The organism is Congregibacter sp. (genome assembly GCF_047617445.1).
Taxonomy (GTDB): Bacteria; Pseudomonadota; Gammaproteobacteria; order Pseudomonadales; family Halieaceae; genus Congregibacter.
Genome location: NZ_JBLGBE010000003.1, coordinates 1 through 113,114 on the forward strand (window position 1 = coordinate 1; position 113,114 = coordinate 113,114).

Genomic DNA, 113,114 nt, shown 5'->3' on the forward strand with positions numbered 1-113,114 from the left:
GTCGCCGCTGCCAAACCTGAAGGCCTGGCAAAACGCCGATGATGTCCCAGCGAGCGTACGGATTTAGAAACTTTGAGACTTACTTACTGACTGACTGACTAACCGGCTGACCGGCTGACCGGCTGAGGGTCTTAATTGGGATGGCACGGTCAACCGGGTTTAGCGAATATCGGTCCATCCCCTGTTAATGGGGTAGAGCCGATTTGTTCCACGTCGGATCGGTCCACAGGTGGAGTATAAGAAAACGTCCACTCAAGCAAAAAAGGCCCGCCCCAACGGGCGAGCCTTTTCATTTATTGGGTGGGCCGTGATGGGTTCGAACCAGCGACCATCTGGATTACGACTACATGTCCACCGCCGTAAAGGCCTTTTCCCATCACTTCAGCGGATTATCGAAGCGTATCTTTTCCGGCTTGAACAACTCCGGCCCCCAGCCCTTGGGAATCCAGTGACTCATCGATTCATGTTCAGGATGGGACGGATCAAACAAGACTTCTGACAATGACTGGTAACCCTGGATCCCTCCACAGTCCTCCGGTGGGCAATGACAGGCTATGAGTCGGAATCACGCCGACACAGGGTCCGCTGAATCCTTACCGGCAATATCAAATGCTAGCGAACCTGTTCCATACTCCAGAAGGTATCGCTGAAGGCCAGCTGCTGGGGCATATGCTGCAGTTCGATACGCACGATGCCATCCATGCGCCTCGGAATACCGTAGCGAATCACGCCAAAGTAGCTATCCCACTCGACGATGCGCTGGAAGCGATCCGTGTTGAGATCCACCGCAAGCCCAGCCCCAAACTCGCCATTGCTGTAACTGCGCTGGGGCCGGCCATACTGCTGGATCAGATCCTCAAGAATGCGCTCGTACAACTCCTCGGCGGCCCGCGGGCTTCCATCTCGCTCTAAATCAATAATCAACGCTACCCGATCGACCAGCTGCGACCGATAGCTCACTGCAAGCCGCTGACGCTGATCCACGCGGCCCAGAACCGGTAACTCGTATATAAGACTACTGCCGTCAATCGCCGGAATTGGCGCATTGGCATCGACCATCGCACTCGCCAGTTCATCAAGCCATTGCCCGGGCGCCAGCTGCTCCATAAGCGCCGGCGATGCGACCCTAAGCCGACTGTCGAGACCACTCCCGGGGGCGAGCCTGAGGCCTGCGGCCCCCGCAAGTGTGGCCGTGGACTTCTGATCGAAGTACCAGGTCCAGTACAGCGACACGCGCGATGCCAGGGTGTCGATGCCCATATCGATTTCGCGCTCGAAATAGTTCGCTTCGAGCCCAAACTCATGCTGCTTCCAGCGCAGATCGTAGTGCAGCGCTGCCGTCGCGGTCTCCAGATCCGGTCCGGCCGTGAAGGCACGATTCTGATCCAGGTAGTCGTAACTGAGCCTGATCGTATGCGCGCCGCCCGCCAGGCTCAGCGCCAGCCTGGGCTTAAGCTCCTTCGCCTCACGGATACCCCCATCGACATCCCTGTAGGTCACGCCGGCGCTCACCGAACCTCGCGCTTCACCCAAATCAAAACTACGATTCAGTGACACTCCCAGCTCCCGGGTCGTGGCGTTGAGGGACGCATCGAGTTCATTCTTCTGGTCACGAATCGAAATATCACCGACAAAATTCAAGCGCTCGCCCAAAGGCGTGTTGATGTTGAAGTCTATAACGTTGTTGTTGCGATCAACCTCACCAAACTCATCCGCGGTGTCTTCCCGATAGGCGCGCAGCCGACCGCTCGCCCGCTCGAGTCCCAGGAATGCGAGAGAACCACTGGCATCTACGCCAAATACCTCAGTATCCAGCGGGTTCACAGAATCGAATCGGTCCTCGTAGCGTTGCATGCGGCCGCGCAGCTTGAGCCCGTTTGTGAACTGCCAGCCGACATGCGCCTCACTGGAGCGCCGATCGTTCACCACCACCGCTGCATTAGGTCGAAAATCGTACCCGTACTGCTCAAATCGCAGGCGATAATCCAGTTGCTGATAGGCATTACCGGTGAGCTCCGCAAAGGCGCCCACATCGTCCTGGCTCTGGCCATCCTGTGCCGCAAAATCACCTTCATGGTCGCCATTAAAGTGGGCGATCTCGCCCTCCAGGTTAAGGTTATGCTTACCCAGGTTAAAATTGGTATCCGCGGCAATACTGGTGATCCACTGCTGACGGTCGAGTTGAGTCGGTAACTCCGCCTCTGCATCGTTGTACACCACGTTAAAGCTTAGACTCCCAAGGGAACCATCCTCGACGAGCCAGGAGAGTCCCGTGCTGTTATCCGCGGCAAAATCGAAGTCGTTCCAGCGATTCTGGTTGGCGCCGCTAAACAGCAGGAACGAGTGCTTGCGTCCGGAGCCATCGAAGCGGGGTTGCAGGTCAATCTGCGCGCCCTTAATCGAGCGCTGCATCGTGCGGTAGCTGAGGTAGCTGTACACATCGCCGCCCTCGAGCCGGTAGGGCATTCTCCCCTCTCCGTCCTCGTAGAGCATATTAATCCGTTCGGCCTGCAGGCCGGTGTCGGGGAAACGGTAGTCAGAGTCATTAAATACACCGTAGACCTGGCCCTTAAAATTCCGGTAATTCGAAAACTTGTTGGAGAAATTCAGATTGAATTCGTTAAACGCCTGCGATCCTTCAAACGCATAAGGACTCCCGCTCAGGTCGCCATCGGTATTGTAATACTCGGATCGCGCGCTGTTGTTACCGGTGACTTTCCAACCCTGGGCCTGCGTCATCGCGCTGCCCAGCGCCAATGCCGTCGCGGCGACGACGAAGTAGATATCTCTGGTCATCACGCGCCCTCCCCGTCAATTCGTTCCTTGAACTTCAGGATGTACTCCGTGGTCCCGGGCTTGGTCTCCAGCACCCCGTCCGGTCGTGTGTATTCAAGCTGGGTGCGCACTACCACCGACACGCGGCTCACCAGCAGCATGGATTCGAGATCATCCGGCGCCGGCTCCTCCCACTGCTGTACGGTCTGTACACCCTGCACTGACAGAATGCGGATCACCGCATCACGCGGCACCAGCGTGTCGATCACGTCAGTCAGGCGATCCTTGTCAAAAAAGTTGTTGCTCAGGTAATCCTGCATCTGCGGCGAGCCCCAGGATTCCATGAGCTTGTCCACCGCCTGCCCGACGAGTTCCCTGGCCACCGGCTTGAACAGCGGGGGTGCTTGCGCGCCCTCCGGCAGCACGCTGGCCGCATTGATTGGCTTGATGACGCGAAATTCCTTGGCCAGGGCCAGCGGTGCGAGAGTCACAGCGCCAGCACAGCCGACTATGAGGAGTAACCGCTTCAACTGAGTCATGACTTTACTCCTCATCCTGGACACGTAGTGCGACGTCCACCTGGCCGCCACCGGTAGCGTCCGGCGTAGACGTGCCGATCATCAAGGTTGTTTCTACATCCGTCGGATTGCCTGGGCTTGGGAACGCACCAAAGCCGTCACAGCTAAAGTCGATCAAAAAGTCGCGGCTCTCGCCCGGCGCCAATGTACCGGACACATTGCTACCGGCTGGCCCGGCATTAATACTCATCCATGGGGCAACACCCGTAATGTCATAGCTGAGGCTTGTCTCACCGTCGTTGCGCAGGGTCAGGGTTCCCAGCCCCTGCGGACAGATGTTGCCACCCACTTCGTGGGTCTCCGAAATAGACCCGGGTCCCGTGATAATCAGCATGCCGGGGTCGGGCTCAGGCTCGGGTTCAGGTGCAGGCGGTGGTACCGGCTCGGGCTCAGGCTCAGGCTCAGGTTCGGGCTCAGGCTCAGGCTCAGGCTCAGGCTCAGGCTCAGGCTCGGGTTGTGGCGGCGGTGCAGGCGGCGGTGCACCAGCTGGCGAAAAATCATCCGTGAGCTCGTCACGCAGCGCAAAGGCATTGTGAATGTTCAGGCCGGTATAGGTGTTGGCCTGCTCGGCCACCCAGTAAACGTCCGCAGCGCCATCGAGCATCGCGCGCAAACGCCGTTCGGCAACAGGACAGTGGTTTTCCTCGCAGGCATAAAAACGGCTTAAGGTGGCCGCCGCCGCGTCCTGCAAGATCTGAAAACCCTCCATAAGCCGTTGCTGTTCACCCACAAGCGCCACAAGCTCCTCGGCGGAGCTGCGTAAGCTCTCGTCGGTAGCAATCCCTTGGTCTCGCACACCCGAAGGGAGGAACAGAGGTACGATAAAGGCATCGCTGTCGTCGAGTCTTATCGCCGCGGCGCGAGTACGCAGTGCCTCCTTTGTGACCGCTGTTTTCTTCATCACACTATCCATCTGAAGGAGCATTCCAAGCCGTCGATCCTCCAGCTCGGTCAAACGCGTGGCGAGCTTTTCGCAGGCCCAGCAGCTTGCACGCGGCGTCGGAATAGTCGCAATTCGAGGATCGTCTCCCCTTCTCCACACGCGTTCCGACACGCCGAGCATCGCAACGAATACTTCATCGTCCTCGTCGTTTAGTAAGTTCAGGACCGAGTCTGCAGTAACTTCCTCTTTTGCACTTTCATCCTGCGCATAGGCAGGATACTGCTGCAAAAAGAAAATGGAAAAAGCGACGACAGCCCATAGGTACCGTTTGCTTACCAACATGGTTTTTCCTCCGCGGTGACTTCGTAGCTTCCCCTGGGGTTGCCGGTAATCGTCATTGCCTTACCCTCTTTGTCAGTAGCGCTCTCAAGCTCGTAGTCGTACTTGCCGTAGGAGTAAATCTTATGTTCCAGACGAATCGCACTACCGGAGATTGAGAAGTCATAGACCTCTGACCCACCCGGCCCGGACACATCGAAGGTCGCCTCGTCGGCGTAGGCAATGTCTCCCACCAACTGGATCCGGAAACAGGCAAAGCTATAGGTCGTCCGGTGAGTTGCTCCTCCGGTGCCAGTGCCAATACCTATCTTCTTGGGTTCTTTTTTTTCTGGCGGCGGCGATGGCGGCGGTTTCTTCTCCACGATCTCTTCCTTGGGAGGTTCGGGCTTTTCTTCCTTCACAGGTTCCTGCTTGATGGGCTCCACCGGCTGACCGATAACAAGCTCCGGTGGCTTCTGCGCCGGAGGCGGTGGCGGGTCCTGCCTCACCGGCGGCGGCTTGGGCGGCGACCGGCCTGGATCGCCAGTCTGGGTAACCGTCTGCCCCGTCAGCGCAAGTTGTGAGTGCACATTCGTTCCGTCAAGGCTGATGGCGCTTTCGAGCTCGAAACTCGCGTCATCTCCCAGCGATATATAGGTCTTTTCCCCCGGATCCACCCAGTCTTCTTCATCGCTCCATACCGTGCGGCCAAAGGCGAAGCTGACCTCGGGAACCACCTCAAAAAACAGCGCCTCACCGATGAGAATAAACGGATCCTTTTCCTCCTCTTCCTCATCGTCGGGTCCTCTCTGCGCTTCGTCGGCAGCGGCCTGCGTGCTCCGGGCGCCCAGCTGAGCAATACTGCGTCGGGTCGGCAGATTGGATGGATTCGCTTCACCCTCCAGCCTTGAACGGCGCTTATCCAGCCCCGCTTCATAATCGTCCAATTGCTGGTCGCGCTCGCTCCGGGTGGCCTCCCGCTTGGGGTCGACGCGGTCGGCGCCGGGCGCATCGCTGGTCTGCGCCACCAGCGGATCCGGACTATCCACGGGCTTGCGTGTGGGCACATAATCCGCTGGCGTTGCGATCCCCGGATTCTTGATGCCGTTCATGGGGTTGAACTTGACCACGCTGGGATCTGTTGCGGCGGCGGTGCCACCCAGCGAGGTATATTTACTACCCGTTTCGCGGTTCCACCGGGTCCAGTCGACCTCACCGTTAAACTCATTCGCTAATCCTTCCTGATGCACCGCGCGACCAAAATCCAGGTCGCCGCGCTGCCAGTTGGCATCGTTCATCGGTATGTCCGGAATTGCATAACGAGAGGGATCATCCAGGGCCTGCTGGAAGCGACGTGCGGCATCAGGCGATTTGAACGGAATCAGCGTTTCTGCATCGACAATAACGAGGATCCAGTCGTCCTCGCTCCCGGGAACCTTTTTGAACGCGTAGTTGCCCGGATGATTGTCCGCAAGCGCATACCCTTTGGCATTTAGGGCCTCCATCCCGTCCCGGTAGGCGCTCTTCTGGCCCGTGCTCATGTCGGCCAGTCCATCGGCGGTCTTTCTCGCCTTGTCAAAGGACTGCGGCGCTCGGTCAACGATGGACACCGCACCGCCGTTCAGCGGCTCACCGTCCAGGGCGTCGGGGATCAGGCCGTTATCAATTTGCTGGCGCCCGTAGGTCTCCGGAATCTGGATCAACGAGCCTGTAGGGTCAACTTCCCTAATAGCGGCGGCGCCAAAATCATCGAGGCGGGTATTGGCGCCGGGCTTACCGATCTTGATCACCAGGTCCGGCCGGCCTTTGACCGCATAAACCGCCGCACCAGAGCCCTCTCCCAGCTTCTCACCCAACTCCAGGCGCACACCGTTTTCGTCGATTAACACGGGCACACCGTTCTCGCCCGCACGCACCACCACTTTAGGACCCTGAGGGGGCGCTGGCGGACCTTTTCGGCCTGACAGATCAGCACGATCCAATTCCCATGCCATCAGTTCATTGACCGGATTCTTCCAGCCTTCGGCATCCACGTAGCCCGAGCCATCGGGACTTTTGGTCTTGGGTTGCGCGGTCAAATCACCCAGATCCCAACCCTGGTTGCGGGTACCCAGGCTCGTCAGCCCAGCGCTGGCATCCTGCGCACCGCCCACCCAGGTATCGCCGTTTTCTGCCCGATTAATAATCCAGTTGGTGCTGCCATCCTTGGAGGTAACGACGATGCGATCGATCGCACCATACTGGGGGTGATCGTCAATGCGTGTAACGCTGACAATGCCCTCCGTAAAGTCCGGGCGCATGCCCGCAGGGAGATTGCCATTGGCATCGCGGGGTAAAGGTCTGGTGGCCCGGGTCAGGTCGGTCTCAAGAGCCGCCGGCACCTTGCCCGCATCACTGGCATCTTCAAGGGCCTTGGTGGTCAGTTGCTGGCCATCAAACGCATCGACCTTTTTGACACCGAAGTCGGTGCGCAACTCATCCAGGGTGCCCTGGAGCGCCGCATCAACATCCGTGATGCCCTCGTTCGCAAACTTGCCATCGGGTCCCCTGGGGCCCTTGGCAATGGCACTGCCATCAAAACCCGGGGCCGCACGCCATACGCCATGCTCACCGCTGAGGTACATCTGTCTGGGGATGACCTTGCCATCGGCCGTTTCCTCGAGCGCGATCACCCAGGTTCGACCATCACTTTCAAACGGCTGAGACATATGAAAGGTCTTATCGCCAACGGTTACCGTGCGCTGGGGCTCCAGCCCCGCCTCGCGCATGGTCTTGGCAAAGTCATCGGCACTGGTACCCAGATATTGACCGCGCCCCGCCATCTCGTCGGCATCAATGCGATTCAGCGGGTCCGTCCCGCGCGCGTCATCGACTTTGTTAGCCGCGCGCTCGGCCCGGGTAGCGTCTGCCGCGGTGTCGAGTTTATTCAGGTCAGCGGCCGCGTCGAGCTGCCCGGCCTTGGTAACACCTTTTGCATTGAAGACGGGGTCTAGCACGGTGCCGACGACGTAACCAGTGCCCTGCATCGCCTTGTTCACACCCTTTTCGCCCTGGGCCGCTGTCTGCTCCAGATCGCGGCTGCTCTTATCCAGAACACCCGTCACCGTTCTACTCAGTTGCTCGCGTCGCACCTTGGCTTCCGCCGAATCTGCGTCGCTCAGATCCGCGACCGCATTACCCGCCGCGTACGCTTTGTCGATCTTGTCGCGACCGAGATAGTTACTTTGGCCGATCGCCTCCTCCGTTGCCTGCGCCGCGGTTTCACCCAGGTCCACGGCCATCACCGCCAGATCCACAACCGAGTCCTTAGCAGCAAGGCCTGCGCCCTTGGCGTAATAGCCATAGCGGGTCGCGACGCCCTTGGGATCCCAGTTTCCCGTCTTTGGATCAATGAGCGCGCTATTGCCGTAATCCTCGAGGAACGCCTGCAGACTCATGTCTTGCTGGGTATTGGCCAGGGCGCTGTTCGCTAGGGTATTCGAGGTCCTGACACTGGCTTCCACCGCCGATCGATCGATAAAGCTGGCGTCATTGGCTGTCTTACTGTTGGCCCACTGCGTGGGCCCGATGCCATCTTTGCTGTTGCTCTGATAGGCGTTGTCGAGGTCCCTGCGAGCAACCGCGATCGCCGTGTCCTGCCCCTTCACCCACTGCGCCTGCACATCAGCGATGATCTCGCGGTCTTTGCGAATCGCATCCGCCACATCACCCAGACCCGCCTTCTCCGATTCAGCAATCAGCGTATCGAGGGTCGAAAGCTTGTTTTCAAAGGAAATCTCAGCCGCGTTCTGCTGCGCAACACGGGTGTAATACTCACCGTTCAAGGTCTCGACTTCGGCGGCGCGCTCCGTGGCCTCAGCAGCCACTTTTGCTGGATCTGCCTTGAGTATCTTTTGTTCCTCAAAGGCGATGAAGCTATCGCGTGCCTGCTCCGTGGTCTTTATGGACTGCTCCAGTGACCTGATCTTATTCGCATGATCAGAGACCAGTTTGTCAGCCGCATCTTTTTGCAGCTTTAAACGCGTGGTCTTATCGTCGTCGCGCAGTTTTTCGTACCAGGCCTTACCGTCTTCGTAGCTCTTGAGCGCCGCGTCGGCGTCTTGTTTAAACGTCTGCGCATCCGACAAAAATCGCTTCTGATTGCCCAGATTCGCCTCAAGAGGCGCGAGTTGAACCTTGTAAGCTTGTTGTGCCTCGGCAACATTCTTGTTGGCTTCTTCGATTGCCTGTTTGTCGACACCCGATTGCTGCGCCGTCATGGGGAATGAGAGCAGGGCCAGAAGGCAGAGCGCCAGCAGCTTTTGATTGATCCCGGCGAAGCGTGTCTTGCTCACGATCCACTCCCCATGATCAGGCTGGCCCGCGCCTTCATCTCCAGTAGTTGCTGAACACTCTTGTCACTCACGCCCCCGAACTTCTCCAGCCAGCTCCACTCTTCGGGAGCATTGCGCCAGTAATCGGGCACGACCTTGAGCAGAAAGCGCTCCGCCAGCAGTTGCATCGCTGCGCTACAGTCGCCGTGCCGCTGGATTGGCTCTTCACCGGTATTCCACCACACAACGCAAGGATCGGTTCGCGCGATAGTGGTTGGCCCACTGTCTTCTTCCTCCGGTTCCGGAGGCCCCCAATGCATATGCCCTGCCAAGCTGTAGCGTGTCTGCATTGGGTTACAGACAGCGTTAGCACCATCGGGCATCGCGGCATGCGTTGCTATCACGACTCCCTCGATCGGAGAAAAATTCGGTTGATGAAAAATCGGGGGCGGGGTCCCGAGCGGTTGCGGACCGATAGTGGGAGGCTCCACCCAGCCAAACCACTGACCACCGAACGGCTGCACCGGGGGTGGCTTTGGTGGGTCGGGTAGCTTCACCGTTCCCAACACCACTCTTGTTGACTGCCTTGAGACACGGACTTCTTTTGCGATGCTTAGATAAGGAACGCTGCTGGCATCAAGGGTGACTAGCTGATTGGTGTAACAATCGTTCAGCAGGCGCAGCGACACTTTAAACTCTTGAGAAAAGTAACGTTCGCCCCAGTCCCAATCGACACTGAATCGATCCATGCTTGGTGACAATGCCGGATTTGGGCTGTCTTGCGCCAAAGAAACAGCACTAAGCAATGCGCAGCAAAGCAGTAACCGCCTCAATCGCATGAGCGCTCCGTGTTCTTCACATACGTCATCCCAGTGAACGAGCCAACCAGGTTAGTCGCGTAGCGATTAACCTACTTAACACCGCAAGAGAGTGCCCCTTGAGAAGGCATAGGCCCATACGTCGAACGACGTATATTTAGGCTAAAACAGTACTGACAATGTTTGCTTGCCGGCTGATACCCGTTTTTTCTCGAACGCGCTGCAGGTGCGTGCGTGCGGTATTTGGGCTGATGAAGTGATCCTTCGCATGCTGGGCCATGGAACGCCCTAGGCACAGGGACACCACGACTTTTTTTTCTGCGCCAGTCAAACCGTGTCGCTCGCAGAAGCGATTGATTTTTATAGGTTTTAGGCTTTCATCAGAAACGATGCGCTGGGTCAGATGTATGCGCATATCGGCGTCATAATGGCCCAGAATTGCACTCAAACGATGCTCTTGTTCGGGATCGCCAACGCGGTCCTCGCCCAGGATTCCGGCCGCCATCACGAGCTCAGACAGTGCATCGATATCATCATTGTCACCGTCCGAGGCTTTATCGCGTTTGTCGCCGTTTTGAGTCAAAAAAAGGCCCATTGTCCAAGATGACCGTGCTCTTTAGTATAGAAGGCCTCTCGGAAGGAGCAAGAGCTGATGGTTGACGGCTTTGCTACAACCCTAGCGCTATCGCCGGGCCAGCGACTCCTGCAGCTGCACCACGCGGGTCTGGCCACGCGCGTGGCCGACGAACGTCAGCGTTGGCAGCAAGTTTGCGACCGATTTTTTGCGCGCTTGGAAAACCGAGTAATCGAGCGCGTTTTATTGAGGAGGATCCGACGCGCCTTTGATCATTTAGAAAATCGCGAACATCTCGAAGCAATATTGCTGGCACTGCGCAGTGAATACGTCAATGGTCGCGCTGGAACACTTGCAATGGCTGCCAAGCCGGCAGTAGAACTGGTATCTGTCGATAGCTCGCCCACGCATGCCGCATGGCTATGTGGCACTCCTAGCTACAATCAGCTTTTGATCTACACGGCCGGGGGTGGTTTCTTACTGCCACCATCGGCATCACAGCTGAACTGCGCGAGACGTTTAGGAGAGCTCTGCGACACCGACACCGTAATCAACCAACACGCCATGGCGCCCGAGGCGCCGTTTCCGGCGGGGATCGATGATACGGTCGCTTTGTGCCAATGGGGCATCGAGCGTTACGGCGCGCAAAACGTTGTGCTCGCCGCAGACACCGCAGGAGCGAGCATTACTCTCGGCGCGCTGCAGCGCCTAAGAGAACAAGGCTCTTCCATGCCCGTTGCTCTCCAGCTGTTTTCTCCCTGGAACGACCTCAGTCTGTCCGGCTGGTCGTACATTACGAAAAGCGCCACCGCCGACAGCCCCTTCCGTATGGAAACAGCGGCCTTCTGTGCGAGAGCCTACCTTGGCGATGTACCGACAACAGAGCCACTTGCATCAGCCATTTTTGCGGACCTCAAAGGACTGCCCCCTTTAGCAGTGCACACCAGCCGTTTTGATATGCATTTTGATGATGCACTGCGCATGATCGAAAACATGCGACAGAGCGGCGGCCATGGTGAGATTCGCTACTGGGACAGTCCGCGGCATCACCTGGAGCGTTTCAACAGCAAAGAAGCAGAAAAATCCCTTGGGATGGCTTCGGCGTTTTTGCGAAGACACCTGGGGGTTAGGGACGTAAGTGGTATGGGGCGCGGGGATTAGCGCCAGATTGTGGATGCAATCACGAAAAAATGGTGGGCCGTGCTGGGTTCGAACCAGCGACCATTTGGTTAAAAGCCCGTCTTAGGACTGTAACTTATTGATTTTATTAGCCTGAAAACGACGCCCGTTGCTCTATTTGTCGGACAAGGCACAACAATGCAGGACTGATGTCGGAAGTTTTTCGGTAGGCGCCTTAATTATCCGGGTTCCTGACCGCGGATATCGATCCAACGGAGACACCGCAAATTTATCTTCAAGAGGTACAGTGAAGAACGGTAGAAAGCCACCCTCCGCTGGACATGAGCACCGCAGAACTCCCTGCAACGCGCATCGGTTAGTTCGCATCGACATAATCAAAAAACAGATAGGTTAGTGAACTGCGGCGTTGACGGTCATCCAGAGTAACTGTGGACCCGTCGGAAAAGTGCCGGAAGCAGGCCTACGCTGAATCCACGCCGGCAAGACACAGGATCGGGATTACCGGAAAGATCGTGATGCCGTGCGCCTCCAACTCGGCAGCGGACGACAAGCCTGGAACAGGTCAGCAGTAAGCATTGGGATGGACTCCCCCCATACCAATTCTGCGTCATCTCGCCAGAGTGGTGTGTGGCAAGCAACCATTCAGAGCATGAGCAGAAGCTCCTTCGAAAGTTACAAAAGAGGGTGTGGATGTCGCAGAACCTATCTTCCACCTACATGGTCTGGATCGTTATGACCAACTTGAGTGGCAGGCCAACCTCAATAGACTGGGCGCAATCTGACTGAGGCCCGTCAGTGTCGCTGATGTTTCAGCGCCTACTTCAATAATTGATAGTCACCTAAATGAAACCATTTCCGAGTAACGATAAATTTGATCACAGATTCGGGTGAGAGGCTGGTCACTTCGCCAGTCTTACCTTTTCGATAGAAGGACTTACAGCTACCGTTTTGCCAGACAGTCGATTTCATGGTGCTTCTCATTTTCTTCACATATTCACGTTGAGGATCGCTTCTGGCATCAATGGCCTTAATACTCTTATCCCGCTTTACTGCACAAATGGCGTCAACCGCATAATTGACCATTACCTCCATGTAACTTATCTGTGAGCTATGCCCGGTGCCGGCATTAGGGCCGTTTATTTTGAAATAGTTCGGGTAGCCTGAAACGGTGATGCCTAAATAGGAAACAGCCTCTGTTTCCCACTCACTGTTCAGATTTCTACCCTCCTTTCCGTAAACCTGAAACGAAAGCATCTTTTTAACGTTTGTATAAGCGAAATACCCGGTGGCATAAACAAGTATATCCAAAGGGATGTCCTTGCCATCTTTTGTTCGAACCCCGGCTGGAGTAATAGACTCTATCCCGCTAGTATCAACTTCAACATTGTCCCGGGGAAGTGCAGAAAGATACGCGTTTGATGGTATGACACGCCTGCAACCCAGCCCATAATTCGGCATCATATAGTCACGCAAATTGTCGTCGTCTATATATTTTTCACGATTTCTTTTTAGGCTCAGCTTGTAGAAATATTTACTCAAGTTGCTGAGTTTTATCTTTAATGGCTAACGGCGAAAGCCAATAAACCGCATCTCATGAATCGCAAATATGGTGAAGCGATTGAGCTGGCGTATGCCTGGAAGATTCATGGTCGTTTGTTCAATAGAGCTGTAGCTTCTATCCGAGCGTGGAAGTATCCACTCGGGCGTTCTCATAAATACCGTCAGCTTATTAACCTGGCTTGCAATGGCGGGAACGACTTGAGTTGCTGAACATCCCGAGTCAATTACACCGACATTTTTTCCTTCATAGAAGACACTATGATCCCATTCGGCAGTATGAAACGTTTCCCCCTGAAAGGATTCAGCTCCATTAATATACGGCGTATTCGGGTTTGCCAGTACCCCGCTGGTATCGATAAAAAAGCGAGCGACATACCGTTCAACTGATTCTACCTCAATGCGCCACAGACACTTTTGTTCATCATAAGTCCTGGTGGTGACTGCCTGGTTGGCTCCCGCAAACTTTCTGATATTGAACTTGTCTATGATGTAATTCGTATAGTCGAGCAATTCACTTTGAGAGGTGTATCTTTTCTTGAACTTCTAGGGAAGGAAAGAAAAAGAATACAAGCCGGTTGGAATATCCACCTCGTCCCCGGGATATGGGTTGTCCTGCCAGGTACCACCAAGATCAGCTTCTCTTTTCAGTAGAACGAATTTCTCAGACTTCTCTTTTTGCAAACGTATTGCAGCAAGCAAGCCAGAGAATCCTGTGCCGATGATAACGGTTTCGAAATATTGAGAATCGTCTTGCATGGAGATTGGTCTATTTTATGGAGCGCCTATTAGATGCACTTTCCCGGCTAAATCATTCGGCGATTCGTAAGTTTATTTGGCGACGCTACCTCCTTCGTTCAGTAAGGTTCCTCATAAATTTACGCGAAGGCTGAGATGCGGCGGGTTCATATCCTGGATGTCACAATTTTCCCGATCGGAGAAAACGCTACCGACAAATTAACTTGCCTGGATCTGCAAAAGAAACTCTCCCGATCTAGGCAACTGCCCCTCCCCATTCTGTAAATGCACTCACCCTAAGATTCCGATAATGTTTAGTACTATGAATAACATCGGGCATCAGCTCCCGTCACGCAACGCCATAACTGATGATGTCAGGTGGGAATCGGTGGCGTTTGTATATGTTCATCTTTGCTGTTTTTGGCCAAGGTGTGATTCCATGAAAAACGTCAGGTGCACTATAGATGCGATGCCCGTCGAGGCGCGAAATCTAAATTTGGCGCATTCTTTGACATGCTAGAATCCTACGCACCGCTGCGGTTATCAAGCTATGTTCGTCAGGGTCACCGCGCTCTAATTTAGTTCCGAAATTTGATTCCGAGAAAACCCGATCTGCTGAAATTAGAATAGAAGCCCCGATTGGAGGTCCCGCATCGCCCACAGAGCACACCTGTTTTCTCTGCGACTTGGCCACGCCCTGCGCGAAGCCTGCTTTGCGGGTGAGGCATACGGCGTGTCTCGATTCCAACGTGATCTTCTGGCGGGAGTGACCGTCGGGATTATTGCGATCCCCCTGGCCATGGCATTGGCGATTGCCAGCGGAGTGGCCCCTCAGTACGGACTGTATACGGCGATCATCGGCGGGTTCGTTATTGCGCTGACTGGAGGAAGCCGCTTTAGCATCTCCGGACCCACAGCAGCGTTTGTGGTCATTCTGTACCCCATAGCTCAGAGATACGGTTTGGCGGGCCTGCTGCTGGCGACGATTTTATCGGGCTTGATGCTGATAGCTATGGCCTGTGCGCGTCTAGGTCGATTTATTGAATACATACCTGAATCGGTGACGTTGGGCTTTACCGGTGGTATCGCGATCGTTATTGCGACGCTGCAGCTGAATGATTTTTTTGGCTTATCTCTGGACACTATGCCGGAACACTATGTCGATAAAGTCCGGCTACTTTTTAGTTCGATAGGGAAGTTTGATGTGGCGACCGTTTCGGTTGCCCTTGTGACGCTGGGAGCCTTGCTGCTTTGGCCGAAACTGAAAACGGTAATACCGCCGCATTTGCCCGCGGTAGCGATCGCAAGTGTTTTAGCTGTGTTCCTGACAAGCGTCGGATATGAACTTGACACGGTAGGCTCGCGATTTTCTTACCTTATGTCCGACGGTTCGACTGCTATGGGAATTCCCCCTTATCTGCCCGACTTTGCCTGGCCATGGCAGCAGCCGGGGCCGGGCGGTGAGCCACTCGCTCTGAGTTGGCCAATGCTGGTCAGTCTGCTTCCTGCCGCTTTCGCCATTGCGATGCTCGGTGCCATCGAATCCTTATTGTGCGCGGTGGTACTCGATGGGATGAGCGGGAAGCGTCACAGCGCAAACAGCGAGCTGCTAGGGCAAGGACTGGGAAACATCATCGCGCCATTTTTCGGTGGTATCACGGCAACAGCCGCCATCGCACGATCAGCAGCCAATTTCAAAGCCGGGGCGCAGTCGCCAGTTGCGGCGATGATACACTCGCTCGTCGTCTTGCTTGGTTTGGTGGCGCTCGCTCCGCTGTTGGCTTATCTGCCGATGGCAGCGATGGCGGCGCTATTGATCATCGTCGCCTGGAATATGAGCGAGGCGCCAAAATCGTTACATCTTGTTCGACACGCGCCGCGATCAGACATCGCTGTTTTTCTAACCTGCCTCACGCTGACGGTTTTCTTCGATATGGTGATCGCTATTACCGCAGGAGTGCTGCTGGCCTGCATCCTGTTCGTCAACGAAATGGCGTCGATGACGAGGGTCACGGACATTAGCGATAACAAAAAAATGCTCGATGTCGCTCTTCCGGATCGCTGGGCAGTGTTGAAAATCAATGGCCCGCTGTTTTTCGCTGCAGCAGATCGAACCTTCGGAGAGATCTCCGGCAGAATGACCAGCCTTGACGGGATCATTCTCTACATGGATGGCGTCACGCTGCTCGATGCAGGAGGGGTTGCGGCGATGAACAAACTGGTCGCCTACTGTGCTGTCGAGGGGAAACAGCTTGTCATTGCGGACCTGCAGTTTCAGCCTTTGAAAACGCTCGCCAGAGCTAAAGTCGAACCGATACCCGGTGTGACATCCTTTTATCCAACGCTGAGTGAGGCCATTCATCATTTTAGCTGAGTCGACATTACTACTATGAAGTTATCTGAGATCAGGCAGAAGTCAGCCGAAAACTATTTTGATTTCGTGGAGATCAGAAAAAATCCTGGGAATATCACGGAGTACATTTCCCTGCTTTACGGCCAGGACGGTAAGTCCTGCATGCTCTGCAACGAAGATGGCGCCGTCGTTTCGTCAGGAGAACTGGAGTACCTGATTTCGATTTTGAAGGAAGCCGGGCAGAGCAAAGCCAAAATTTATTTTTAGACAACGCAGGGTTTGCTAAGGTCTGGCAGGCCTTTACTACTTAATCCGCGATAAAAATCACCAGCGCAATCAGTCCGCTGACTAACAGCGCAAAGTAAAAGGCGGCCGCCAGAATGACATGTAGTCCGTTGGCGCGGGCAAAATCATTCTCCCGGTGCACTCGCTTGCGCACACCCAAATGCCCGGACAGAATAATGATCGAGAGCTCTTTGAGAGACAGCGATGATTTTTCGTGGCCGCTGTCTGAATTAGCTTCGATGTCTTTGCCATCCGCTTCGGTGTCTTTGTCATCCGCTTCGATGTCTTTGTCATCCATAGTGCATTGAGCAGTCACGTCCTCTACTGGTTCTCTCTGTGAAACACGAGTGGCAGACCAGCGGTGTGCGCATGGATTGAAAGTATCAGAAAAACAAACGGCATATAGTGAAACAATTTCCTTCCAAAATCCTACTCTGCCGGAATTGATCGCTGGATGGCCTCAGGGTGTGCTGAAATCGCACTTGCATTTGGCCCTCTTGCCGGTCTTTTGTGGTCTTTTGTGGTCGTTTCCAGGCCGTAGCACACAGGAAGCTATACCCATCTGCTGTTTAGTGGCGTCACTGCTGCTTGATCTGCTCAAACCGGCGGAGCTAATGTTAGCCCCCCGTATTGAGCAGATCAGGAAGGCGTCAGTATTCGGCATACGGCCGGTGTGCATTTTTCGCGGGGCAACCACGCGCTTTCTCGAGGAGAATACCCACCTCGCCACGCTCCGAGCCTACGCCTTCCATCTGAAAGAGCCGGACCCTTACATGGGCGATCTTCCCTTGTACCAAGTCCATATGGGAACACTGCAAGCCTATATAGATAGAAGGAAGAAGGAGGGAAAAAGAATAACACCGTCAACGGCTGGAAGTCGGTGCGGCGCAAGCTGGACATGCCCATCCGGGTTCACGACTTAAAGCACTCCTTCGGTCGCCGCCTGCGCGGCCGGCGTACCATGGGAAACCCGAAAAATACTGCTTGGCCACAAGAACAGCGATATCATCACCCACTACTTTGCGCCGAAGTTGGCGTTGGAGGAGTTCATCGAGGCAGCAAGCCGGGTGTGTGAAGGAAAGTCCGGCAAAACTCCGGCACTGGTCGTGCTGAGACACCGGACGCTTAGTGCCGTAAGGCGCTAAGCGATTACTACAAAGGAGAAAAAATGGTGGGCCGTGCTGGGTTCGAACCAGCGACCAATTGGTTAAAAGCCAACTGCTCTACCAACTGAGCTAACGGCCCCAGAAGGATCGCGCATCATACGGATTTGGTGGCAAAACTCAAGCGACTTTCAGGACTTTACTACAGCAATGCATTCGACCTCAACGCGAGCACCCAACGCCAGGCCACTAGCGGCAAAAGCGCTCCTTGCCGGATAAGGCTTACTAAAGAACGCCGTATACACTTTGTTGAATGCACCCCACTCGCTGATGTCCGCAAGCATCACGGTGCACTTGACCACATCATTCATCGTCAGGCTCTGCGCAGCAAGGGTGTTTCGAATGTTTGTTAGTGTTTGAATGCTCTCCGCAACTATGCCACCGGGCACAGTAGACATCTCTCCAGGCAGAGTACCTAGCTGGCCCGACAGGTAAATTGTATCGCCCACGCGTACCGACTCAGAGAAGGGTAAATCCGCTGCGAGAGAACCACTGCTATTGAGAAAACTTACTTCTGCGGCCTGCACGGACGTACCTATGCTGACTGCCAACAACACCGCTTTGATCTTCGAATGCATATAAGCCTCCCTCATAGAAATTTGCGCAGCCGGCAATTACGCCGTTGCCTCGCGCTGCACGCGCAGGGCATTACCCCCGGTAAACTTCAGCAGATCAGCTTCGCTAAACCCACTTTCGATCAGTTTGGCACACATAACCGGGAACTGCGCATAGCTTTGCAAGAACTCCGGCCTGCCCGCCTCAACCAAATCCGTAGACCAGGCAATATGCTCAAAGCCCACCGCATCGACCATTACCCAAAGCGCCTCTACAAAGGCATCAAGGCTGTCGACCCCCCAGGGCGCGCGCACCGGGAAGGTGCCAATCACTCCGCCGGTGTCAGCGATGAGCCGAGCATGCTCCGGCGTGATCCAGCGGGAACGTGTGTTCCGGTAGTCTCCATAACTTGCCGATTCGTAGGCAACCATGGTGTGAGAGAGCGCAATGGGGCGATCTACCAAAGCCACGACCTGCTCCACCGCCGCCTGCGTTGCATGGGCCATATCGATCAGCATGCCCCGCTCAGATGCTCGCGTGAGCACCTCCCGACCCAGCTCCGACAGTCCCTCGTGAATCACCGGATCGGTTTGACTATCACCCAGGCTCGAAGCGACATAATGAATAGGTTGAAGACGGCGGAATCCCTGCGCATACAAAACATCCACCCGAGAGGCATCGGTCTCCAGCATATGTCCTCCCTCGGCAGAGAGAATGACTGCGAGCTGCCCCTGCGCATTGATCTGGTCTATTTCGGCGGTAGACAGCGCCATAGCCATAGGGAGTTCGTCGAGAAACTGCTCGATAAGCGCGTACTGCCTGAGATGATCTTCCCAGGCCTCTTCGCCGACAAAATCACGATCCTTATTGCCGGGTGTCCCCACACGGGTGCGAGCCAAGTCGCCGATAACATCAAGGTAGATACAGTTAACGTCGGCAGCCAGGTAGTCCTGAATATTTGACGCGAGCTTTTGGTCGCTGAGCAGGCCAAAAGCAGGATCAATCTCCGCCAGGCCACGGTTTTGCCACAATCCCAGGTGAGTATGAAAATCCACCGCAGTGCTGTCACTGAGTAACTGCTTCACTCGCTCCAGTGTTTGAGGACTTACGCCTTTAAGCGCATCATCGGCAAACGACGACAGCGGAAATCCAGCCATCGCCGCAGTTGCGCCAAGGGATTTAAGGAATCGGCGGCGGTCTAAACTAGTTCTTACTCGCATAACGGGTGACATCCTGGAGTCCAGCATTCTCAAATCCGTCGCGGCGTAATCGACAGGCATCGCAAACACCACAGGCCAGACCATCGTCCGTCGCCTGATAACAGGATACGGTCTGCGAGTAGTCGACGCCCAAGCGCTCACCAAGTTTCACAATATCATCCTTACCCAAGTCCATCAGCGGGGTGTGAATCTGATAACGACCCCCTTCTACGCCGACTCTGGTAGCAACATTTGCCAATTGCTGAAAGGCGTCAATAAACGCAGGCCGACAGTCGGGATACCCAGAGTAGTCCACGGCATTAACGCCAATAAAAATGTCCTGGGCACCGAGCACCTCGGCCCAGCCAAGGGCAATGGACAAAAATATTGTGTTTCTGGCAGGTACGTAAGTGACCGGGATACCTTCGCTGGCTTCCTCGGGCACATCAATGCTTGCATCGGTCAGTGCTGATCCGCCGATGCTATCCAAATTCAGACGTACAACCTTGTGCTCAACATCGCCTAAGGTTTGCGACACGCGCTCTGCGGCAAACAGCTCCGCCCGATGACGCTGCCCATAATCGAAGCTAAGGGTATAGCAGGCGTAGCCCTGCTCTTTGGCAAGCGCTAAAACGGTGGTGGAGTCCAAACCGCCCGACACAAGAATGACGGCTTTTTTGGAAGAATTCATAGCTTGAGACTCTGACATTAATGCCCGGGCGCGTCGTCCCAGAGGTACTTATGCAACTGCAACTGCAGCCGAACGGGAAGGCGATCCGCCAAAATCCACTCAGCCAACTCCCGGGGAGCGAGCTGCTCATAGCTTGGCGAAAACAGGACATCTGAAACACGGGGCACCAGCGCCAATTCATCCAGCTTGAAACGCGCCCACTCGTAGTCATTGCGATCACAAATCACAAACTTCAGCTGATCGTTACGAGTCAGATGCGCAATATTGTCGTAATCGTTTCGTGCGGACTCCCCGGATGCGGGAGTCTTCAGATCCAGCACTTTGACGACTCGAGGATCCACGTCTGCCACGGGCATCGCGCCGCTGGTCTCCAGCGACACCTCGTACCCCTGATCACACAGCAATGACAACAAGGGAAGGCAATTGGGTTGAGCTAAGGGCTCCCCACCCGTGACGGTGACATAGGCAGGGCCGTGCTTCGCCACCTGCCCAGCGATATCGCCGAGGGTCATCATGTCGCCGCCGTGGAACGCATACTCTGTGTCGCAGTACAGACAGCGCAGCGGACAGCCCGTGAGGCGCACGAAAACCGTCGGCAAGCCTACGGTGCGAGCCTCGCCCTGCAGGGAGTAAAAGATCTCAGTGATTCGCAGTGTCTGGTCAGCCACCGCGCTATCTGCTGTTGCGATAGCACTCATGCCCGGCCTCAGAGGTTCTGGTCGAGAAAATCGCCCGCAAGTCGTGCTGCTGAGCTATCGGGGTATTCTCGGATTGCTCGATTCAAAAACTCTCGAGAACTATCACGGTTGCCCTTCATAAAGTGCACTTTTCCCAATTTATACAGCGCATCGGGAATCTTGGTGTTTGTGGGGTATTGATTGAGCAACAGCATAAAGGCCTGTCGAGACGCTTCGGGATCGGCTGGATCCGTCACTAAATACAGCTCACCTAGCCAGTAATGCGCGTTGGGCGCATAACGCCCTGCAGGGAATCGCTCAAGAAACGCACTAAAAGCGCTCACAGCCTGATCAAATTCCTGGCCACGCACCAAGGCATAGGCAGTTCGATAGGCCTCGCCTTCACCCGGCTGCTCAGCCACTTCCGTTGCCGAGCCACTGGTATCCAAATCTCCTGTAGACGCGTTAGTCGTCGGCGCTACACCGGTGTTTCCACTCGGCGCGCTACCGCGACCCGCGGCCAAGCGGCGATCGATATCCATGTACCGTTCAAGACTTTGCTCTTTGAGCGTACGAATATCATAAGCCTGCTGCTCTACCAGTCCGTTAAGGCGCATCACTTCCTGCTGAAGCTGCTGCACCTGATTGAACAGAACACCAATATTGTCCCCTGCGGGCGCTGACGGTGGCGGTAGCGAGCGCGTAGTGACAGCAGGCGGCGCGGTGCCGACCCCATAACTTACCGCCGGAGCGGTAACAGTCGACCCGGTGGACCCGCTTTGGGGTGCTCGGCGCTCTGCCTCTACATCGATGTAGGTCTGGGCCGAAGCAGATATCGCCACAGCCAAAAACGAGATCGGGCCGACCAAAAAGGTCAGCCCGATACGACGGTACGGTATTACTGTAATCATATAAACCGGTCTTATTTGAGCTCGACGCGACGGTTCTGAGACCAGCTGCTCTCTCCGCTGCCGTAGGCAACCGGCTGCTCTTCACCGTAGCTCACCGACTCAATACGGTAGCTGGCTACGCCGTTGACAACCATGTAGTCACGAACCGCATTGGCACGACGCTCACCGAGAGCCATGTTGTAGTCACGAGTGCCACGCTCGTCGGTGTGGCCATCCAGGCGCACGCTGCGATCGTTAGTCTTGAGCAGAGCAATGTGCGCGTCTACCGCAGCCTGGGCTGCCGCAGTCAGCGTAGAGCTATCAAACTCGAAGTAAAAGACGGTGCCCGCTGCCATGGCAGCCTGCTCCATCTGACGCTGCGCTTCCGAAGCGGCAGATTGTGCCTGACGCTCCGCCTCGCGAGCGGCGTCTGCAGCGGAGGTTTCGGCTGCTGCTGCAGCAGCGGCAGCAGCGGCGGCCGCTTCATCTTCTTTGGTTGAGGTGCCAGAACAGGCCACGAGGAAAATTGCAGCGAAGAGCAGTGTTAGCGCCTTGCCGGCAACGGGGATTTGCTTCATGACGTACTTCCTTCAGAATCGTATTTAGAACGTAATTATCAAAACAACTGCCACAAAAACAGCTGTCACTAAAAACAACGGCTTAAAATTGCAAGTAAGGTGACCAGGCTGGCTCGCGAACATCACCACTGCGGGCTGGCAGCCTGAACTTTACGCCACCATCCACCGAGACCGCAGCCAGAATGCCACGATCACCAAACTTGGTGGCATACAATACCATGGAACCATTAGGTGCGATACTTGGACTTTCATCCAAATCGGTATTTGTGAGGACCTGAAGTCGGTTGCTCACCAGATCGTGAATGGCGATTTGAAACTCGCCTTCCCTCTGGTGTACCAGAACAACATTCCGACCGTCCTGAGCGACCCTGGCGCGGGCATTATAGTTACCCTCAAAGGTGACTCGCTCGGTCAAACCACTGCGCAGATCATAGCGATAAATCTGTGGCCGCCCGCCGCGATCAGAGGTGAACAAAAAGGCGCGCCCATCGGGCATCCAGCTGGGCTCCGTATCAATGGCGTAATGCTGGGTAACCCGTGTCAGGCGTCGGCTCGCCATATCCATGAGATAGATATCGGGACTACCGTCTTTGGACAGCACCATCGCTATCGAATTACCGTCTGGAGACCATGCGGGGGAGCTGTTAAGCCCTCGAAAGTTGGTTAGCTGCTCCCGCTCTCCGGTGGCCAGAACCTGTCGAAAAATTGCCGGCCGACCGGTTTCAAAAGATACATAAGCCACTTGCTTGCCATCCGGCGCCCAGCTAGGCGACATAATGGGTTCGCGAGATTCGAGCAAAACAATAGGGCGTGCACCGTCCGAATCTGCAAGGGTCAATCGGAAGTAGTCCTTGCCTGTGGGGTTTCGCGTGACCGATACGTAAATCAATCGAGTCGCAAAAGCCCCGGGAATACCCGTGAGCTTCTCGTACACCGCATCGGAAACGCGGTGCGCCAGCATTCTGGCCTCCCCAACGGGGCCTGCAACGCTTCCTTCTGCGATACGGGTCTGGCGCAATACGTCGTAGAGCTCGTAGCGCAACGACAACTGGTCGCCCTCCGCTGTCGCCCGCCCAATCAGAACGTACTCGCTGGCAATGGCTCGCCAATCGCGATAGAACACCTCTTCTTCTCGACTAGGGAAGCCAAGCATATCGGCGCGATTGACCGGCGAAAACTGCCCGCTGCGCTCAAAATCCTCGTGGACCACTTCGGCCATATCTACCGGTGCATTCCCAGCACCTTGCCAGGCAAAGGGCACAACCGCGACCGGCGTCGGATCATCAACGCCCTGGGTGATTTCTATGACCAGCTGGGCTTTAGCCAGCGGTGCAATCAGGAGTACAGCTAGAACAATTAGTCGGAACATCAGTAACGCAGATCCTCGGGTCTAAAGAGTAACTGGAAGCGGCGAAAGGTCTTTTCGAATTCGCGGCCCGGCAAATTTTTAAGCTCCGGGAAACTCCCGGCTTTCTCCACGGCATTCATGGCGGAGCGATCAAAGGCGACACTGCCGCTGGAGCGGATAACACTAACAGAAACGATCTCACCAGTAGGTACAAGCTGTATCGCCAGCAGTGCCTCCATACCGTTGCGGGCACTGGGAGGGCGGCTCCAGTAGCTCACCACCGTATCGCGAACAAGCGCCGCGTAACTCGTAGACATCTCTTCCGCAGTCACTGCCACCTGGGTGCTGTCTTCCGCGGCCATGGCGGCAGCAAGCTCGCGCCGACTGATCGCCGCAAGCTCTGCAGCGCTAATGCGCTCCTCTACTTTAGGCTCGACCTTGGGTTTAGCTGCGGGCGCCTTACTGGGCTCGGTCGTGGTTTTGGACGGCGCTTTACTGCTTGAAGTCGTAGCCGTTTTGGACGCGGCCTTTTTCACAGGCTTAGGTGTCGGCTTGGCTGCCGGCTTAGGCGTCGGCTTGCGAACCTGCTTCTTGGGCTTTAGGGACGCAGCATCAATCAGTGTTGCGTTTATCACCGTAGGCGGCAGCACTCGCGCTTCGATGGTGCGCGGATCGCTATCAGCCTGATAGCGCAACAAAATCGCCGCCAGCAGAAGCAAATGCAGTGCCAGCGTACCAGCGATGGGCAGCAGGGTGAGTTGTCCAAGACTGTACCAATCTCGAATCACCGAGGATTCTCAGTCACCAGACCCACTCCCGGGGCACCCGCTTCTTGCAGCGCTGCCATAAGACTCACAACCTCTCCATAGGCTACGGCTTTGTCCCCCCAGACCAGCACTGGCTTGCTTGGACTGCGACGAATCACCGCGCCAACGCGTTGCTGCACTGTCGCCAGAGACAAAACCTGATCCTCTTGGCCACCGACGTTCAAAAACAGCTGGCCTTGAGCATTGATGGATACGATGAGGGGCTCTGCGTCTTGATTATCCACCGGCTCTGTCTTGGCCTGAGGTAAGTCAACTTTTACGCCTTGCATAAGCATCGGCGCCGTGACCATAAAGATGATCAACAACACAAGCATCACGTCGATATAGGGTACGACGTTTATCTCGGCCATAGGCCGAAAGCGGGCGCGACGCGACATTACTGCTTGGCCTCGCGTTGCCGGGACTTCAATGCATAAGCCTGACGACCGAGAATGCTGGAGAACTCATCTACGAAGGTGTCGTAACGCTTACCGTAGACATCCACCTTCGAGGCAAAGCGGTTGTAGGCCATCACAGCAGGAATAGCCGCAAAAAGCCCCATGGCCGTGGCCACAAGTGCCTCAGAGATGCCCGGCGCAACCGTAGCCAGCGTTGCCTGAGTCGTGTTTGCCAGTCCACGAAAGGAGTTCATGATTCCCCATACGGTCCCAAATAGTCCGATATAGGGGCTGGTGGAGCCAACCGTTGCCAGGAAGGGTAAGTGCTGCTCCAAACGCTCTTCCTCTCGCAGCATGGCTACGCGCATTGCCCGGCGAGCTCCCTCAAGCATCGCTTCGGCGTCCATATCGGTTTGTTGGGCAAGTCGAGAGAATTCTTTGAAGCCCGCGCGAAACACGCCTTCAACGCCGATAATCGGTTCTCCCTCAGCCGCCCGCTCACTGCCTTCGCGATACAACTGCGCCAGGTCAACACCGGACCAAAAGTGCTCTTCGAAATCCAGCATTTCAGCCGCCGCATTGCGGAAGTAAAAGAATCGCTGAAAAATCATGTACCAAGAAGTCACGGATGCTGCCATGAGCAAGGCCATAACCAGTTTGACGGTGATCCCGGCATCCATTACCAGGTCAACCAGGCTTAGTTCGTCCAAGTTAGTTCGTCCAAGTCATTCTCCGGGAGAATTGAGCGCGGCGCGCAGTGTATCAAGCATCGGTTTGGGGATGCGACGCGGCGTTAGTGATTCAGGGCTCACACAGGCGAGAGACACAGCCGCCTGTGCAATCAAGTCACTGCCGCGACGGACACATTGCTGAAGTTTTAGCGACGCGCCACCCACTGACGTCAGCGCCGCTGTGGCATGAAGCTGATCATCTAGAAACGCTGGCCGGTGATAGCTCACAGACAGATCGCTCACCACGAACATCAACTCACCATTGAAAATAGCGGCTCGGTCCATGCCCAGGGATCGCATGAACTCTGTTCGTGCGCGCTCAATGTATTTGAGATAATTCACGTAGTAGACAATGCCGCCCGCATCCGTATCTTCGATGTAGACCCGAAGGGGCAAAGAAAATTCCGTTAGCTCATTCATATTGGGCAAGCGGCTAGGAGTCCTGACCTTCGCCAGATTGCTGGGTAGGCCTGCCATCACTGGGCATGGGCACCCCGAAATGCTGGTAGGCGAGGCGAGTCACCATGCGTCCTCGAGGCGTGCGCATCATGTAGCCTTGCTGAATCAGGAAAGGCTCCAATACATCTTCGATCGTGCCTCGCTCTTCAGATATAGCCGCCGCAAGACTATCCACACCTACGGGACCTCCGTCGAATTTTTCGATCATCGCCAGGAGTAGCCGCCTGTCCAAATGATCAAAACCTTTAGCATCAACACTCAGCAGATCAAGAGCACGATCGGCGATATCGGCGTTAATCGTGCCGTCGCCTTTTACCTCAGCATAATCACGAACCCGTCTGAGCAGACGGTTAGCGATACGCGGCGTGCCCCGGGACCGCCGGGCTATCTCTTTAGCGCCCGCGTCATCCATCGGGATACCTAAAATTCGCGCTGACCGCGCAACAATCACCGCCAGGTCATCGACTGCATAAAATTCCAGCCGCTGCACGATCCCGAAGCGATCCCGAAGCGGTGACGTGAGCAAACCTGCTCTCGTGGTAGCACCCACCAAGGTGAAAGGTGGCAAATCCAGTTTGATGGAGCGCGCCGCAGGCCCTTCACCAATCATGATATCCAGCTGGTAATCTTCCATGGCTGGATAAAGAATCTCTTCAACGAAAGGGCTCAGTCGGTGAATTTCATCAATGAACAGGACGTCGCCAGGCTCCAGGTTCGTCATGAGAGCCGCGATATCACCCGCCTTCTCAAGTACCGGACCCGATGTCGCCTTTAAAGACACGCCCATCTCGTGGGCAATAATGCTCGCCAGCGTTGTTTTACCCAGTCCCGGGGGGCCAAATATCAGCGTATGGTCCAGGGGCTCATCACGACCCTTAGCCGCGGCCAGAAAGATCTCCATCTGCTCCCGAGCGACGGGCTGACCAATGTATTCCGCCAGAGTCTTTGGCCGAACAGCGCGGTCCAGCGCCTCCTCGTTCGTGGTTGTGGGGGCTGGAGCAATTAGGCGATCTGTTTCAATCATGCGTGTTTTGTCACTGTTTTTACTACCGTCATATCGATGTCCTAACTACTACGAACCGTAGAGCGGAGCGCAAGACGGATCAGTTCTTCGCTGTCGGTGATGGCATCGCTATCGACCCTGGCAACCAGTCGCGCTGCCTCGGCAGGCTTGTATCCCAGCGACACCAATGCGTCTTCAGCATCACTGAGCTTATCGGAGGTAGCCAAAGGTAACTCCAAACCGTTGGCCGAGTCGGCAATTTGACCCAGCCACCCGGATAGACGATCACGCATTTCGATTAACAATCGTTCGGCGGTTTTCTTACCCACCCCAGGCAGCGCAACCAGCGCTGTAAGATCGTCCCCGCGAACCGCTCGGGCGAAGCTATCGCTGTCCATCCCGGAAAGAATCGTCAGCGCCAGCTTGGGGCCGACACCACTGACCTTGATCAAATGCCGAAACAGCTCACGATCGCGTTCACTCACAAACCCATACAGTGTCTGCGCGTCTTCCCGAACAGCATGGTGCGTCAAGAGCGTTACCGCCTCGCCCAGAGCCGGAAGCTGAAACAGTGTCGTCATAGGCACCTGAACTTCGTAGCCCACGCCCGCAACGTCAACCAATATCTCCGGCGGCTGTTTGTGCAGCAATGTCCCTGAAATTCGACCGATCACTTAAGTATTCCTCACTGATTAGCGCATACGACCACGGCGAATCGCCGTGGCACCCACAACCCGGACTAGTCCATCACGGGTATGAGCGTGGCAAAGTGCCGCAGCAAGGGCGTCCGCCGCGTCTTCCTGCGGCTGCCCGGGAAGGTTGAGCAACGCTTTGACCATATGCTGAACCTGGGCTTTATCGGCCGCGCCGGTACCGACCACGGATTGTTTTATCTGTCTTGCCGAATACTCACTGACATCCATGCCACGAATCACACAGGGCACAATCGCGGCACCTCGAGCCTGGCCCAACTTAAGAGCCGCATCCGCGCTCTTGGCCATAAAGACCTGCTCAATAGACAGCTCCGCTGGCCCGTGGAGCTCCACCAGCTCGGCCACGCTCTGAGCGATAATACGCAGCCGTTCGGGCAAGGCCCCCTTGGGCAAACGAATTACACCGCTGGTGATATAGCTGTTTTTGCCGTTTAAGCTGCTAATTATACCGAAGCCGGTCTTTTGGGAACCGGGATCAATACCCAGAATAATTGTCATGAGCTGCGTCCCAGCGGTCGCTATGCCGAAACCCCATGATATGTATAAACATACAGTGTTTCCAGCAAAGATCAGGACAGTGCTTCGAGAACCTCGTCAGGGATGTCGACGTTGGAATACACATTCTGCACATCATCAAGCTCTTCAAGCGCGTCGATCAGACCCATCACCGTCTCGGCACCGCCTGCATCAACGGGTATCGTGGTCGAGGCAATCATGGTGACTTCGCCCTCTACAGGCTCCAGGCCAGCTTCTTCCATGGCCGCTTTAACGCCGGAAAGCTCTTCCCAGGCAGTGGTTACCTCAATGGAGCCATCGTCCGCTGCCTCAACATCCTCAGCGCCGGCCTCCAGAGCCGCCTCCATGACCTGGTCCTCGTTAGCACCGGGAGCAAAGCTAATCTGCCCCTTACGTTCAAACAAGTACGCTACCGAGCCGTCCGTGCCAAGGTTGCCGCCGCGCTTACTAAAGGCGTGACGCACTTCGGCTACCGTACGATTGCGGTTATTGGTCATAACCTCAACCAGGACCGCGATGCCTCCAGGGGCATAGCCTTCGTAGGTCAACTCTTCGACATCGTCGGCTTCGTTATTACCGGCACCTCGAGCAATCGCTCGATCAATGGTGTCGCGAGTCATGTTTGAGCCAAGAGCCTTGTCTACCCCAGCACGCAGGCGGGGATTATCCTCAGGTAGAGGGCCCCCTTGCTTCGCCGCAACCACCAGCTCACGAATAAGCTTGGTAAACATCTTGCCGCGCTTGGCATCCTGTGCCGCCTTACGGTGCTTGATGTTGGCCCATTTACTATGTCCGGCCATCAGCGATTCTCCTTGATTCTTACTTTAATACGCATAAACCGCACAATAAACGCCCAGACGCGACACCGACAACTCGATCTACACTGCCTTAACTATCGGTTTCTTGCTTCTCTGGCTCGCGTAAACGCACGTGCAGTTCACGCAGCTGAGCAGCACTCACTGTGCCAGGCGCCTCGGTCATCACGCAGGCGGCAGTTTGAGTCTTTGGAAAAGCGATGACATCGCGAATCGACGCTGCGCCGCACATCAACATCACGATACGATCAAGACCAAACGCCAGACCGCCGTGAGGCGGTGCGCCATACTTGAGCGCGTCGAGCAGGAAGCCAAACTTCTCCCGAGCCTCTTCAGGCGCAATACCCAAAATATCGAATACAGCTTCCTGAGTCTCGAGGTTGTGGATACGAACGCTACCGCCACCGAGCTCCGTGCCATTTAACACCATGTCATAGGCGCGCGATAAAGCTTCGCCAGGGTGTTCACTGAGGGTCGCCAGGTCACAAGCAGGCGCCGTAAATGGATGATGCAAAGGCGTCCAACCCCCGTTGCTGTCTTCCTCAAACATGGGGAAATCTACAACCCATAGGGGCGCCCAACCCTCGCTCACCAAGCCCTGGTCTGTGCCTACTTTGATGCGCAGCGCACCCAAAGCCTCGTTAACGACACCCACGCGATCGGCACCAAAGAAAATAATGTCGCCATCACTGGCTTCGAGACGCTCCATCATCTGAGCTACAACGTCGTCTGGCATAAATTTAAGAATGGGTGACTGCAGCCCTTCCACGCCTGCTGCCAAGTCATTGACCTTGATCCAGGCCAGGCCGCGGGCGCCGTAATTGCTGACGTAACGGGTGTAGTCATCGATCTCCTTCCGCGAGATCGATGCGCCGCCGGGCACTCGCAAGGCCGCAACGCGGCCCAAGGGATCATCTGCCGGACCCCGGAAGACCTTAAAGTCCACCTGTTGCATCAAGTCATCGACCGAGACAAGCTCCAGAGGAATGCGCAGGTCAGGCTTGTCAGAGCCGAAGCGCTCCATGGCCTCGGCCCAAGTCATATGCGGGAAGCTTGGAAGATCAACGTCAAGCACCGACTGAAACAGTCCGCGCACCATGCGCTCAGTGATCTCCATAATCGCCGCTTCATCCAGAAACGACATTTCGATATCAATTTGAGTGAATTCCGGCTGACGATCTGCGCGTAGATCTTCGTCGCGAAAACACTTGGCGATCTGGTAGTAGCGATCAAACCCAGAAACCATCAACAACTGCTTAAAGAGCTGCGGAGACTGCGGCAGCGCAAAAAACTGCCCGGGATGGGTTCTACTGGGCACCAGATAGTCCCGCGCGCCCTCAGGCGTAGCGCGGGTGAGGATGGGCGTCTCAATATCCAAAAATCCCTCTTCGTTTAGAAAGCGACGCACTACATCGGTCACTTGCGAGCGCAGACGCAATCGCTGCTGCATCTCGGGACGGCGAAGATCCATGTAGCGGTAGCGCAGACGAACCTCTTCGCCCACAGAAGTGTGCTCATCAAGCTGGAAAGGAGGCGTGACGGCGGTATTAAGCACTTCAATTTCTTTGCCGAGCACCTCGATCTCACCGGTATCCATATTTGGGTTTACCGTGGCATCGCTGCGCGCCCGCACTCGACCCGTCACCTTGAGGACATACTCCGTCCGCACGCGGTCGGCGGTCGCAAAATGCTCCTCGGTATCAGGATCAAAAACCACCTGAACAATCCCCTCGCGATCACGTAGATCCAGAAAAATCACCCCGCCATGGTCTCGCCGCCGGTCCACCCAGCCACAAAGTGTTACGGTCTCGTCGATATCGGCACTTCGCAGAAGGCCGCAGTTATGACTGCGCATGGTGGTTCCTATTTAAGGGTTGATACGGCAAATGATCAGGCAGCGGTGCTGCCGCTGCTGGAGTCGGGTTTGGATGGCTTAGCGGCTGTACTGTCTTTCTTGCCACTCTCGGAGCCGGCCCCGGACGTGTCTGAGGACCTATCCCCAGCCAGGTTCTTTTTGTTGTCACGCTTGAAGTCGGTCTCATACCAACCGCTACCGGCAAGCCGAAAAGCGGCCGCAGAGACTTTTTTTCGTAGAGCGGACTTGCCACAGGCAGGGCAATCCGTCAGCGGCGGATCACTGATTTTTCGGAGCGCCTCATGGAGTTCCCCGCATTCAGTGCACTGGTATTCGTATATGGGCATAGTAGTTAATCCTGCCAACCCAGGGGCGTTCAAGCCTCTGGCCGGAGCCGTGTTAGAGCACTAGCTGTTGCGCTAGGGCCATTTTTTAAAGCGGCGCGGATTCTACCTCAGCTCGCGAAGCGAGCCAATGGGAGAACGTCAGCCCTAAAGTTCGGGTTGACGGTAGACAAGAAGGAGGCCGCCCGACCCCTGGAGGCGCCGAACGGGCTCGGATTAAAGAGAGAAGCGCCCCTAACAGGCGCCCGCCCCGCCCTATATCAGGACTGGGCAAACTCCTTCATCTTCTTCAGTGGGCGAACCTTCACAGCCACGCTGGCTGGCTTCGCCTTGAACATAGTCTCTTCACCAGTAAAGGGATTAATACCCTTTCGCGCCTTGACCGCAGGCTTCTTCACAGTGGTGATCTTCATAAGGCCCGGTAGCGTGAACTCGCCAACCGCACGCTTCTTAACACTGCGCTCAATGAGTGTTTCAAGCTCAGCCATAACATCACCAACCTGCTTTTTGGACAGGCCTGTGCTCTCAGCAATGCTGGCCAAGACCTGAGTCTTGGTCATCTTTTCTTTGAGCGCGGGAGCGGGCTTCTTAACGGGAGCTGCGGCTTTTTTTGCAGGCGCTTTTTTGGCTGCTACTTTTTTCTTTGCCGGAGCTTTCTTTACTGCTTTAGGTGTCGCCATGTTTATGAACCTTCCTTACGGGATAAGCGTTTTATATTTCACAACACGACGCGTTTTCTACCGGGGGCCAGAAGTCATGAAGCGGACCAGCAATCAGACTACGACTACTGATGCACCCCGCGACAGGAGCTTTGCCAGAAAAAACGCCGCGTTTCTCCATTTAATGACCTGGGTATACAAGTCGTGATTTTGTCTTCTACGCAATCCAGTGAACAAGCCAAAGATGCTGCATATGTAGCTTCGATCACGACTTGCTGATATTTATAAATCACTCGACACTACAATACAAGCGTTTATCCTCGCGTACCGCAAAAAAACCCTATATTTTCAGGTATTCACGAAAAATTCGTCCCGCAATTACGCGCAAGACACTGCGATTCGTATCTGTACCACCGCTCCATTGCGATTTACACTCCCCTGCAATCAAAGCAACGAGGAAAAACCCCCATGCGCAGTAGCGAGTTTCTTATCACTACGCACAAAGAAACGCCGGCGGATGCGGAGATCATCAGCCATCAACTGATGCTGCGCGCCGGACTGGTCCGAAAGCTCTCTTCGGGCCTGTATACCTGGATGCCCATGGGACTCAAAATTCTGCGCAAGGTTGAACGCGTGGTCCGCGAAGAAATGGACGCGGCAGGCGCTCTGGAGCTGGCCATGTCCATGGTCCAACCCGCGGAGCTGTGGCAGGAGTCAGGTCGCTGGGAGCAATATGGCCCGGAACTGCTACGCATACAGGACCGTCACAATCGCGAATTTTGTCTCGGACCTACTCACGAAGAAGTCATCACGGACATCGTGCGCAACGAAATCAGCAGCTATAAACAGCTACCGCTCAATCTCTATCAGATTCAAAACAAGGTTCGCGACGAGATTCGTCCACGCTTTGGCATTATGCGAGCGCGTGAATTCCTGATGAAAGATGCTTACTCCTTCCACACCGACCAAGCATCTCTGGAAGCGACCTATCAAGTTATGCATCGCGCCTACAGCAGGATCTTTGAGCGTCTTGGACTGAACTTCCGACCCGTCATGGCCGATAGCGGCAGCATTGGCGGCAATACCTCACATGAATTCCACGTATTGGCTGATTCGGGCGAAGACGCCATCGCTTTCAGTGACACCAGCGACTACGCAGCCAACATCGAGCGGGCTGAGACACTGGATCAAAGCGATCAACGCCCCGAAGCCTCTATGGCACTGAGCAAGCTTGCAACGCCCGGGGTAAAAACCATCGCGGATCTCTGCGCATCGTTGGGTGTCCCCGCACAACGCACGGCAAAGACCCTGTTCGTCGAAGCCGCGGAGGGCGGGCTCGTGGCACTGGTGCTTCGTGGCGACCACGAACTCAATACCATCAAGGCGGAAAAGCACCCCTTGGTAGCGTCGCCACTGCGCATGGCCACAGAAGAAGAGGCGACCGCAGCCTGCGGTGCAGGCTTTGGCTCCATAGGGCCTGTGGGCCTGTCCATCGCCGTGGTTGCGGACTTTGCCGCCGCAGCTTGCGCCGACTTCTACTGCGGTGCCAACAGCCCCGACGAACACTTCGAAGGCGCAAACTGGGACCGGGATATCAACCGCTATGAGCGCGCCGATCTGCGCAGCGTCGTCACTGGTGACCCCAGTCCTGACGGCGAGGGCACGCTGCAGATACGCCGGGGCATCGAGGTAGGCCACATCTTCCAACTTGGCACCAAGTACAGCGAGACTATGAATGCCAAGGTGCTCGACGAGAATGGTCGCAACGTCACCGTCAGCATGGGCTGCTACGGTATCGGCGTGAGCCGCATCGTCGCGGCCGCCATCGAACAGAATCACGATGAACGAGGCATCATTTGGCCGCGAGCAATGGCGCCCTTTCAGCTGGCAATCGTGCCCCTGAACATGCACAAATCCACGGCGGTAGCAGAAGCGGCAGAGGCATTACATGCCCAGTGTCTGGAACGCGGCATAGAGGTACTCATGGATGATCGCAATGAGCGGCCTGGCGTAAAGTTCGCAGACATGGAGCTACTGGGCATACCCCACCGCGTGGTCATCGGTGATCGCTCTCTGGCCGAGGGCGAAATCGAGTATCAGGGTCGACGGGACAGCGAAGCACAACGTGTACCGTTAGCGGATGCCATGAATTTTGTAGATCGCCAACTAAGCCAAGAGGCCTGAGATCGCGCATCTGCTCGAGTTCAGGTACGCGCTGTGCGTGCTGCTGTCAGTGGTCGCGGGTAATCTCGCGGCCCAAAACATCCAGCCTGCTGAGAGCCTGGAGCGGGAAGCGCTGCGGCAGTTCCTGGAAGCGAACGTTGCAGCCAGTGATAGCTTTGATGACCGTTTTGACGCCGAGGTCTGGCTAGTGGACATGAGCGCCAGACTGACGCGCTTTGTACCCGAGGCTGACGCCAGACTAAAATTACTGAGGCAGATTCACGCAGCGGCAACACGCAGCACGCTCTCTTCGGAACTGGTTTTAGCGGTAATCGAGGTAGAGAGTCACTTTGACCGTTTTGCCGTATCCCGCGCAGGCGCCCAGGGCCTCATGCAGGTTATGCCATTTTGGAAGAATGAGATCGGCCGCCCAGACGACAACCTCACAGACAATCTTACCAACCTCGATTACGGCTGCCGTATTCTGCAGTTCTACCTCCAACGCGAGGACGGCGTCCTACACAAGGCCCTGGCTGCATACAACGGCAGCAGTGGGCAACGGGTCTATAGCGACAAGGTCGAACGGGCCTGGCGCGCGCACTGGCGCACGGCAAACCTGGACTGGAGTGAGTAACGGTTTGACATGACACTGCGTCCACAACACACTCGCCATACTGTAGAAAAACCAGCCACAGCGGCACATCTGGAATGAGCACACTGACATTACTGAGTGAGTGGAATCGCGATCTAGCCCGAGCCGTCGGTGCGTTGGGTCGAGATGATTTTTTCCCGGCATTGATCGCCGCAGTGCGCGAACGAGTGCCCATCGCTTATCCACAGATCTGGCTGTATCACCGCGACCTTCCTCCAAGCGTGCTCTACCACGAGATTCCCCCGGCAGCGGTTGCCTCGCAAATCGACGCCTACCTCGAAGGCCCCTATCGCGAAGATCCGTTTTTTCAGGCTTCTATCGATCGCCCGAAGAATCGCATCTATCTACTTTCGCGCCTCACGGCGGGACGCCTCGAGTCATCCAGCTACTACCATGACTATTACTCGGACACTGGCACCGTCGACGAGGCGATATTCCTGTCTCAACTTCAAGGTGGCAGCGTCATTAACTTATCCATGATGCGCTTGCCAGAGCACGGCGCCTTTACCGAAGATGAGTTTCAGCTGCTCTACTCCCTCGCTGACCCAATCTCCGAACTCTTGCGCATTCACAGTGAGTTTGATGCCTTCGCAGTAGCGAATCTCATCCAGCCAGGCATAGACCATCAGATTGACCTGGCCTTTCGCACCTTTGGCACGTCGCTTCTATCGCCCCGGGAAAAGAGCGTCCTTGAGCTGATGCTCCGGGGTTACGGCACCGACACCACAGCAGAACGATTGTCGATTGCTAGAGAAACCGTGCGCCGGCACCGTAAGAGCATCTATCGCAAACTGGACGTCAACTCGCAGACCGACCTTTTTTCTTTGTTCCTGAATACGATGTCCTGTTTGGGAGAAGCTGCGGGCGATGATCCGTTAAAAATTTACATGGGGCCCGCCCGACCATAGCCCCTGATGACCAATGCGGGGTATTGCCGTATACGCGGGAGATAGCAATAGTGCCGTTCAGGAACGTTTAACACGGGAAAGTGTGTCTTATGGCGCTGGAAGTCGACTGGTTCCTGCGTGCGTACCCCCAAATTTCGATGATCGAAGCGCTGCTACCTGACAGTAACGGCGTTCTCAGGGGTAAATGGCTGCCACGGAACAAGCTAGCCAAGGTCTATAAGGGCGAACTGAAGTTCCCCAAGACCGCCCTCTCTCTCGATATCTGGGGTCGCGATGTAGAAGAACTGGTGTTTGCCACCGGTGATGAGGATGGCGTGTGCCTGCCCGTTGAGGGCTCCCTTTTGCCCACACCCTGGTCCCCCCGAGGACGGCACGGCCAGCTGATGCTGACTATGTTTCGTCCTGGCGGCGGTGGATACCTCGGAGATCCCCGACAAGTTCTAAAGCGCGTCGTAGCCCGCTATCACGCCAGAGGCTGGCGTCCGGTAGTCGCCGCGGAGCTGGAGTTCAGTCTCGTGAAATGGGACGGCAAACACCCCAAGCACAGCGGCGAGAAGCCTTACCGGGGCGAACCCATTGGCGGCAATCTCTATGGTCTCGATGTGCTGCAACAGAATCATGCGATGCTCGAACAAATCCATCGTGCCTGCCAGCTGCAAAGCCTACCCTTTGACGGCGTAGTCAAAGAGTCCGCGCCATCGCAGTACGAAATCAATATGCAGCACGTGGACAGTCCTGTGCTCGCCGCACGTCAAATCCTGATGATGAAACACGCCATCAAGGAAATTGCCAAGCAGCATGGCCTGGTGGCCAGCTTCATGCCAAAACCCTTTGCCGATGAGGCGGGGAACGGCCTCCACGTTCATTGCAGCGTCATCGATCGCGACGGTAAGAACGTGTTTGATGACGGTACGGAGTTTGGAACCCCCAAATTACGCCATGCCATAGGCGGCTGCCTTCAGCACATGGCCGATTCTTTTGCGATCTTCGCACCAAGTTTTAACGCCTATCGCCGCTTTCAAAGAGGCAGTCACGCACCGACCACGGCAAACTGGGGCTACGAGAATCGCACTGTTGCGCTTAGGGTGCCTGCTGGCAGCAGCAAGGCCCGTCGTCTGGAGCATCGGGTGGCAGGTGCGGACGCCAACCCCTACCTGGTCTTTGCGGTCATCCTGGCTGCTGCGCTAGACGGTATCGAACGCAACCTTACTCCCAAGGCCCCGATCAGCGGCGATGGCTACAGCCAACTCGATGCTCAGGAACTCCCGATCTATATGCAGGACGCTCTTCGCTTGTTTGGCGAATCCAGCTTTATCAGTACCGCGCTTGGACCAGAAATGCAGCGCAACTTTGGTCTCACGAAAGCGCAGGAACTGGCTGAATTTCAGCGCCACATCACCAGCCTCGAATACCACGCCTACGTAGAACGGCTGTAGTCAGCGCTATACTGAGAGAATGACTCTCAGGTTTTCGACGTTGATTTCCTTCGCGCTTTGCGCCAACACATTACTGGTCAGCGTCCCTAGCCACAGCTCCCTCGTCCACAAAAGCATTTCCGCCTGTGCTCGGGCACTTCATACACCGACAAGCACCTCGCCCGCGGAGTTCCCGGTTCCCCTGCGCCTGAGAAGCTGGAACATTATGAAGTTTGATCTTCCCGGCGCGCAGCTAGAACTCCAGCGTATATCCCGGGGCGCCCACCTGGTTTTGCTCCAAGAATCGCTTCGCGGTGCCGGCAAGGACTTAAGCGCAGAGACCTATCGCTACTTCAGCCCAGGTTATGCCCGGGGCAGTGAGGCTACCGGGGTAGAGATCCGCAGCCAAACTCCCGCCGATGTGGTCTGTGAACTCACATTTATTGAGCCCTGGTTAAGAACCCCAAAGGCCGTTAGCGTGCTGCGCCTGCCCTTTCGCGAGGGCGCTCTGCTACTCATCAATCTCCACGCAATCAACTTCACCTTGACCGCCGCCGACTACAAGAAGCACCTGGCGGCCCTCTCAACACTCGTGTTTAGTCATCGTGGCCCAGTGATCGTGGCCGGAGATTTCAATCACTGGAACGCTTGGCGCGCCTCGGCGCTGCAAACCTGGGCGCAGGAGTTAGCATTGGTAGAAGTCGAATTCGAACTCGACTGGCGTAGCCGACATCTAGGCTCAAGCGTAGATACTATTTTCCTGAGAGGCTTACGCGCTGTCGCAAGGGCTGCATTCCCCACCACTCGATCCGATCACAATGCTATAGCGGCAAGCCTCGTGCTGCTTAAGCGCCCTTCGGATCAAGAGGGGGGTAATCTCGCTGAAGGCGTTTCACTAACGCCAATGCACTGAGTAAACCCAACACACCAAAGAGCGAAGCACCCAACACCTCTCCGATCATAAGACCACGAGCGCCATACAGTGTCGCGCCCAGATAGGCCGCGGGCACAACACCAAGGAACACTTTGGCGTAGTTGAACAAGGTGGCCAGGTAGGCTCGACCGAGGTTGTTATAACTGGCATTGGCGACAAACAGCAGGCCATTAAAGGCGAAGGCGCCCACCAGAAAGTAAATATAAAATCTGAGCAAGTCCGCTGCGAGCTCACTGACAGTAAAGGTCGCAACGACAAAGTCTGCTGCGAGCCAAAGTATCAGCCAGGCAATAGCGACATACGCCACAACGAACTTTGAGGCATCTAACAATGTCTCTCGTACTCGATCGTAGCGCCTCGCCCCGGCATTCTGACCAACGATAGGCCCCACCGCCCCGGATACCGCAAAGACGACCGCAAATGCCAGCGGTGCCAAACGCCCCATGACTGCGGATGCTGCTACCGCGCTGTCGCCAAACTGGGACATCATGCGCAAGATCAAACTATTACCCAGCGGTGTCGCAAGATTCGTAAGCACGGCGGGAATCGCGATCACCATAATGGCCGGGGCGTCAGCCACAATCATTCGCGGCGATACGCGAGTCGGCAAACGATGCACACGAAAAAGCACATACCCCGCGTATGCAACGACAACAACCCGAGACGCTACGGACGCCCAAGCCGCACCTTCAATGCCCAACCCAAAATAAAATATCAAAATGGGGTCTAGTACGGCATTTGCCCCAGCCCCGGCCAGTGTGGCGTACATGCTGTGTCGCGCATCCCCTACCGCGCGCAGCCCCGCCGAGAGACTCATCCCTAGTACCAGCAAGGGTACCGCGGGAATCTGAATCCGACTGTAGGCCAGAGCATAGTTTAAGGTGTCGCCAGAGGCCCCCAGCAACTGCAGTAACTCCGGTAGCCAGACCCAGACAAGGGCCGCCACTAAACCTACGCTCAGGGCATTGAACCAAAGTACCGAACTACAGTAACGCCCCGCCAAAGGGCGATCTCGACTACCCTCAGCCTTGGCCACTAGCGCAACCAGGGCGATCTGTAGCCCGATACCAAGCGAGAGCAAGAAGAACAGCAATGCACCGGCAAAGCCGACCGCCGCAACCAGGCGCTGCTCGCCCAGAAGAGTCAGGAAAAACATGTCCACGACATCCACCGTGAACATGGCGATCAGACCCACGGACGACGTGCCGGTCATTACCAACACGTGACGCATGGTTGAGCCGCTAAGGAAAATCGGACCGCTCAAAACAACCGTTTTCCAAAGCTCAAGACTTCGCACGCCGATCCCGTTAAAATCGTCGCTCGTAAATTAGGCACCTGCATGATGACTGTACAATCTCCAAAACCGCCGTTGACACGGATCAATGCCGTGATCTTTCTCGGATTTCCCATTTTGGCCGCCATTTTACTGCCGGCATGGGGGGTATACGCCGGATTCACGGGCACTCAGTGGATCTGGGCCGGCATATTTCTGTACCTCAACGGCCTCTCCATAACCGGCGGCTATCACCGTCTTTGGTCCCATAAGGCCTACCAGGCACATTGGAGCGTTCGCCTTTGGTTCGCTCTTTGGGGCGCCGGAGCGCTGCAAAACAGCATCCTCATCTGGGCCGCTGACCATCGCCGTCACCACCGCCATGTTGACGATAATGACTTGGACCCGTATTCCGCGGGTCGCGGCCTCTGGTTCAGCCACATAGGCTGGATGCTGCGGGAGTATGCCACCAATGGACCGGATTTCAGCAACGCGCAGGATTTAATGCGCGATCCCATTGTCATGTGGCAGCACAAGCACTACGTCGCTATCACGACCTTTATGAATTTGGGCATGCCGATCCTTCTGGGCTTGGCGCTTGGAGATGTCATTGGTACGGTGCTTCTGGTGGGCCTACTGCGCCTCGTGGTCAATCATCACGTAACCTTTTTTATCAACTCTCTTGCACACTTTTGGGGAACCCGACCCTATACCGAAGAAAACAGTGCCCGCGATAACGGCTTCCTGGCCTTCCTCACCTATGGCGAGGGCTATCACAACTATCATCACATCTTTCAGAAAGACTATCGCAATGGCATTCGCTGGTATCAGTGGGATCCCACCAAATGGATGGTCGCAGGCCTGGAAAAACTTGGGCTTGCGAACGGTCTTCAGCGTGTACCGGACTTCCGCATACAACGCGCTTTACTGGACATGCAGTTCAAGCGAGCTCAGGACCTGGCGGCAGGCCATGGAGAAACCGCGTTATCGGCCATCTTGGAACGCGAATATCAAATTTTTACCGATTCCATAAATCAGTGGAAGCAATTGCAGTCTGAGCGCTACGAGCGTCATCGGGACCAGTTTGAAGGTGCCATGGCTGAGCGTTACCAGCAACTTCACGATCGCTGGGAGCAAGCCGCTCTGCGTAGTCAATTCCGGGAACTGGAATTCTCTTTGCGCGGGCAACGTAAACGTCTACAGATGTTGATAAACCAATGGCAACTGCAGCCGCTGGCGGCGGGCTAATCGTTAACCGAAGCGGCAGCGTGTAGTTTTAAGATTTAACCCAAGGTGACTCGCAGCACGAGGCACAGCGACGAGGCATGACTATGAGCGATGGTATTTACGGATTTTCGCCACGGGACAATCAGGGCAGCGAGAAGTCCCTCGAAGACTATCGGGGACAGGTTCTGCTGATCGTTAACACTGCGTCGAAGTGTGGTTTTACACCGCAGTTTGCCGGACTGGAATCGGTTTACAAAGAGTACAAAGAGCAAGGATTCACGATTCTGGGATTCCCCTGCAATCAGTTTGGGGGCCAGGATCCGGGCAGTAACGATGAAATCATGGAGTTTTGCCAGCTAAACTACGGCGTCAGTTTCCCGATGTTCGGCAAGATCGACGTCAATGGCGGCGATGCTGACCCTCTATTCAAACACCTGAAGCAAGCCGCTCCCGGCGCGCTGGGTAGTCAGGGCATCAAGTGGAACTTCACCAAGTTTCTGGTGAATCGCGCCGGCGATGTGGTGAAGCGTTACGCGCCTACCACCAAGCCCGACGCTATCGCTTCTGACATTCAAGCACTTCTCTAAGCCACGGCTGTCCTACGCGAGTTAATGCTCGCGCGTAGCCCGAAACTGAATGTCCGGCCAGCGCTCTTCCATGAGCGCCAGATTGACCCGAGTAGGCGCCAGGTAGCTCAGAAAACCACCGCCGTCGATAGATAACTGGTCAGCGGCTTTTTTACGAAACTCCTCAAGCTTTCGCTCGTCCTCGCAGTACACCCAGCGCGCGGTATACACATTGACGGGCTCGTAAACGGCTTCAACCTTGTATTCGTCATTCAATCGATACGCGACCACATCAAACTGCAGCTGTCCCACAGCGCCCACAATCAGATCCGTTGAACTGATCGGGGAAAAGACCTGTGTTGAACCCTCTTCGGACAACTGCTGCAGCCCCTTTTGCAACTGCTTCGACTTCATGGGATCCCTAAGCCGAATGCGCCGAAACAGCTCCGGCGCGAAATGTGGAATACCCGTAAATCCCAGATTTTCACCGTCGGTAAAGGTATCGCCGATCTGAATGGTGCCGTGGTTGTGTAAGCCGATAATATCCCCGGCAATCGCTTCTTCAACAAGCACGCGCTCACCGGCCTTAAACGTCACAGCGTCGGCAATTTTGACCTCCTTGGCCATGCGCACATGACGCATTTTCATGCCTTTTTGGTAACGTCCGGAGCAGACACGCATAAAAGCAATGCGATCTCGATGCCGGGGATCCATGTTTGCCTGGATTTTGAACACAAATCCGCTGAAGGCGCTCTCCCCCGCCTCGACCTGACGCTCATTACTACCTCGACCCTGCGGCGGCGGCGCCCATTCCACAAAGTTATCCAGCATTTCGCGAACGCCAAAATTACCCAGTGCAGTGCCAAAAAAGACCGGAGAGAGTTTGCCCGCAAGGAACGCCTCGATCTCGAACTCGTGGCTTGCCCCCTTCACCAACTCGATCTCGTCCGCAAAGCTGTCGTACTCGTCCCCAAGCAGCGCTCGGGCCTCATCCGAATCCAGGCCTTGGATACGCTTGTCCGGCGGAAGCACCGCGTTGTGGCCTCGCTCAAAACAATGCAGGGTATCGGTGTAAAGGTTGTATACACCCAGAAAATACTCGCCCATTCCCATGGGCCAGTTCACCGGGGCGGCGGCAATACCCAGAACTTCTTCAATTTCATCGAGAAGCTCGATGGGGTCCCGGGCAGGACGGTCAAGCTTGTTCACAAAGCTGATAATCGGCGTGTCCCGGAGCCTGCAGACGTTCATGAGCTTGATGGTGCGATCCTCCACACCCTTTGCGGCATCGATGACCATGAGTGCCGAGTCGACGGCGGTCAGCGTGCGATAGGTATCCTCGGAGAAGTCCTCGTGGCCCGGCGTGTCCAAAAGATTCACCACACGACCATGGTAGGGAAACTGCATCACAGAAGACGTTACGGAGATCCCCCGCTCCTGCTCCATGCTCATCCAGTCAGAGGTGGCGTGGGGGCCTTTTTTGCCTTTGACACTCCCCGCGATAGCGATGGCGTTACCCAGCAGCAATAGCTTTTCGGTGATGGTGGTTTTACCCGCATCCGGGTGAGAAATAATCGCGAAAGTGCGCCGCTGAGCGACTTTCGCAGCGAGATTAACCGTCTGAGCGTTGTTGCCAGTGTCTGTAAGCTTGGCGTCGGTCATGCAAGATCCGTCATCGATTGTTGCAGTGCCAAAAGGGCGTCACAGTCTTTGCGTATGCCGGCACCGAGGGCGCGCATCATAGCCGATGCCGCCACGCGGTTAAATCGACGATCACTGCAACGCTAAGCGGTTTCCCAATTCCTGCAACAGGTTCTCGCTCACAAGCTGCATATCGGGGCAGCTATCGCCTAGCAGGGTTCGCATGGAAGTGACCTCAAGACCCGCGTAGCCGCAGGGGTTAATCCGGGTAAAAGGCTCAAGATCCATGTCTACATTCAATGCCAGACCATGATAGCTGCAGCCCCGGCGCACTCGCAGCCCCAAAGACGCAACTTTCTGACCGTTCACATACACCCCGGGCGCCTTGGGGTCCGGCGCAGACTGAATGCCAAAGCTTCCCAGCGTTGCAACGATCGACTGCTCGATGAGATCCACCAGTGCCCGTACACCCAGATGTCTGCGTCGCAAGTCCAGCAGTAGATACACGACCCACTGGCCGGGCCCGTGGTACGTCACCTGTCCACCTCGATCTACCTGAACCACCGGAATATCGCCAGGAGCAAGTAGATGCTCCGCGCGGCCCGCGAGGCCCTGGGTAAAAACCGGGGGGTGTTGAAGCAGCCAGAGTTCATCGACTGTATCGGGGGTTCGCGCATCGGTAAAACTGCGCATATTGTCGAGTGTTTGCTGGTAGTCGCCATTGCCGAGACGGCGGGTAAGCGGAGTCGGCACTGCAGAGGGGTTCACAGCACCATCTGCACAAGTCCGGTGGCGCGAAGATCTTGGTGGAGCGCCTCCAGCTGTTCTGGCCCGGTGGCCGTAATAGTGATGGTCATGGACAAAAAGTTGCCCTTGCGACTATCTCGAACCGTGATGGTCTCTTGATCAAAGCCCGGCGCATGCCGTTCAAATATCTCAAGCACCAACGGCCGAAACTCTGTGACGTTGCGACCCAATACTTTTACTGGGTAATCACAGGGAAACTCAATCCTCGGCGGCTCCTCGCTATCCCCTCCGCCCGCAGCTGTGATGAGCTCAGCCACCGAAAAGCTGCGCCAACCACATGAGGATCATGTCCCAGACCCTTGCAAAAAATCCGCCTTGCTCTATGGGCTCCAGAGCGACCAGTGGAACCTGCTGCAGAACCTCACCATCAAGGCTGAGCGTGAGCTCTCCCACGGTATCTCCTTGCGCCAGGGGTGCACTGATGGGATCCATCAGCACGAGTTCTGTAACTACGCTATTACGTTTGCCGCGCGGCAAGGTAAGGACCACATCATCAGCGATTCCCACTGCAACGTAGTCTGTTTGCCCCTTCCAAACCCGGGGCTTTTCTAACTCCTCGGCGCCAGTGACCACCACATCGGTTTCAAAGAACCGGAAACCATAGTTCAGCAGGCTGCGCGTCTCCCGAGCACGGGCGCGGGTGCTATCGGTGCCCATAACCACCGAAATAAGCCGCATACCATTGCGTTCTGCGGAGGCTACCAAGCCATAGCCAGCCTCTCGGGTGTAACCGGTCTTCAAACCATCCACTGATGGATCTTCACCCAGAAGCTTATTGCGGTTGTATTGGCTAATATCGTTGTAGGTGTATTCGCGCTGACTGTAGACCTTATAGTGCTCCGGAAAGCGCGTAATAATGGCCTTGGCGAGTGTCGCGAGATCCCTGGCGGTCATCATATGCTGGGGGTGCGGGAGCCCGTGGGAATTGGCAAAGTAGGAGCCATGCATGCCCAGTTCTGCGGCATGCTTGTTCATTAAGTCGGCAAAAGCCGTTTCGCTACCGGCAATGTGCTCGGCAACCGCGACGGTTGCGTCGTTACCGGAAGAAATCACGATCCCTTGCTCCAGCTGCCCGATATTGACCGGCATGCGCGGTTCAATCCACATGAGCGAAGAGCCGTTGAAGACCGGGTTCTGGGACCAGGCGTTACGGCTTACAGTCACCTGATCTTCCCGGCTAACGCGACCCGCATCAATCTCCGACGCCAGAACATAGGCGGTCATGAGCTTGGTAAGACTGGCTGGAGGCAATTGCTCGTCTGCGTTGGACTCCACCAAAACCGCACCACTCCTGGCATCCACCAGCAGGTAAGCCTTGGCAGCCACCTCCGGTGCGGCGGGGACAATATTTTGTGCTGACACGGAGGCGCTGAACGCCGCAAGCGACAGGACAAGACAGCTCGTGGTGGCAAAGATAGAGCGGAAAGAATGTGGCATAAGCATCAGGTCAAGGACTCGAAGGCGGGGCATGGTACCGCAAGCGCTCTTTGCGGCGAAATCTGTGGTCGAAAGAAGGGTGAAAACAGCAAAAAAGACAAGGCGTCAATCATGGCAATGTCAAACCCGGCGAATACCCCCGGCTCATGAGTAAATCACGAAGATAGCGCAGCTGATCTCCATCGGCGACCGGACCCAATCTTACGCGGCTAAGCCGCTGTCCACCCACATCAACCGGGGTGACATTCACAGGAACAGAGACCATCGCAGCTACAGAGTCGCGAAGACTATTCGCGGTCTCAGGATTCGCAAAAGCTCCCAACTGCAAATAGCGATAGGCACCTGTTTCACTGTCTCGCAGATCATCCACGCCCGCCATACTAAGAGTTTCCACAAGAACGTCAGCGGTGCCCTTGTCGACAAACCCAAGCTTCACAGCACTGGCATAGCTCAAATCGATCAAGCGATCTGCATGGAACGGCCCGCGATCATTCACCCGAACCACGATCTGCCGACTGTTCGAAAGATTGGTGACTCTGGCATAGCTCGGTATAGGAAGGCTCCGATGGGCGGCGGTTGCCAGATACAGGTCGTAGATTTCGCCATTGGCCGTTTTGTTGCCATGAAATTTAGTGCCATACCAACTGGCAATACCCTTCTCGCTATAGCCCTCGGCGCTGGGCAGCACACGATACTCAATACCCTCGATACTGTAGGGAGACGTGTTCCCCGCGCGAAGGATCGGATCAGGCCGAGGCGTAGCATCGGCAATATCATCCGGGTCCACACTCGCAACCGGCGCGCCATCACCTTCCCAGGCGACCTTTGGCTCGGAACTTGAACAGGCAACCAGCGCAGTCGACGTCGTCAGGGCAAGCAGTAACGCCAGGCCCGATCGCCTCATTCCTGCACTCCTGCGGCGATGCGTTGACTGAGTAAAAACACACTCATGGCATACATCGCTGAGTGGTTATAACGGGTAATCACGTACAGATTCTGTAGTCCTAACCAGTACTCATGACCATCGGCAAGCTCAAAGCGCATTGCGGTAGCGAGCGCTTCAGGATCAAGGTGCTGCTCCGCGGTAAGTCCCATTCCACTAAAAGCCTGTATGGAATGTGTGGGCTTCAAGCCGCCCTCGAAGGCCTCGTCTGGTGTTGATTCTGCCGCGATCGCAGCGCTGACCACGGGCTCGCCAGCGCGCCAGCCATGCTTTGCCAGATAGTTGGCAACACTGCCAATAGCATCGGTAGGGTTATTCCAGATATCAACGAGCTTGTCGCCATCAAAGTCCACGGCATAAGCACGATAGCTACTGGGCATAAACTGCCCATAGCCCATGGCGCCCGCATAGGAGCCCTTGAGCGTCAGAGGATCCATATCCTGCTCTTGAGCCAACAGTAAAAAGTTCTTAAGTTCGCTGGTGAAAAACTTGGAGCGCTTGGGATAATCAAAAGCCAAGGTCGACAGTGCGTCAATTACATCGTAGCTACCTGCAATACGTCCGTAATATGTTTCTACACCGATAATGGAGACAATGACTTCAGCCGGTACACCCGTCTCAGCCTGAGCACGAGAAAGTGCTTCGCGATGTTCACGAAAGAAAGCTACGCCCTCTCGCTCACGACGCTCAGTTAGAAATATTTCGCGGTACTCATACCATGCCTTGGTTTTCTCCGCGGGTCGGGAGATGGCATCCAGAATGCTTTGTTGACGCTCTGCCGAGACGAACAGCGACTGCAGCTCTTCTCGCGAGAATGCGTGCTCCGCGACCATCTCTTCGATCAATGCCTGGGCACCCGGGTGGGTCGAATAATCCGCCTGAACAGGAGCGATGACCAGCAATGTACTTAGGAATCCAGCGCATACAGCAAGCACCGACGACTTTGACACTGCCTTAGGCGAGGCCTTTGCCGGCCCGCGATGGGAACGCGTCGTTGTGCCAGAGCTCGTGTCAAAAATTGTGTCGATAATAGCTTCAGGAATCATGCATTACGCTCTGCCGAAGTCAAAAAAGATAGTCTCTGCGGTTGCCCGCCAGCTGTCCGAGAGGTAAGGGTCACTGCCCCACCACACGCTTCTCGGTGCTGACTGCCATGAGCAGCCCAAACCCTGCCATGAGCGTCACCACCGACGTACCGCCGGCACTGACGAGCGGTAGCGGCACCCCCACCACCGGAAGCAAACCTGCAACCATGCCCATGTTAACAAAGATGTAGACAAAGAAAGTCAGCGTAATACTCCCGCAAAGGATGCGGCCGTAGCTGCTTTGTGCATTTAAACCGATCCAAAACGCTCGGAGCAAAATCAGCACGTAAAGACCCAGTAGTAGCAGCACGCCCTGCAATCCAAACTCTTCGGCCAGCACTGCAATAATAAAATCTGTGTGGCTCTCGGGAAGAAAATCGAGCTGCGACTGGGTACCTTGCCCCCAACCTTTGCCCGCCCATCCTCCGGAGCCGATCGCCGTTTTGGACTGGATGATGTTCCAGCCCGCCCCTAGCTTATCGCTTTCGGGATTGAGTAGGGTGAGGATCCGCTGTTTTTGATAATCCTCCAACATGAACATCCAAGCAGGCCAGGCGGAAAACACCGCTACCAAGCCCGTCCCAACGATGAACCGCCAGCTGATACCCGCCATGAAAATACCAAACAGTCCCGAAGCGCCGATGAGCAAGGAGGTCCCCAGGTCCGGCTGACGAATGATAAGGCCACAGGGGATCACTATAAGCAGCAGGCATACAACAATATGTTTTGACGCCGGGGGGAGCACCCGGGCTCCCAGATACCAGGCGATGGTCATAGGTACTGCAAGTTTCATGACCTCTGATGGCTGGAAACGAAATCCCCCGAGATCCAGCCAACGCTGGGCGCCTTTTGCACCGACGCCTGCGACCGCGACCGCAGCCAAGAGGGCCACACCCAATAGATAGCCCCAGCAAGACCAGCGCGACCAGCGCACAGGGCTAAACTGGGCCATCACAAACATCACCACGTAAGCCAAAACAAAGTAGCGGCCCTGACGCACCACCGCATCCATGCTTTGTCCCGAAGCGCTGTACAGAACCAGCATTCCGTATGCTGTGAGCGCCAGCAGTAGCACCAGTAATGGAGCGTCCACGTGCATCTTCCGCGCCAGGCCCGGGGGCCGGGTTAAAGGCCCCACGTTGTCTGGCATCTGACGAACGTATTCAGACATCAGCTGGCTTCCCGCTCGAGCCAGGCATCGATGACCGCTCGGGCAATGGGATAAGCAGCACTGCTACCGCCGCCGTTTTCGACAATAACAGCCACCGCGATGGTAGGTGCTTCCAGCGGTGCAAACGCAATAAACAAGCCGTGATGACGATGCCGCTCGTCGACTTCGTCTTCGTTGTAAACCGCATCCTGGGCGATGCCGATAACTTGTGCAGTGCCGGTTTTACCCGCCATTTCGTAGTTCATGCCTTTGGCTACGGCCCTGGCTGTGCCGCGCCGGCCATGCACCACTTCTCGCATGCCTTCGACGACAGCGTCCCAGTTCGCGCCATCGGCAATCAGTGGCTCCACCATGGGCGCCTCTAAGGCCTCATCTCCCAGCCATTGCACCAATCGAGGCTCGCGATGCTCGCCTTGCGTAGCGAGCACCGAGGTCGCCACCGCTAGCTGCAGCGGCGTCGTCAACATGTAACCCTGGCCAATTCCCACACTCAAAGTTTCACCGGGATACCAGGGCTGACCTAAGGCGGCGCGCTTCCAGGCTTTGGACGGAAGGACACCAGGGCGCTCCGCCGTGGTGTCGATGCCCGTGGGACGACCCAGACCATAATGGTCGAGATAATCGTGAATGCCATCCACCGTCAGGCGCCGAGCCAGATCATAAAAGTACACGTCGCAGGATTCGGCCAGCGCCATCTTCAGGTCTACTCTCGGCGCATGGCCGGTACCACGAATGCGCAAAATCCAGTCCCGATAGCGACGACTATCGCCTGGGAGGCGATACCAGCCGGGGTCCGGGACGGTGTATAGAGGGTCGATCAAGCCGGCCTCGAGGCCGGCCATGGCGATCATCGGCTTCACCGTAGATCCTGGAGGATACTGTCCTTGAACGGTGCGATTGAACAGGGGTACGTCCGGCGAATCGCGAAGCGCGTTGTAGTTCCGACTACTGATGCCATTGACGAATAAATTGCTATCGAAGGACGGCGTACTTACCATCGCCAGCACTCCTCCGGTGAGCGGATCGATGGCCACGACGGCGCCGCGGCGTCCCGCTAACTGCTCATGCGCTACGCGCTGCAGATCGTAGTCAAGATGCAGGATGAGGTCTTCACCGGGGCTGGGGTCAAAACGCTCCAACACCCGAAGTACGCGCCCGTGAGCGTTAGTTTCTACGGTCTGGTAACCCACAGTTCCGTGCAACTCATCTTCGTAGTAGCGTTCAATACCAATTTTGCCAATATGAAATGTGCCACGGTAATCCGCCTGATCGATCTGGGTCATCTCTTCAACATTAATACGCCCTACATACCCCAGCGCGTGGGCAAACAACTCACCGTGGGGATAGTAGCGCTGAAGCTGCGCCTGCACGGTAACGCCCGGCAGTCTGTGCCGGTTTACCGCAATATAGGCTTGTTCCACGTCATCAAGACGAAAGCGCAAAGGCACCGGATCATAGGGCCTACGCTCTTGGGCTCTGCTGCGGAATTTCTCTAGATCACTCTCTTCGATGGTCACGAGTTCGGCCAGACTGGCCAAAGTGGCATCAAGGTCGTCGACTCGCTCAATAATCAAAGAAAGTGTGTAGCTGGGTCGATTGTCAGCCAACAACATGCCATTGCGGTCGTATATCAAGCCCCGCTTTGGTGGCAGAGGCTGGAGCTGTACACGGTTGCGCTCCGAAGCGGTACTGTAGGCTTCAAACTCGTTGATCTGCAGGTTGTAATAGCGGACCAGTAATACGCCCAGGAGGAGCACAACAATGCCGAACGCCACGAGACTGCGGGCGCCAAAAATACGCTGTTCGCGTTGAGTATCTTTAAGAACTACGCGGGAAGCCATCGGTCCTTTTCAGCGACGACGTGGGTGTCAGGCGCGATGATAGGGGTGACCAATGGTGATTGTCCAAGCGCGATATAACTGCTCAGCCAAAATCACCCTCACCAGGGGATGCGGCAAGGTGAGTGGACCTAGGGACCAACGCTGTTTAGCGGCCGCCAGACAATCATCAGACAGCCCATCGGGGCCACCAATAAACAGACTTAAATCCTGCCCCCGCATCATCCAGCTCTCCAGCTGAGCAGCCAGCTCCTCGGTACTCCAGGGCTTACCCCGACCATCGAGGGCAACACAGTGATCGCCGGGGCTAACACCCTTGAGCAAGGACTGCGCTTCGCGTTCTCGCAACTGCTGCGCATTAGAATTTGCACCGCGTGCCGCCAGGGGTACGTCGCGCCATTGCAGTTTGAGCTCTCGAGGAAGACGCTTTGCGTATTCACCGACGGCAGTGTCTACCCAGAGCGGCATCTTGCCCGCTACTGAGTGCACAGTTACCCGCATCAGTCTGAGCCGTTATCCAGGGCGTGCTCACCAGAATCGTCATCCGAGTCGGCAGGCCCAGTACTCACCCACAGGCGCTCGAGGTCATAAAAGTCGCGGATCGCTGGCTGCATGACGTGCACAACCACATCACCGAGGTCCACGAGGACCCACTCACCGGCGTCTTCGCCCTCGACACCCAAGGGCATTTGGCCCGCAGCCTTGGCCATACGAGACACATTGTCAGCAAGGGACTTTACGTGACGACTGGATGTGCCGCTGCAAATGATCAGATAATCCATCACATTGCTGAGCTCTCGCACATCGAGAGTCACGGCATTGACGCCTTTCAAATCGTCCAGCGCTTCGCCGACCAGATCCATGAGTTCCTGCTCCGACATCGGCGCGGGATTGCTTGTTGCTTTGTTTTGAGGGGTGATAGGCCCGTTACTCCTGCTTTGCGTAGAGTCCACGCTCAGCGATGTATGCAAGCACGCTCTCCGGGAGGAGATACCGTGCGGAAAAACCCAATTGTAACAGGGCTCGAATGTTTGTGGCCGAGATATCCTGAGGACGCAAAGTTTGTGTAACCACAGCCCCGGCCGGTTTCTGACTAAGGTCCTCGCTGCTCCCCGCGTGATCGCGAAGTAAAGCAGCCAGAGCGCCCTCTGCCGGCAAAGCCCAGCCAGGCCTCGCCAAGATCACCAGATGCGCAAGACCCAAAAGCTCACCCCATCGATGCCAGCTCGGCAATCCCAGCAAAGCGTCACAACCCATCACCAGACACAGGCCCCGGCGCTCGCCTAACTCAGCCCGAAGCTCCGCAAGACTGTCGATGGTGTACGAGGGGCCCGCGCGGTTGAGCTCCCGTTGATCGCAAACGAACCGGGGTTCGCCCGTAATAGCCCTCTCCACCATGGCTGCTCTATGCTCTGCGCTAACCTCAGGCGCCTCCCGATGCGGGGGCTCGCTGGCGGGCATAAAGCGCAGCTGCGCGAGCTCCAAGCTCTCAAGTAACTCAAGGGCGGAGCGCAAATGGCCAAAATGGATCGGATTGAAGGTGCCGCCAAAAACCGCCACGGCACCCCTACTGGAAGGTAACTGACTCAAGTACGAATCTGCCCCTCACCCAGCACGACATATTTTTCTGAGGTAAGCCCCTCGAGACCTACCGGGCCCCGGGCGTGAAGCTTGTCTGTAGAAACCCCGATTTCTGCGCCCAGACCGTACTCAAATCCATCCGCAAAGCGTGTCGAGGCATTGACCATCACAGATGCTGAATCCACCTCCCGGAGAAAACGCTGGGAACGCTGGTAGTCCGAGGTCACGATGGCCTCCGTATGCCCTGAACCGTATCGAGCGATATGGGACATAGCCGAGTCGATATCGTCTACGACACAAACGGACAAAATAGGGCCGAGATATTCCATCCCCCAGTCGGCTTCCGTGGCGGCCTGGGCGTCTGGTACGACTGCCAATGTACGCTTACAACCCCGTAACTCCACACCGGCATCCAGATAAGCCTTGGCCAGCACAGGCAATAGCTCCCCAGCCTCCTGCTGGTGAATCAGTAATGTTTCCATGGTGTTACAGGTACCGTAGCGCTGTGTCTTTGCATTCACCGCGATCGCTACAGCCATGTCCGGGTCGGCACCCTCATCGATAAACACATGGCAGACACCATCCAGATGCTTGATCACCGGCACTCGGGCCTCGGCGCTAATCCGCTCGATAAGGCTGCGCCCCCCCCGAGGAATAACAAGGTCTACTAGGCCCTCAAGGCCCAGGAGCGCTCCTACGGCTGCGCGATCCCGAGTTTGTATCAGCTGAACTGCCGCACGGTCCAGCCCTGCCATGGCAAGGCCATCAGCCATCGCCGCAGCAATCACCCTATTTGAATGAAGTGCTTCGGAGCCTCCGCGCAGAATGACTGCGTTGCCCGACTTGAGACACAAGCTCGCGGCATCAGCCGTAACGTTGGGACGCGATTCGTAAATGATGCCAATCACGCCTAGGGGAACACGCATTTTACCCACCCGAATACCCGAGGGCCGTGTGCGCATGTCGCGGATTGCGCCCACAGGATCGGGCAGCGCCGCGACCTGACGCAGACCATCGAGCATGTCGTCAACGCGCGCAGCTGTCAGCTCAAGGCGATCCAGCAATGCTGAGTCCAGAGCATTGGACTGAGCACGCTGCATATCCAGAGTATTCGCTTCGCTTAGCGCATCCCGACGGCCCTGGAGGATATCGGCGGCGGCCAGCAGGGCCTGATTCCGCGCGGCGGTGGCTGACGCGAGCAATTGCCGCGAGGCTTGTCGCGCGGCAAGCGCCATAGTGCGGACTTCCGCGACAATATCCGCGGGTGAAGCTGTGCTCATGACCACTATCTCTTGCTTTAAGGTTGGAATTATACCTGAGGCTGGGGCCGCCAGATTGCCTGAGAATAGTATTGACAATGATTCTCATTTGAAATAACTTAAGACTTCCAGTTACCACTAGAGCAGCACCAGCATGTACGTATGCATCTGCAACGGCATTACTGACAAACAGATCCGCAATGCCATCGCCGAGGGCGCAAATTCTTTACAGCACTTGCGTGACGAACTTGGGGTGGCCAGCCAGTGTGGCAGCTGCACGGACCAGGCATTGAGCTTCCTCGAGAACAACCCGACGCAAATACAGTTCGGCCAATCCCTGTTCTACGCAGCAGCGTCATCGGCCTAGCCGCCGCCTCCCTACGAACACCCAGTAGGACTCAACCCAAGCACAGCCCTAGCTCATTGATTGCTAATGCTTTTCATTAGTGTTAGCGACAATTTAACTGGTCTTTGCACGCACTCACCCGCTACACTTTCGCTCCTCACCACGGCGTCGGCCTGACGTGTCTTCGGTCACGCAACACCGGTCATTAATGTGCGCTGCGTCATTACAGAGACGGGGCAGCACTGCAAACATTCTGAAGTAAAAAGGAGCTCCACCCGTGAAAGGCGATCCAAAAGTCATCGAGCATCTCAACCGCATCCTCGGCAATGAACTTGTTGCGATTAACCAGTATTTTCTTCACGCCCGAATGTACAAGGACTGGGGCCTGGTAGAACTGGCTGACCACGAGTATCACGAGTCCATCGATGAGATGAAGCATGCGGATCAACTGATTGAGCGCATTCTGTTTTTGGAGGGACTACCGAACCTTCAGGACCTGGGCAAACTGATGATCGGCGAAAACACGCAGGAAATGCTGGCGAGCGATCTAAAGCTGGAACATATTGCTCACGCGGACTTAAAAGCTGCAGCAGCCTACTGCGAGAGCGTGGGCGACTATGCATCTCGCGATCTGGTCGTCGAAATACTGACAGCCGAAGAAGACCACGTTGACTGGCTGGAAACGCAGCTAAGCCTGATCGACAAAGTGGGTATACAAAATTACTTACAGACGGCCATGAGCACGGTTAAGCCAGTCGCCTGACAGGCTCTACGGCAGGGCCTTTCGGCCCTGCCTACCAATACCGTCAAAGACATATCTAATCGTTACACCTTCAAAACTCACGAAATTAGGCGGCTTCAGACGCTTCGCGTACCAAAGGCTCCAATTCACCCTTCTCATGCATCTCGGTGATGATGTCACAGCCACCAATTAGCTCACCCTTGACCCACAACTGAGGAAAGGTTGGCCAATTGGCGTAAGTAGGCAAATTGGTTCGGATTTCGGGGTTACTGAGAATGTCCACATAGGCGAAGCGCTGGCCACAGGCCATCAATGCCTGCACTACTTTCGCAGAAAAACCGCATTGGGGCTGATTCGGTGACCCCTTCATGTATAGCAGTATTTGATTCTGCTCCACCTGATCCTTGATCTGCTCCATTACGTCCATGCTAAAAACTCCATTAAATATGCGAATGTCCGAGTATTTTACTAGGTTTAGCACGGTGTGCGCCACGGTGATCTCGACACACATAAATTGCCAGGCATTAAAAGAATAGTTATAGTTTTACGCAGGTAGCGTGAGCGCTGCCTTTTTGTTTTTCGGGTTTCGCTGCTTTTTATTGACCTCCGCACCAAGCCTTTAACCGAACCTTTACCTGGGCAACGCCATGTCAGCCTTGATGAATACCTATTCTCCACTGCCCGTGAGCTTTACTCACGGCCAGGCCGCCGAGCTGTTCACTAGCGACGGGCGGAGCTTTCTTGACGGACTGTCGGGTATCGCGGTAACCAATCTGGGACACGCGCACCCTCGCGTGACTGCAGCCATTACTGAACAAACATCAAAGCTGCTGCATTGCTCGAATCTCTATCGCATTGATCTTCAAGAGCGTGTCGGCGAAGAACTCACCCGCCGCGCCGGCATGGAACGCGTCTTCTTTAGTAACTCCGGAGCCGAAGCCAACGAAGCAGCTATTAAGCTTGCCCGCCTGCATGCACACCAACGAGGTATCAGCAGGCCGCAGATAATCGTTCTCGAAGGCGCCTTTCATGGCCGCACACTCGCCGCACTATCCGCCACGGGAAACAGTAAAATTCAGGCCGGCTTTGGGCCCCTGGTCGAAGGCTTCCTGCGTGCGCCTCGCAATGATCTAAAAGCGCTTCATGAATTTGCACAGCGCCACAGTGATATCGCTGCACTGATGCTGGAACCTGTTCAGGGAGAGAGTGGAATACACCCCTTGGACCTGGACTATCTCAGCGCTGCGGCAGCGCTGTGCAAAGAAAAGGGCTGGCTCCTGATCTTCGACGAAGTGCAGTCGGGGAACGGCCGCACCGGTAGCTACTTCTACTACCAGCAGACGAGCATCACTCCCGATATTGTCAGCACTGCCAAAGCTCTGGGGAACGGAGTACCCATCGGCGCCTGCCTGGCCCGAGGCGAGGCCGCTCAGACCTTCGCCCCGGGACATCACGGCTCGACCTACGGCGGAAACCCTCTAGCTTGTGCCGCCGCCGGCGCCGTACTGGAATCACTCGCAGCAGAGCAGCTGCAAGAAAGAGCCCAACCGCTGGGGCAGCTTATCGAGTCGAGCTTTCGACAGGCCTTGAATCATCAGGACGCGGTCAGCCAATACCGCCGCGCAGGATTAATGATAGGCATCGAGCTCAAACACGATTGCGGCGCATTAGTGGCCCAAGCGTTGGAAGCGGGATTACTTATCAACGTCACCGCTGGGCGAACGATCAGACTTCTTCCACCGTTGGTGATGACGGACGACCAAGGGCGCCAGCTGGGTGAAACTCTGGCAAGCGTCGTAGACCACTGGCTGACCAGTGAGGCAGGTATCGCGTGAGCACACAGCATTTCTTAACGCTCCAGGACATCTCCCCCCAGGAGCTGGATGCGCTTATAGATCGCGCCATTGAACTCAAAGCAGCGCATCGTGCCGGAGATTCTTCACCACAGTTCCCGGGGAGTGTCATGGCGATGATTTTCGCAAAGTCGTCGACGCGCACACGGGTGTCTTTTGAGTCCGGCATGGCTCAGATGGGGGGACATGCCATGTTTCTCTCCCCGGGAGATACACAACTCGGTCGCGGAGAGCCCATAGAAGATAGTGCCCGGGTCATTTCCTCCATGGTCGACATTGTCATGATCCGCACCTTTGGTCATGACATCGTCGAGCGCTTCGCTGCGCATTCCAGTGTCCCGGTCATCAACGCGCTCACCGATGACTTCCACCCCTGCCAGCTGCTGGCTGACATGCAAACCTATCGAGAGCACCGCGGCTCGATTCAAGGGAAGACCGTTTGCTGGCTGGGTGATGGCAACAATATGTGCCACTCCTATATCAATGCAGCCCGGCAATTCGACTTTCGGTTGCATATCGCCTGCCCGAAAGGCTTCGAACCTCGTGCCGACCTGGTGAGCAATAACAGCGACCGAGTGACGGTGTTTTATGACGCACAACGCGCTGTCGAAGGCGCCTCTCTACTGGTTACAGACGTGTGGGCGTCTATGGGTCAGGAAGAGGAGCAGGCGCGCCGCGCTGCCGCCATGGCTCCCTTCCAGCTAAACGCCTCATTGCTGGCAGAGGCCGCGCCCGATGCGTTGTATATGCATTGCCTGCCAGCCCATCGTGACGAGGAAATTAGCGCCGAGTTGATGGACGCAGCAGATGCGGTTATCTGGGATGAAGCCGAAAACCGATTGCATGCTCAAAAAGCCCTCATAGAGCGACTTCTTCGAGGCGCTTGAGCCCCAGAAATTGACGACCAAATAACTAGGCCGTATAGCGAGCGAGCTGGTTAGAATAAATCGGTCCAAAGCATCACCGCCCCCACACAGCCGTCGCAACCGCGTGTGTTTTGGGGTTTACTGGGCCTCTGGGGTTAGTGAGCACAGACATCACACGCTTCACACAAGTTATCCACAAGATAAACTCAGACTAAGCCGCTTGCTTTCCCTCGGATAGCGCTTTATCTTGTAGGTCGTCGGTGACATCAACCCTATATCTAGCGTTTCAGGCCACACTGTGTATCGCATTTCGAACAGCAAGCTTCTCAAATTTGCTCAAGTAGCGCGTTGCGATGTAACGGGAGAGGCTCGGGCATTAATAAAAGTGAATAACGACCCCGAAGTAGATCGTAAATACCTAGAAATTGATCCGAAAATCAACAAAAGTGGAAAAACACAATATCGCACCCATGTCCTATAGGGCTTAGCGCGATAGGGGCTAATATTCCCTAAAAATTCACTAAATGGGCGCCAAAATCCCAAAAATTCGAAAAAAAGCATTAGCAACGAGTGCCAACAAGATATTCAAGGCGCGACACAGTGCCAAAGAACAAAAGTAAGCCAAAAAGAGTTAACAAAGTTTAAAGGAGTGAACACGAGTGACCATGCAAACCAGCCAAGGCAGGGCAGCAACTCTCACCGATAACGTGACAGAAACAAAGGCAGCGAACGTGAGCGGCAGCGCTGCCGCAATTAAAGCCGAGCTAACGGCGACCGCGCCCGGACAACTGCGCGTGATCAAACGAAACGGCACTGTCGTATCGTTTGAGGCCAGCAAGATCTCCGTCGCCATCACTAAAGCGTTTCTTGCGGTCGAGGGCGGCACGGCCGCAGCCTCTAGCCGTATCCATGAAACCGTAGCCAAGCTGACCGAGATGGTCACGGCGACGTTCAAGCGACGCATGCCATCCGGTGGCACCATCCATATTGAGGATGTGCAAGACCAGGTAGAACTGTCCCTGATGCGCGCTGGCGAGCACAAGATCGCGCGCGACTATGTGATTTACCGAGAGCAGCAATCTGTGAAACGCGCCGCGCGACAGTCTCTCTCTGCCGAGACCCAACAGGCCGCAGATCGCATCAATGTTGTTCAGTTGGACGGCAGCAAAGCGCCGCTGGATCTGGAGCGCCTACATATTATTGTCAGCGAGGCCTGCGCCGGACTCGAAGATGTCTCCGAAGCACGTATCCTCGACGAAGCGCTTCGCAATCTCTATGACGGCGTGAGCATGCAGGAACTATCCATATCCCTGGTTATCACGGCGCGCACACTGATTGAGCAGGAGCCGAACTACACCTACGCTTCAGCGCGTCTTCTGTGTGACAACCTACGTACAGAGTCCCTCACTTTTCTTGGCGTGGCAGAAAGCGCGACCCAAGGCGACATGGAGACCCTTTACCCCAAAGCCCTGGCAGCGTACATCGCACGAGGTGTTGAGCTCGAGTTACTGGACCCGACACTGGCCGACTACGATCTTGAGCAGATGGGCGCCGCGATACTTGCAGAGCGCGACCTACAATTCACGTACCTGGGGCTGCAGACACTTTACGACCGTTACTTTATTCACAGCGACGAAGTACGCATCGAACTGCCACAAATCTTTTTCATGCGCGTCGCCATGGGCCTCGCCGTAGAAGAAGAGCAGCGTGAAGCGCGAGCGATAGAGTTCTATCGATTGCTGTCTTCCTTTGATTACATGAGCTCTACGCCGACCTTGTTCAACGCCGGGACACTGCGGCCGCAGCTATCCTCCTGCTACCTGACAACTGTGCCCGATGATCTCTACGGCATATACGGCGCGATTCAAGACAACGCCATGCTCTCCAAGTTTGCCGGAGGTCTGGGTAACGACTGGACTCCAGTGCGCGCGTTGGGCTCTTATATTAAAGGCACCAATGGCAAATCTCAGGGTGTTGTCCCCTTCCTCAAGGTCGTCAACGATACGGCCGTCGCGGTAAACCAAGGCGGCAAGCGCAAGGGGGCGGTGTGCTCTTATCTCGAAACCTGGCACATGGATATCGAGGAGTTCGTCGAATTACGTAAGAACACCGGCGACGATCGGCGACGTACCCACGACATGAACACCGCCAACTGGATTCCCGACCTCTTTATGAAGCGGGTATTCGACGATGGTGATTGGACGCTGTTTTCACCCAACGATGTGCCCGATCTCCACGACCTCTACGGCAAAGCCTTTGAAGAGCGTTACAGCGCCTACGAAACCATGGCCGCAAGCGGCGATCTCAAGTACTTCAAGACGGTCAGAGCCCAAAACCTGTGGCGCAAAATGCTCGGCATGTTGTTCGAAACAGGCCACCCCTGGATGACGTTCAAGGATCCTTGCAACCTGCGCAGCCCTCAGCAACACGTTGGCGTCGTTCACTCCTCGAATTTGTGTACAGAAATCACACTGAACACCAGCGCCGACGAAATCGCTGTGTGTAACTTAGGTTCAATCAACCTGCCTCAGCACATCGACGAGAATGGCCTGAACCTTGAGAAACTCGAGCAGACCGTTCGCACCGCTGTGCGCATGCTCGATAACGTGATCGACATTAACTACTACTCGGTCGATACCGCACGCAACTCGAACTTCCGTCATCGCCCTGTGGGCCTGGGACTGATGGGCTTCCAGGACGCGCTCTACAAGCAGCACATTGCTTACGGATCTAATGACGCCGTCGAGTTTGCCGACCGCTCTATGGAGGCTATCAGCTATTACGCCATTGAGGCATCTAGCAACCTGGCCGCTGAGCGCGGCTCCTACGCCAGCTACGAAGGCTCACTCTGGAGCCAAGGCATTTTGCCCATCGACTCACTGAGCCGGCTGGTTGAAGAGCGCGGTAGCGACTACATCAAGGTCGATAGCTCCATGACCCTGGACTGGGCGACACTTCGAGAGTCCGTCAAGGCTCGCGGAATGCGCAACTCCAATGTCATGGCCATCGCACCCACCGCGACAATCGCCAATATCACCGGTGTATCACAGTCCATCGAGCCGACGTACCAAAACCTCTACGTGAAATCGAATCTCTCCGGAGAATTCACCGTGGTCAACCCGTACCTCGTCAACGACCTGAAGTCCCGGGGATTGTGGGATAGCGTGATGGTCAACGATCTCAAGTATTACGATGGCAGTGTCCAGTCCATCGAGAGAATTCCGGCAGACTTGCGAGTGATCTATTCAAACGCGTTTGAAGTTGAGCCAAAATGGATCGTCGAGTGTGCGAGTCGTCGTCAGAAATGGATTGATCAGGCACAGTCACTGAACCTGTACATCAACAACGCGAGCGGCAAGAAACTGGACATCACGTATCGCATGGCTTGGTACAGCGGCCTCAAGACGACGTATTACTTGCGCTCTTTGGCCGCCACGGGCACCGAAAAGTCGACCATTGATACCGGCCAGCTTAATGCAGTGTCTTCGAGCGCCGAACCAGCGCCGGCTCCAGTACCAAAAGCATGTTCACTGGATGAACCGGACTGCGAAGCCTGCCAGTAAAGTCCAAAGACCGGTCGATAGCGGCAAAGAACTAAGGGTACGCGCCGAGTTGCGGTACCCGCTAAATAGAACAACCGTGGTCGCTGTGGGGGCGGCCATATAACGGTTATACGAGAAGGAGTGACCTCATGTTGAATTGGGATGATTACCACGCTGAAGACAGTGGCAACACTGCCATGGCAGAAGCGGTGGCAGCAAATCTCGCAGAGATTAAAGCAGCAGAAGCAGCCGAGGCAGCGCAAGCTGCGGTGGTAAGCGCACCTGTTGAAACCGCAGTCGAGGCTCCCGTTGTAGCGACTCAAGCTGCTCCGGCCGGCGAGGTAGAACTGACGCCAGAAGCCAAAGCAAATATTGATGCTGCCGCAGAGGCGCTGCGCAGTCTGGATCTCGCGGCAGGCCTGGAAGAGCTGGAAATGGGCGCGTCGCGCGTATCTATTGATGAAAAGGCCATGATCAACTGCCGAGCAGACCTTAATCAGCTCGTGCCGTTCAAATACGACTGGGCGTGGCAGAAGTATCTCGACGGCTGTGCGAACCACTGGATGCCACAGGAAGTCAACATGACCGCCGATGTGGCCACCTGGAAAAACCCTGAAGGGCTTACGGATGATGAGCGTCGTATTATCGAGCGTAGCCTGGGCTACTTCTCTACCGCAGACTCGCTGGTAGCCAACAACTTAGTGCTCGCGGTGTATCGTCTGATCACCAACCCCGAGTGCCGGCAGTACCTGCTGCGTCAGGCCTTTGAAGAAGCCATCCACACGCACGCTTACCAGTACTGCATCGAATCTCTGGGCATGGACGAAGGCGCAGTCTTTAACATGTACCGCGAAGTACCCTCGGTCGCTAAAAAAGCCGCCTGGAGCCTGAGCAAGACCCATGAGTTGTCAGACCCTAACTTCAACACAGGGACCACGGAGTCGGATCAGACGCTGCTGCGAAACCTCATTGGCTTTTATGCAGTCACCGAAGGCATCTTCTTCTACTGCGGGTTCACACAGATTCTCTCTATGGGTCGACGCAACAAGATGACCGGCGTTGCCGAGCAATTCCAGTACATCCTGCGTGACGAGTCCATGCACCTGAACTTCGGCATCGATGTAATCAACCAGATTAAGCTCGAGAATCCGCATCTCTGGACAGAAGAGTTCAAGCAAGAAGCCATTCTAATGATTCTGGAAGGCACGCAGCTTGAGATCGAATACGCCCGAGACACCATGCCCCGCGGCGTATTGGGCATGAATGCGGCAATGATGGAGGAGTATCTCCAGTTCATCGCCAATCGCCGACTCTCGCAGATTGGGCTTCCGGAGCAGTTCCCTGGTGCTCAAAACCCCTTCCCGTGGATGAGCGAGATCATGGACCTGCGCAAAGAGAAGAACTTCTTCGAAACACGGGTAATCGAGTATCAGACGGGTGGCGCCCTGTCTTGGGATTGAGTGCGAGCATGGCTGTCGGCGGCACACGCCGGCAGCCTCTTTGAATCATTCCAGCAGTTCACTGCGAGATATGACATGAAAGACGATCAACAAGAATCAGAGCTAGAACAAGAACAAGAACAAGACCGCAATGATAACGAGACCATTCTCATGGCTCTGGATCAGATCAGTCAGACGATTGATGTCATGACTAGCGTAGTGGGCAGGCTCCGGCACTTCGTGCAAGAACAAGAGGTCACCGAAGACAGGGAAGTCAGTGAAGCCATGCGCCCCGGACGAACATTGCACTAAGCAACACTCTTTAAAACAGGGCAGGAGCTGACAAGCTATGCCCTGATAGCTAACACAGGCGGGGCGCCTCCATGCCAAGCATGAGTCCCCAGAGCGACCCGACCCTCAGCGAACAGCAGACTCCTATCTATCAGGGTCGCCGCAGGCGACTCAATCTCGCTCTACTCACCGCGGTCAATCTGCTCCCACTTCTGGGCGTGCTGTTCTTTGACTGGGACGTGGGCGCGCTCATCATTCTCTACTGGTCAGAAAACCTCGTTCTCGGCGCCTACAACATTCTCAAGATGGCCAGCGTTGGCGGTCTCACCGCCGTTTTCCCATCGCTGTTTTTCCTTCTCCATTACGGTGCGTTCTGCGCCGTGCACGGATTTTTCATCCTCAGCCTTCTGTTCGACGTCCCTCCGGCTTTTGGTGACGATCCGCCCTGGCCGCTGTTTTTAGTATTCCTGCAAATGCTCCTTGATGTTATAGAGCAAGTGTTTGCCCTGGCTCCCACTGAGTGGTTCATCGCCTTCGTTGGCCTGCTCATTAGCCACGGATACTCGTTTGTCAGTAACTTTTTGATCGGCGACGAGCGGGCTTCAGCGACGGTCAATGGCTTGATGGCAGCGCCCTACAAACGCATCGTGATACTCCACGTGACCATCATCGCCGGGGGCTTTGCCATCATGTCCCTTGGCCAGCCCTTGTTCCTGCTAATCGTTCTCGTGGGGCTCAAGACCAGCATAGATATCGGACTGCATGTCCGTGAGCATAAACAAGCCAGGCGAACTGATCAGTAAAACCGCCCCTACGCGGCTCCAGTGCGGGGCTGCTTATATTGACAGTGAACACATGCAAGAGGATCATACGCAGCCTACAATCCGGTCCGACCTGGCAACAGCAGGTAACTTTTCGAACAAGCTGCGGTCTTAGAATCCGTGTGTTACAGATATGTCACAAGCGACCGACAAAGGCCTGCACATGCAGGCGCTCACCACAGGAATCACGCCATGATCTACCAGAGCGATGCGATTACGCTCCGCCGTCACGACAACGGCATACTCGAGATGCAATTCGACCTCAAGGGCGAATCAGTCAATAAATTTAACCAACTCACGGTGCAGTGTCTTACCGAGACACTGGATGCTCTTGATAAAGAGTCAGATGTCCGTGGTCTACTGGTCACCAGCGGCAAACGCGTATTTATCGTCGGCGCGGATATCACTGAATTCACGGCGATGTTTGATGCCACGGTAGAAGAGATTCAAGCCTTTTCTGGCGGCCAGAACGCTAACTTCAACCGTCTGCAGAATCTGCCCTTCCCCACCGTTGCCGTTATTAATGGCTTCGCCATGGGCGGCGGATTAGAGATCTGCCTTGCCTGCGACCTGCGTGTCATGAGCACCGCAGCCAAAGTCGGTTTGCCCGAGACCAAGCTGGGCATCCTTCCCGGCTGGGGTGGCACGGTTCGTTTGCCACGCATCATCGGTGTCGACGAAGCCGTTATGTGGATAGCGACCGGCAAGGAGCACAGCGCTGAAGCTGCGATTAAAGCAGGCGCTGTTGACGCTATCGCCGCTCCGGAGCAGCTTCATGATGTGGCGATGACCACGCTGGAATCAGCTATCGCCGGCAAACTGAACATCGAAGCCAGGCGCAGCGCCAAGAGCTCGCCTCTACCTCTTAACGACACCGAAGCGATGATGGCTTTCTTCACCATCAAGTCGATGATTGCCCAGCAAGCTGGCAAAAATTATCCTGCCCCTATTAAGGTCGTAGAAGTCATCGAAGCCGCACGTGGCATGGGCTTGGAAGACGCGCTGAAAGTAGAGAGCGCCGGCTTTGCCGAACTGGCCAAGACTGATGTTGCCGCCGCCATGGTGGGTTTGTTCCTCAACGACCAGCTGCTGGCGAAGACCGCCAAAGGCTGGGAGAAAAAAGCCGACAAGCCCATCGCCCGCGCTGCCGTCCTTGGAGCAGGCATCATGGGTGGCGGTATCGCCTACCAGAGCTCGCTCAAAGGCGTGCCCATCAAAATGAAGGACATCGCGCAAGCCGGCCTGGATCTGGGTCTGGCTGAAGCGAACAAACTGTTGGCCAAGCGGGTGTCCCGGGATCGCATGACTGCCGAAAAGATGGGTGAAGTGCTTAACAACATCGACCCCACCCTCACCTACGAAGGCTTTGATTCCGTCGATATCGTGGTCGAAGCCGTGGTGGAAAACCCCAAGGTGAAGCACGCGGTACTGGCAGAGGCCGAAAAGCACATCGGTCCCGATACCGTGCTGGCCTCTAATACCTCAACGATTTCTATCGATTTTCTTGCCGAAGCCCTAGAGCGTCCCGAGAACTTCTGTGGCATGCACTTCTTTAACCCCGTCCATGCCATGCCGCTGGTTGAGGTGATTCGCGGTGCGAAGACCTCCGATACCGCTATCGCTCGCACCGTGGCCTATGCAAACCGCATGGGCAAAAAAGCCGTCGTAGTGAACGACTGCCCAGGATTTCTCGTGAATCGTGTGCTTTTCCCCTACTTCGACGGCTTCTCAAAACTGGTTCGCGATGGCGCGGACTTCCAGGCTGTAGACAAGGTCATGGAGCGCTGGGGCTGGCCCATGGGTCCTGCTTACCTGTCTGACGTGGTTGGCATCGACACCGGTGTCCACGCTGCCGGCGTTATGGCCGAAGGCTTCCCGGACCGCATGAAGATGGATTTCAAAACGGCTACCGAAACAATGTTCGAGAATAATCGCCTTGGTCAGAAGAACGGCAAGGGCTTTTACGAGTACGTCATGGACAAGCGTGGCAAGCCCAAGAAAACCGTCTCCCAGGAGACCTACGAACTGATCGCACCCATCACGGCAGAACGAAAGGAATTTGAGCGCGACGAAATCATCTCGCGAATGATGCTCCCCATGTGCACAGAGCTGGCTCGCTGCGTCGAAGAAGGCATCGTCGGCTCCGCCGCCGAAGCAGATCTGGCGCTGCTGTACGGTATCGGCTTTCCACCCTTTCGCGGCGGTGTATTCCGCTGGATGGATTCCGTCGGTCTTGCACACATTGCACAGCAGTCCGAAAAGTTTGCCCACCTTGGCAAAGCCTATGAACTGACCGACGGTATGCGCGCCAAACTCGCCGCCGGCGAGACTTACTACTAAGCGCACAGGGAGAATATTGAGATGAGTGTTAATCCAAGAGACGCGGTCATCGTCGACTACGCCCGCAGCGCCATGGGCCGATCGAAGAATGGCTGTTTTCGCAACGTTCGCGCGGACGATTTGTCCGTCGCGGTCATCAAGGGCCTTCTGGCTCGTAACCAAAAGCTGGATCCTGCCGAGATCGACGACCTGATCTGGGGCTGCGTACTTCAGCGCGGTGAGCAGGGCATGAACCTGGCTCGCATGCTCGTACTGGGCGCACAACTGCCGTTCACCATTCCTGCACAGACCGTTAACCGGCTGTGTGGGTCATCTATGTCTGCGCTGCACACCGCAGCGGCGAGCATTATGGCGGGTCTGGGTGATGTCTACCTGGTGGGTGGTGTGGAGCATCTGGGCCACCTGCCCATGATGGATGATGTGGACGTGAATCCCCGCATGGGTCTTAACGTGGCTAAGGCTGCCGGCATGATGGGCATGACCGCCGAATATCTGGCTCTGATGCACGGTGTTAGCCGCGAAGATCAGGACAAGATGGGCGTTCGCTCACACCAGTTGGCTCACCAGGCCACCGAAGCGGGCAAATTTGCCCGGGAAATCATTCCCGTAGAAGGGCATGACGCTCAAGGCGGCCTCATCGCCGTGGAGCGCGATGAGACCATCCGTCCCGAAACGACCATGGAAAGTCTGGCGCAGTTGCCACCGGCCTTTAACCCTCAAGGTGGTACGGTCACCGCCGGTCAGTCCTCTCAGATTTCGGATGGCGCCTCGGCAATGCTCGTGATGTCTTACGAAAAAGCGCAAGCGCTGGGCTTTAAGCCCATCGCAAAGATCAACGCCATGACTACAGCGGGCGTAGATCCATCCATCATGGGTTACGGCCCGGTTCCTTCTACGCAAAAAGCGCTGAAGAAGCTGGGCTTGACGATGCAGGACATCGAGATGGTTGAGCTAAACGAGGCCTTTGCCGCACAAGCACTGCCAGTACTCAAGGATCTTGAGCTCCTTGACGACATGGAAGACAAAGTGAATGTTCACGGCGGCGCTATCGCCCTCGGACACCCCTTTGGCTGCTCCGGCACGCGTATCACGGGTTCTTTGCTCACGGTCATGCAGGACCGGGATCAGACACTCGGTATATCCACTATGTGTATCGGTCTGGGTCAGGGCATCACGACGGTTCTCGAACGGATCTGATTCCCGCTCTAAGCAACTGACACCCTTGCAAGATATTGAACGGCCTCTACTATGAGGCCGTTTTTCGTTGTGTCTTGACCTTAGCCACGATGACTCCAAAAGCCAAAAAAAGAACCATAAGGAGACCGGCATGGATTTGTTTCACGAAGACCACCCCGCATGGCTAGCGCAGGTAGATGAGGCCATTATCGATCCCGAGCAGGCCATCATTGATCCTCATCACCACCTTTGGCCGGACATGATGGGCGACATCTACAACGTCGACGAGCTGGCTCTGGACACAAGCGCGGGCCACAAGGTTATCGGCACCCTGTTTATAGAATGCGGTACCTGTTACCGGGAAGACGGACCCGAACAGGAAAAGCCCCTGGGCGAAACCGAGTACGTGCTGGCACAGGCCGCGCGAATCAAGGCGCTCAATCTTGGTGCTCCCATTCTCGGCATGGTGGGTCATATTGATCTTCGCGACACCAGCACGCTCGATGCCACCCTCGACCAGCATATTGCGCTTGCCGGTGATTTTTTTAAGGGCATACGCCATGCTGGCGCCAGCGCCCGAGAAGAAGATCGAGAGAGCCTGCTCATTCCCGGAGCTGCCCCCGGCGATCTTTACTTGCTGCCCGAGTTTCAAGCGGGCGTGCGGCGCCTCGGCGAACGGGGCCTGTCCTACGATACCTGGCATTACCATTACCAACTGGGTGACTACATTGCCCTCGCCAAAGCTTGTCCGGATACCACAATGATCCTCGATCACTTCAGCACGCCGCTGGGTGTGGGTAGCTTTGCGGGGCAACACGACGCGATATTCGATAGCTGGAAGGATGAGATGCGTGAGCTAAGCAGCTGCCCTAACGTTTTTCTTAAGCTGGGGGGCCTCGCCATGCCCGACAATGGCTTTGGCTGGCATCTGGCCGAGCGGCCACCGACATCAGACGAGCTGCTAGACGCGCAAGGTCGATGGTACAAGCATGCGCTGGACTGTTTCGGGCCGTCACGCTGCATGTTCGAAAGTAACTTTCCCGTGGATCGACTGTCCCTGTCCTATGCGGTGTACTACAACGCGATGAAGAAGCTGGCGGCGGATTTTTCTGCCGATGAGAAAGACGCGCTGTTTGCAGGCACGGCCCGCCGTGTCTACCGACTCATTCACTAAGTCGTTCATTCAGTCAACAAGCACTATTGATCCAAGGCGGAGAACAGCGATGAGTACTGATCCAGCGATGCAGACTGCCGAGCTTCTCAAGAATCCCAAACGGCGCATCGTCGATCTCTCTATACCCATAGAGAACGACGTGGCCTCGGATCCCGAGCCCTTTCGACCAAAGGTCACCTACCATCGTCATGATGACACCCACGACCAGCTCATGTCGTTTTTTCCGGGGCTTGAGAAAAGTGATCTGCCCGATGGCGAAGCCTGGGCCGTAGAAGAGGTCCAACTCAACACGCACAACGGCACCCACATGGACGCGCCCTGGCATTACCACTCGACCATGGATGGCGGTGATCCAGCCTGGACTATCGACCAGGCCCCCTTGGACTGGTGCTTTAGAGCCGGCTTGAAGCTGGACTTTAGACACTTTGAAGACGGCTACGTCGCAACGGCCGCAGATGTAGAGTCGGAGCTCGCGCGCATGAACTATGAACTGCAGCCGCTGGACATCGTTGTAGTTAACACCAGTGCCGGCACCGCCTACGGCGATCCGGACTATATCCACCGCGGCTGCGGTATGGGTCGCGAAGCGACGCTCTATCTGACTGAGCGAGGCGTACGTGTTGTGGGCACAGATGCTTGGTCCTGGGACGCGCCGTTTTTACACACCGCACGGAAGTTTGCCGAGTCAAAAGATCCATCGATTATCTGGGAAGGCCACAAGGCTGGACGCGATATTGGGTATTTCCAAATGGAAAAACTGCATCAACTCGAGGTACTCCCAGACCATGGCTTTGAGATCTCTTGTTTCCCGGTGAAAATCAAAGGCGCATCTGCGGGCTGGACTCGCGCCGTCGCCATTCTCCGCGATGCATAGGATCCGCTTCTTCCTGCCTTAACTCGCAGCCTCCGGCACAATATTGATTGCACACTAGCTGCGAGCCGGACAGCGCAACTTAAACAGCCGAGGCCGCATCGTGCATTAAGCACATTCATGCGTCCCTCGCCAGAAATTTTTCATATAAAACATTCACTAAGCCATCACTTTATTGGTGTTTTAATATGGCAAGCCCGTCGTGAAACCGTTAAAATTCAACAACGCAGTTGGGCCAACCCAACACAGTCAATAAGAGCGATAACAGCTACTACACAGCAACGTGATGCAGATACGAGACAGGCTCAATCCCGACTCCGCGCGAGGCTCTTTGAGCCCGGGCTTTGCTGCACCTTGCTTTTGCCTGTCCGTTTAGACAGCACACAAAAATTAAAAAAAATACTCGCAAGATACTAAAAAGGATGCGCCCCATGAGTTCACAGAAATCAATAAAACACGCTGCACCGCGCTTATCGAAAAAACCCCTGGTCGCCGCACTGGCAACTTTGTTAGCCGGCGGTGCCCTATCAGCTATGACCCAGGCTCAGGAACAACCCCAACGCCGGATCGGCTCTGCCTCGCTCCTTGAGGAAGTCGTGGTTACCGCTCGGAAGCGCGAAGAAGGCTCGCAGGATGTACCGCTCTCGATTTCGGCATTTAACTCCGATCAAATCGAAGCGCTCAAAATTCGGGACCTGACAAGCCTGTCGGTAGGCATGCCCAACGTAGCGCTGGACGACGTAGGCACGACTCGCGGCACCGCTAACTTCTCTATTCGTGGCCTGGGTATCAGCGCCTCCATCCCCTCTATTGATCCCACGGTTGGTGTGTTTGTCAACGGCGTGTATCTGGGTGTAAACAACGGCATTATCTTTGACGTCTTTGATCTGGAAAGTATCGAAGTTCTTCGCGGCCCCCAGGGCGTACTCTTTGGTCGTAACGTGACCGGCGGCGCGGTTTTGATGAACACCAAAAAGCCCGGCGAAGAATTTGAAGGTACCGCCCGCGTTGCCGTCGACGGCGGTGGAGAAGGTGGCTTGAACTACTACGCCATGGGCACCATAGGCGGCCCCGTGACCGACACTCTGGGCTTGAAATTGACGGCCTATTACAACGAAGACGAAGGTTACTTCCAGCGCGATGCCTTCGAGCCTAATGGCGTTACCCAGGAGGATGTGGGCGCCGTTGAGCAAACCATGATTCGACCTACCTTGGTATGGACACCGACTGACTCTTCAGAGCTCGTAATTCGCTACGAATACACAGATATCTCCGGCGACGGCGCCGTGGCCCAGTCGCACACCAATGGCCGAGGACTGCCTGGTCAGGTACTGAACTTTGATCGCGAAGGATTTGGCAACAGCAACGATTTTATTGGTTATCAGAACATCGAAACCGACTTTTTAACCGTTGAATACAATCAGGCAGTCAGCCTCGGTGACGGTACTGTCACAGCGATTTACGGCTGGAGAGACTCCACTTCCGAATCAGGCAGCGATATCGATGCACAACCAATCTGGGCATTCCACTCGGCGGCCTGGCTGGACACCGAGCAGGACAGCCTGGAACTGCGCTACAACGGCCAGTTTGGCAACGTGAACTTCACTACCGGTGCCTATTGGTTCCAAAACGATCTCAGCTATCACGAGCGTCGTAATCTTAACGGTGCAGCGCTTGGGAATCAGGCTCCGCTGATTATCCAGGACGGCGGCGGTCTATACGGCGTTGAAACCCTAGGTCTGTTTGTCGCCGCGGACTACGAGATCACCGACCGACTCACCTTGACCGCAGGCCTGCGTTACACAGATGAAGAAAAATACGCTGATATCGCCTCGCTGGCGGCGAACCAAAGCATCGAGGACGCGTTCTTTGGTATTGCCACGCCAGAAATCAATTACTTAGTCGATAATCGCTGCAACCTTGTCGATCGCAGCGAGGGTTTCGATTCCTGTCCCTTTGACTTCAATGGTCAGGATGACTGGCAGACCTGGTCACCCAAAGTCGGCGCAAGCTATGCACTGACAGACGAGGCACAGATCTATGGTCACTGGTCACGAGGCTTCCGCTCCGGTGGTTACAACCTCCGTAACACCACTCCGGCGTTCACACCTGAGGCTTTTGACGAAGAGCAGGTGGACAACTTCGAGCTGGGCTACAAGTCACAGCAATCCTGGGGTCGCCTGAACGCGGCGTTCTTCTACACTCAGGTTGACGATATGCAGCGTGAGATCAACTTCGCTGACCCCAATGCCGGTGTGGTACAGATCATCCGCAACAGCGCCAATGCCACGCTTTGGGGTGTTGAGCTCGACGGCACCTTCCCTCTGACGGACAACCTCGTGATGCTGGCTTCCTTTGGCTACATCGATGCCAGCTATGACGACGTATTCTTTGACCTGACTCAGGATGGCGTTATTGATGGTGACGAATTGGCCCTCGGCCTGCCTCGCGCACCAGAAGTCACCTACAGCCTCGGGTTCAACTACGACATGGAAATCGGTAGCTGGGGCTATGCATCTGCACGCATCAACTACGCGTACCGCGATGAAGTCTTCTTTACCGATGACAATCTGGGCTTCATCAACGAGCAGGAGATCCTGGACGCGGGTGTAGACTTTTACTCTAACGACGGCGGCTGGGTCTTCTCACTCTATGGTCGCAACATGTTGGACTCGGTCAGGCATGGTGGAGACACGCAGCTGTCCGCAACCATCGCTGGCGCACCTGCCGGCGGAACGTTCTCACCGTTGATGCGTGGTCAGACCTACGGTGCAGAGGTGACCTACAACTTCTAATCGCCCACAAGCGATTATTGAACCGGCGGCGCGCGAGCCCGCCGGTTTTTTTTGCCTGTGTTTTAGTCTTAGACTCATAGCCCTGTATTCCGCCGTTGCCGGGATAGGTCGCGCGACGCGGAGTGAGGAACGCCCGGGCACCAACCCGCCCGAAACTAGACCTAATCAAGTCTGCGAGTAAACGGCGGCAGCGAACTCAGAATGGCCCGTCCATAGCGACGGGTGAGTACGCGGCGATCCATGAGCGTAACCCGGCCGGTATCACTTTCGGTGCGCAGCAGACGGCCACTGGCCTGCACCAGCTTAAGTGCGGCATCGGGCACACTGATCTCCATAAACGCATTGCGTCCCTGGGCTTCTAACCACTCGGCAAGCGCGGCGTCTACGGGGTTGTCCGGCACTGCAAAGGGCAGTTTTGCGATCACTACGTGCTGACAGTAATTGCCGGGTAAGTCCACGCCCTCAGCAAAGCTGGCCAAGCCAAAGATTACAGCGCCCTCTCCGGCATCAATCGTTTCCCGGTGACGGCGAAGAATCTCCTGTTTACTAAAATCATCCTGACGAAGAATCCGATCACGCCACTCTCGCGGCAATCCATCGTAGACATCGTTCATTTGCCGACGGGATGAGAACAACACCAGGCTACCCTCCTTTGCATCCAGCAACGTCGGCAACTGCGCAATCAACTCTTCCGTGTGCTCGGGCGCGTTGCTTGGCTCGCTGCTCATCGCAGGGACATGCAGCGTCGCCTGGCTGTAATCAAAAGGACTAACCACGATTTTGTAGCGGCCATCCTCTGGCACTCCAGAGCGCGCTCTAAAACGATCAAAACTCCCCAACGCCGTCATCGTGGCGGAAGTCAGCACAACCCCTGCCGCTCGCTCCCACAACTGCTCCCGAAGAATATCCGCGGCGAGAATATGACTGCAGTGAAAGTCGATCGCCATTTCTTCATCGTCCGCGCGGCGGCGAAGCCAGCGTGCTCGAGGCGGTGACTCCTCGGCGGCGTCCGCTGCAAAGTCTTTCCATAGTGATAGCACGCCCTCTGCGCGCACGAGCATGCCCCCTACAGCCATTTGCCAGGCCTCAAGCTCATCCCTCTGCGATGCAAAGGCTTCGTCTTCCAGAGCGTCATCCAGACCTGCATCGAGGGTCATCAGCCGTCCGGTCAGTCGCGACCATTGGCTTGCGAGCGCTATAGCTGCCTGCTGAAGATCTACAGGGACCACGCCCCCTTCAAACCTGAGTTGCTCTTCAAAGTCTCCCGCCCCTGCCATAAGCACCGCAGCCTGCTCGCCGATCTGCTGCACACGCAACTGAAGATCGTCAAACAGGCCGGATATTGGCTCTAGAACCGCCGTGAGCCCCGGCAGAGCGGTTAACAGTGGCGCACCTTTAGTGAGGGCTTTACGGCTATCACCAAGCCAGGACAAAGTAGAGGGCAAGCGGCAAAAAGAGGCAAAGTGGTTGAGCGCCTTGTCGGGCAGATGATGCCCCTCATCAAAGATGTAAATGCTGTCTTCTGGAGCAGGCAGAATTGCGCCGCCACCCAATGCCAGATCCGACAAAACAAGATCGTGATTAGTCACCACCACGTCTGCTTCTTGCAAGCCGTCTCGGGCACGATAAAAGCTGCAGTTGCGAATGTTTGGACAGCGCCTGCCACTGCACTGCCCTTGATCGGCAGTCACCGGAAACCAGTCCGCGTCGTTAATGGGCGCTGACCAGTTATCCCGATCGCCATCCCAATCACCGCGACCGAGAGCATCCAGCATAAGTCCGTAGCTTTCCAGCGCGTCTCGAGCGATCACGGGAGCCACCTCATCGGGATAAAGACCCATGGTTTGACCTCCACCGGACTCACGAGCCATGAGTCGATCCAGCTGGCTAAGACAGAGGTACCGCCTTCGGCCTTTGGCCAAGACATAGCTAAAGTCGAGCCCACTACCGGCTTTGATATCGGGAAGGTCCTTGTGTACCAGTTGTTCCTGCAAAGCCACGGTTGCCGTCGCGATAACCAGCCGCTTATTCAATGCCCGCGCCATGATCAGCGCGGGGATCGCATAAGCGATGGTTTTACCCGTGCCCGTGCCTGCCTCGATTACAGCGATGGGGGATCCTACGGCGTCACCACTATCGATTGCAGGCGCGATCAGCGCCAAGGTATTAGCGACCTCCGCAATCATTTGGCGCTGCCCCCAGCGAGGAGTCAGTCCTCGAGCCTCCGTAATCGCGGTGTAGGCTTCTCGGATTGCATCTTTATCCGTCGGGGAAAGAACACTCACGAGGGGTTTTTAAGCTCCAAAACGCTGCGCAGGGCATTGGCGTAACTAGCCAGAGCGAAAGGCCGTTCTGATTCGGCAAGCGCATCAATACGACTGTTGAATTCCGCTTTCGAGCAACTCCCCTCAGCAACGTCAATGCCGCTCAAGTCAGCTTCTCCGCCTAAGCGCTTATAGGCCCAAACGTTCACCGGATGGAGGCGGTACGCGCTCACAATCTGCGTATCGATGGCCGCAGCAACCTCTGCAGGCGACCCAAGGCCACTTCCTAAAGGCGTCCCAAAATGCACATGTATGCGCCCTTTATCTCCGGAAATCCCCTGGCCAATCGAGGCGACGTCTTCCTGATCGGTTTTTTTATAGCTGCCGGTGCTCTCACGCTGACTCAATTCCAGTGCCTTCATGGCATCACAGGGGTCCAATTCGTAGCTGATAGCGACCGGGACTATCCGCAGAGACGCAATGTGGTCACCGAAACTCTCGCTCTGCTTGTCGCGACTCAGAGAAAGCATTTTTATGACTGCAGCTTCCGTGCGATCCCGGCCGTCCTTGGCACGGCCTTCGCGCTGGGCAATCCAGATAGGGGCCTTGTCGTCTTGCACGGAAAAGCGAATGTATTGCGCAAGGAGCTTGGAGTTGGCCAGCAACTCCCTTGGTCCACTCACCGAGCGCTTGACTACAAAACTCTTATTGAGTCGCATTAGATCGGCAACCCACTGCTCGCGAATGAGATTGTCGCCTATGGCAATTCGCAAGGTCTGATATCCCGCCCGGCGCAAGGCATAGCTAGTCAGCGCAGGATCCATGGCAATATCGCGATGATTACTGATAAAGAGATGTGCGCTTTTAGGATCGAGATGCTCTAGCCCGGAAACACTCAGCCCTGCGGAACTGTCTTCGATGAGACGCTCGACGTAGACCTTAACCCGCATCTGCAGGTCAGCGACGCCCTGCACCCCAGCGAATTGCCGACGAAGATAGATTCGCGCCAGAGGCCTCAAGAGCCCCGAAAAGGGGAGTATGGAGTCGCCAAATCGTAGCCGTAACATGGCGTTCAGGAAGTCCTTGGACCCTAACAAGCGGTTTATCGTTGGCCGCACCTCCCCATCGTTGTAGGGTCTTATTGCGGCGAAAGGGTCTGACACTTGGAGCTCCAAGAAAAACGCGACTCACCTTAACTAAAAAGCTTCTGGGCGTCATCCAGCGAATACGCGCAAACGCTGACGAACGCCGATGCTTCTGCTACTCTTGCGCGCGGTTTGTGAACGGAGAGACACCATGGAACCAACAAGCGCAACACTCATGACCTTCGGCCTTGCTACCTTGCTGATGAGCTGGATCTTACTGCTCATCGCAGCCTGGAAGGATGATTACGCCTGGGGCATATTCGCGGTGCTACTACCCCCTATCGCTTACGCCTACGGGTTATTCCGTCTGGAAAAAGCCGGACAAAGCCTTCTCGTGGCGGCTGCGGGCTTGTTCATGCTGTGGGCGGCCTTCTAAGCAGCGTCACTCCCGGAGCATAAAGCGGCGGCGCAACTCGCGCCGCTCCTGCTCTCCCAGCCCCAGACCGTCGCTCAGATACCTGCTCTTGTCACCGTATAGACGATCCATTGCGGCCAAAGCACTGTGCAGGTAATCCAGCTCCGTTTGCATCATTGGCAACAAGTCCGCATCGCTCAGATGATCTACCGGGTATTTTTTGCGCGCTCGAGGTAGTTGATCCTGAGGAAGGTAGTAGTTGCGGGACAATAGATAGTCCGCCTCAATATCCTCTGGGGACACGCCCAGCGCCATCTGCAAAACGGCAACGGCAAAACCCGTACGATCTTTACCTGCAGAGCAGTGAAACAGCACGCGCCGGGCATCACTGGCCAACAGCTGGGCAAAAATATCCTTGTAGGTCTCAGTCTGAGATTCCACAAACTCGCGGTTAATGTCACACATAAACTGGAACATTCCCTCTGCGCCGCTCAATGTCGTGGAATCTGAATAGATGGCGCTACGCTGGCTACCCGGAGTAATGTTAGCGCCAACCACGGTAACGCCCTGAGGCAACCACGAAGGCTCCATTTGCCGCTCATCCTCTCGGCGAAGATCAAAGATCAGGCGCAGCTCCAACGCCGCCACGCGCTCCCGATCGGCGTCCGAAAGGTTGGCCAGATGCCCCGAACGAAACACTCGCCCCCAAGCCATCACCCCCCCTTCACCTGCATAACCACCCGCATCCCGAAAGTTGGGCGACCCCGCAAGCCCCAGATGACGCCCCGCAGTTGCTTCTGACACGCCCTGTAATGCCGCTTTACCGTCCACGCTATACCCTCCTTTTTTCTGACCCGATGATTACAAAGCTCAATGCCGGCCGCAGGCTCCGCTTCATGGCTATTGACAGATGCCTGGGCAGTCGGCAGAATCCGTCCTCCAAAAATTTCTATTTACTTGATTCATTATTTAGAGGAGTCCTAAGTGGCTAACTCACCCCAAGCACGCAAGCGCGCACGTCAGTCTGAGAAGCGTCGATCACACAATGCCAGCCTCCGTTCGCTCGTTCGCACCAATATCAAGAACGTTCTGGCCGCCGTCAAAAGTGGCGATGTAGAGCAAGCTCAAGCAGCCTACACTAAGGCTGTGCCTGTTATTGACCGCATGGCGGACAAAGGCATCATCCACAAAAACAAGGCTGCACGACATAAGAGCCGTCTGAATGCGCAGGTCAAGGCGCTCGCTGCGTAACATCAGCAGCACCATAGCGCGAAAAAGCCGGCGTCAAAGCCGGCTTTTTTTTGCCTGATTTATGCCTAAGTTCCGGCGCGTACCGGTAAACAGCGGCCCTGGCACCACCAATACCAAAACCCGCTTTACCGACCGTTGGTATCACGACATAAGCGGCAGCCGTATCTAAAAAATAAAAAGCCGGCTTTCGCCGGCTTCAGAACAATCTTTAAGTTACGGCCAACGCTCAGGCAGTGGACGTCGAGTCCGCTTGGGCTTCATGCACCTTCTGGAACTCAGCCAGCATGCTCTGCTCATGCGACTGCGCCTCTTCGGTGTCCAGAGGACGCTCCAATGCACTCCAGTTGATATCGCCGTCAGTGGCTAGATTCTCAAACTCAAGAATCCCCAACTCCTCGAATTTAGGTCGAATTTTATCGGTGAGCAAACCAATGCGACTGAGGTTGGGGATCACTCGCTGAAAAAGGAGATTACGAAATGTAGACATAACAAAACCCGCCATTACCTTCTCGCGGGCCTCCTCTACATCCCAGCCAAAGTGACGGAACACATCCGTCGCCACAAGCCGCTCCCGGCTGATCACGCAGGCCTCATAGGCAAATTCAGCGCGCTCTTCAATCTCTTCCTGAGACAGGGTTTTCAGGAAGTCTTCGAGATAGTTCACCCCAAACGTGACGTGTCGCGCTTCGTCGCGAGTCACCAAATAGACCACATCCTTGAGCACCGGATCCGGCGTGGTCTCCCGGGTAGTATTGAACGCCGAGAGTGCCAGTCCTTCGATCACAATTTGCATGCCGATAAACTTAAGGTCCCAGCGTGGATCGGTCAGAATTTTGTCGATGATGCTCTTTAAGTGCGTATTGATCGGGTACATCAAGCCAATACGTTTCTGCAGATACTTGTTAAACACCTCAACGTGCCGCGCTTCATCAAAGGTCTGTGAGCCAGCATAGAGCTTGGCACTCAGCGTCGGAGCGCAGGAGCATAGCTGGGACGCCACGAGCAGCGCACCCTGCTCACCGTGCAAGAACTGCGACAGACTCCAAGCGTTCATGTGCAGCCAAAACTCGTCCTTGGTTTTTTCATCCATGGCGAGATAGGGCTCATAGTCGTGGAGATTCATGAGCTCCGGAGAGCGGACTTCTTCCGGCCAGGGACGATCCCAATCAATATCCATCTCGGGATCCCAGTTCAACTGCTTACCAAGGTCGTAGAGCTTCTTGATCCGGTCATCTTGTACCGTGTAATCCCAGTTATAGGACCCGGTCAGCGGGGTCTGAAAGATCTCAGCGATATGATCAACCTGCGCATCGGTTAACAAATCTTCCAGATCAGGATTCTCCCGCGGATAATCTGCACCTGCATACTGCTGAATTTTGCGCGGCGTCTGGTCTTCCCACTGTATCTTCATAGTATTAACTCTCTGACCGGATGTATTGAACGTTGATTAATATGGTTCACAACGAGTAAGTGAACAAGGTAGGTTCTTGTCAAAATAGGGTCATTTGTGGCCAAATAAAGGTATGCGCAGCAGCACACCCGCACCTTACGCACTCATCCTTATCGATCTCGCCGCAGAAGCAGGGGTCCCTCAGGAAGAGCTACTGCGTGGCTGCTCTTTGGGAGACGCGGGTATGCAGGCGATTGGAGCCCGGGTAAGAGACGACGATTTTCGGACTCTTGTCGATAACAGCTTGCGTCTTACCGGCGACCCAGCGCTGGGTCTGCGCCTCGGCCGACGACTTAATCTGAGCGCGCATGCCGTGCTAGGCCAGGCCTTTATGACCTGCCGAAATCTCGCCGAAGTGATTCTACTGTTTGAACGTTACTACCACTTACTGGCTCCAGATCTCGTCCTCGAGTTCCACTACGGAGGTGAGCGGCTAATCATTAGCTGCCCCAACACGGAGGCCTACCTTCCCCTGGCATTTGGACTGGAGTGCATCGCCGCAGCCATGCGTAACACCCTGAGCGGCTTATTAGGCGACAACCAATTCCCCCTGCGCTTCGAGTTCCCTTATCCGGAACCTGCATATCTATCGGTGTATCAGGAGATACTGGGCAATGATCTTCACTTTGACTGTGAGCAGGCGGCTTGGAGCTTCCCGGCAGAGTTACTCCGCGTCCCGCTGCCCAGCTCAAATCCCGCGCTGCGGCGACTGTATGAGGCCGAGTGCGCGAGACTCCTCGCAGACCTGAGTGACAGCGCCGATATTGGCGACCAAACTTTGAACCTGCTGAGAAAACTGGAAGGCCAGTACCCGAAAATGCCCCAGATGGCCGCCATGCTGAACATGAGTCCTCGCACCTATCGCCGGCGCCTGACCGATGAAGACATCGGCTTTCAGGAACTACTGGACCAAGTGCGTGCGGAGCACGCAACACGCTATCTTCGGGAGCGACGGCTGCCCATCGCGAGCATTGCCTATCAACTGGGATTTAACGACCCCTCCAACTTCCGCCGCGCCTACCGGCGCTGGACTGGCAGTACCCCCGGTGACGTGCGCAGCGCCGCTGCCGAGGAACCTTTATGAGCGCGCGTCCGCTCAGTATCTATCTAGGTCGCAATGCCGCTCGCCGTATTGCAGATAAGGGTTGGTCTGGGCGCGATATCTCACTGTTACTGGGCGCTTCTGGCGGCCCCAAGTGGCTCATCCTGGGACAGCTCGACAGACTGCTCTTTGGACGTTTTCTTATGCAGGACAGGACCGATGCCCTGCAGGCCGTGGGCTCTTCCATCGGCTCCTGGAGACACGCCTGTCTGGCGCAAGATGATCCGGCTGCCGCACTGGATCGATTCGAAGACATCTACGTGAACTGGAATTACAGCGAACAGCCCGATATCCATGAAATCAGCGCCGCCAGCATCACAATGCTGGGGCACATTTTTGGCCACAGCGGCGCCAACTCAGTCATTAATCACCCACTGCTGCATAGCTATGTGGTTACTGCCCGAGGCCGAGGCCTGAACTCCTCTTGCCACCGCGCAGGACTTGCCCTGGGAATGGGCTGTGCTGTCATAGCCAACAGCTTACATCGCGAATTGCTGGCGTCGCAGTTCCAAAGAGTCATGTTCACCAGCGAAGGTGCCCCGCCACTGCCTTTTAATGACTTCCAAAGTACCCAGGTAACGCTGCAACCTGACACGGTACCGCTAGCCCTACACGCCAGCGGCTCCATTCCCTTTTTGCTCGCCGGAGAGCGAGACATCCCTCAGGCACCCCTGGGGCACTACTGGGACGGCGGGATCATCGATTACCATTTTGATCTCACAGCCTTAAGCGAGCAGCCGCTGATTTTGTATCCACATTTTCGTGGTGACCTGACCACGGGATGGTTTGATAAGTTTTTGCCTTGGCGTCGCCAGCACTCGCCTACTGCAGACAACCTAATACTTATTTGTCCAAGCAATGACTTCATAGCCTCGCTACCCGATGGCAAAATTCCGGATCGCAGCGATTTTACGCGCATTCCGCCGCAAGAGCGGCTACATTATTGGCGTACCTGTATTGAACGCAGTCGCGAATTGGCGGATGACTTCCAGAGTCAGCTCGATAGTCCGGACCCACTGCGTGGCACACACCTCCTCGGACCCTAAAGAACCATGAAAGCACTGATGACACTGACGTCGCTACTCTTCTCGGTAGCGTTGTTGCTTGTGGGTCACGGTATGCAGCTCACCCTGCTGCCACTGCGCGCTGCAGCGATGGGCCACAGCGACCTGCAAATCGCCCTGGGAGGCTCTGCCTACTTTCTGGGCTTTATCGCCGGCTGTCTGCTGGTTCCGCGGCTGATCGCCAGAGCGGGGCATATTCGCAGCTTTGCGGTACTCTCCAGCGCCATGACGAGTGTCATCCTCGTCATTGGGCTGAGTGAGTCCTGGTGGATCTGGGCCGCGCTGCGCTTTGGCATCGGATTCTTAATCTGTGGTCTATACAGCATTATTGAGAGCTGGCTGAACGACCAGGCCACTGAGGACAACCGAGGACAGGTGCTCTCCGTCTATACGTTTTTGGTCTTGCTCTCGATGGCCGTGGGGCAGCAGCTCGTCAATGCCTCACCCGTAACAGGTTCGACGCCGTTTATGGTGCTCGCGGCGATTATCGCTCTGTCCACTATACCGGTGAGCATGACCCGCAATCTCGCTCCGGCTCCCCTCGAATCGACGCGTACGCGGATTCGCTTACTCTTGTCCCGATCGCCTCTGGCGGTCACGGGGGCGCTGCTCTCCGGCGCAGTCACCGGCGCGTTCTGGACTCTCGGCGCCGTCTTCGCGCGCCGCAGCATGGACAGCCTGGCAGACACGACACTTTTTATGTCGGCGGCCATCATTGGTGGCGCGCTGTTTCAGTACCCCTTCGGCTGGCTGTCCGATCGTGTTGGCCGGGAAAACATCATGTTGCTCCTGGTCAGCCTGTCGGCCATCAGCAGCGCCTGCGTGGCCATGGCACCATCATCCGAGCTCCTGTTTGCGGCCATTATTTTCTTCGGCGCGAGCACCATGCCCCTTTACTCTATGTCGCTGGCAACGGCTGCAGACAATTCACTACGCCACGAGTTTGTTGAGGTAGGTACGACGGTGCTACTGCTCAACGCTCTTGGCGCAGTCCTGGCGCCGGTAGCCCTTGGACAGCTCATGTCTATTGGAGAGCCATCATGGCTGTTTTGGGGATGTTCGGGGCTCTCCGTACTGGCGGCTGTCGTGGTCCTGAGCCAGCGCGGGCGCAAGATGATCGTTGATAACGTTGTGCCCTTCTCTGCGGCAGCGACGGACATGGCACCGACGAGCTTTGATCTGGATCCCCGGGCACCGGAAGATGCTCAGGGCGACCTTACGCCCACAGAAGAAGTTCCGTCGCTTCTAGACGACATCGACATTCAGGCCGAAGAAACGGCTGCCTCTGACCAAGACCTCAACCCGGGAGAGCTTAGATCTCAGGATGGTCCAGCTCCGGATCATGAGGAGCCTCTCCCATCAACTTCCTCAGGATCAACGCTGCCATCCGGTCAAAAAACCCCGGATCCTTCCTGAAGGTACGATTCGCTAATCGAGTTAACAGGCGCTGTCGGACATCGCCAAACCATTCTCTTAAGGTTGTCATAGGCATCATCCCGCCAACACCTGCTCTGACATGCCCGCCGGGGGCTCGGCCAGTTTTACGATGCGTCCGGGAAAGCCCTTGAAATGCGGTATTCCCTGCTCGTAGTCCAGAAATTCAGGATCATCGGGACACAGTACGGCATCACTGCTGATAAACGCACCGGCAAGCGTCGCCTTACCCCGCATTTCTGGATACCACCAGCCGTGGGGCACTCGGATATGGCCTTCTTTCATGGAATCCTTCACCAAAACCTTGGCAACGACCTCGCCAGTTGCTGTCTGTAGCTTTACCCAGTCATGATCGACGATTTGCTCCCGCAGGGCATCTGAAGGATGCATAAAGAGTTTTGGCGAAGGCATACGGTCCCGCAGTACTTTTACCTGCCGCTGCCCGGTCTGAAAAAACGCATCCTCACGAACGCCAGTAAACACGTTATAGGGGTACTCATCGCTCACCGCAGGCCCTTCTCGGTAATAGGGCAAAGGATCAAATCCCAGCTTCTCCAGTACGCTGGACTTCAGCTCAACTTTACCCGAGGGCGTTGCAAAACCGGTCTTGCGATACTTCCGGTACTCCGGAGGCTCTATGTACATGTAATTGGCATCGGCGAACTCTGCGAAAGTTTTTCCCGATGGTGAAAGACGGTAATCAAGAACGTCCTCGATACTGTTCCAGGGAAACAAATCGGCGAAGCCAAATCGATGCCCAAGATCCCGCCAGAACTGAAACGTGCTACTGGCCTCAGGAGGCGGTTCAACCGCTTTTTGGGACAAAGTCATCCCCAGCTTCCAGTTCCAGTAATCAGAGATGTGGTTACGCTCGCTAAACACATCCCCAGGCAACACGTAGTCAGCCAGCATAGCGGTGGGGGTCATAAAAATATCGTGGACAACAATGAGCTCCTGATTGAGCATGCCCTTAAGGATTTGATGCTGATTGGGATAGCTCATCAAGGCATTGTTGCCCAGTACAAAAAACGCCTTCACTGGATAGGGCTTTTCGGTAGCCATGGCCCGGAACGTAGCGCTGGGATTGGCCATGTAACAACCCATCACAATGTCCGCATAGCCGTAGCCGTAGACACGCTCGGTATGCTCCGAGAGCATCTCTTGAGCCCGATAGGTATAAGCCGGATGCAGATCAGAGCCCAGTTGCTTGGCCTTCTGTGACTGGCTAAGCATTTCGTGATTTCCCAGTTTGGACTCGGGAATATAATTGGGGTCAAAGCCGCTAAAAACCTCTCCTCCGGGAATATCAATATTACCCGTCAAGGCCCGCAAGATGCTCTGCAGTCTGATCGCCGAGGTCGAAGAGATTTGCATATCGGTAATGGGTGTCCAGGGAATACAGGCACTCTCTGCGGTGGCGTAGAGTCTTGCCGCCTCTGCGATCAAAGCAGCGTCAACGCCGGTAATCTGGGCCACTCGCTCCAGCGGGTACTCATTCGCGCGCTCACAGAGCTCATCAAACCCCAAGGTGTAATCAGCGACAAAGTCCTTGTCGTAAAGTTCTTCATTGATAATCACGTTTAACCAGCCCAAACACATCGCCGCATCAGTGCCCGAGCGCAGACTCAGGTGCAGGTCCGCTACCTCAGCCTGCTCCGACACTCTGGGATCCAGGACGATCACCTTGGCACCGTTATCCCGCGCCTGATTGATCATGTTAAAAACTGGGGTCCAGCTGTGCTTGCGGGGGTTATGACCAAACAACACGATGCATTTTGAATTAGCGATATCGGCAAAGGGAAACCAGCCATAAGTGAATTTATTGACCGCAGCCGTATTGCCGGCGCACAGCGACACGCCGCTAATGTAGTTGGGCGTGCCCAGTGCGTTCATGAATCGACGATCCATGCTGTGCGTGGTCTGCGTATTCCACCCGGATGTAGAGACCGCAAGAGACTCCGGACCAAACTGGTCGACGACCTTCTTGAGACGCTCGCTAATCTCATCCATCGCCTGCTCGTAGCTAATCTCCTCCCACTGGTCATCTCCGCGCTCACCCACGCGCTTAAGGGGCTTGGTAAGCCGATCAGCATGATTATGGATGTGTGCCGCGGCCGTGCCCTTGTAGCAAACGTTGCGCGCCAGAGCCGGATTGTCATGGGCAATCATGCGTTTCAACTTGCCGTCTTCTGTCTCTGCGCGCAGCTGACAGCCGATATCGCAAATGGTGCACACCGAGTAAATCTGCTGATTTTTTGCCATAGTGAACCGCCTGACCCTGAGGGCCTGTTATTGGATTGTGGTTTCTGCCCTGAGACGCTGCTGACTGCATGCGTGATCGTAGTCCCGCGCCATGCTCTGTAAAACGCTAAGCACGCGTTCTTCATGATCCACACCGTCCCCGCCACTAATGGCACGCCCCAGACCCAGACCAATGAGCGCCTCACAGATGGTGTGATAGAGCGCCTCTAACTCATCATTGATTCGCAGCCCCGAAACCCCCGCAAGCAGTGCAGTAGGGGAAAACAGCGCAGAGCTCTGCTCAATCGCCTTTGCTAGCCGCGCGCCGAATTCAGGGTCATTCCTTGACGCCAGCCAGAGCTCAATCACGGCTTTAAACGCCGGTTGTGACACTCGTTCGTAGGATTCAAGAACCACCCGTTCAAGAGGGCCAAGCTCAGCATCCAGCTTCACAACGAGCAAACGGGCATATAGCGTTTGCAGAGTTTCAACGAGAAGGTCAGCGAAATCAGGAAAATGATGATTCAGCGCGCCTCGGGTTAGCGCTGATCTGCGACAAACCTCAACGCCGGTAGTCTTCGCAAATCCCAGCTCGATCAAGGTATCGATCGTGCTATCGATAAGTCGCGCTCTGGTCGCGCTGCTTCTGGCATCGTTGAGATTATGATTTTGCACAGCATCGATTGACATTTTCGTATTATACATACATCCATGTATGCATGTTTTATACACGCATTCAATGGAACAACAATACCCTGGCGTCGACAGGGCTAGAAAAGAGAGGCAAAGAGTACTGCTCAGAAAAACCGGCTGACGAGTGAGCCGCTAAGAAACGTACTCATCGAGGAAGCGCTGCACTTCGCTGCGCAGTACGCCTTTGAAAGCTGACGCCATCAGCCCAAGCTCCACACTTACCAGCACATCAGCGTCACTCAGTGTAAGACGCCCATCGACGCCAGACCCCTTAATCCTTACGGAGTCACCCTCCCAGCGGGCGCGCAACCCGTGCGTGCCTTCAAGCTGTCGGGCCAAGCCCTCTGCAGCGTCACGGAGCTCAGCCTTGTCCATGCTGTGCGGCTTGCGAATCTGGAATCCTGCCACGCGGACCTACCTCGTTTGCGTTTGCCGCAGTATAGGTCAGCTACGCACGCCGCGCATGGCCAGCCAGTTGCCCACCAGCACCAACGATAAGCCCGCAGCAGACCAAAGCGTCCACACATAAGCCTCGAGGACGCTGGATACTAAAAGCGCCACGATAGGGAACAGGAGAGTTGTGTAGGCGGCCCGAGCGGGCCCTATACGTCCTATCAAAGAAATGTACGCCCAGAACGCGAGCACCGTGGCAAAAAACGCGAGATACGCTAGGGATAGCAAGTAATCGCGCTGCAGCGCTACGGTGATCGGAATACGCAGGAACAGCGCAGCAATATAGACCGTGCAAGCACCATAGAACATGCCCCAGGTATTGCAGGTCAACACAGGAAGTCCCTGCCGCAAGCTACCCGCCGCCAGCAGATTGCCCGCCGATGCGCACACAGTACCCATGAAACATAAAACCAGTGCCCGCATTCGCGGATCAGCCCAACTTAAGGTCTTCAGTTCAGGATAGAAAAGAGCCGCCATGCCCAGCAAACCCAGTAGTCCGCCGACAATCACCGGCGGGCGCAGAGGCATATTCAAAAACAGCGCGCCCCCAAGTGCGTTGAGCGCGACCATGGTGGAAAAAATCACCGCAATCAGTCCTGAGGACAAGTCCTTAGTCGCGGCGTAGATAAAGAGATAGTTACAGGAAAAAAGACACAGGGCCTGTAAAAAGACTCTCAAGTGATTGCGCAGAGTAAGGCGCACAAAACCCTGAGTTACAACCGTCAGTAAGGCACAAAACGCGGCCGCGAGAGCCATACGATGCGCGACGGACACGAGAGGATCCACCGGCCCCAGCTGGTACTTGATAGCAAACCAACTAGTGCCCCAGATCACTACCGTAACAGCGTATAAGAGTAGGGTTTGCATAAGGATTAGGCGTACAACAGCTCAGTAAAAGGCTGCAGCATGCTAGCACGGAGTTTCTGGTGCATTACACTAGACGCCATGACTACTCCTAGCGAAATTTTTGCCATCCGTCACGCCGACGGCAAACGTCGTTTCCTGTTTGAACAGATGGATTTGCGTGGCGAGATTGTGCATCTGGACCAGGTGATCACCGATGCCAGCGCAATTCACAGCTACTCCCCCGGCGTCAGCCGACTTATCGGGGAGTTCATGGTCGCTGCCGTTTTACTGGCGAGCACATTAAAGTTTCGAGGCAGTCTGACGGTGCAGGCCCGAAGTGACCACGAAGTGCCACTGATCATGGCCGAATGCAGTAGCGAACTTACGGTTCGAGCGATCGCCCGAGGCACAGAGGCCGCCACTTCTGATTCATTTGAGGCATTACTGGGTGGAGGACAACTGGTTCTCTGTGTAACACCCGAGCGCGGCAAGCGATATCAGGGCATCGTGCCACTGACGGGCGGGTCGCTGGCAAGCAGCCTCGACGGCTATTTCAGTCAGTCCGAGCAGTTGCAAACCCGCCTGCAGCTCAGCAGTGACGGTAAACGGGCTGCAGGGCTCTTGTTACAACAGCTTCCGCCTCAGCTCGAGACCAGTGCCCCCAACCGCGAGGAGCAGTGGGATCGCGTATGTATGCTCGCCGCGACCTTGAGCCCCGAGGAACTCATCGAGCTGGGCGATGCAACGCTACTTCACCGCCTGTATCACGAAGAAGTCATCCGCCTCTTTGACCTAGAGCCTGTGCGCTTTCGCTGCAGCTGCAGCCAGGACCGTACTCTCGCGGCGCTTGCAACGATCGGCGAACAGGAGATTCGCGACATCCTTGGCGAGCAGGGCGCGGTCACCATGGACTGTGAATTCTGCAACCAGCGCTATGTGTTTCGCGAAGGTGATCTGCGCGGACTCCTGGGCCCCGACGATGGCGCAGCCATTCACTGAGCAAAACTGCGAACTGAAACACTTTGATTTGGTTCACAATCACGATGCGATTCGCCATAATACGATCCCCAATCTGAGCGGCAACCAACCTAGCCTGCATGACAGTAGCCAGAGGGCCTATCACATTAGTGATGAGCACCCCGGTGACTTAGATCCGCAGAGCAACGCTCCGACATGCCAACACAGGACTTCACTGCATGAGCGCAAGCAACCCCACCCCGCGGGAATACATTGACCTGCAACCTGCCGACTTCATCGAAGAGGCATTGCGTCGCGGCGAAGGCACACTCACTGATACCGGGGCCCTTCTGGTCACCACGGGCAAGCGCACCGGCCGATCTCCTGGAGATCGCTTTGTTGTCCGCGAACCCAGCTGTGAAGACGCCGTCGACTGGGGCAGCGTCAACCGTCCCTTTGACGCAGACAAGTTTGATGCTCTTTGGGAACGGGTAGAAACCTATCTCAGCAAGCAGGATCGCTTTCTTTCACACCTGCATGTAGGCGCGCACAGCGATCACTATCTGCCACTACAAGTTACTACGCAGTGGGCGTGGCACGGTCTGTTCGGGCGCAACATGTTCATCAAGCCTGAGGAGTACAACCCCGGCCGGAAGCCCGAGTGGGCTGTCATGAACGTTCCAGAATTTGTGTGCGACCCTGAGCGCGACGGCACGGCCTCTGAAGCCACGGTTATCGTGAACTTTGCCCAGCGTCGCATCCTGATCGCTGGCATGCGTTACGGCGGTGAAATGAAGAAATCCGTATTCTCAGTGCAGAACTTTCTGCTGCCCGAGAAAGACGTCATGAGCATGCACTGCTCAGCGAACGTAGGCGAAGACGGCGACACCACATTGTTCTTTGGCCTCTCCGGCACAGGTAAAACCACACTCTCGGCAGATCCTGGCCGCTACCTCATTGGCGATGATGAGCATGGCTGGACCCGCGGAGCAGTCTTTAACCTCGAGGGTGGCTGCTACGCAAAGACTATTAATCTGAGCCAGAAAAACGAGCCCATCATCTGGGACGCCATCAAGTTCGGCGCCATCGTGGAGAACGTCGTCGTTGACGAGCATCGCCACGCTGACTATGACGACACCAGCCTGAGCGAGAATGGTCGCTGCTGCTACCCGCTGGTACATATACCCAAGCGGGTGATGGCCAACGCCGCGGGCGAACCCAAGTGTGTGATCTTTTTGACCTGTGATGTCTCCGGCGTGCTGCCTCCGGTTTCCATCCTGTCCAAAGAAGCTGCCGCTTTTCACTTTCTCAGTGGCTACACAGCTCGTGTAGGCTCTACAGAGGTGGGTGCCGAGGCGGGTATTCATCCGACGTTCTCAACCTGCTTTGGGGCTCCTTTTATGCCGCGGCCGGCCAGTGATTATGCCGAGTTGCTCATGAAGCGCGTCGATGAGTTTGAAAGCCAGGTGTACCTCGTCAACACGGGCTGGACCGGTGGCTCCGGCGCCGCAGGTGGCTCCGGCGCTCGGTTCCCCATTCCAGTCACCCGGGCTATAATAGCCGCGGCAGAGAGCGGTGCACTACTCAATGCCCCTCTAGGTCATCTGGATATACTCAACTTAGACTTCCCTGTAGAAATCCCCGGCGTGGACGTGCAGTTCGTCAATCCCCGAGATAACTGGGGTGATAGTGCGGCCTACGATGCCCAGGCCAACAAGCTGGCGAGATTGTTTCAGGACAATATTGTTAAGTTTGATGCAACCGCGGCTATCGTGGCAGCAGGACCTAAGCCACTGGATTAAAGCTCAGCCTGCAATTCAGTCGTAAACGGGCGCTTCGGCGCCCGTTTGCATATCCATGCTTGATTGCATTCCTTCCGGCTCCACTCCCAACAAGCAATTCTCGCAAATGTGCAAAAGTTCACAGTTCAGCTGTGCCGATTAGTATGTTTGTTCTAATTATTTCTCCTACAGTGCGTCTCACTGGAGATGTGAGTAGTCAGCGCCACGCCAGAGAGCAAGTCCAATAAGGCCGACACCGTCTAGCGCAGCAATGTCGCAGCGCTGGCCAACAAGGAGAGAGACTATGATTCCTGTAATTCTCCCTGCTTCTGCCCCCGGATGGCGATGCAGGCGTGACAAGAAGTAAATCGGAGCGCCAGCGCACCGAACACATCTACAAATTGATTACGGTATTTTTTAAACTTTAGGAGTAAACATTATGGCTGAAGCCAAGAAAGCAGCACCCAAGCCCAAGACCACTGCCACTGCCACTGCGAAGACCACTGCCAAGCGCAAGCCTGTTGCTCGTAAAGCAACCGCAGCTCGCAAAACCGCGGCCAAGAAGACTGTTAGCCTGCAGAGTCGCATGACCGAAGCAAGCCGCAGCGCCTTTCTTGCAAGCCTGGGTTTTTACGGCATGGCATTTGATCAGTTCCAAGGTCAGGTCAAGACTGTCGAGACTGAGCTCAGTGCACGTCGCAAGAAAGCTGACAAGCTCTACGCAGAGATGGTCAAGCGTGGCCAGAAAGTAGAGAAGCAAGCCAAGAATGCTATCGACGATATTGATCTGCCGAAGCTGGAAGTTGCTGCACTCGACCGTGCCAAGCTGGAAGCACAACTGCAAAAGGCTCGTGCACGTTTTGCTGAGCTTAAAGGTTCTGTAGGCTTCAAAGCTGCTGCTTAATCATCCTAACGGGTTCACTGTCCCCGACCTGGGGATTATTTTTGGGGGTCACGTTGTGACCCCCCTTTTTTTGCTTCAAATTTGTCTGCTAAACTGTGCCGGCAGCTCAGAATAATAGCCATCGTCCGCACCAAAAAGCCTATCGGTCGCCTCCAGCGCTCACGCTGATCGCGACCACTGTTGCGGCGAAGAGGCAATCACGCAGAGGAAGCACGATGGCAGACGATAAGAGCAAAGTTACCGACAAAGCCGGCGAAATAGCGAAAAACATATGGCTTGCAGGCGTCGGAGCTTACGGTCGCGCGGTCGATGAGGCCCAAGGGCGGTTAGAAAAAGCCGGCGTTGAACCCCCCAAGCTCTTTCGGGAGCTGGTCAAAGCAGGTGCAGCCCTAGAAGACGAAGCGCGAGACGCCATCGAGGCTGGCTCAGCGGCACGCAACTCCGTCGAAGAGCGTATTAATCGAGTGCGCGAGAACTTTAATTTGCAGCGCCCAGCACGGGGTGAAGACTTACTCGCACTCCACGAAAAAATTGATCGGCTGGCCAATCGTGTAGACGCACTTACCGATGCGTTGAGCTCAAACGGCAGCGTGAAGCCGTCGCGAAAAACTCCCGCACGCAAGAAAAAAGCCCCGGCCCGCGCCAAAAAGACCACTGTCAAATCAACTCCGGCGAAGAAACAGCCCCAAGCGGTTAAAAAGGTTCCCTCGCGACGAAAGAGCGGCTAAGCAAGACTCCATTGAACAACCGTGAAGACCCGCGACCGCATCCTCGATACAAGCCTTCGACTCTTTAACGACGAGGGCGAGGCCCACGCGACGACTATCGATATTGCGGCAGAGCTCGACATTAGCCCGGGCAACCTTTACTACCATTTCAAAGGCAAGGATCAGATTATTGCCGAGCTGTTCGAGCAGTTTCAGCTAGCGCTGGGACAAACGCTTAAAGCACCCCTAGAACAACCGCTTCACGAGCACAAAGGCCGCGTCGAGGATAACTGGTATTACTTGTATGTGGTGCTTGAAGAGCTCTACCAATACCGCTTTCTTTACCACAACCTCGATGACCTCATGCGTCGCTACCCAAAGCTTGTCCGCGGGTTTCGAAGAATTCTTGCGCAAAAGCGAGCAGCACTAAAAGCCATCATCAGCAGCCTGTTTGAACAATCAGAAGTGCCTTTGAGCACTCTACAAATGGACGCTCTGGTAGAGAACATGACATTGCAGCTGACCTATTGGCTGAACTATGACCGGCTTCTCCATGATCAGAGTGATGCCCAGCGCTGTATTCATCAGGGCGTTTTTCAGCTACTCACCATGATTGCGCCCTATCTCGGTAAAGAGCAGATCGATTTTTACCGGGAGTGCGAGCTCATTTTTGACGGCATGCTTAAGGCCGCAAAAGGCTAAACGGGTTTCCTGGACTCGGTCTTTGCAGGACCTTTTTTTAGAAGAATGACGTCAGCGCCCAGAAACTCCACCGTGGCATGGCGACAATCTGCCCACCAAATCCACGTCTCACGACTAAAAAAGCACACATGTGTGGGGTCCCGAATGTAGTGCCACTGCGCAAAAGCCTCCTTACTGAGCACCAATCTTGTCATCACCCCAAACCAGGCGTCGGGCTGCAAGCGATCCCAAAGCATTGCCAGCACATCCTTGGGCCGATGAAGGTGCTCCACCACCTCAGAAGCAGTAATGAAATCATAATTGACTTGCAGCGCCGCCGGCTCGTTAAAAAAGTAATAATCGTAAAGGGCCAGGGAATGCCCGGCCTCGGTGAGCATCGCCGCCAACGCAGGTCCGGGACCGCAACCAAAATCCAAGCCCACACTGCACGGTGCCAGCCGCTCGCACAACGGATCCGCAAGGCGCGACAAAAACCGCCTGTATCCGGGATCACTCACCTGATTTTCATGCTGCAGGTAATACGCCAACTCTGCGGCGCTTGAAACATGATCTTTCGGCGGCACAAACACCAGCTTGCACTGCTCGCAGCGCAAGTACTCCCGGTGGCGATCACGATGGAAAAACGCCGTGCTCTGCGTAGCACACAGCGGACAGCATTCAGTCATGATGATCTGCTACCATCTTCGCCCGTTTCGGTTTGTTTGTGTTGGCTAAGCAGACAGTATCGGGCCACACATCACGCACAGGCAAGGAGAGTACATATGAGCATTTCCGTTGGAGACAAAATCCCCGCAGGCAAACTACAGTTCATGGGCGAAAACGGCCCTGCGCCGATCAGTACAGATGAGCTATTTGCCGGCAAAAAAGTCGTACTCTTCGCAGTACCCGGCGCCTTCACCCCCGGCTGCTCTATGACCCACCTGCCTGGATATGTCGTAAATGCTGACAAGATCCTCGCCGCCGGTGTAGACACGATCGCCTGTCTATCAGTCAACGATGCTTTTGTCATGGACGCCTGGGGCAAGGCTCAGAATGCGGAGCAAATCATGATGCTCGCCGATGGTAACGGCGATTTCACCAAGGCCCTGGACCTTGAACTCGACGGCCGTGGCTTTGGTATGGGTCTACGAAGCCAGCGTTACGCAATGATTGTGGAAGACGGGACTGTGTCCGTCATTAATGTCGAGCCTGGTGCCGGTGTTGATGTTAGTGCAGCTGAAACCATCATGGCGGCCCTTTAAGTCACGATGAGCACTCAACTAACACTGGAAACGAATCGCAAAGCATTTGATGAATTGCGAGTTGTCCAAGACACGCTGCCCGAGACACTGGAAGACGGGCAGGTGCTGCTAGAGGTCGACCGCTTTGCACTCACGGCCAACAATATCAGCTACTGTCACGTGGGCGATCTACTGGGCTACTGGCGCTTCTTTCCCACCGGGGATGAAGCCTGGGGGCGAGTACCGTCCATGGGATACGCCACGGTGCTAAAGAGCGCGCATTCCGAGATTGACGCTGGAGAGCGGGTCTGGGGGTTTTTCCCTATGTCGACACATCTACTGATCAACGCCGGTAAAGCCAACAGCTACAACTTCTGCGACATATCGGAGCATCGGGACGGACTAGCTCCTATATATGCACAGTTCCAACGCGCGGCTGGCAACCCGATTTATGAGGCAGCGCGTGAAGAGCAGGACAGCCTGCTCCGAGGTCTGTATCTCACATCCTGGCTGTGTGAAGACGCGCTGTTCGACAACGATTTTTACGCGGCAAAGGATTGCCTGATCACCAGCGCCTCCAGTAAAACATCCATTGCGCTCGCGCATGCCGTACAAGCCCGAGGCGCCTTGCGCAGCGTGGGACTCACATCAGCAGGCAACAAAGCCTTTTGTGAACAGCTCGGTTGCTACGATGCGGTATTTACCTATGACGACATCGAAAGCCTGCCAGCGCAGAACTCCACGGTGAGCGTCGATATGGCCGGCGACCGTGCGGTGAACATGGCCTTGCACAGTCACTACGGCGATGAGTTGCGCTATGCCTGCCTGGTTGGGGCAACGCATCAAGACGGACCTATGGGCGCCGGAGAGACTCTTCCAGGGCCTAAACCCGAACTCTTTTTTGCGCCCGCACAAGCAGCAAAACGCAGTAAGGAATGGGGCCCAAGCGAAATGGAAAAGCGGATTGCGAGCAGCTTCGTAAACTTTCGCCGCTTTGCAGACGACTGGTTAAAAATCAGGCACTTTGACGGAGAGTCCGCTGCACAAGAGGCGTTCTTGAAAGTGCTCCAGGGCGCAGCTTCACCGACCGAAGGCTACACCGTGTCACTGAGCGCAGGCTGATACGCCTGGCGGGCTGCACGCCAGTTAAGCAGCCCGCCAGCCGCTATAGCAAAAATACAGTAGCCCAGAAAAAACCAGAATCCCGGTTCCAACTGCGCGTCCATAATCAACAAATCCCCTACATGATTAGATGCCTGGCCAGCCATAAAGGCGATGAGCATCGCCATCACAAAGACGTCGGCCATAGACCACTTGCCTAGCGCGGCGTTGAGCTTCAGCAGTCGTCGTCCAAACGTTCCCGGCACCAGCAAGGCAACAGCTTGCAGTAGCAGCTTCAGTACGGGTATCACGATACTAAAGCTGACAATCATCACAGCAACCAGCATGTTTCCATTGTCAGCCAATTCTTTTGACATACCTACAATTGATCGCGTACTGCGATAAGCCTCAACACGACCCTCAATTTGATCGAGGCCCACCATGCGCGCCATCATATTGAGCATGTCCCGGGTCTGCGTACTACCGCTCTCACCGGCAATAAGGTCGATACCGAAATCCGCTAGCTCAGATTTCTCAAGCTCGCCGCTCAAAGTGAGCACCGGCTGGGTAATCCCTGGATAGAGTAAAGCCATGGAAATCACGATTAGCCCCAGGCCCAAAATTCTCACACCCATTGTCACAACACCATAACTCCGTAACACACCGCAGTTATTACCGCCGCGGCAATAAAATTCAACATCAAGCCTTCTCTCGCCATACGCGTGGTCGTGATCAAGCCAGACCCGAACACAACGCTATTAGGCGCCGTAGCCACGGGCAACATAAAGGCACAGCTGGCACTCATCGCAGCGGGCACCATGATGAGCTCCGGGGGGAGCGCAGCAGCCATCGCCGCGGCCGCGAGCACGGGCATCAACAATGTCGTGCTCGCAGTGTTGCTGGTCGCTTCAGTCATGAAGGTCACGACTAAACAGACAACCAAAATCAGCAGGATGATCGGCATCTCAGTCAGCGTTGCGAGCGCCTGGCCCAGTACATCACTCAAACCAGAAGCAACGAAGCCTTTGGCAAGACAGATGCCGCCGGCAAATAACAGAAGAACGCCCCAGGGAATACGACTCGCCTGATCCCAATCGAGAAGACGCCCACCGCGGCCATTAGGCACAACGCACATAAGCACCACCGCAAGCAGCGCTACCGACGCGTCGTTTGCCTGAGGCAGGTCCAACAGCGCTCGCCAACCACCAAAGGGCTCGCTGCGGGTTATCCACGCTAACGCGGTCAAGCCGAACACCGTGAGCACGCGACGCTCTTCCGAACGCCAGGGACCTACAACAGGTAAGTCCAGGCTCGCACTGCGCTCAATCCCCCGAGTGAGCGACCATGCCATGGCAGGCACCAATAGCACTACAACCGGCACGCCCCAGCTCATCCAGCGCGTAAATGACATCTCAATGCCGGTGTACTCTTCGTAAACTTGCATGAAAATCAGGTTCGGCGGTGTACCAATAGGAGTGCCGACTCCGCCGACACTGGCCGCATAGGCAAGACCCAAAAGAAGCGGCACCGCAAGACGCTCTCTGTCCTTAGACCCCTCAAGCATCGCAAGCGCTACGGGCAACAGCATCAAAGTGGTCGCCGTATTCGATATCCACATACTCAACACGGCCGCCGCCGCCATGAACCCCAGTACCAGGCGCTGAGGACTGCGAGCGCCAAAGAGATTAATCATGCCCAGCGCGATTCGGCGATGCGCGCCGCTACTTTCCATCGCCTGAGACAGAAGAAACCCACCCAGGAGCAGCAGAATCAGCGGCGAGCCATAAGCCTCACCCACCTCTGCTGGCGTGAGAACGCCCGCCAAAGGTAGTACCGCGAGCGGTATCAGTGAGGTCACCGGAATAGCAATTGGCTCAAAAATCCACCACACGATACAAATAACTGCCACACCCAATACCACCGCCACAGGCTGAGACTGGCCAGAAGCCATGGCCAGCATCGCTGCCGCCAGCGCCAAAATGGGGCCCGCATAAAGCGCAATCGCACGCATCAGCGGTCGACCAGCCTCGAGCAGCAAGCCCCAGAGCGGTCATGGGGGGCTATTAAGAAAGTAAGGGGGCAGAAGATCTTCATAGACGCGCATCGTGTCCTAGGCAATGCTGACTGTAAAGCGTGGTGCGTGCTTGGTCGAGAAGCCACAGAGAAGTACACTACGCTCTATGGATAAAAAAACTCCGCAAACACTGATCGATCGCTTCGGTCGGCGCGTCGACTACCTCCGCCTGTCAGTGACAGATCGCTGCGACTTTCGCTGCGTGTACTGCATGGCCGAAGAAATGAAATTCGTACCCAAGAGTGAAGTGTTGACTCTGGAGGAACTCGCCAAGGTCGCACAAGCCTTTGTGAACCTGGGCGTTCGAAAAATTCGTCTCACCGGTGGCGAGCCCCTGGTGCGTCACAACATCATGCAGCTGGTAGAACAACTAGGTGCCATGCCAGGTCTCGACGAACTGGTAATGACCACTAACGGGTCCCAGCTCCAACGCCTGGCACAGCCTCTTAGCGATGCGGGGGTAAAGCGCCTCAACATCAGCCTCGATAGTTTGCAGCCTCGACGTTTTCGACAAATCACCCGGGTCGGTCATCTGGAGCAGGTTGTCGCCGGCATCGACGCTGCCTGCCTTGCCGGCTTCGAACGCCTGCGGATCAATGCAGTCATCATGCGTGGTGACAACGATGATGAGGTTCTGGATTTAGTGAACTTCGCTAGAGAGCGGGATATCGATCTGGCCTTTATCGAAGAAATGCCTTTGGGACGCATCGAAGATCACGATCGGGCTCAAACACTGGCTAACAGTGACTGGCTACGCGCTCAGATCGAACAGCATCACAGCCTCGAACCGCTGGGGGAACCCGATGGAACAGACGGCCCGGCAAGAATGTATGCCCTGGACGGCAGCCGCAGTCGCATCGGTTTTATCTCGCCGCACAGCAACAATTTTTGTCATCTTTGTAATCGTGTCCGTGTCACGGTGGAGGGACAGCTTCTACTCTGCCTTGGAAACGAGCACTCGGTAGACCTTCGAGAACTGCTGCGAAGCCCAGATACAGGAATGGCTGAGTTGCAGGAGACTCTGCTCCGCGCCATGGATATCAAGCCTGAGCGCCACTATTTTGATAACAGCGCAGAGCCCCAAATTCTACGCTTCATGAATGCGACAGGTGGCTAAAAGCCCCAACTTAGGTGAGGGAGAGCCCCCGGGCCGTGGAAAAGAGAACAGAACTTGCCTCAATGGAGGCGATCGAAACCGGCTTTGCAGAGCTTGGCTATATCTGCAGCCCGAAAATTGCCACGGCGGTATTCCTCGCCGCGCAGCTGCGTAAACCGATTTTGGTAGAAGGCCCTCCGGGGGTCGGCAAGACAGAGCTGGCAAAAACGGCCGCCACACTGCTTGGGCTTCCGTTGGTGCGCCTGCAGTGCTATGAGGGCCTGGATGAAGCCAAGGCTCTGTACGAATGGAAGTACGGCAAGCAATTGCTGTACACCCAGGTTCTAAAAGAAAAACTGGGTGATCTTCTGGATGGTGCTCAGGGCCTTGCGGAGTCCGTAGAGCGCTTACATCAGTTTGGCGACGTGTTTTACTCCGAGGAATTTCTGGAGCCGCGGCCATTGCTGCAGGCCATGGAACAGCCCAACGGCGCCGTTCTCCTCATTGATGAGATCGATAAGTCAGACCACGAGTTTGAGTCTCTGCTCTTGGAAATTTTGTCTGACTATCAAGTATCGATTCCAGAGATTGGCACCATCAAAGCCAAGTCTATTCCGCTGGTCTTTCTCACCAGCAACAACACTCGGGATATTTCCGATGCCCTAAAGCGGCGCTGCCTGCACCTGCACATACCGTTCCCAAGCATTGATCTTGAAGAACGCATTTTGGCCAGCAGAGTGCCCGAAGTACAAGTCAGCCTCCGTCACCAGTTGGTGGCCTTCGTGCATGCCGTGCGCGAACTGGATCTGAAAAAACAGCCCGCTGTATCCGAAACCATCGACTGGGCGCGGAGTCTTTTACTTCTCCACGCCACTGAACTGGAACCAGAATTACTGAAGAGCACGCTCAACGTGCTCCTGAAGTTCGAGCAGGACATTGAGACCACAGAAGCCGAATTGGCGTCACTTCTACGCTCTATACAGCAGGCTCCGGACACACTCTAAATGCAGTCCAGCTTGCTACGCTTCATCGAAATCCTGCGAAGCCATGCGTTGCCCGTATCGCCGGCGGAAACACTGGATGCCGCTGCTGCAATGGAGGTAGTGGGCTACTCTGATCGGGAGATGCTGCGCAACACACTCGCCATGACCCTGGCCAAGAGTGATCGTGAAGAGCACACGTTTTTTTACTGCTTTGATCAGTTCTTTGATCAGCAGGCGGCTGATTTCAGCGGCGCTGCCAATGAGGACGGGGACAGTGAATCAGAGCCGGCCAGCGACAGCGCTGATGCTGCGTCTCCCGAAAGCTCCGAGTCCGCTGGCAGTGGTGTCGGACAAGCAGGCGCTGGAACTGCCGTGGATGACGCCGCCGAGCTCGCCGCTGCGGCTAATAGTTCACCAGCACTGCAAGAACTCCTGGAAGGGGATTTGCTCCCGGCGCTACTAGAAAACCAGCGAGGCAGCCTGAGCACCGCCATGCGCCGGGCGGGTCAGGACGCGGGGCTGAGCAAAATTCGTTTGTTTACACAAAAAGGCCAATACACCCGCCGTATTCTGGACTCCCTGGGTGAGGACCTGATCCGCGATGCAGTGATCGAGTTGGAACGCGCCGAGTCACCGGCGATCGACACCCTCCGCCGTTATCGAGATGTACTTCGAGAGCAGGTTCGAGACTTTGTAGAACAGCAGTACCTGATGAACGCCGAGGGCCACAACAGCGCCTTCATGGAAGAAATTCTTAGTAAGACTCGCCTCTCCAATATTGATCGACGTCATCGAGAGCGGGTGCAGGAGCAGGTGCAGCGCATGGCTCGCCGACTGGCGAGCCGTCACAGCGCACGACGACGCCCGGTTAAACGCGGCCAGCTCAATATGGGTAAGACTCTACGCGGCGGTATGGCTCACGACGGCATACTGTTTAAGACCCACTGGCGTTCACGAAAACGCGACAAGGCTCAACTCCTTGCCCTGTGTGATGTCAGTGGATCAGTAGCGGCCTATGCCAGCTTTTTACTGATGTTCCTTTACAGTCTTCAGGACGTCCTACCTAGAACCCGAAGCTTTGCGTTCTCCAGCCATCTTGGAGAAATCAGCGACTTGTTCAAGGAAGAACCTGTGGAGCGCGCTATCGAGCTGGCAAATTGGCGTTACGGTGGTGCGACAGATTACGGCGGCAGCTTTCGAGACTTTGCCCAACTGGCACTGGATGACATCAACAGCAGTACATCGGTTATCATTCTAGGCGATGCGCGCAACAACCGAGGAAACCCTGAGCTGGAGATCATGCAGAGCATTTACCAGCGGAGCAAGCAAGTGATTTGGCTGAACCCCGAGTCCCGGCGCGCCTGGGGCACCGGCGATTCTGAGATGCTGCGCTATCAAACCGCCTGCCATTACTGCGCACCCTGCAGCAACCTGCAACAGCTTGAGCGCGTCGTCGACCAGCTGCTCAAGAGTTTGCGCTAGCAGCCGGTACAGCGGCGCGACATGACCCTCTCCCCCGAACATATTCCGCTTCCCTGCTCTCTTAAAGAGAAGGTGACAGAGGAATTCGCTCCCCACAACGCGGCCTTGAGTGTTGATCCGCTCTCCCGGGAGACGCTCATTGCCTTTCTTGCCAAAAGCAAGGATACGGACAATTCCCCGCTGTCGACGATTAAACGTCGTGCCGCTAAAGAGAATCGCAAACCGGATCTTCGGCCCGAGGATCAAGCTACGCTGACATGGATCTGCGAAGCCTTTGATGAGTGGGAAGAGCAATACCCGCTGGAGCAACCGCTAAAAGACCATATTCACCGATTACTCCCTTTGGCCATAGCCATGGCGCTCAAAGATGAGTCTTTTTACACTCCGGGCTCACATGCGCTTCATCGCTTGATTGATGCCCTGCAAAACGGCGCTGTGGGATGGCAAATGCGCCTAGATCGCGCGGGCCAAATGCTCGAACAGCGGATTCAACGCGCTGTAGAAAAAGCCCTTGAATGGTTCAACAACGACAGACTCGATATTGCGGCTATCACGCAGGAGTTGCTTGCTGCCAACGAACGCGATGCCGCCAGAGCACAGCGTATGGTGCAGCGTCTGACAGAAACCGAAGAGGCACGCCTCAAGACACTGTCGGCCCGACGCGACGCTGGCCGAGATATCAACACGGGATTAGAGCTGTACGATCTGCCCGCGGCGATTGGTGAGTTTCTCAAGGGGCCCTGGTACGACAGTGCGCAGCTAGTACTGGTCAAACACGGCGTGAACTCTCGGGAATGGGAACAGATGCGCCGCGCAACCCTGCATCTCATGGAATCGGTACAGGCCCCGGAGGATGGCAGTGATGCTGGACGAGATCGTCAGGAGCAGATCCTGAGGCATCTCCCGGGGGAGCTTCGCCGCTGGCTTTTGAGCCTTGAACACGACAGCGACGCCACCGACAGCGCCATCGGTCTGGTGGAGTATGCACACCTGCGTATTCAGCATGGACAGAAGCTTCAATTGATCAGGATCCCAGCGATTCCCCTGGACCAAGAAACACCCGATCAAAGCGCCACCAATGACGGTAGCTTGCGTAACGGAGACTGGTATCAGTTTGAAGATGATAATGGCGAGCTCCGCGCACAGTTGGTGCTGCAGTTAGAAAACGGTCAACACCTGCTTTTTACCAATTTTGTGGGGCTCAAAGCTCTGGATCTTTCCCGGCGTGCTTTTAGTCAGCGTGTCAGCGACGGATTTTCAGTGCTCCTGCCTAACCGCGAAACCTTCAGTCTCTGTCTCTCCGGCGCTGCAGGAATCGACAGCGATGATCGCTTACGCCAATTTGTTGACCCCAGTTATCGGCTTCAGGAAGACGTGAATCACACTCGGAGTGATCAGGGTAGCGACGGCGACAAACGCAACGACGCAGATCGGCGAACTCACAGCGAAGACCGCGGTGCGCGCGACGAAGACCGACGTGGTGAGGGCGAGGATACTCCCAATCAGCGTCAAGATGACCCCTACGGCACCGAACCGACGGAAGAGGAGATCTCACTCGACGCCGAAGAGCTTTTAGAACAGCCTGAAGCAACGTTTGATAGGTCTAGCGTTGTTGACAGCTCCGAAGCGGAAGTATGGCCTGAAGAACTCCCGGACCTTAGCGACACGGATGAATTCGATCCAGTACTGACGCCGCCTCCAGGGGCAGAGATAGCGCCGACACTGGGTCTGGATGAACCCGAGCCTCCCCCAGCCAGCGCAGCAGGCGCGGCTCCTCAAGAGGCAGCCGCAGTGCCCGGCCCTAGCCCCGCCGAGGCTTCGCCGCCGCCGGTGCCACAAACAGATGCACCGCCACCTCCACCCCCCTATGAGCCGGTGCCATATCAGCCTGTGGCCGCAGCACCCCAGCCCCCGGCTCCGGCCGCGGTTCCGACTCCACCACCGGTCCAAACCGCGCCAACTGCGGCTGCTCCGCCTTCGCCGCCACCCCCTGCCACAGCAGTAACGCCTGCTCCAGTGGCGCCGGCGCTTACGCCGGTACCCACAGCGGCGGCGAGTGTGGGACGGGAAGTGGATGTACCCATGGGCGCCTGGCTTGGCTTTCACGATGGCGAAACCCCCATCATGGCAAAGCTTGCGGTTTTTGACCCGAGGCGTGACAACTACATTTTCGTGAATCGCAAAGGCATTGCCATGCGAGAACTCAGTCGCTCGGAGCTACGGGCGCTCATGGATCAAGGACTCGTGGATATTCTTGAAACCCGCTCCTACTTCCGGGATGAAGTTGAGCGAGCGCGGGAGGAGGGACAATGACTGGCAAAGACCATCGACGTTTTTTCCGACTTCCGGTCGCGTCTCGGGTATTCATAGAGATTGAGTCAGCACCCCCGGGGAGCATAGGGCCGGGGAAAGTCGCTCGCTGCGACACCTTGGATGTGTCCCAAAGTGGTCTGCGCGTTCGCCTTGACGAATCGGTGACCGTGGGCGCTATCCTGCAGATCGGCGTTGAACTACCCGGTGAGAATGAACCTTTCTATCTGGTAGGTCAGGTGCTTTGGCGCATGCGAGACAAAGAGCACCCGGGCAGCTGGATTGCTGGATTCGAGGTGCTCAACGCGCTGGGCTCAGATATTGAGCACTGGGAAGCGGCGCTTATGGAGATGGACGAGCGCACGCCCGCCCCCTAGCTCTTCCGCAACCAACGACTCGCAGTGAAGCGTGAGTATTTAGTTTGCTTCTGGAGTCGCAATCGCCGTATCACCGGCGATCTTCTTTGCATCAAAGGCCTCCATCTCCTCGTCCAACTGCCGACTGACAAGCTCCGGTGATCCTGTTCCTCGCGCCATCAAGCTATAGGCCATGGGCACCAAAAACAGCGACACCAGTGTGGCAAGTGCAACGCCACCCATGACTACAACGCCGATAACACTGCGAACCTCATGTCCAGGCCCTGTTGAGAGCACCAACGGCAGGGCTCCCATCACAGTGGTGAAGGCCGTCATGATGATGGGCCGGAGTCGCTTGCTGGATCCTTCGATAACCGAACGTTCAAACTCAAAGCCTGCATCGCGCATCTGGTTGATGAACTCAACGATGAGAATGCCGTTCTTCGCGGCTAGTCCCACCAACATAATGAGTCCCACCTGGCTGTAGATATTGAGTGTGGCGCCTACAAGCAGAAGTCCCCACAGGCCACCCAGTAATGCCACGGGAACCGTGAACAAAATGATCGCCGGGTGCACAAAGGATTCAAATTGTGCGGCCATCACCAGGTAAACGATGAGCAGAGCCAGGAGGAAAGTAGTGTAAATACTGCCGCTGGCCCGGTAGTACTCCAGAGACTCTCCTTTGAAATCAAAGCTCGCCGTTTCGGGCAATTCGGTGCGCACAACTTCTTGCAGATATTCCAGCGCTTCGCCCAGCTTGTAATCATCCGCCAGAGAAGCGGACAGAGTAAAGGAGCGAACCCTGTTGTATCGGTTCAAGCTACCGGCGCCAGCCTCCTCCCGGAGAGTCACCATGTTCGACAGCGGTATCAATTGACCGGTAGTAGTGGAGCGCACGTAAATATTGTCCAGATCAGACAGCGTGCGGGACTCCTCACGATCACCCTCCAGGATCACGTCATACTCGCGACCACCCATAATGAAGGTCGTCACGCGTCGCGAACCCAAGAGAGTTTCCAGCGTCCGTCCGATATCCGCCAGGCTGATCCCCAGATCGCCCGCACGGTTGCGGTCCACGGACACGCGCAATTGTGGTTTAGTGGGCTTGAGGTCTGTATCTACTCGAAGCAGGCCTGGGTTCTCTGCCACGGCCTTGAGCATGATGTCCTGCCACTCGGCAAGATTCTCATAACTGTCGCCACCGACCACAAACTGCACCGGATCCGCATTACCACCGCCAAATGAACGGGGAGCTCGAACAAATACTCGCGCGCCGGCAATATCTTTCACCCGGGCCTGGGCGTCCGCCGCGATTTCCTGCGATGTACGTTCCCGCTCTTCCCAGGGCGCAAGCGCCATAATCGTAAACGCCTGATTAAAGGATTCACCACCACCCCAACCGGGTGCACGGATCAGCAAGCGTCGTACTTCACCGCTCTCCACCAGCGGCATCAGTAGCTTCTCCACCTGCAACACCTGATCCACTGTGTACTCGAAAGAGGACCCCTCCGGGGTCACCGCGATCATGTACAAAACGCCGCGGTCCTCCGCGGGAGAGAACTCCTGAGGCACTGTGGTGCTCAACTGCCAAGCCGCAAAAACGCAGGCCAGGAGAACCGGGATAAACATCCAAGAGCGCTCTACAAGAGGAGTAAGGAGTTTGCGGTAGCGCAGCTCCATTGCCTCGCTCAGTGCCTCAACCTTGTCCGCCAGGCGATTCGACACCTTGTCCTTGTTGAGCAACTTGGAGCAGATCACAGGACCCAAAGTCAGGGCCACAAAGCTTGAGAAGATCACGGCGATCGCCATGGCAACGGCAAATTCCGCAAATAGGCGTCCAATATTGCCTTCAAGAAAGGTAATGGGAATAAACACCGCGACCAAGACAAGGGTCGTCGCAATCACCGCAAAGGCCACCTGCCGAGAGCCCCGATAGGACGCGACAAGCGCCGACTCCCCTCGAACAAGCCGGCGGTGAATGTTCTCCAGTACCACAATACTGTCATCCACCACCAACCCGATGGCCAGCACCAGTGCCAGTAAGGTCAGGAGATTGATGCTGTAGCCCAAGGCCCAAAGTATGCTGAAACTGCCGATGAGCGAAATCGGAACGGTGAGCGCTGGAACCAAGACACTCCTGGGGTCACCCAGGAACAAGAAAATCACGAATACAACCAACAGGCCGGCAATAAACAGCGTCGAGAACACCTCATCAATAGCGGCGTCGACAAATACCGAGCGATCAAAACCCACGACCAGCTCCATGCCATCGGGAAGCTGCTCGTTAACCCGAACGATTTCTGCCTGCACGGCTCGACCCACGCTCAAAGCATTGGCCTTGCTCTGCTTGACAATGCCGACCCCAACCATGGATTCGGTATTGCCGCGAAACATACTCCTGGACTCTGCGCTGGACAGCTCGACTCTGGCAACGTCGGCCAGACGCACCAAATAACCATCCTCACCCCTAGCGAGGACCAGCTCTCGAAAGTCCTCAGCAACCTGGTAGCTGCGGTCAATACGCACGACAAAATCTCGCTGCGATGACTTAATGGTACCGGCAGGAAGCTCCACGTTTTGGCTGCGAAGCGCCGTTTCAACATCCATGACCGTAAGACCCCGAGCCACTAGCGCGTTGCGATCAAGCCAGACACGCATAGCGTAGATTTGGCCACCGCCGATGCGCACGCGTGCCACGCCATCGAGCACCGCAAACCGGTCTTCGAGGTAACGCCGGGCGTAGTCCGTTAACTCTAGGGCCGACATATTCTCGCCGACCAGATGCGACCAAAAAATGACCTGCTCGTCACTGTTACTCTTTCGCGTTTCCGGAGGCAGGGCTTCTTCAGGCAAATCATCCAGAACGCCCGACACACGATCTCGCACATCATTGGCAGCGGAGTCGATATCTCGATCCAAATTGAACTCAATGGTCACGCTGGACTCACCGTCATAACTCGCAGAACTGAGCGTCTTGATGCCCTCGATGCCCGACAGCCGGCTCTCGATGAGTTCGGTGATCTTGTTCTCTACGACAGCAGCCGATGCTCCAGGATAGGAGGTTTGTACCGTCACGATAGGTGAATCGATGTCGGGGTACTCGCGCAGCGGTAAGCGGTCAAAGGCCAGCAAACCAAAAGCAACAATTAGGGCGCTACCCACCAGCGCCATCACGGGTCGTCGAACAGCAATATCAGAAATTAACATTAGCCTTGCACCACACGAACAGACATCGCATTGCCCGAAAGGCGGATCACGCCATCCCGAACAATCTGCTCACCCTCGCTCACGCCATCCAAAATGACGACCCAGCCAGGTATGCGGGCCCCAATTTCCACTTCGCTGCGTAGCGCCTGCTCGCCATCGACCTTCCAGACAAAGTGGCGTGCAGCACGGCTTTGCAGGCTTTCTTCCGGCACCATCAATACGGTATTCGACTCTCCGGTAATTTCAATTTCCATGAGCAGGCCCGCGCGCAACAAGCCGTCGTCATTGGGCACCTCTGCACGCGCCGTAATCGCTCGTGCTACAGGGTCAACGCGACTACCCACCGCAGACAACTGGCCAACAAAGTCTTCTTTAAACGCGGCACTTCTAGCTACGACCGTCATTCCAGACTGCAAAACACCGAGGTAACGGGCCGGGACCGTAAACTGCAAACGCATTCGGCTTATATCATCCAACGTGGTCAATCTTTGTCCAACAGACGCCAAAGCGCCTTCACTCACTTCGCGAAGCCCCAGAACTCCAGAAAAAGGCGCAACGATCGTCAAATCAGCTACCTGGGCTCCCAGCTCACTGAGCTGATGCCGCAACACCTCAACCTCGGTTGTTGCGGAGTCCAGATCGGTTTGAGCGACCTGGTTTTTGCGCGCCAGATCCGTGAGTCGCTTCACTTCACGACGTGCATCGGCAAGGCGGGCACTGAGCTCCCGCAAAGATGCCTGCTCAGCTTCCTGGCGCAGCGTCGCAAGTATCTGTCCTTTCTCTACAGTTTGGCCGTCTTCGAAGTTCACGCTGGTGATGCGCTGAGAGACCGGAGCCGTAATATCAATGGACTCCCAGGCCTGAAGGGTCCCCAACGCCGGAATGCGGTCACGAAAGCTACGTGACTCGACTTTGACCACGGTAACAGGGGCAGCGGGTCTGTCACGCCCCACACCATCATCAGATGGCCCGTCAAATTGTTGCCAGGCAAAAAAACCGGCAATCGCCAAACTAATAACAATGACCAAGGATTTCATGGGTACCACGTAGCTCGTGCTCAGATTCAGGAATAACGCCCGTTATTCTACCATTGACGGTTTGGGCTTAGCGGTGATGCTTACGCGAGGAAATGCTTAACGGATTGCCTGAGCCTGCGTTAACGGATAGACGGTGGGAACGTGTATCATCGCAACCCTCAGGGGTGCTGTAGCTTTGCGCCTAACATCGTCAAAAGGGCTGGTCCCACAGCGTCGTCGCAACTATTTAGCGACGAGGAGATAGTTTTGAATTCGCATTGGCATCAACAACTGGCGGAACTTGTAGAAAGCGAGCCAGAGTTGCTTCGGGGCATCTGTCGCGGCATTGAGAAAGAGAGTCTCCGGGTAGCAGGAGACGGTGTGTTGGCTCAAACCCCACATCCTTCTGTGCTCGGCTCTCCGCTGACCCATGGCAGCATCACCACTGACTACTCCGAGTCGCTCATGGAGTTCATCACTCCGGTATCAAGCAGTATTGAGGGCACTCTCAAGACCCTCGAAGACGTACATAGTTTTGTTTACAAACATATCGGCAACGAGCGCCTGTGGAGTGCCAGCATGCCCTGCATTGTCGCCGGCGACGCGGGTATCCCGGTAGCGAAGTACGGAAGCTCCAACGTCGGCCGGATGAAAACGGTGTATCGCTACGGTCTGGGAAATCGCTACGGCAGACTGATGCAAGCCATCGCGGGTGTGCACTACAACTTCTCTATGCCAGAGTCCTATTGGCCCGAAGCCCAAAAAGCCGATGGAGATGAGGGACCCCTGCAGGACTACATCACCGGTCGGTATCTGGGGTTGATCCGAAATTTCCATCGCTGGTCATGGCTACTGATTTATCTCTTTGGCGCGTCCCCCGCGGTCTGTGCGAGCTTTATGCGCGGCCGGGGAGAACATCATCTGGAGCCCTTCGACGCTGAAGGCAACTCTTTGCACCTGCCCTATGCAACAGCTCTTCGCATGGGAGATCTGGGCTACAACAGCTCCGCGCAAAAGTCGCTTAAAGCCTGCTACAACTCACTGGACAATTATATTGAAACGCTGACCCAGGCAATTCTCACCCCGCACTCCGATTACGCAGCATTCAAGGGCATGCAAGACGGTGAGTACATGCAGCTGAACGACAGTCTGCTGCAAATTGAAAATGAGTTTTACAGCACCATTCGGCCCAAGCGGCCGGGGAGCAGCAGCGAAACGCCCCTAAAGGCTTTACATGATCGGGGCATCGAGTACGTGGAAATCCGCTGCATCGACGTCTCGCCATTCCTTCCACTGGGGATCGACAGCGCGCAGATTCGGCTGCTGGATAGCTTTCTTGTTTACTGCCTCACGCAACCGAGCGAAGCCTGCGACGAAGCTCAACAAGACCAGCAGGCGTCGAACATGAACGCCGTAGTGAACCGCGGCCGGGAGCCCGGCTTAATGCTGGACACCGCGTCCGGGCCCCGGGCTCTCAGCGATTGGGCCACCGAGTTGCTTAGTGCGATATCAGGCAGCGCCGAGCTGCTGGACAGTGTGCATAACAGCAGCAGCCATGCCGATGCCCTCGCCGAGCAACAGGCTAAAGTGCGCGGAGACCTCGAATTGCCATCGGCCAGAGTTCTTCGGGAAATGCGTGAGCAGGGTATTCCCTATTACCGATTTGCCATGGGATACAGCAACCGCTGGGCAGAACACTTTAGGGACTGGCAGCTTGATGCACAGGCTCAGCAGTCACTCGTCGACGACAGTGCAGCATCACTGGTGCGCCAGGCCGACGTTGAGGCCGCTGACAGCTGCAGCTTTGAAGAGTATCTGACAGCTTACTTCGACCAGTACAAAGTCCTGAATCACGGAGACTAAGTGAACGCACTGATGCAAATCCGACCCGTTTTCTTTGGTCTGTTTTTACTGACAGTTATCGCGATGACCTTCGCTCTGGTGTTTCTCCAGGAGACGCTAGGCCTTGCGCCCTGCCCTCTATGTATAACCCAACGAGTGTTCGTAATTCTGGTTGGACTGTTTGCCCTGCTCGCCTTCCTGCACAACCCCCAAGGCTGGGGCCGGCGACTCTACTCCCTGCTCTGCTTGCTGTCCGCCGTAGCGGGCGGCGCCGTGGCAATGCGCCACATCTGGCTCCAGAGCCTACCCGAAGAGCTCGCGCCCGCTTGCGGTCCAAGCCTAGGATACATGCTCGAAACTCTACCACTCGCGGAGACCTTCTCGGTAGTCATGATGGGCGATGGGAACTGTGCCGAGGTAGTGTGGACCTTTATGGGCCTGAGTATTCCCGAACAAACGCTGATTGTGTTTGTCGCCATGGCGGGTGTTTCGCTTTTTCAATTGCTGAGAAAGCGCTAAAGGCAAACATCTATGAACGCGGCGAAGTAGCAACAGTAGCTCGTCCCTCTCCATCCTCTGAGTAAGCCAGGCAAGTGAGCATCAGTCGCTACGTGCGCTAGGCGGGGGACGCTTACTTCGCAGACGAGGCCCACTTGCCTTTATTCTGCGCGTCGTTACACCCCTCCAATGCTTCGTCATCGCTTTTGAGACATCGCCCCTTCAATGCCAAGGAGGGCTGCTCCCACTACTGACGGAGCGAGCGTCCCCCAAGTTAGCGAGCGCAGTCAGTATTGGTAGCACCCGTAGCCGGGGCTGCAGCGACAGTAGTCCGCCCCTTCACAAAGACAGGACCAAAAAAAAGAGCCTCAACAAAGTTGAGGCTCTTTCTTAGCAAGAGCATCTGCTAACTGCCCGGTCGCCCGGGCTTGATGTCTGCGTGCTTAGCCTTCGGCGCCAGCCTGCGTTGGAATATCCAGCAGCTCGACTTCAAATACCAGAGCAGCATTCGGACCGATGCGCTCACCCGCACCACCTGCGCCGTATGCCAGTTCAGATGGGATGAAGAGCTTGTACTTGGCACCGACCTGCATGAGCTGCAGCGCTTCGGTCCAGCCACTGATCACTTGGCCTACACCAAAGGTAACGGGCTCGCCGCGGGCGTAAGATGAATCAAACTCAGTACCGTCCATAAGCGTCCCGCGATAGTGCACCTCCACGCTGTCATCGGCGCCAGGTGTCGCACCGGTGCCGGCTTCAATCACTTGGTACTGCAGCCCAGACTCGGTAGTTACCACGCCTTCACGAGTGCTGTTCTCCAAAAGGAACGCGGTCCCTGCCGCTGCATTGGCTTCTGCCAGCGCAGACGTCACAGATTCGCGCTCAGCATTTATGCGCTCTTGGAAGGCCATCATCTCTGCCTGAATTTCTTCGTCCGAAAGGCGCTGCGGCGAATTAGTCATCGCATCACGCAATCCCGCGGCAAAGGCATCTACATCGACAGTCATACCGTCGTTGGCCATATTTCGTCCAAGGCCCAGAGCGACGCCGTAGCTCAATCGCTGATTGGGGGTTTCGAGCTGTAGTTCAGCCACGGCACTTTCTCCTGAATCTTGTTGCTGACATGCACTCAGCACAATCACGGCAAACAGCGCTGCCGCGGGCTTCATTAATGTTTTCATGAAAATTTCCTGTGAATTGTATGGTTCGATGGAATCTGGACCTCGATATTTTGGCCACGCCGCAGGTGAGGCGTATCACAAATCTAAGGACCACATATTTCGAGGGCGTAATTGTAAACGCTGTATGAATGGTCTGCCACCCTCAGACGGTGGTGCACTCGGAGACAAGCTACACTGCGCACACTCCTCGTCCGAGCAGGCATAGCGCGTAATTCGCGACGACAGCTGGAACAGAACATGGCTTTTCGATTTTTTGAACAACTCGTACATCCCTTTCCCCCGGCTCAGCCTGACCGGGCACCATCTTCCGTGTACCGCTTTTGCCGGCACCATTCTCGGGGCTTGGAGCCCTGGCTATTATCGATGTCGGTGCTGAGTATGGGCATCGCCATGATCGAGGTCGCACTGTTCGAGGTACTCGGTCGGGGCGTCGACCTTTTATCTACGACCACTCCAGCGACCATCGCAGCAGCTGGAGGCAGCTCCCTCATGTGGCTGTCGCTGGGATTGCTCTCAGTGTTTCCTATTGTGGTTGCCCTACAGTCACTCCTCCTGCACCAGACACTCATGGGCAACTTTCCCATGATCGTGCGATGGATGGCCCACCGCTATCTGCTGCGCCAAAGTCTGGGCTTTTTTCAGGACGAGTTTTCCGGGCGTGTCGCAACTCGCGTCATGCAAACGGCATTGGCGGTTCGATCTGTCGTTCTGATCACCCTCGATATCCTGGTCTACGTGGTGGTGTACTTCCTGTCGGTGCTATTTCTGCTTGGCAGCATCGACCCAAGACTCGCGCTGCCATTGTTTGTATGGCTGCTCATTTACATCTTTATCTTGCGAACCGTGCTGCCTCGGATGCAGCGGATTTCAGAGGTTCAGGCCGACGCGCGATCCACGATGACTGGTCGCATCGCCGACAGTTACACCAATATCAGTACCGTCAAACTGTTTTCCCACGCCCAACGGGAATCCAACTACGCCCGAGAGGGCATGGAGGAGTTTCTTGGCACGGTGCATCCCCAGATGCGTCTGGTGACATGGATGGAAACATCCATCACCGCGAACAATACGTTCATGCTGGTCTCTGTGAGCGCAATGGCCTTGTATCTGTGGTTCGAGGCCGCCATTTCACCCGGCTCCATAGCGGCGGCACTGGCGCTGTGCCTGCGCATCAACGGTATCAGCGAATGGATAATGTGGGAGGTATCGGCTCTTTTCGAGAACATCGGCACTGTTCGCGATGGGATAAATACCCTGGCAAGAGACATCGAGGTCGAGGATCACAGCGAGGCTAAAGCGTTAGAGGTCCGCTCAGGCCACGTGCATTTCCAGGATATCGAGTTTGCCTACACCCCCCAGAGACCTGTTTTTAAACAGTTGAGTCTGGACATCGCTCCCGGCGAAAAAATTGGCCTTATCGGGCGCTCCGGAGCCGGCAAATCCACCCTAGTGAATTTGCTCCTGCGATTCTCCGACCTTCAAGGAGGGCGTATCACCATAGATGGACAAGACGTTCGCCATGTCAGTCAGGAGAGCCTCCGCGCTAATATTGGCATGGTGACCCAGGACACGTCACTGCTACACCGTACGGTGCGCGAGAACATACTCTATGGACGAGAATCTGCCAGCGAAGAAGAGCTACTCACCGCGATTCGGCGAGCCCGCGCAGATGAGTTTATCGACAACTTGGAGGACCATAGAGGCGCTACCGGCCTGGACGCTCAGGTGGGGGAACGAGGAGTTAAGCTCAGTGGCGGGCAACGTCAGCGCATTGCCATTGCCAGAGTGATGCTCAAGGATGCGCCAATACTAGTCCTGGATGAGGCCACCTCTGCTTTGGACTCGGAAGTTGAAGTAGCCATTCAGGAAAATCTCTATGAACTGATGGAAGGTAAAACGGTCCTCGCCATTGCCCACAGGTTGTCCACTATCGCAGCACTTGATCGACTCGTAGTCCTGGACGGCGGCAAAATCGCCGAAACCGGCAGTCACGCCGAACTGATTGCTAAAGATGGTATTTACAAGCGTCTGTGGGACTATCAGTCAGGTGGGTTTTTGGCAGCGGACTAGGCCGCGCTCAGAGCAACTAAAAACGGGCCAAAGACGTCTTCATCGAGCCCATAATGCACTGCAAGAATCTGGAAATGTCCGCGAAGAAGTGAAGTATCCTCGACAGTTGCTGCCGCCTTCGCCTCGTGTCCCGCAGATCCCTCTTCAACGAGCGACGCAAGAAAATTCAGCTGTGTCCTCTCGGCCTGTAGTTCCAGCGTTTTGCTGCCGGCGTACTCTGCGGCGAAAGCTTCTTGCCCGCGCCAAGCCATGCGCTGCTGACGCAAAGGCAGGATGACCTGCTCTCGCCACGGCCGACAACGTTCCTGAGCAAAAAGAATATCGTCGCCCTTGAGATGCCGTGCCTCGCTGGCACACCAACTGACGTACAACATCAAATTCACGTCCACAGACCAGTCATTCTGGGCACCAAGACACGCCGCTGCGACTCCAGGGGCTGCATACACAGTCGTGGCAAAACGCCACAAGCGCTGTGCAGCGTTCATCTGTTCCTGCTCGTATGTCTGTTCCCTTGCGTCCACGCCCAGTACACTCCCGGCCCGTGATCATCTTACGCGACCTAAGCCTGCGCCGTGCAGACCGTCTTCTCTTCGAGGAGGCCAACGCGAGCCTGCTCCCCGGCCAAAAAATTGCTCTGACCGGTTCCAATGGCTGCGGCAAGTCCAGCCTGTTTGCCATGCTGCTTGGCGAGCTGCAGGCAGATCGAGGAAACATTGAGGGGCTCCAAGGGCAGCGCATCGCCCATATGGCACAGGACGTGGCCGCCAGTGATTTAAGCGCCAGCAACTTTGTTCTTGAAGGTGACGCCCCCGTCGCCACCCTCCTCGGGGCATTGAAGACTGCGGAAGCCGATGACGACTTCGCAACGGCAGCGACGGTCCACACGCAACTCGAAGCCTGTGATGGCTACGCTGCCGAACGTCGTGCACGGCAGCTAATGCTGGGACTGGGTTTTGAAGACCGGGATGCCGAACGTAGTGTTGCCGAATTTTCTGGCGGTTGGCGAGTGCGCCTGGCCTTAGCCAGAGCATTGATGATGCCCTCGGATTTATTGCTACTGGATGAGCCTACCAACCACCTCGATCTGGACACCACCTTATGGCTGCAGGATTTTCTCAAGGCCTATCGGGGAACCCTGGTACTGATCTCACACGACCGAGATTTTATCGACGCCACCTGCTCCGCGGTCATGCATATCGAACAACAGAGACTCAATACCTACAAAGGCGGCTACAGTGACTTCGAGCGTCAACGTGCCCTGCGCCTGTCGGAACAACGCGCCAGCGCCGAAAAACATGCTCGCCGCCGCGCGGAGATTGAAGATTTTGTGCGTCGCTTTCGGGCAAAGGCCACCAAGGCCCGGCAAGCCCAGAGTCGGCTCAAGGAGCTGGCCCGTATGGGCGAGATGGCCCTTGCGCATGAAGACAGTCCTTTTGAGTTCCGCTTTCCCGAGCCTCCCCGGGGTAGAGACCCACTGATCGAGCTTCGCGGGGCGAAGATAGGCTACGGCGAGAAGCCTTTGATCACTGGCGTCGATTTCAGCTTATGCAACGGTGACCGGATAGCCCTTCTGGGCCGAAACGGCACGGGAAAGACCACTTTCCTGCGCAGTGTTTGCGGCGATCTTCCCTTACTGGAAGGTGAGCGACACAACAGCGAAGGCTGTCGTATCGCCTATTTCGATCAGCAGCAAGTGGACACACTGGATTTGGAGAGCACCGCCTTACAACATCTGCAGCGCCTGACACCGGATGCACGGGAACAAACGCTGAGAGATTTTCTTGGCGGTTTTGACTTTCGGGGTAAACGCGCGGACGCCGTATTGCTGCCCTTTTCCGGCGGCGAAAAAGCCCGACTCGCCCTTGCGTTACTAGCGTGGCAGCGCCCAAATGTATTGGTTCTGGATGAGCCCACTAATCACCTGGATCTGGAAATGCGCAGGGCACTAGAGATTGCCCTGTTGGAGTTTGCCGGCGCCGTCATCGTCGTGAGCCACGATCGTCATCTATTGCGCAGCACCGCAGACAGCCTCTATCGCATCGCCGAGGGCCGTTTAAGCCTGTTTGATGGAGACCTGGACGCTTATGAAGCGCTGATCCTTCGCGGTGCCGATGTCACAAGTGACAGCGGCCCGGCCAAGGCCGAAGGCGCAGACAAAGACCGCAGCAATGTCGACCGTCGCGAGCAGCGGCGAGCGACCGCGGAGATACGTGCGCAGCGGCGACCGCTGGAACAGGCTATTAAAAAGCTAGAAACGCGCATGGAATCGCTTCAGAAGAAACTGTCTGCTATCGAAGAAGCGTTGGCGGAGCCATCAATCTATGAGCAAGATGCCAAAGCCAAGCTCACCGAACTCCTGCGGGATCAGGGTGCTCATCGCACCGCGCTGGAAGAGCTCGAGAGCGAATGGCTCATGCAGCAGGAATCCCTTGAGGCGATGA

General features: G+C 55.8%; 101 protein-coding genes, 1 tRNA gene and 1 pseudogene. 44 read left to right on the top strand and 59 right to left on the bottom strand.

Features of this window, described 5'->3' with window-relative positions; genetic code table 11:
• Positions 1–376: 376 nt before the first annotated feature.
• From ACI9KD_RS01610 to ACI9KD_RS01640, 7 genes are all read right to left on the bottom strand, one after another.
• Positions 377–556 (bottom strand): IS1096 element passenger TnpR family protein, encoded by a 180-nt coding sequence (locus ACI9KD_RS01610; protein WP_414979491.1) that lies wholly within the window; start codon positions 554–556, stop codon positions 377–379.
• A 56-nt stretch (positions 557–612) separates the two neighbouring features.
• Positions 613–2,796, bottom strand: coding sequence for a hypothetical protein (locus ACI9KD_RS01615; RefSeq protein WP_414979395.1), 2,184 nt, complete (start codon positions 2,794–2,796; stop codon positions 613–615).
• The gene (locus ACI9KD_RS01620) at positions 2,796–3,314 is read right to left on the bottom strand and encodes a hypothetical protein (protein WP_414979396.1); all 519 of its coding nucleotides are present in this window, start codon (positions 3,312–3,314) and stop codon (positions 2,796–2,798) included. Before ACI9KD_RS01620 ends, ACI9KD_RS01615 begins: the two co-directional genes overlap by 1 nt.
• Positions 3,315–3,318: 4 nt before the next feature.
• Positions 3,319–4,578, bottom strand: a complete 1,260-nt coding sequence (locus ACI9KD_RS01625) for a hypothetical protein (protein WP_414979397.1) — start codon at positions 4,576–4,578, stop codon at positions 3,319–3,321.
• Positions 4,569–8,888 (bottom strand): hypothetical protein, encoded by a 4,320-nt coding sequence (locus ACI9KD_RS01630; protein WP_414979398.1) that lies wholly within the window; start codon positions 8,886–8,888, stop codon positions 4,569–4,571. Before ACI9KD_RS01630 ends, ACI9KD_RS01625 begins: the two co-directional genes overlap by 10 nt.
• Positions 8,885–9,706 carry a hypothetical protein gene (locus ACI9KD_RS01635; protein WP_414979399.1) on the bottom strand — a complete coding sequence of 274 codons (822 nt, stop codon included), beginning with the start codon at positions 9,704–9,706 and terminating at the stop codon, positions 8,885–8,887. Before ACI9KD_RS01635 ends, ACI9KD_RS01630 begins: the two co-directional genes overlap by 4 nt.
• 136 nt (positions 9,707–9,842) lie before the next feature.
• Positions 9,843–10,280: a helix-turn-helix transcriptional regulator gene (locus ACI9KD_RS01640; protein ID WP_414979400.1), complete on the bottom strand. Its 438-nt coding sequence runs from the start codon at positions 10,278–10,280 to the stop codon at positions 9,843–9,845.
• A gap of 57 nt (positions 10,281–10,337) precedes the next feature.
• Between ACI9KD_RS01640 and ACI9KD_RS01645 the strand changes: the two genes are divergently transcribed.
• Positions 10,338–11,420, top strand: coding sequence for an alpha/beta hydrolase fold domain-containing protein (locus ACI9KD_RS01645; RefSeq protein ID WP_414979401.1), 1,083 nt, complete (start codon positions 10,338–10,340; stop codon positions 11,418–11,420).
• A 795-nt stretch (positions 11,421–12,215) separates the two neighbouring features.
• Here the strand turns inward: ACI9KD_RS01645 and ACI9KD_RS01650 are convergent.
• The 3 genes and pseudogenes from ACI9KD_RS01650 to ACI9KD_RS01660 form a co-directional block, all read right to left on the bottom strand.
• The gene (locus ACI9KD_RS01650; protein ID WP_414979402.1) at positions 12,216–12,938 is read right to left on the bottom strand and encodes a hypothetical protein; all 723 of its coding nucleotides are present in this window, start codon (positions 12,936–12,938) and stop codon (positions 12,216–12,218) included.
• Between the two features lie 24 nt (positions 12,939–12,962).
• Positions 12,963–13,475: pseudogene (locus ACI9KD_RS01655) on the bottom strand (4-hydroxyacetophenone monooxygenase); the annotation flags it as partial.
• Positions 13,476–13,502: 27 nt separating this feature from the next.
• Positions 13,503–13,715: an NAD(P)-binding protein gene (locus tag ACI9KD_RS01660; protein WP_414979403.1), complete on the bottom strand. Its 213-nt coding sequence runs from the start codon at positions 13,713–13,715 to the stop codon at positions 13,503–13,505.
• A gap of 649 nt (positions 13,716–14,364) precedes the next feature.
• Here ACI9KD_RS01660 and dauA point away from each other — a divergent pair.
• Positions 14,365–16,068, top strand: coding sequence for a C4-dicarboxylic acid transporter DauA (gene dauA, locus ACI9KD_RS01665; protein ID WP_414979492.1), 1,704 nt, complete (start codon positions 14,365–14,367; stop codon positions 16,066–16,068).
• 15 nt (positions 16,069–16,083) lie between these two features.
• Entirely contained in the window at positions 16,084–16,314 is a 231-nt protein-coding gene (locus ACI9KD_RS01670) for a hypothetical protein (protein WP_414979404.1), read from the top strand.
• 40 nt (positions 16,315–16,354) lie between these two features.
• On the opposite strand, the gene ACI9KD_RS01675 is transcribed toward ACI9KD_RS01670, so the two are convergent.
• From ACI9KD_RS01675 to ACI9KD_RS01770, 20 genes are all read right to left on the bottom strand, one after another.
• Positions 16,355–16,648 carry a DUF2970 domain-containing protein gene (locus ACI9KD_RS01675; RefSeq protein WP_414979405.1) on the bottom strand — a complete coding sequence of 98 codons (294 nt, stop codon included), beginning with the start codon at positions 16,646–16,648 and terminating at the stop codon, positions 16,355–16,357.
• 853 nt (positions 16,649–17,501) lie between these two features.
• Positions 17,502–17,577: transfer RNA gene (locus ACI9KD_RS01680), tRNA-Lys, on the bottom strand.
• A gap of 49 nt (positions 17,578–17,626) precedes the next feature.
• Positions 17,627–18,073 carry a RidA family protein gene (locus ACI9KD_RS01685; protein ID WP_414979406.1) on the bottom strand — a complete coding sequence of 149 codons (447 nt, stop codon included), beginning with the start codon at positions 18,071–18,073 and terminating at the stop codon, positions 17,627–17,629.
• A 36-nt stretch (positions 18,074–18,109) separates the two neighbouring features.
• A complete protein-coding gene (locus ACI9KD_RS01690) occupies positions 18,110–19,270 on the bottom strand; it encodes a dipeptidase (protein ID WP_414979407.1) in 1,161 nt (386 codons plus the stop codon).
• Positions 19,254–19,940, bottom strand: a complete 687-nt coding sequence (gene queC, locus ACI9KD_RS01695) for a 7-cyano-7-deazaguanine synthase QueC (RefSeq protein ID WP_414979408.1) — start codon at positions 19,938–19,940, stop codon at positions 19,254–19,256. The genes ACI9KD_RS01690 and queC overlap by 17 nt, the downstream gene beginning before the upstream one ends.
• A 17-nt stretch (positions 19,941–19,957) precedes the next feature.
• Positions 19,958–20,638 (bottom strand): 7-carboxy-7-deazaguanine synthase QueE, encoded by a 681-nt coding sequence (gene queE / locus ACI9KD_RS01700; RefSeq protein WP_414979409.1) that lies wholly within the window; start codon positions 20,636–20,638, stop codon positions 19,958–19,960.
• An 8-nt stretch (positions 20,639–20,646) separates the two neighbouring features.
• On the bottom strand, positions 20,647–21,528 hold the full coding sequence (gene ybgF / locus ACI9KD_RS01705; protein WP_414979410.1) for a tol-pal system protein YbgF: 882 nt from the start codon (positions 21,526–21,528) through the stop codon (positions 20,647–20,649).
• Between the two features lie 11 nt (positions 21,529–21,539).
• The gene (gene pal, locus ACI9KD_RS01710; RefSeq protein WP_414979411.1) at positions 21,540–22,085 is read right to left on the bottom strand and encodes a peptidoglycan-associated lipoprotein Pal; all 546 of its coding nucleotides are present in this window, start codon (positions 22,083–22,085) and stop codon (positions 21,540–21,542) included.
• 82 nt (positions 22,086–22,167) lie between these two features.
• Positions 22,168–23,454, bottom strand: a complete 1,287-nt coding sequence (gene tolB, locus ACI9KD_RS01715) for a Tol-Pal system beta propeller repeat protein TolB (RefSeq protein ID WP_414979412.1) — start codon at positions 23,452–23,454, stop codon at positions 22,168–22,170.
• Positions 23,454–24,221 (bottom strand): cell envelope integrity protein TolA, encoded by a 768-nt coding sequence (tolA, locus tag ACI9KD_RS01720; protein WP_414979413.1) that lies wholly within the window; start codon positions 24,219–24,221, stop codon positions 23,454–23,456. The genes tolB and tolA overlap by 1 nt, the downstream gene beginning before the upstream one ends.
• Entirely contained in the window at positions 24,218–24,637 is a 420-nt protein-coding gene (tolR, locus tag ACI9KD_RS01725; RefSeq protein WP_414979414.1) for a protein TolR, read from the bottom strand. Before tolR ends, tolA begins: the two co-directional genes overlap by 4 nt.
• On the bottom strand, positions 24,637–25,347 hold the full coding sequence (tolQ, locus tag ACI9KD_RS01730; protein ID WP_414979415.1) for a protein TolQ: 711 nt from the start codon (positions 25,345–25,347) through the stop codon (positions 24,637–24,639). Before tolQ ends, tolR begins: the two co-directional genes overlap by 1 nt.
• 15 nt (positions 25,348–25,362) lie before the next feature.
• A complete protein-coding gene (ybgC, locus tag ACI9KD_RS01735) occupies positions 25,363–25,788 on the bottom strand; it encodes a tol-pal system-associated acyl-CoA thioesterase (RefSeq protein WP_414979416.1) in 426 nt (141 codons plus the stop codon).
• A 13-nt stretch (positions 25,789–25,801) separates the two neighbouring features.
• The gene (ruvB, locus tag ACI9KD_RS01740; RefSeq protein WP_414979417.1) at positions 25,802–26,851 is read right to left on the bottom strand and encodes a Holliday junction branch migration DNA helicase RuvB; all 1,050 of its coding nucleotides are present in this window, start codon (positions 26,849–26,851) and stop codon (positions 25,802–25,804) included.
• Between the two features lie 41 nt (positions 26,852–26,892).
• Complete coding sequence (gene ruvA / locus ACI9KD_RS01745; RefSeq protein WP_414979418.1) at positions 26,893–27,504, bottom strand: Holliday junction branch migration protein RuvA; 612 nt, start codon at positions 27,502–27,504, stop codon at positions 26,893–26,895.
• 18 nt (positions 27,505–27,522) lie between these two features.
• Positions 27,523–28,041 carry a crossover junction endodeoxyribonuclease RuvC gene (gene ruvC / locus ACI9KD_RS01750; RefSeq protein WP_414979419.1) on the bottom strand — a complete coding sequence of 173 codons (519 nt, stop codon included), beginning with the start codon at positions 28,039–28,041 and terminating at the stop codon, positions 27,523–27,525.
• Between the two features lie 71 nt (positions 28,042–28,112).
• Complete coding sequence (locus ACI9KD_RS01755) at positions 28,113–28,859, bottom strand: YebC/PmpR family DNA-binding transcriptional regulator (RefSeq protein WP_414979420.1); 747 nt, start codon at positions 28,857–28,859, stop codon at positions 28,113–28,115.
• An 88-nt stretch (positions 28,860–28,947) separates the two neighbouring features.
• The gene (gene aspS, locus ACI9KD_RS01760) at positions 28,948–30,729 is read right to left on the bottom strand and encodes an aspartate--tRNA ligase (RefSeq protein WP_414979421.1); all 1,782 of its coding nucleotides are present in this window, start codon (positions 30,727–30,729) and stop codon (positions 28,948–28,950) included.
• 35 nt (positions 30,730–30,764) lie between these two features.
• Positions 30,765–31,076: an FmdB family zinc ribbon protein gene (locus tag ACI9KD_RS01765; protein WP_414979422.1), complete on the bottom strand. Its 312-nt coding sequence runs from the start codon at positions 31,074–31,076 to the stop codon at positions 30,765–30,767.
• A 257-nt stretch (positions 31,077–31,333) separates the two neighbouring features.
• The gene (locus ACI9KD_RS01770) at positions 31,334–31,753 is read right to left on the bottom strand and encodes an HU family DNA-binding protein (RefSeq protein WP_414979423.1); all 420 of its coding nucleotides are present in this window, start codon (positions 31,751–31,753) and stop codon (positions 31,334–31,336) included.
• Between the two features lie 447 nt (positions 31,754–32,200).
• Between ACI9KD_RS01770 and ACI9KD_RS01775 the strand changes: the two genes are divergently transcribed.
• The 5 genes from ACI9KD_RS01775 (at position 32,201) to ACI9KD_RS01795 (ending at position 37,783) form a co-directional block, all read left to right on the top strand.
• Positions 32,201–33,916: a proline--tRNA ligase gene (locus ACI9KD_RS01775; RefSeq protein ID WP_414979424.1), complete on the top strand. Its 1,716-nt coding sequence runs from the start codon at positions 32,201–32,203 to the stop codon at positions 33,914–33,916.
• A gap of 37 nt (positions 33,917–33,953) precedes the next feature.
• The gene (locus tag ACI9KD_RS01780; RefSeq protein WP_414979425.1) at positions 33,954–34,529 is read left to right on the top strand and encodes a lytic transglycosylase domain-containing protein; all 576 of its coding nucleotides are present in this window, start codon (positions 33,954–33,956) and stop codon (positions 34,527–34,529) included.
• Positions 34,530–34,603: 74 nt separating this feature from the next.
• Positions 34,604–35,455: a helix-turn-helix transcriptional regulator gene (locus ACI9KD_RS01785; protein ID WP_414979426.1), complete on the top strand. Its 852-nt coding sequence runs from the start codon at positions 34,604–34,606 to the stop codon at positions 35,453–35,455.
• Positions 35,456–35,544: 89 nt separating this feature from the next.
• Positions 35,545–36,891 (top strand): glutamine synthetase family protein, encoded by a 1,347-nt coding sequence (locus ACI9KD_RS01790; protein WP_414979427.1) that lies wholly within the window; start codon positions 35,545–35,547, stop codon positions 36,889–36,891.
• 19 nt (positions 36,892–36,910) lie between these two features.
• Complete coding sequence (locus ACI9KD_RS01795; protein WP_414979428.1) at positions 36,911–37,783, top strand: endonuclease/exonuclease/phosphatase family protein; 873 nt, start codon at positions 36,911–36,913, stop codon at positions 37,781–37,783.
• Here ACI9KD_RS01795 and ACI9KD_RS01800 read toward each other — a convergent pair.
• Positions 37,716–39,068 (bottom strand): MATE family efflux transporter, encoded by a 1,353-nt coding sequence (locus ACI9KD_RS01800; protein ID WP_414979429.1) that lies wholly within the window; start codon positions 39,066–39,068, stop codon positions 37,716–37,718. The genes ACI9KD_RS01795 and ACI9KD_RS01800 overlap by 68 nt on opposite strands.
• A gap of 75 nt (positions 39,069–39,143) precedes the next feature.
• Between ACI9KD_RS01800 and ACI9KD_RS01805 the strand changes: the two genes are divergently transcribed.
• Both ACI9KD_RS01805 and ACI9KD_RS01810 read left to right on the top strand, forming a co-directional pair.
• Positions 39,144–40,325, top strand: coding sequence for an acyl-CoA desaturase (locus tag ACI9KD_RS01805; RefSeq protein ID WP_414979430.1), 1,182 nt, complete (start codon positions 39,144–39,146; stop codon positions 40,323–40,325).
• An 83-nt stretch (positions 40,326–40,408) separates the two neighbouring features.
• Complete coding sequence (locus tag ACI9KD_RS01810; protein WP_414979431.1) at positions 40,409–40,891, top strand: glutathione peroxidase; 483 nt, start codon at positions 40,409–40,411, stop codon at positions 40,889–40,891.
• Between the two features lie 21 nt (positions 40,892–40,912).
• Here the strand turns inward: ACI9KD_RS01810 and ACI9KD_RS01815 are convergent, their stop codons facing one another.
• The 12 genes from ACI9KD_RS01815 to ACI9KD_RS01870 all read right to left on the bottom strand — a co-directional run bounded on the left by ACI9KD_RS01815 (position 40,913) and on the right by ACI9KD_RS01870 (position 52,653).
• Positions 40,913–42,532, bottom strand: a complete 1,620-nt coding sequence (locus ACI9KD_RS01815) for a peptide chain release factor 3 (protein WP_414979432.1) — start codon at positions 42,530–42,532, stop codon at positions 40,913–40,915.
• A 111-nt stretch (positions 42,533–42,643) separates the two neighbouring features.
• Positions 42,644–43,204, bottom strand: coding sequence for a lipoyl(octanoyl) transferase LipB (gene lipB, locus ACI9KD_RS01820; protein ID WP_414979493.1), 561 nt, complete (start codon positions 43,202–43,204; stop codon positions 42,644–42,646).
• Positions 43,205–43,275: 71 nt separating this feature from the next.
• Positions 43,276–43,575 carry a YbeD family protein gene (locus tag ACI9KD_RS01825; RefSeq protein ID WP_414979433.1) on the bottom strand — a complete coding sequence of 100 codons (300 nt, stop codon included), beginning with the start codon at positions 43,573–43,575 and terminating at the stop codon, positions 43,276–43,278.
• Positions 43,568–44,788, bottom strand: coding sequence for a D-alanyl-D-alanine carboxypeptidase family protein (locus ACI9KD_RS01830; RefSeq protein WP_414979434.1), 1,221 nt, complete (start codon positions 44,786–44,788; stop codon positions 43,568–43,570). Before ACI9KD_RS01830 ends, ACI9KD_RS01825 begins: the two co-directional genes overlap by 8 nt.
• Positions 44,789–44,864: 76 nt before the next feature.
• Complete coding sequence (locus ACI9KD_RS01835; protein WP_414979435.1) at positions 44,865–45,659, bottom strand: septal ring lytic transglycosylase RlpA family protein; 795 nt, start codon at positions 45,657–45,659, stop codon at positions 44,865–44,867.
• Positions 45,656–46,744, bottom strand: a complete 1,089-nt coding sequence (mltB, locus tag ACI9KD_RS01840) for a lytic murein transglycosylase B (RefSeq protein WP_414979436.1) — start codon at positions 46,742–46,744, stop codon at positions 45,656–45,658. Before mltB ends, ACI9KD_RS01835 begins: the two co-directional genes overlap by 4 nt.
• Before the next feature lie 70 nt (positions 46,745–46,814).
• Positions 46,815–47,954, bottom strand: a complete 1,140-nt coding sequence (gene rodA, locus ACI9KD_RS01845; protein ID WP_414979437.1) for a rod shape-determining protein RodA — start codon at positions 47,952–47,954, stop codon at positions 46,815–46,817.
• Positions 47,954–49,795: a penicillin-binding protein 2 gene (gene mrdA / locus ACI9KD_RS01850; RefSeq protein WP_414979438.1), complete on the bottom strand. Its 1,842-nt coding sequence runs from the start codon at positions 49,793–49,795 to the stop codon at positions 47,954–47,956. Before mrdA ends, rodA begins: the two co-directional genes overlap by 1 nt.
• A gap of 27 nt (positions 49,796–49,822) precedes the next feature.
• Positions 49,823–50,293, bottom strand: a complete 471-nt coding sequence (gene rlmH, locus ACI9KD_RS01855; RefSeq protein WP_414979439.1) for a 23S rRNA (pseudouridine(1915)-N(3))-methyltransferase RlmH — start codon at positions 50,291–50,293, stop codon at positions 49,823–49,825.
• Positions 50,293–50,673 (bottom strand): ribosome silencing factor, encoded by a 381-nt coding sequence (rsfS, locus tag ACI9KD_RS01860; RefSeq protein ID WP_414979440.1) that lies wholly within the window; start codon positions 50,671–50,673, stop codon positions 50,293–50,295. The genes rlmH and rsfS overlap by 1 nt, the downstream gene beginning before the upstream one ends.
• A 46-nt stretch (positions 50,674–50,719) precedes the next feature.
• Positions 50,720–51,382, bottom strand: coding sequence for a nicotinate-nucleotide adenylyltransferase (nadD, locus tag ACI9KD_RS01865; protein ID WP_414979441.1), 663 nt, complete (start codon positions 51,380–51,382; stop codon positions 50,720–50,722).
• Positions 51,379–52,653, bottom strand: a complete 1,275-nt coding sequence (locus tag ACI9KD_RS01870) for a glutamate-5-semialdehyde dehydrogenase (RefSeq protein ID WP_414979442.1) — start codon at positions 52,651–52,653, stop codon at positions 51,379–51,381. The genes nadD and ACI9KD_RS01870 overlap by 4 nt, the downstream gene beginning before the upstream one ends.
• Positions 52,654–52,786: 133 nt before the next feature.
• Here ACI9KD_RS01870 and ACI9KD_RS01875 point away from each other — a divergent pair, with 133 nt between their 5' ends.
• Positions 52,787–52,999: a bacterioferritin-associated ferredoxin gene (locus ACI9KD_RS01875; RefSeq protein WP_414979443.1), complete on the top strand. Its 213-nt coding sequence runs from the start codon at positions 52,787–52,789 to the stop codon at positions 52,997–52,999.
• A gap of 256 nt (positions 53,000–53,255) precedes the next feature.
• The gene (gene bfr, locus ACI9KD_RS01880; RefSeq protein WP_414979444.1) at positions 53,256–53,741 is read left to right on the top strand and encodes a bacterioferritin; all 486 of its coding nucleotides are present in this window, start codon (positions 53,256–53,258) and stop codon (positions 53,739–53,741) included.
• Between the two features lie 85 nt (positions 53,742–53,826).
• Here the strand turns inward: bfr and grxD are convergent, their stop codons facing one another.
• Positions 53,827–54,147: a Grx4 family monothiol glutaredoxin gene (gene grxD / locus ACI9KD_RS01885; protein WP_414979445.1), complete on the bottom strand. Its 321-nt coding sequence runs from the start codon at positions 54,145–54,147 to the stop codon at positions 53,827–53,829.
• A 232-nt stretch (positions 54,148–54,379) separates the two neighbouring features.
• On the opposite strand from grxD, the gene ACI9KD_RS01890 reads away from it, so the two are divergent.
• The 11 genes from ACI9KD_RS01890 to ACI9KD_RS01940 all read left to right on the top strand — a co-directional run bounded on the left by ACI9KD_RS01890 (position 54,380) and on the right by ACI9KD_RS01940 (position 70,888).
• A complete protein-coding gene (locus tag ACI9KD_RS01890; protein WP_414979446.1) occupies positions 54,380–55,555 on the top strand; it encodes an aspartate aminotransferase family protein in 1,176 nt (391 codons plus the stop codon).
• Positions 55,552–56,460: an ornithine carbamoyltransferase gene (argF, locus tag ACI9KD_RS01895; RefSeq protein WP_414979447.1), complete on the top strand. Its 909-nt coding sequence runs from the start codon at positions 55,552–55,554 to the stop codon at positions 56,458–56,460. The genes ACI9KD_RS01890 and argF overlap by 4 nt, the downstream gene beginning before the upstream one ends.
• Before the next feature lie 644 nt (positions 56,461–57,104).
• Entirely contained in the window at positions 57,105–60,002 is a 2,898-nt protein-coding gene (locus ACI9KD_RS01900; RefSeq protein ID WP_414979494.1) for a ribonucleoside-diphosphate reductase subunit alpha, read from the top strand.
• 128 nt (positions 60,003–60,130) lie between these two features.
• A complete protein-coding gene (locus tag ACI9KD_RS01905; protein ID WP_414979448.1) occupies positions 60,131–61,441 on the top strand; it encodes a ribonucleotide-diphosphate reductase subunit beta in 1,311 nt (436 codons plus the stop codon).
• A gap of 75 nt (positions 61,442–61,516) precedes the next feature.
• Positions 61,517–61,732 carry a hypothetical protein gene (locus ACI9KD_RS01910; protein ID WP_414979449.1) on the top strand — a complete coding sequence of 72 codons (216 nt, stop codon included), beginning with the start codon at positions 61,517–61,519 and terminating at the stop codon, positions 61,730–61,732.
• A gap of 71 nt (positions 61,733–61,803) precedes the next feature.
• Positions 61,804–62,514 carry a DUF6498-containing protein gene (locus ACI9KD_RS01915; protein ID WP_414979450.1) on the top strand — a complete coding sequence of 237 codons (711 nt, stop codon included), beginning with the start codon at positions 61,804–61,806 and terminating at the stop codon, positions 62,512–62,514.
• 210 nt (positions 62,515–62,724) lie between these two features.
• Entirely contained in the window at positions 62,725–64,872 is a 2,148-nt protein-coding gene (fadB, locus tag ACI9KD_RS01920; protein WP_414979451.1) for a fatty acid oxidation complex subunit alpha FadB, read from the top strand.
• Positions 64,873–64,893: 21 nt separating this feature from the next.
• Entirely contained in the window at positions 64,894–66,069 is a 1,176-nt protein-coding gene (fadA, locus tag ACI9KD_RS01925; RefSeq protein WP_414979452.1) for an acetyl-CoA C-acyltransferase FadA, read from the top strand.
• A 130-nt stretch (positions 66,070–66,199) separates the two neighbouring features.
• Complete coding sequence (locus ACI9KD_RS01930; RefSeq protein ID WP_414979453.1) at positions 66,200–67,222, top strand: amidohydrolase family protein; 1,023 nt, start codon at positions 66,200–66,202, stop codon at positions 67,220–67,222.
• A 49-nt stretch (positions 67,223–67,271) separates the two neighbouring features.
• Positions 67,272–68,096 (top strand): cyclase family protein, encoded by an 825-nt coding sequence (locus ACI9KD_RS01935; protein WP_414979454.1) that lies wholly within the window; start codon positions 67,272–67,274, stop codon positions 68,094–68,096.
• A 428-nt stretch (positions 68,097–68,524) separates the two neighbouring features.
• Positions 68,525–70,888, top strand: a complete 2,364-nt coding sequence (locus ACI9KD_RS01940) for a TonB-dependent receptor (RefSeq protein ID WP_414979455.1) — start codon at positions 68,525–68,527, stop codon at positions 70,886–70,888.
• A gap of 161 nt (positions 70,889–71,049) precedes the next feature.
• Here ACI9KD_RS01940 and dinG read toward each other — a convergent pair whose 3' ends face one another.
• Both dinG and ACI9KD_RS01950 read right to left on the bottom strand, forming a co-directional pair.
• Positions 71,050–73,173: an ATP-dependent DNA helicase DinG gene (gene dinG / locus ACI9KD_RS01945; RefSeq protein ID WP_414979456.1), complete on the bottom strand. Its 2,124-nt coding sequence runs from the start codon at positions 73,171–73,173 to the stop codon at positions 71,050–71,052.
• Positions 73,170–74,315, bottom strand: coding sequence for a 1-acyl-sn-glycerol-3-phosphate acyltransferase (locus tag ACI9KD_RS01950; protein ID WP_414979457.1), 1,146 nt, complete (start codon positions 74,313–74,315; stop codon positions 73,170–73,172). The genes dinG and ACI9KD_RS01950 overlap by 4 nt, the downstream gene beginning before the upstream one ends.
• A 133-nt stretch (positions 74,316–74,448) precedes the next feature.
• Here ACI9KD_RS01950 and ACI9KD_RS01955 point away from each other — a divergent pair, with 133 nt between their 5' ends.
• Entirely contained in the window at positions 74,449–74,673 is a 225-nt protein-coding gene (locus tag ACI9KD_RS01955; protein ID WP_414979458.1) for a hypothetical protein, read from the top strand.
• Between the two features lie 6 nt (positions 74,674–74,679).
• On the opposite strand, the gene ACI9KD_RS01960 is transcribed toward ACI9KD_RS01955, so the two are convergent.
• Complete coding sequence (locus tag ACI9KD_RS01960) at positions 74,680–75,483, bottom strand: tyrosine-protein phosphatase (protein ID WP_414979459.1); 804 nt, start codon at positions 75,481–75,483, stop codon at positions 74,680–74,682.
• Between the two features lie 153 nt (positions 75,484–75,636).
• Here ACI9KD_RS01960 and rpsT point away from each other — a divergent pair, with 153 nt between their 5' ends.
• Positions 75,637–75,903: a 30S ribosomal protein S20 gene (rpsT, locus tag ACI9KD_RS01965; RefSeq protein WP_414979460.1), complete on the top strand. Its 267-nt coding sequence runs from the start codon at positions 75,637–75,639 to the stop codon at positions 75,901–75,903.
• 226 nt (positions 75,904–76,129) lie between these two features.
• On the opposite strand, the gene ACI9KD_RS01970 is transcribed toward rpsT, so the two are convergent.
• On the bottom strand, positions 76,130–77,314 hold the full coding sequence (locus ACI9KD_RS01970; RefSeq protein WP_414979461.1) for a ferritin-like domain-containing protein: 1,185 nt from the start codon (positions 77,312–77,314) through the stop codon (positions 76,130–76,132).
• A gap of 112 nt (positions 77,315–77,426) precedes the next feature.
• Between ACI9KD_RS01970 and ACI9KD_RS01975 the strand changes: the two genes are divergently transcribed.
• From ACI9KD_RS01975 to ACI9KD_RS01985, 3 genes are read left to right on the top strand one after another with little or no spacing between them, the layout of a single operon-like run.
• Positions 77,427–78,437, top strand: a complete 1,011-nt coding sequence (locus tag ACI9KD_RS01975; RefSeq protein ID WP_414979462.1) for an AraC family transcriptional regulator — start codon at positions 77,427–77,429, stop codon at positions 78,435–78,437.
• Positions 78,434–79,501 (top strand): patatin-like phospholipase family protein, encoded by a 1,068-nt coding sequence (locus tag ACI9KD_RS01980; protein WP_414979463.1) that lies wholly within the window; start codon positions 78,434–78,436, stop codon positions 79,499–79,501. Before ACI9KD_RS01975 ends, ACI9KD_RS01980 begins: the two co-directional genes overlap by 4 nt.
• A 6-nt stretch (positions 79,502–79,507) precedes the next feature.
• Complete coding sequence (locus ACI9KD_RS01985; RefSeq protein WP_414979464.1) at positions 79,508–80,935, top strand: MFS transporter; 1,428 nt, start codon at positions 79,508–79,510, stop codon at positions 80,933–80,935.
• Positions 80,936–81,010: 75 nt separating this feature from the next.
• Here ACI9KD_RS01985 and ACI9KD_RS01990 read toward each other — a convergent pair whose 3' ends face one another.
• From ACI9KD_RS01990 to ACI9KD_RS02005, 4 genes are all read right to left on the bottom strand, one after another.
• The gene (locus ACI9KD_RS01990) at positions 81,011–83,215 is read right to left on the bottom strand and encodes a molybdopterin-containing oxidoreductase family protein (protein ID WP_414979465.1); all 2,205 of its coding nucleotides are present in this window, start codon (positions 83,213–83,215) and stop codon (positions 81,011–81,013) included.
• 27 nt (positions 83,216–83,242) lie between these two features.
• Complete coding sequence (locus ACI9KD_RS01995) at positions 83,243–83,899, bottom strand: TetR/AcrR family transcriptional regulator (protein ID WP_414979466.1); 657 nt, start codon at positions 83,897–83,899, stop codon at positions 83,243–83,245.
• Positions 83,900–84,019: 120 nt separating this feature from the next.
• On the bottom strand, positions 84,020–84,295 hold the full coding sequence (locus tag ACI9KD_RS02000) for a polyhydroxyalkanoic acid system family protein (RefSeq protein ID WP_414979467.1): 276 nt from the start codon (positions 84,293–84,295) through the stop codon (positions 84,020–84,022).
• Between the two features lie 36 nt (positions 84,296–84,331).
• A complete protein-coding gene (locus tag ACI9KD_RS02005) occupies positions 84,332–85,207 on the bottom strand; it encodes a DMT family transporter (RefSeq protein WP_414979468.1) in 876 nt (291 codons plus the stop codon).
• Between the two features lie 78 nt (positions 85,208–85,285).
• Here ACI9KD_RS02005 and hslO point away from each other — a divergent pair, with 78 nt between their 5' ends.
• The 5 genes from hslO to ACI9KD_RS02030 all read left to right on the top strand — a co-directional run bounded on the left by hslO (position 85,286) and on the right by ACI9KD_RS02030 (position 90,237).
• Positions 85,286–86,185, top strand: coding sequence for an Hsp33 family molecular chaperone HslO (gene hslO / locus ACI9KD_RS02010; protein WP_414979469.1), 900 nt, complete (start codon positions 85,286–85,288; stop codon positions 86,183–86,185).
• Between the two features lie 197 nt (positions 86,186–86,382).
• Entirely contained in the window at positions 86,383–87,945 is a 1,563-nt protein-coding gene (locus tag ACI9KD_RS02015) for a phosphoenolpyruvate carboxykinase (RefSeq protein ID WP_414979470.1), read from the top strand.
• Positions 87,946–88,363: 418 nt separating this feature from the next.
• On the top strand, positions 88,364–88,828 hold the full coding sequence (locus tag ACI9KD_RS02020; protein ID WP_414979471.1) for a hypothetical protein: 465 nt from the start codon (positions 88,364–88,366) through the stop codon (positions 88,826–88,828).
• A gap of 215 nt (positions 88,829–89,043) precedes the next feature.
• The gene (locus ACI9KD_RS02025) at positions 89,044–89,556 is read left to right on the top strand and encodes a phasin family protein (protein ID WP_414979472.1); all 513 of its coding nucleotides are present in this window, start codon (positions 89,044–89,046) and stop codon (positions 89,554–89,556) included.
• A 21-nt stretch (positions 89,557–89,577) separates the two neighbouring features.
• Entirely contained in the window at positions 89,578–90,237 is a 660-nt protein-coding gene (locus ACI9KD_RS02030; protein ID WP_414979473.1) for a TetR/AcrR family transcriptional regulator, read from the top strand.
• Here the strand turns inward: ACI9KD_RS02030 and ACI9KD_RS02035 are convergent.
• Entirely contained in the window at positions 90,234–90,902 is a 669-nt protein-coding gene (locus ACI9KD_RS02035) for a class I SAM-dependent methyltransferase (RefSeq protein ID WP_414979474.1), read from the bottom strand. The genes ACI9KD_RS02030 and ACI9KD_RS02035 overlap by 4 nt on opposite strands.
• Before the next feature lie 96 nt (positions 90,903–90,998).
• Here ACI9KD_RS02035 and ACI9KD_RS02040 point away from each other — a divergent pair, with 96 nt between their 5' ends.
• Both ACI9KD_RS02040 and ACI9KD_RS02045 read left to right on the top strand, forming a co-directional pair.
• Positions 90,999–91,478: a peroxiredoxin gene (locus ACI9KD_RS02040; RefSeq protein ID WP_414979475.1), complete on the top strand. Its 480-nt coding sequence runs from the start codon at positions 90,999–91,001 to the stop codon at positions 91,476–91,478.
• A 6-nt stretch (positions 91,479–91,484) separates the two neighbouring features.
• Positions 91,485–92,579 carry a DUF2855 family protein gene (locus tag ACI9KD_RS02045; protein WP_414979476.1) on the top strand — a complete coding sequence of 365 codons (1,095 nt, stop codon included), beginning with the start codon at positions 91,485–91,487 and terminating at the stop codon, positions 92,577–92,579.
• Here ACI9KD_RS02045 and ACI9KD_RS02050 read toward each other — a convergent pair.
• Complete coding sequence (locus ACI9KD_RS02050) at positions 92,552–93,193, bottom strand: paraquat-inducible protein A (RefSeq protein ID WP_414979477.1); 642 nt, start codon at positions 93,191–93,193, stop codon at positions 92,552–92,554. The two genes, ACI9KD_RS02045 and ACI9KD_RS02050, sit on opposite strands and share 28 nt — an antisense overlap.
• A gap of 2 nt (positions 93,194–93,195) precedes the next feature.
• Positions 93,196–94,569 carry an SLC13 family permease gene (locus tag ACI9KD_RS02055; protein ID WP_414979478.1) on the bottom strand — a complete coding sequence of 458 codons (1,374 nt, stop codon included), beginning with the start codon at positions 94,567–94,569 and terminating at the stop codon, positions 93,196–93,198.
• A 169-nt stretch (positions 94,570–94,738) separates the two neighbouring features.
• Here ACI9KD_RS02055 and moaA point away from each other — a divergent pair, with 169 nt between their 5' ends.
• The 5 genes from moaA to ACI9KD_RS02080 all read left to right on the top strand — a co-directional run bounded on the left by moaA (position 94,739) and on the right by ACI9KD_RS02080 (position 100,880).
• On the top strand, positions 94,739–95,749 hold the full coding sequence (moaA, locus tag ACI9KD_RS02060; RefSeq protein WP_414979479.1) for a GTP 3',8-cyclase MoaA: 1,011 nt from the start codon (positions 94,739–94,741) through the stop codon (positions 95,747–95,749).
• Between the two features lie 62 nt (positions 95,750–95,811).
• Positions 95,812–96,732: an AAA family ATPase gene (locus ACI9KD_RS02065; protein ID WP_414979495.1), complete on the top strand. Its 921-nt coding sequence runs from the start codon at positions 95,812–95,814 to the stop codon at positions 96,730–96,732.
• Positions 96,733–98,193: a vWA domain-containing protein gene (locus tag ACI9KD_RS02070; RefSeq protein WP_414979480.1), complete on the top strand. Its 1,461-nt coding sequence runs from the start codon at positions 96,733–96,735 to the stop codon at positions 98,191–98,193. It begins immediately after the preceding gene.
• A 21-nt stretch (positions 98,194–98,214) separates the two neighbouring features.
• The gene (locus ACI9KD_RS02075; protein WP_414979481.1) at positions 98,215–100,506 is read left to right on the top strand and encodes a DUF1631 family protein; all 2,292 of its coding nucleotides are present in this window, start codon (positions 98,215–98,217) and stop codon (positions 100,504–100,506) included.
• Entirely contained in the window at positions 100,503–100,880 is a 378-nt protein-coding gene (locus ACI9KD_RS02080; RefSeq protein WP_414979482.1) for a PilZ domain-containing protein, read from the top strand. Before ACI9KD_RS02075 ends, ACI9KD_RS02080 begins: the two co-directional genes overlap by 4 nt.
• Before the next feature lie 39 nt (positions 100,881–100,919).
• Here ACI9KD_RS02080 and ACI9KD_RS02085 read toward each other — a convergent pair whose 3' ends face one another.
• A complete protein-coding gene (locus ACI9KD_RS02085) occupies positions 100,920–104,066 on the bottom strand; it encodes an efflux RND transporter permease subunit (protein WP_414979483.1) in 3,147 nt (1,048 codons plus the stop codon).
• A complete protein-coding gene (locus ACI9KD_RS02090; protein ID WP_414979484.1) occupies positions 104,066–105,103 on the bottom strand; it encodes an efflux RND transporter periplasmic adaptor subunit in 1,038 nt (345 codons plus the stop codon). Before ACI9KD_RS02090 ends, ACI9KD_RS02085 begins: the two co-directional genes overlap by 1 nt.
• A 246-nt stretch (positions 105,104–105,349) precedes the next feature.
• Between ACI9KD_RS02090 and gshA the strand changes: the two genes are divergently transcribed.
• Both gshA and ACI9KD_RS02100 read left to right on the top strand, forming a co-directional pair.
• The gene (gene gshA, locus ACI9KD_RS02095; protein WP_414979485.1) at positions 105,350–106,945 is read left to right on the top strand and encodes a glutamate--cysteine ligase; all 1,596 of its coding nucleotides are present in this window, start codon (positions 105,350–105,352) and stop codon (positions 106,943–106,945) included.
• Positions 106,946–107,443: a disulfide bond formation protein B gene (locus ACI9KD_RS02100; protein WP_414979486.1), complete on the top strand. Its 498-nt coding sequence runs from the start codon at positions 106,946–106,948 to the stop codon at positions 107,441–107,443. It abuts the gene before it with no gap.
• Between the two features lie 422 nt (positions 107,444–107,865).
• On the opposite strand, the gene ACI9KD_RS02105 is transcribed toward ACI9KD_RS02100, so the two are convergent.
• Positions 107,866–108,603 carry an FKBP-type peptidyl-prolyl cis-trans isomerase gene (locus ACI9KD_RS02105; RefSeq protein WP_414979487.1) on the bottom strand — a complete coding sequence of 246 codons (738 nt, stop codon included), beginning with the start codon at positions 108,601–108,603 and terminating at the stop codon, positions 107,866–107,868.
• 237 nt (positions 108,604–108,840) lie between these two features.
• Between ACI9KD_RS02105 and ACI9KD_RS02110 the strand changes: the two genes are divergently transcribed.
• Positions 108,841–110,673: an ABC transporter ATP-binding protein gene (locus tag ACI9KD_RS02110; RefSeq protein WP_414979488.1), complete on the top strand. Its 1,833-nt coding sequence runs from the start codon at positions 108,841–108,843 to the stop codon at positions 110,671–110,673.
• Here ACI9KD_RS02110 and ACI9KD_RS02115 read toward each other — a convergent pair.
• Complete coding sequence (locus tag ACI9KD_RS02115; protein ID WP_414979489.1) at positions 110,670–111,194, bottom strand: TIGR02444 family protein; 525 nt, start codon at positions 111,192–111,194, stop codon at positions 110,670–110,672. The genes ACI9KD_RS02110 and ACI9KD_RS02115 overlap by 4 nt on opposite strands.
• Before the next feature lie 20 nt (positions 111,195–111,214).
• Between ACI9KD_RS02115 and ACI9KD_RS02120 the strand changes: the two genes are divergently transcribed.
• On the top strand, positions 111,215–113,114 hold a 1,900-nt coding region (locus tag ACI9KD_RS02120), incomplete at its 3' end, for an ABC-F family ATP-binding cassette domain-containing protein (protein WP_414979490.1).

Coding starts and splice junctions, on each gene's coding strand:
- ACI9KD_RS01835 (WP_414979435.1), bottom strand. CDS start 45,659: ATGAGGCGATCGGGCCTGGCGTTACTGCTTGCCCTGACGACGTCGACT.
- ACI9KD_RS01815 (WP_414979432.1), bottom strand. CDS start 42,532: ATGACCGACGCCAAGCTTACAGACACTGGCAACAACGCTCAGACGGTT.
- ACI9KD_RS02020 (WP_414979471.1), top strand. CDS start 88,364: ATGGCTGAAGCCAAGAAAGCAGCACCCAAGCCCAAGACCACTGCCACT.
- ybgC (WP_414979416.1), bottom strand. CDS start 25,788: ATGAATGAGCTAACGGAATTTTCTTTGCCCCTTCGGGTCTACATCGAA.
- ybgF (WP_414979410.1), bottom strand. CDS start 21,528: ATGATTACAGTAATACCGTACCGTCGTATCGGGCTGACCTTTTTGGTC.
- ACI9KD_RS01980 (WP_414979463.1), top strand. CDS start 78,434: ATGAGCGCGCGTCCGCTCAGTATCTATCTAGGTCGCAATGCCGCTCGC.
- ACI9KD_RS01765 (WP_414979422.1), bottom strand. CDS start 31,076: ATGCCCATATACGAATACCAGTGCACTGAATGCGGGGAACTCCATGAG.
- ACI9KD_RS01755 (WP_414979420.1), bottom strand. CDS start 28,859: ATGGCCGGACATAGTAAATGGGCCAACATCAAGCACCGTAAGGCGGCA.
- rlmH (WP_414979439.1), bottom strand. CDS start 50,293: ATGCGGGTAACTGTGCACTCAGTAGCGGGCAAGATGCCGCTCTGGGTA.
- ACI9KD_RS01875 (WP_414979443.1), top strand. CDS start 52,787: ATGTACGTATGCATCTGCAACGGCATTACTGACAAACAGATCCGCAAT.
- ACI9KD_RS02065 (WP_414979495.1), top strand. CDS start 95,812: ATGGAGGCGATCGAAACCGGCTTTGCAGAGCTTGGCTATATCTGCAGC.
- mltB (WP_414979436.1), bottom strand. CDS start 46,744: ATGATTCCTGAAGCTATTATCGACACAATTTTTGACACGAGCTCTGGC.
- lipB (WP_414979493.1), bottom strand. CDS start 43,204: ATGCGCAGTTTTACCGATGCGCGAACCCCCGATACAGTCGATGAACTC.
- ACI9KD_RS01940 (WP_414979455.1), top strand. CDS start 68,525: ATGAGTTCACAGAAATCAATAAAACACGCTGCACCGCGCTTATCGAAA.
- ACI9KD_RS01795 (WP_414979428.1), top strand. CDS start 36,911: ATGACTCTCAGGTTTTCGACGTTGATTTCCTTCGCGCTTTGCGCCAAC.
- ACI9KD_RS01785 (WP_414979426.1), top strand. CDS start 34,604: ATGAGCACACTGACATTACTGAGTGAGTGGAATCGCGATCTAGCCCGA.
- ACI9KD_RS02015 (WP_414979470.1), top strand. CDS start 86,383: ATGAGCGCAAGCAACCCCACCCCGCGGGAATACATTGACCTGCAACCT.
- ruvB (WP_414979417.1), bottom strand. CDS start 26,851: ATGATTGAAACAGATCGCCTAATTGCTCCAGCCCCCACAACCACGAAC.
- rodA (WP_414979437.1), bottom strand. CDS start 47,954: ATGTCTGAATACGTTCGTCAGATGCCAGACAACGTGGGGCCTTTAACC.
- ACI9KD_RS02025 (WP_414979472.1), top strand. CDS start 89,044: ATGGCAGACGATAAGAGCAAAGTTACCGACAAAGCCGGCGAAATAGCG.
- fadA (WP_414979452.1), top strand. CDS start 64,894: ATGAGTGTTAATCCAAGAGACGCGGTCATCGTCGACTACGCCCGCAGC.
- ACI9KD_RS01805 (WP_414979430.1), top strand. CDS start 39,144: ATGATGACTGTACAATCTCCAAAACCGCCGTTGACACGGATCAATGCC.
- ACI9KD_RS01640 (WP_414979400.1), bottom strand. CDS start 10,280: ATGGGCCTTTTTTTGACTCAAAACGGCGACAAACGCGATAAAGCCTCG.
- ACI9KD_RS02110 (WP_414979488.1), top strand. CDS start 108,841: ATGGCTTTTCGATTTTTTGAACAACTCGTACATCCCTTTCCCCCGGCT.
- ACI9KD_RS02035 (WP_414979474.1), bottom strand. CDS start 90,902: ATGACTGAATGCTGTCCGCTGTGTGCTACGCAGAGCACGGCGTTTTTC.
- ACI9KD_RS01905 (WP_414979448.1), top strand. CDS start 60,131: ATGTTGAATTGGGATGATTACCACGCTGAAGACAGTGGCAACACTGCC.
- ACI9KD_RS01790 (WP_414979427.1), top strand. CDS start 35,545: ATGGCGCTGGAAGTCGACTGGTTCCTGCGTGCGTACCCCCAAATTTCG.
- ACI9KD_RS02090 (WP_414979484.1), bottom strand. CDS start 105,103: ATGAAATCCTTGGTCATTGTTATTAGTTTGGCGATTGCCGGTTTTTTT.
- ACI9KD_RS01620 (WP_414979396.1), bottom strand. CDS start 3,314: ATGACTCAGTTGAAGCGGTTACTCCTCATAGTCGGCTGTGCTGGCGCT.
- ACI9KD_RS01625 (WP_414979397.1), bottom strand. CDS start 4,578: ATGTTGGTAAGCAAACGGTACCTATGGGCTGTCGTCGCTTTTTCCATT.
- queE (WP_414979409.1), bottom strand. CDS start 20,638: ATGAGTGCTATCGCAACAGCAGATAGCGCGGTGGCTGACCAGACACTG.
- ACI9KD_RS01775 (WP_414979424.1), top strand. CDS start 32,201: ATGCGCAGTAGCGAGTTTCTTATCACTACGCACAAAGAAACGCCGGCG.
- grxD (WP_414979445.1), bottom strand. CDS start 54,147: ATGGACGTAATGGAGCAGATCAAGGATCAGGTGGAGCAGAATCAAATA.
- ACI9KD_RS02075 (WP_414979481.1), top strand. CDS start 98,215: ATGACCCTCTCCCCCGAACATATTCCGCTTCCCTGCTCTCTTAAAGAG.
- ACI9KD_RS01660 (WP_414979403.1), bottom strand. CDS start 13,715: ATGCAAGACGATTCTCAATATTTCGAAACCGTTATCATCGGCACAGGA.
- ACI9KD_RS02045 (WP_414979476.1), top strand. CDS start 91,485: ATGAGCACTCAACTAACACTGGAAACGAATCGCAAAGCATTTGATGAA.
- mrdA (WP_414979438.1), bottom strand. CDS start 49,795: ATGGCTTCCCGCGTAGTTCTTAAAGATACTCAACGCGAACAGCGTATT.
- moaA (WP_414979479.1), top strand. CDS start 94,739: ATGGATAAAAAAACTCCGCAAACACTGATCGATCGCTTCGGTCGGCGC.
- ACI9KD_RS02050 (WP_414979477.1), bottom strand. CDS start 93,193: ATGGGTGTGAGAATTTTGGGCCTGGGGCTAATCGTGATTTCCATGGCT.
- ACI9KD_RS01955 (WP_414979458.1), top strand. CDS start 74,449: ATGGAACCAACAAGCGCAACACTCATGACCTTCGGCCTTGCTACCTTG.
- ACI9KD_RS02055 (WP_414979478.1), bottom strand. CDS start 94,569: ATGCGTGCGATTGCGCTTTATGCGGGCCCCATTTTGGCGCTGGCGGCA.
- aspS (WP_414979421.1), bottom strand. CDS start 30,729: ATGCGCAGTCATAACTGCGGCCTTCTGCGAAGTGCCGATATCGACGAG.
- ACI9KD_RS01975 (WP_414979462.1), top strand. CDS start 77,427: ATGCGCAGCAGCACACCCGCACCTTACGCACTCATCCTTATCGATCTC.
- ACI9KD_RS02040 (WP_414979475.1), top strand. CDS start 90,999: ATGAGCATTTCCGTTGGAGACAAAATCCCCGCAGGCAAACTACAGTTC.
- ACI9KD_RS01635 (WP_414979399.1), bottom strand. CDS start 9,706: ATGCGATTGAGGCGGTTACTGCTTTGCTGCGCATTGCTTAGTGCTGTT.
- ACI9KD_RS02080 (WP_414979482.1), top strand. CDS start 100,503: ATGACTGGCAAAGACCATCGACGTTTTTTCCGACTTCCGGTCGCGTCT.
- ACI9KD_RS02070 (WP_414979480.1), top strand. CDS start 96,733: ATGCAGTCCAGCTTGCTACGCTTCATCGAAATCCTGCGAAGCCATGCG.
- ACI9KD_RS01685 (WP_414979406.1), bottom strand. CDS start 18,073: ATGCATTCGAAGATCAAAGCGGTGTTGTTGGCAGTCAGCATAGGTACG.
- ACI9KD_RS01770 (WP_414979423.1), bottom strand. CDS start 31,753: ATGGCGACACCTAAAGCAGTAAAGAAAGCTCCGGCAAAGAAAAAAGTA.
- ACI9KD_RS01870 (WP_414979442.1), bottom strand. CDS start 52,653: ATGAGCACAGCTTCACCCGCGGATATTGTCGCGGAAGTCCGCACTATG.
- ACI9KD_RS01930 (WP_414979453.1), top strand. CDS start 66,200: ATGGATTTGTTTCACGAAGACCACCCCGCATGGCTAGCGCAGGTAGAT.
- ACI9KD_RS01810 (WP_414979431.1), top strand. CDS start 40,409: ATGAGCGATGGTATTTACGGATTTTCGCCACGGGACAATCAGGGCAGC.
- ACI9KD_RS01915 (WP_414979450.1), top strand. CDS start 61,804: ATGCCAAGCATGAGTCCCCAGAGCGACCCGACCCTCAGCGAACAGCAG.
- tolR (WP_414979414.1), bottom strand. CDS start 24,637: ATGTCGCGTCGCGCCCGCTTTCGGCCTATGGCCGAGATAAACGTCGTA.
- ACI9KD_RS01645 (WP_414979401.1), top strand. CDS start 10,338: ATGGTTGACGGCTTTGCTACAACCCTAGCGCTATCGCCGGGCCAGCGA.
- fadB (WP_414979451.1), top strand. CDS start 62,725: ATGATCTACCAGAGCGATGCGATTACGCTCCGCCGTCACGACAACGGC.
- ACI9KD_RS01900 (WP_414979494.1), top strand. CDS start 57,105: ATGCAAACCAGCCAAGGCAGGGCAGCAACTCTCACCGATAACGTGACA.
- hslO (WP_414979469.1), top strand. CDS start 85,286: ATGACTACTCCTAGCGAAATTTTTGCCATCCGTCACGCCGACGGCAAA.
- ACI9KD_RS01830 (WP_414979434.1), bottom strand. CDS start 44,788: ATGCCCCGCCTTCGAGTCCTTGACCTGATGCTTATGCCACATTCTTTC.
- ACI9KD_RS02005 (WP_414979468.1), bottom strand. CDS start 85,207: ATGCAAACCCTACTCTTATACGCTGTTACGGTAGTGATCTGGGGCACT.
- ACI9KD_RS01615 (WP_414979395.1), bottom strand. CDS start 2,796: ATGACCAGAGATATCTACTTCGTCGTCGCCGCGACGGCATTGGCGCTG.
- ACI9KD_RS02085 (WP_414979483.1), bottom strand. CDS start 104,066: ATGTTAATTTCTGATATTGCTGTTCGACGACCCGTGATGGCGCTGGTG.
- pal (WP_414979411.1), bottom strand. CDS start 22,085: ATGAAGCAAATCCCCGTTGCCGGCAAGGCGCTAACACTGCTCTTCGCT.
- ACI9KD_RS01670 (WP_414979404.1), top strand. CDS start 16,084: ATGAAGTTATCTGAGATCAGGCAGAAGTCAGCCGAAAACTATTTTGAT.
- ACI9KD_RS01690 (WP_414979407.1), bottom strand. CDS start 19,270: ATGCGAGTAAGAACTAGTTTAGACCGCCGCCGATTCCTTAAATCCCTT.
- ACI9KD_RS01990 (WP_414979465.1), bottom strand. CDS start 83,215: ATGGCAAAAAATCAGCAGATTTACTCGGTGTGCACCATTTGCGATATC.
- ruvC (WP_414979419.1), bottom strand. CDS start 28,041: ATGACAATTATTCTGGGTATTGATCCCGGTTCCCAAAAGACCGGCTTC.
- ACI9KD_RS01970 (WP_414979461.1), bottom strand. CDS start 77,314: ATGAAGATACAGTGGGAAGACCAGACGCCGCGCAAAATTCAGCAGTAT.
- ACI9KD_RS01910 (WP_414979449.1), top strand. CDS start 61,517: ATGAAAGACGATCAACAAGAATCAGAGCTAGAACAAGAACAAGAACAA.
- ACI9KD_RS01935 (WP_414979454.1), top strand. CDS start 67,272: ATGAGTACTGATCCAGCGATGCAGACTGCCGAGCTTCTCAAGAATCCC.
- rsfS (WP_414979440.1), bottom strand. CDS start 50,673: ATGTCGGAGCAGGAACTCATGGATCTGGTCGGCGAAGCGCTGGACGAT.
- ACI9KD_RS01890 (WP_414979446.1), top strand. CDS start 54,380: ATGAATACCTATTCTCCACTGCCCGTGAGCTTTACTCACGGCCAGGCC.
- ACI9KD_RS01985 (WP_414979464.1), top strand. CDS start 79,508: ATGAAAGCACTGATGACACTGACGTCGCTACTCTTCTCGGTAGCGTTG.
- ACI9KD_RS02105 (WP_414979487.1), bottom strand. CDS start 108,603: ATGAAAACATTAATGAAGCCCGCGGCAGCGCTGTTTGCCGTGATTGTG.
- tolB (WP_414979412.1), bottom strand. CDS start 23,454: ATGTTCCGACTAATTGTTCTAGCTGTACTCCTGATTGCACCGCTGGCT.
- queC (WP_414979408.1), bottom strand. CDS start 19,940: ATGAATTCTTCCAAAAAAGCCGTCATTCTTGTGTCGGGCGGTTTGGAC.
- ACI9KD_RS01995 (WP_414979466.1), bottom strand. CDS start 83,899: ATGTATAATACGAAAATGTCAATCGATGCTGTGCAAAATCATAATCTC.